General features: G+C 72.0%; 70 protein-coding genes and 3 pseudogenes. 24 read left to right on the top strand and 49 right to left on the bottom strand.

Translation table 11 applies throughout. The features are described from left to right. Positions 1–234: 234 nt before the first annotated feature. Positions 235–2,418, bottom strand: a complete 2,184-nt coding sequence (locus tag AC07F0_RS36650) for an FG-GAP repeat domain-containing protein (RefSeq protein ID WP_478984322.1) — start codon at positions 2,416–2,418, stop codon at positions 235–237. Between the two features lie 221 nt (positions 2,419–2,639). Between AC07F0_RS36650 and AC07F0_RS36645 the strand changes: the two are divergent. Continuing rightward, a pseudogene (locus AC07F0_RS36645) lies at positions 2,640–3,524 on the top strand (D-alanyl-D-alanine carboxypeptidase family protein); the annotation flags it as partial. A gap of 11 nt (positions 3,525–3,535) precedes the next feature. On the opposite strand, the gene AC07F0_RS36640 reads toward AC07F0_RS36645, so the two are convergent. The 15 genes from AC07F0_RS36640 to AC07F0_RS36570 form a co-directional block, all read right to left on the bottom strand. Then, entirely contained in the window at positions 3,536–4,921 is a 1,386-nt protein-coding gene (locus AC07F0_RS36640) for a glycosyltransferase family 87 protein (protein WP_478984321.1), read from the bottom strand. Continuing rightward, positions 4,918–6,312 (bottom strand): polyprenol phosphomannose-dependent alpha 1,6 mannosyltransferase MptB, encoded by a 1,395-nt coding sequence (gene mptB, locus AC07F0_RS36635; RefSeq protein ID WP_478984319.1) that lies wholly within the window; start codon positions 6,310–6,312, stop codon positions 4,918–4,920. Before mptB ends, AC07F0_RS36640 begins: the two co-directional genes overlap by 4 nt. Positions 6,313–6,564: 252 nt before the next feature. Continuing rightward, positions 6,565–7,488: a glutaminase gene (locus AC07F0_RS36630; RefSeq protein WP_478984316.1), complete on the bottom strand. Its 924-nt coding sequence runs from the start codon at positions 7,486–7,488 to the stop codon at positions 6,565–6,567. A 44-nt stretch (positions 7,489–7,532) separates the two neighbouring features. Beyond that, the gene (aspA, locus tag AC07F0_RS36625) at positions 7,533–8,945 is read right to left on the bottom strand and encodes an aspartate ammonia-lyase (RefSeq protein ID WP_478984315.1); all 1,413 of its coding nucleotides are present in this window, start codon (positions 8,943–8,945) and stop codon (positions 7,533–7,535) included. A 121-nt stretch (positions 8,946–9,066) separates the two neighbouring features. Then, positions 9,067–10,083: an asparaginase gene (locus AC07F0_RS36620; RefSeq protein WP_478984326.1), complete on the bottom strand. Its 1,017-nt coding sequence runs from the start codon at positions 10,081–10,083 to the stop codon at positions 9,067–9,069. A 32-nt stretch (positions 10,084–10,115) separates the two neighbouring features. Then, the gene (locus tag AC07F0_RS36615) at positions 10,116–11,558 is read right to left on the bottom strand and encodes an amino acid permease (RefSeq protein ID WP_478984313.1); all 1,443 of its coding nucleotides are present in this window, start codon (positions 11,556–11,558) and stop codon (positions 10,116–10,118) included. Further along, positions 11,555–12,232 carry a FadR/GntR family transcriptional regulator gene (locus AC07F0_RS36610; protein WP_478984325.1) on the bottom strand — a complete coding sequence of 226 codons (678 nt, stop codon included), beginning with the start codon at positions 12,230–12,232 and terminating at the stop codon, positions 11,555–11,557. The genes AC07F0_RS36615 and AC07F0_RS36610 overlap by 4 nt, the downstream gene beginning before the upstream one ends. Positions 12,233–12,396: 164 nt before the next feature. Continuing rightward, positions 12,397–13,233 carry an undecaprenyl-diphosphate phosphatase gene (locus AC07F0_RS36605; RefSeq protein ID WP_478984311.1) on the bottom strand — a complete coding sequence of 279 codons (837 nt, stop codon included), beginning with the start codon at positions 13,231–13,233 and terminating at the stop codon, positions 12,397–12,399. Positions 13,234–13,305: 72 nt separating this feature from the next. Then, the gene (locus AC07F0_RS36600) at positions 13,306–13,653 is read right to left on the bottom strand and encodes a fluoride efflux transporter FluC (protein WP_478984310.1); all 348 of its coding nucleotides are present in this window, start codon (positions 13,651–13,653) and stop codon (positions 13,306–13,308) included. After that, positions 13,650–14,066 carry a DUF190 domain-containing protein gene (locus AC07F0_RS36595; RefSeq protein WP_478984308.1) on the bottom strand — a complete coding sequence of 139 codons (417 nt, stop codon included), beginning with the start codon at positions 14,064–14,066 and terminating at the stop codon, positions 13,650–13,652. The genes AC07F0_RS36600 and AC07F0_RS36595 overlap by 4 nt, the downstream gene beginning before the upstream one ends. Further along, a complete protein-coding gene (crcB, locus tag AC07F0_RS36590; RefSeq protein ID WP_478984306.1) occupies positions 14,063–14,524 on the bottom strand; it encodes a fluoride efflux transporter CrcB in 462 nt (153 codons plus the stop codon). The genes AC07F0_RS36595 and crcB overlap by 4 nt, the downstream gene beginning before the upstream one ends. A 169-nt stretch (positions 14,525–14,693) precedes the next feature. After that, a complete protein-coding gene (locus AC07F0_RS36585) occupies positions 14,694–15,653 on the bottom strand; it encodes an SMP-30/gluconolactonase/LRE family protein (RefSeq protein WP_478984305.1) in 960 nt (319 codons plus the stop codon). Between the two features lie 47 nt (positions 15,654–15,700). Further along, positions 15,701–15,958, bottom strand: a complete 258-nt coding sequence (locus AC07F0_RS36580) for an ArsR/SmtB family transcription factor (RefSeq protein WP_478984303.1) — start codon at positions 15,956–15,958, stop codon at positions 15,701–15,703. 182 nt (positions 15,959–16,140) lie between these two features. Beyond that, a complete protein-coding gene (locus AC07F0_RS36575; RefSeq protein WP_478984302.1) occupies positions 16,141–17,700 on the bottom strand; it encodes a glycoside hydrolase family 53 protein in 1,560 nt (519 codons plus the stop codon). Positions 17,701–17,814: 114 nt separating this feature from the next. After that, complete coding sequence (locus tag AC07F0_RS36570) at positions 17,815–19,836, bottom strand: beta-galactosidase (RefSeq protein WP_478984301.1); 2,022 nt, start codon at positions 19,834–19,836, stop codon at positions 17,815–17,817. A 184-nt stretch (positions 19,837–20,020) separates the two neighbouring features. Here AC07F0_RS36570 and AC07F0_RS36565 point away from each other — a divergent pair, with 184 nt between their 5' ends. The 5 genes from AC07F0_RS36565 (at position 20,021) to AC07F0_RS36545 (ending at position 24,720) form a co-directional block, all read left to right on the top strand. Then, complete coding sequence (locus AC07F0_RS36565; RefSeq protein ID WP_478984299.1) at positions 20,021–21,340, top strand: extracellular solute-binding protein; 1,320 nt, start codon at positions 20,021–20,023, stop codon at positions 21,338–21,340. After that, on the top strand, positions 21,337–22,314 hold the full coding sequence (locus AC07F0_RS36560) for a carbohydrate ABC transporter permease (protein WP_478984297.1): 978 nt from the start codon (positions 21,337–21,339) through the stop codon (positions 22,312–22,314). Before AC07F0_RS36565 ends, AC07F0_RS36560 begins: the two co-directional genes overlap by 4 nt. Further along, the gene (locus tag AC07F0_RS36555; protein ID WP_478984296.1) at positions 22,311–23,219 is read left to right on the top strand and encodes a carbohydrate ABC transporter permease; all 909 of its coding nucleotides are present in this window, start codon (positions 22,311–22,313) and stop codon (positions 23,217–23,219) included. The genes AC07F0_RS36560 and AC07F0_RS36555 overlap by 4 nt, the downstream gene beginning before the upstream one ends. Further along, positions 23,216–24,247 (top strand): LacI family DNA-binding transcriptional regulator, encoded by a 1,032-nt coding sequence (locus tag AC07F0_RS36550; protein ID WP_478984295.1) that lies wholly within the window; start codon positions 23,216–23,218, stop codon positions 24,245–24,247. Before AC07F0_RS36555 ends, AC07F0_RS36550 begins: the two co-directional genes overlap by 4 nt. An 83-nt stretch (positions 24,248–24,330) precedes the next feature. Next, entirely contained in the window at positions 24,331–24,720 is a 390-nt protein-coding gene (locus AC07F0_RS36545) for a MarR family winged helix-turn-helix transcriptional regulator (RefSeq protein ID WP_478984293.1), read from the top strand. Between the two features lie 30 nt (positions 24,721–24,750). Here AC07F0_RS36545 and AC07F0_RS36540 read toward each other — a convergent pair whose 3' ends face one another. The 4 genes and pseudogenes from AC07F0_RS36540 to AC07F0_RS36525 form a co-directional block, all read right to left on the bottom strand. Beyond that, entirely contained in the window at positions 24,751–25,152 is a 402-nt protein-coding gene (locus AC07F0_RS36540; protein WP_010043978.1) for an SseB family protein, read from the bottom strand. A 126-nt stretch (positions 25,153–25,278) separates the two neighbouring features. Continuing rightward, positions 25,279–25,485 (bottom strand): annotated as a pseudogene (locus AC07F0_RS36535) (peptidase E); the annotation flags it as partial. Positions 25,486–25,508: 23 nt separating this feature from the next. Continuing rightward, positions 25,509–26,360: a phosphotransferase enzyme family protein gene (locus tag AC07F0_RS36530; protein WP_478984292.1), complete on the bottom strand. Its 852-nt coding sequence runs from the start codon at positions 26,358–26,360 to the stop codon at positions 25,509–25,511. A gap of 30 nt (positions 26,361–26,390) precedes the next feature. Continuing rightward, positions 26,391–27,050: a maltokinase N-terminal cap-like domain-containing protein gene (locus AC07F0_RS36525; RefSeq protein ID WP_478984291.1), complete on the bottom strand. Its 660-nt coding sequence runs from the start codon at positions 27,048–27,050 to the stop codon at positions 26,391–26,393. A 268-nt stretch (positions 27,051–27,318) separates the two neighbouring features. Here AC07F0_RS36525 and AC07F0_RS36520 point away from each other — a divergent pair, with 268 nt between their 5' ends. The 4 genes from AC07F0_RS36520 (at position 27,319) to AC07F0_RS36505 (ending at position 33,867) form a co-directional block, all read left to right on the top strand. Then, positions 27,319–28,512 carry an MFS transporter gene (locus AC07F0_RS36520; RefSeq protein ID WP_478984290.1) on the top strand — a complete coding sequence of 398 codons (1,194 nt, stop codon included), beginning with the start codon at positions 27,319–27,321 and terminating at the stop codon, positions 28,510–28,512. A gap of 54 nt (positions 28,513–28,566) precedes the next feature. After that, on the top strand, positions 28,567–30,333 hold the full coding sequence (locus AC07F0_RS36515; protein ID WP_478984289.1) for a beta-galactosidase: 1,767 nt from the start codon (positions 28,567–28,569) through the stop codon (positions 30,331–30,333). Next, positions 30,327–32,711 (top strand): beta-galactosidase, encoded by a 2,385-nt coding sequence (locus tag AC07F0_RS36510; protein ID WP_478984324.1) that lies wholly within the window; start codon positions 30,327–30,329, stop codon positions 32,709–32,711. The genes AC07F0_RS36515 and AC07F0_RS36510 overlap by 7 nt, the downstream gene beginning before the upstream one ends. A gap of 88 nt (positions 32,712–32,799) precedes the next feature. Next, positions 32,800–33,867 (top strand): LacI family DNA-binding transcriptional regulator, encoded by a 1,068-nt coding sequence (locus tag AC07F0_RS36505; RefSeq protein WP_478984287.1) that lies wholly within the window; start codon positions 32,800–32,802, stop codon positions 33,865–33,867. 9 nt (positions 33,868–33,876) lie between these two features. Here AC07F0_RS36505 and AC07F0_RS36500 read toward each other — a convergent pair whose 3' ends face one another. The 5 genes from AC07F0_RS36500 to AC07F0_RS36480 all read right to left on the bottom strand — a co-directional run bounded on the left by AC07F0_RS36500 (position 33,877) and on the right by AC07F0_RS36480 (position 43,596). Further along, positions 33,877–35,856 carry a heavy metal translocating P-type ATPase gene (locus AC07F0_RS36500; RefSeq protein ID WP_478984286.1) on the bottom strand — a complete coding sequence of 660 codons (1,980 nt, stop codon included), beginning with the start codon at positions 35,854–35,856 and terminating at the stop codon, positions 33,877–33,879. A 266-nt stretch (positions 35,857–36,122) separates the two neighbouring features. Beyond that, positions 36,123–37,784, bottom strand: a complete 1,662-nt coding sequence (locus tag AC07F0_RS36495; protein ID WP_478984285.1) for a discoidin domain-containing protein — start codon at positions 37,782–37,784, stop codon at positions 36,123–36,125. A 234-nt stretch (positions 37,785–38,018) separates the two neighbouring features. Continuing rightward, complete coding sequence (locus AC07F0_RS36490; RefSeq protein ID WP_478984284.1) at positions 38,019–39,458, bottom strand: NAD-dependent succinate-semialdehyde dehydrogenase; 1,440 nt, start codon at positions 39,456–39,458, stop codon at positions 38,019–38,021. After that, the gene (locus AC07F0_RS36485) at positions 39,455–42,331 is read right to left on the bottom strand and encodes an FAD-binding and (Fe-S)-binding domain-containing protein (protein WP_478984283.1); all 2,877 of its coding nucleotides are present in this window, start codon (positions 42,329–42,331) and stop codon (positions 39,455–39,457) included. Before AC07F0_RS36485 ends, AC07F0_RS36490 begins: the two co-directional genes overlap by 4 nt. Continuing rightward, the gene (locus tag AC07F0_RS36480) at positions 42,328–43,596 is read right to left on the bottom strand and encodes an aspartate aminotransferase family protein (RefSeq protein ID WP_478984282.1); all 1,269 of its coding nucleotides are present in this window, start codon (positions 43,594–43,596) and stop codon (positions 42,328–42,330) included. Before AC07F0_RS36480 ends, AC07F0_RS36485 begins: the two co-directional genes overlap by 4 nt. Positions 43,597–43,822: 226 nt before the next feature. Between AC07F0_RS36480 and AC07F0_RS36475 the strand changes: the two genes are divergently transcribed. Next, the gene (locus tag AC07F0_RS36475; protein WP_478984281.1) at positions 43,823–45,445 is read left to right on the top strand and encodes a PucR family transcriptional regulator; all 1,623 of its coding nucleotides are present in this window, start codon (positions 43,823–43,825) and stop codon (positions 45,443–45,445) included. Between the two features lie 241 nt (positions 45,446–45,686). On the opposite strand, the gene paaE is transcribed toward AC07F0_RS36475, so the two are convergent. From paaE to paaA, 5 genes are read right to left on the bottom strand one after another with little or no spacing between them, the layout of a single operon-like run. Then, the gene (gene paaE / locus AC07F0_RS36470) at positions 45,687–46,802 is read right to left on the bottom strand and encodes a 1,2-phenylacetyl-CoA epoxidase subunit PaaE (RefSeq protein ID WP_478984280.1); all 1,116 of its coding nucleotides are present in this window, start codon (positions 46,800–46,802) and stop codon (positions 45,687–45,689) included. Then, positions 46,802–47,317: a 1,2-phenylacetyl-CoA epoxidase subunit PaaD gene (gene paaD, locus AC07F0_RS36465; protein ID WP_478984278.1), complete on the bottom strand. Its 516-nt coding sequence runs from the start codon at positions 47,315–47,317 to the stop codon at positions 46,802–46,804. The genes paaE and paaD overlap by 1 nt, the downstream gene beginning before the upstream one ends. Beyond that, positions 47,311–48,138 carry a 1,2-phenylacetyl-CoA epoxidase subunit PaaC gene (gene paaC / locus AC07F0_RS36460; RefSeq protein ID WP_478984277.1) on the bottom strand — a complete coding sequence of 276 codons (828 nt, stop codon included), beginning with the start codon at positions 48,136–48,138 and terminating at the stop codon, positions 47,311–47,313. Before paaC ends, paaD begins: the two co-directional genes overlap by 7 nt. A gap of 9 nt (positions 48,139–48,147) precedes the next feature. Beyond that, entirely contained in the window at positions 48,148–48,441 is a 294-nt protein-coding gene (gene paaB, locus AC07F0_RS36455; RefSeq protein WP_020274713.1) for a 1,2-phenylacetyl-CoA epoxidase subunit PaaB, read from the bottom strand. Further along, positions 48,438–49,424 (bottom strand): 1,2-phenylacetyl-CoA epoxidase subunit PaaA, encoded by a 987-nt coding sequence (paaA, locus tag AC07F0_RS36450; protein ID WP_478984275.1) that lies wholly within the window; start codon positions 49,422–49,424, stop codon positions 48,438–48,440. Before paaA ends, paaB begins: the two co-directional genes overlap by 4 nt. A gap of 181 nt (positions 49,425–49,605) precedes the next feature. Between paaA and AC07F0_RS36445 the strand changes: the two genes are divergently transcribed. Both AC07F0_RS36445 and paaK read left to right on the top strand, forming a co-directional pair. After that, positions 49,606–49,749: a hypothetical protein gene (locus AC07F0_RS36445; RefSeq protein ID WP_478984273.1), complete on the top strand. Its 144-nt coding sequence runs from the start codon at positions 49,606–49,608 to the stop codon at positions 49,747–49,749. Positions 49,750–49,831: 82 nt separating this feature from the next. Next, complete coding sequence (paaK, locus tag AC07F0_RS36440; protein WP_478984272.1) at positions 49,832–51,190, top strand: phenylacetate--CoA ligase PaaK; 1,359 nt, start codon at positions 49,832–49,834, stop codon at positions 51,188–51,190. 8 nt (positions 51,191–51,198) lie between these two features. Here the strand turns inward: paaK and AC07F0_RS36435 are convergent, their stop codons facing one another. The 4 genes and pseudogenes from AC07F0_RS36435 to AC07F0_RS36420 all read right to left on the bottom strand — a co-directional run bounded on the left by AC07F0_RS36435 (position 51,199) and on the right by AC07F0_RS36420 (position 54,183). Continuing rightward, positions 51,199–52,392: a PP2C family protein-serine/threonine phosphatase gene (locus AC07F0_RS36435; protein ID WP_478984271.1), complete on the bottom strand. Its 1,194-nt coding sequence runs from the start codon at positions 52,390–52,392 to the stop codon at positions 51,199–51,201. A 117-nt stretch (positions 52,393–52,509) separates the two neighbouring features. Beyond that, positions 52,510–53,268, bottom strand: coding sequence for an IclR family transcriptional regulator (locus AC07F0_RS36430; RefSeq protein WP_478984270.1), 759 nt, complete (start codon positions 53,266–53,268; stop codon positions 52,510–52,512). Positions 53,269–53,309: 41 nt separating this feature from the next. Continuing rightward, positions 53,310–53,417 (bottom strand): annotated as a pseudogene (locus AC07F0_RS36425) (transcriptional regulator); the annotation flags it as partial. 31 nt (positions 53,418–53,448) lie between these two features. Continuing rightward, on the bottom strand, positions 53,449–54,183 hold the full coding sequence (locus tag AC07F0_RS36420) for a dienelactone hydrolase family protein (RefSeq protein WP_478984268.1): 735 nt from the start codon (positions 54,181–54,183) through the stop codon (positions 53,449–53,451). A 328-nt stretch (positions 54,184–54,511) separates the two neighbouring features. On the opposite strand from AC07F0_RS36420, the gene AC07F0_RS36415 reads away from it, so the two are divergent. The 7 genes from AC07F0_RS36415 to hypE all read left to right on the top strand — a co-directional run bounded on the left by AC07F0_RS36415 (position 54,512) and on the right by hypE (position 62,412). Further along, complete coding sequence (locus AC07F0_RS36415; RefSeq protein WP_478984267.1) at positions 54,512–56,257, top strand: enoyl-CoA hydratase-related protein; 1,746 nt, start codon at positions 54,512–54,514, stop codon at positions 56,255–56,257. Beyond that, positions 56,254–56,817 (top strand): hydrogenase maturation protease, encoded by a 564-nt coding sequence (locus AC07F0_RS36410; RefSeq protein WP_478984265.1) that lies wholly within the window; start codon positions 56,254–56,256, stop codon positions 56,815–56,817. Before AC07F0_RS36415 ends, AC07F0_RS36410 begins: the two co-directional genes overlap by 4 nt. A 61-nt stretch (positions 56,818–56,878) precedes the next feature. Next, on the top strand, positions 56,879–57,616 hold the full coding sequence (gene hypB / locus AC07F0_RS36405) for a hydrogenase nickel incorporation protein HypB (protein WP_478984264.1): 738 nt from the start codon (positions 56,879–56,881) through the stop codon (positions 57,614–57,616). Beyond that, a complete protein-coding gene (gene hypF / locus AC07F0_RS36400) occupies positions 57,613–59,925 on the top strand; it encodes a carbamoyltransferase HypF (protein WP_478984263.1) in 2,313 nt (770 codons plus the stop codon). Before hypB ends, hypF begins: the two co-directional genes overlap by 4 nt. 3 nt (positions 59,926–59,928) lie before the next feature. Beyond that, complete coding sequence (locus AC07F0_RS36395; RefSeq protein WP_356928148.1) at positions 59,929–60,210, top strand: HypC/HybG/HupF family hydrogenase formation chaperone; 282 nt, start codon at positions 59,929–59,931, stop codon at positions 60,208–60,210. After that, positions 60,207–61,349 carry a hydrogenase formation protein HypD gene (gene hypD, locus AC07F0_RS36390; protein WP_478984262.1) on the top strand — a complete coding sequence of 381 codons (1,143 nt, stop codon included), beginning with the start codon at positions 60,207–60,209 and terminating at the stop codon, positions 61,347–61,349. Before AC07F0_RS36395 ends, hypD begins: the two co-directional genes overlap by 4 nt. Then, on the top strand, positions 61,342–62,412 hold the full coding sequence (hypE, locus tag AC07F0_RS36385; RefSeq protein ID WP_478984260.1) for a hydrogenase expression/formation protein HypE: 1,071 nt from the start codon (positions 61,342–61,344) through the stop codon (positions 62,410–62,412). Before hypD ends, hypE begins: the two co-directional genes overlap by 8 nt. Positions 62,413–62,466: 54 nt before the next feature. Here the strand turns inward: hypE and hypA are convergent, their stop codons facing one another. From hypA to AC07F0_RS36340, 9 genes are all read right to left on the bottom strand, one after another. Continuing rightward, entirely contained in the window at positions 62,467–62,823 is a 357-nt protein-coding gene (hypA, locus tag AC07F0_RS36380) for a hydrogenase maturation nickel metallochaperone HypA (RefSeq protein ID WP_478984259.1), read from the bottom strand. A gap of 7 nt (positions 62,824–62,830) precedes the next feature. Continuing rightward, entirely contained in the window at positions 62,831–62,980 is a 150-nt protein-coding gene (locus tag AC07F0_RS36375) for a hypothetical protein (RefSeq protein WP_478984258.1), read from the bottom strand. 128 nt (positions 62,981–63,108) lie between these two features. Further along, positions 63,109–63,315: a hypothetical protein gene (locus AC07F0_RS36370; protein WP_478984256.1), complete on the bottom strand. Its 207-nt coding sequence runs from the start codon at positions 63,313–63,315 to the stop codon at positions 63,109–63,111. A 41-nt stretch (positions 63,316–63,356) separates the two neighbouring features. Next, positions 63,357–63,953 (bottom strand): DUF5947 family protein, encoded by a 597-nt coding sequence (locus AC07F0_RS36365; RefSeq protein WP_399405053.1) that lies wholly within the window; start codon positions 63,951–63,953, stop codon positions 63,357–63,359. After that, on the bottom strand, positions 63,950–64,495 hold the full coding sequence (locus tag AC07F0_RS36360) for a NifU family protein (RefSeq protein ID WP_478984254.1): 546 nt from the start codon (positions 64,493–64,495) through the stop codon (positions 63,950–63,952). The genes AC07F0_RS36365 and AC07F0_RS36360 overlap by 4 nt, the downstream gene beginning before the upstream one ends. Beyond that, positions 64,488–66,281: a nickel-dependent hydrogenase large subunit gene (locus AC07F0_RS36355; RefSeq protein ID WP_478984252.1), complete on the bottom strand. Its 1,794-nt coding sequence runs from the start codon at positions 66,279–66,281 to the stop codon at positions 64,488–64,490. Before AC07F0_RS36355 ends, AC07F0_RS36360 begins: the two co-directional genes overlap by 8 nt. Positions 66,282–66,330: 49 nt before the next feature. Further along, positions 66,331–67,419: an NADH-quinone oxidoreductase subunit B family protein gene (locus tag AC07F0_RS36350; protein ID WP_478984251.1), complete on the bottom strand. Its 1,089-nt coding sequence runs from the start codon at positions 67,417–67,419 to the stop codon at positions 66,331–66,333. Further along, positions 67,419–69,920: a hypothetical protein gene (locus AC07F0_RS36345; protein ID WP_478984250.1), complete on the bottom strand. Its 2,502-nt coding sequence runs from the start codon at positions 69,918–69,920 to the stop codon at positions 67,419–67,421. Before AC07F0_RS36345 ends, AC07F0_RS36350 begins: the two co-directional genes overlap by 1 nt. Before the next feature lie 236 nt (positions 69,921–70,156). Further along, positions 70,157–70,624, bottom strand: coding sequence for a DUF6069 family protein (locus AC07F0_RS36340; protein ID WP_478984248.1), 468 nt, complete (start codon positions 70,622–70,624; stop codon positions 70,157–70,159). A gap of 160 nt (positions 70,625–70,784) precedes the next feature. Here AC07F0_RS36340 and AC07F0_RS36335 point away from each other — a divergent pair, with 160 nt between their 5' ends. After that, positions 70,785–72,458 carry an NAD-dependent malic enzyme gene (locus AC07F0_RS36335; RefSeq protein ID WP_478984246.1) on the top strand — a complete coding sequence of 558 codons (1,674 nt, stop codon included), beginning with the start codon at positions 70,785–70,787 and terminating at the stop codon, positions 72,456–72,458. A 352-nt stretch (positions 72,459–72,810) separates the two neighbouring features. On the opposite strand, the gene AC07F0_RS36330 is transcribed toward AC07F0_RS36335, so the two are convergent. The 5 genes from AC07F0_RS36330 to AC07F0_RS36310 form a co-directional block, all read right to left on the bottom strand. After that, complete coding sequence (locus AC07F0_RS36330; RefSeq protein ID WP_478984244.1) at positions 72,811–74,550, bottom strand: amylo-alpha-1,6-glucosidase; 1,740 nt, start codon at positions 74,548–74,550, stop codon at positions 72,811–72,813. Between the two features lie 78 nt (positions 74,551–74,628). Then, complete coding sequence (locus AC07F0_RS36325) at positions 74,629–75,453, bottom strand: carbohydrate ABC transporter permease (RefSeq protein ID WP_478984243.1); 825 nt, start codon at positions 75,451–75,453, stop codon at positions 74,629–74,631. Next, the gene (locus AC07F0_RS36320; protein ID WP_478984241.1) at positions 75,450–76,436 is read right to left on the bottom strand and encodes a carbohydrate ABC transporter permease; all 987 of its coding nucleotides are present in this window, start codon (positions 76,434–76,436) and stop codon (positions 75,450–75,452) included. Before AC07F0_RS36320 ends, AC07F0_RS36325 begins: the two co-directional genes overlap by 4 nt. A gap of 10 nt (positions 76,437–76,446) precedes the next feature. Beyond that, positions 76,447–77,688 carry a sugar ABC transporter substrate-binding protein gene (locus tag AC07F0_RS36315; RefSeq protein WP_478984240.1) on the bottom strand — a complete coding sequence of 414 codons (1,242 nt, stop codon included), beginning with the start codon at positions 77,686–77,688 and terminating at the stop codon, positions 76,447–76,449. Between the two features lie 119 nt (positions 77,689–77,807). Then, positions 77,808–78,830, bottom strand: a complete 1,023-nt coding sequence (locus AC07F0_RS36310) for a LacI family DNA-binding transcriptional regulator (RefSeq protein ID WP_478984238.1) — start codon at positions 78,828–78,830, stop codon at positions 77,808–77,810. A gap of 340 nt (positions 78,831–79,170) precedes the next feature. On the opposite strand from AC07F0_RS36310, the gene AC07F0_RS36305 reads away from it, so the two are divergent. Further along, the gene (locus AC07F0_RS36305; RefSeq protein WP_478984236.1) at positions 79,171–81,831 is read left to right on the top strand and encodes a cellulosome protein; all 2,661 of its coding nucleotides are present in this window, start codon (positions 79,171–79,173) and stop codon (positions 81,829–81,831) included. A 435-nt stretch (positions 81,832–82,266) separates the two neighbouring features. On the opposite strand, the gene AC07F0_RS36300 is transcribed toward AC07F0_RS36305, so the two are convergent. Next, a complete protein-coding gene (locus AC07F0_RS36300; RefSeq protein ID WP_478984234.1) occupies positions 82,267–82,926 on the bottom strand; it encodes a TetR/AcrR family transcriptional regulator in 660 nt (219 codons plus the stop codon). 285 nt (positions 82,927–83,211) lie between these two features. On the opposite strand from AC07F0_RS36300, the gene AC07F0_RS36295 reads away from it, so the two are divergent. After that, positions 83,212–84,534 carry a UDP-glucose dehydrogenase family protein gene (locus tag AC07F0_RS36295; protein ID WP_478984232.1) on the top strand — a complete coding sequence of 441 codons (1,323 nt, stop codon included), beginning with the start codon at positions 83,212–83,214 and terminating at the stop codon, positions 84,532–84,534. Positions 84,535–84,590: 56 nt separating this feature from the next. Next, a complete protein-coding gene (locus AC07F0_RS36290) occupies positions 84,591–85,799 on the top strand; it encodes a glycosyltransferase (protein WP_478984230.1) in 1,209 nt (402 codons plus the stop codon). Positions 85,800–86,211: the final 412 nt, after the last annotated feature.

Here is an 86,211-nt window from a genome sequence, read left to right as displayed (position 1 = left end):
ACACCTCCTGGCCACCTGGACCGGCACATGTCCCACCTGCCGACAACCCACCCCATGGCAGCCCTACGACACGACCTAACAAAGCACTACTAGGGAGCGTCTTGTCGATCACTGGTCGAGCCACTGAACGGGACCACGTGGCCGGGCGGGCCCGGCCACGCCCCCGGAGGCGGGATCAGAGACGAACCCACCTCCGGGGCCCCACGGTCCCGGACCGCGCACGGATCCGTGCCGTCAGGAGATGCGGATGTCCGACCAGTTCGTGGTCCTGCCGACCTGGGACCGGTTGTCGAAACCGCCCTTTCCGTCGCCCCGGTTCAGCCAGGCTCGGCCGTCCTTGTCGAGTGAGACCAGGTCGGACCGGCCGTCGCCGGACAGGTCGAGTCCGCCGACCACGTCCTTGTAGGAGGTGCCCCAGTCCTTGAAGACCAGCGACCGCGGCTTGAAGGTGCCGGCGCCGGTCCCGTCGAACCGCCACAGCTCGTTCGACGCGTCGATGGCCAGCAGGTCGTTCCTGCCGTCGCCGCCCAGGTCTCCCGCGGCGATCAGCCTCTTGTAGCCGCCGAAGCCGGACCCGGCGAGCGCTCGGGCCTTGAAGCCGCCCGCGCCGTTGTTCGCGTACACGTACAGCTTCCCGGTCGAGGCGGACCGGGTCAGCAGGTCGGCCCTGCCGTCTCCCGTCACGTCGCCGGGCGAGACGACCGCGTTGTACGCGCTCCAGTCCGAGGAGACCTTCACGGAGAACGACTGCTGGTCGGGCAGCCCGCCGCCGCAGATCGTCGGGTGGACGCGGGCCTCGCCCTTCGGGGAGCGGACGAACACGTCGTTGCAGCGGTCGCCGTCGAGGTCGCCGAAGGGCAGGACGAGCGTGCCTGTCGGCCAGCCGCTCGCGCGCTGCCCCGCGGTCAGCTTCGTCGCGTCACCCGCGTACACCTTCAGCCCGGCGCTGCCCCGGCCGAACAGGTCGGCCTTGCCGTCGTCCGTGTAGTCACGCCACTTGGGCAGCGCGCGGCCGGTGGTGGTGGCCTCGTACACGCCGTCCAGGACGGTGCCGTTCGTCTCGCTCCGCAGGTACTCGTCCCACAGCACGACGGGCCGGCCGAGGGCGTCGGCGGCCACCTGCGGCGGCCCGGCGAACTGGGCGCTCTTCGCACTCAGCCGCCGCGGGGTGGACCAGGTGCCGCCCTTGAAGACGGCGGCCATCGTGTACTCCTCGTACGAGTAGCCCTCCCGCCACGTCACCGTGACCGTGTCGCCGGAGGTGGCGACCGCGGCGACATTGCGCACCTTCTGGTGGCTGGAGAAGCGCTGCGCGTACGACCGCCAGAGGCCGGTGGCCGCCGAACGCACCGCGTACCAGGGGGTGGTGGGCCCGCCGGCCACGAAGAGATCGCCGTTGGGCAGGTGGACGGGCGCCGTCATCCTGTACGTGCTGCCACGGCTGTCGGCGGACTGCGGGGTGCTCCACTGCGTGGCGCCGGCGGGTCGGCGGGAGTGCATGAGGTGCGCGAGGTCGTCGTAGAAGACGTCGAAGCCGCCCTGCGGAACGGCGAACACCTTCGGGCGCGCGAGATCCTTGCCCGGGACCGGGAAGCCCTGGACCGCGGTCCAGGCGGACGCGCCGGGGGCCTTCTCCAGGGCGACGACGGCCTTGCTCGCCTGCCACTGCCACACCAGCAGGGCGGTGCCGTCCTCGGCGACCGCGAGATCCATGTTGGCGATGTCGCGGCTGCCGGACGGCGGCTGCTCGTTGAGGTCGGCCGGAGCGGTCCACGCGGCCTGCGGGCCGGTCTTCTCGACGGCCCTCACGACACCGGAGACCGACCACACGGCCACCAACCGGCCGTCGGGGGCCGCCGCCAGGTGGTGGTAGCCCTTCTCGGGGACCGCGGCGACGTACTCGGGCTCGGAGAAGGCGGTCGCGCCGGGCGTGAGGGTGGCGACCTTGAGCCAGTGGTTGCCGTGGTCGTCGGCGCGCTTGGCCCGCCAGGCCAGGCGCACCGTGCCGTCCGCGAGCGAGACCAACTCGGTGCTGTACGAGCCGGCGTCCGGCCAGGTCTGCGGGGTGAGCCAGCGGGTGCCGCCGGCGGGCCGGATCCGGGTGGAACGCCCGTCGTGGGTGAGGGAGACGAGGGCGCCGTCCCCGGCCGACACCAGGGCGCTCAGCCCACCCGCGGCGTCACCTGGGTTGGGGGCCGGGGCGTGGAGGGCTCGGGTGCCCCACGGGCCCGGCGCACGCGTCTCGACCGCGGCCACAGCGGTGCCTCCGGTGGTGGCCATGGCGGTGGTGGCGGCGGCCGTGGCGGTGGTGTCGGCGGCGGCCGGGTCGGTGGTGTGGGCGGCGGCCGGGTCGGTGGCCGCCAGAGCGAAGACGGGAGTGAGCGCGATGCCGAGCACCGCGCGGGAGTGCGAAGTCATGGGAATGCCCCCCCGGGCAGGGCGAATCGGTTGGCACGGATTCGCCGAACTGTTCGAACAAGTCAGACGCAGCGTATATCAACCAAGATCGTCCCGCGTGGGGGAATTCCCTCCCCGTGCCCGGTGGGGTTCGGCGCCGTACGTGCGGCATCCGGGTGCTCGCGCGTGATGTCCGGCCCGGTCGTCGCGGTGCGGAGGACATCCGTTCCTACGTTGATCAGATGATCCACGGATTCTCTTCCCGGGTGGCCGCGTCGACGTGTGCGCTCTGCGCGGCGGGACTGCTGGCCGTGATGCCCGCCGCTGCGGCCCGCTCCGGCGGGGCGGAGCCCAGTCCACCGGCCGGGCCGAGGTCGGCGGAACCGCACCCTTCGCTGCTGTACCGCCCCGGCACCCAGGTCCGCCCGCGCGCCGGGGCGCCCCGCCTCCCGGAGACTTCCGCGCTGTCCTGGCTGGTGGCCGACGCCCGCACCGGCGAGGTGCTCGCCGCCCACAACGCGCACCGCAGGCTGCCCCCGGCCAGCACCCTGAAGACCCTGTTCGCTCTCACCGTGCTGCCCACGCTGCCGGCCGGCATCCGGCACACGGTCCGCGCGCGGGAACTCCGGGGCATCGGGGCCGGCAGCAGCATGGTCGGGGTCGCCGAGGGCCGTACCTACCGGGTCGCCGACCTGTGGCGGGGCGTCTTCCTCAACTCCGGCAACGACGCCGTGCACGTCCTGGCCGAACTCAACGGCGGCTGGCGGGCCACGGCGCAGCGCATGCAGGCCAAGGCCCGGTCCCTCGGCGCCCGCGACACGCATGTGGTCTCCCCGGACGGCTACGACGCGCCGGGCCAGGTGTCGTCGGCGTTCGATCTGGCGGTCTTCGGCCGCGTCGGGCTGCGCAATCCCGACTTCGCGCGGTACTGCGCCACCGTCGAGGCCAGGTTCCCGGACGGCTCACACTCGTCGTACCCGATCCTCAACACCAACCGGCTGCTGAGCGGCGCCCGCGGTGTGAAGCCGTACCGGGGGCTGATCGGCATCAAGAACGGCTACACCAGCAAGGCGGGCAACACCCTCGTCGCGGCGGCGCGGCGCGACGGGCGCACCCTCGTCGTGACGGTGATGAACCCTCAGGAGGGCGGCGGCTCCGCGGTGTACGAGGAGGCCCGCTCACTGCTCGACTGGGGCTTCGAGGCGGGCGGCCGGGTCGAACCCGTGGGTTCGCTCGACACGTCGAGGCCTGCGGAGCGACCGGCCGCGGCGACTGCGCCCGCCGTCGCGGCCGCCGTGCCGAAGGAGGCCGGCTCCGGCTGGACGGAAGCGGGGCTGATCGCGGGTGCCGCAGGGCTGGGCGCGGTGGTCGTGGTGCTGGTGCTGCGGCTGCCGGTCCGCCGTTCCGGAGACTGCTGACCGGTCGGCAGCCACAGCAGCAGGCCCAGGGTGATCCAGGCGTAGGTGTTGCTGCCCAGGAAGCCGTCGACGCCGGACGCGTCGTCGAACCACAGCCACACCACGCTCGTACACAGCACCGCGTACAGGGCCCCCGCGATCCGGATGCGCCCGGTACGGATCAGCACGGCGAAGGACGGCAGCAGCCACACCAGATGGTGCACCCAGGTGACCGGGCTGACGAGACAGGCGGCGAGGCCGGTCAGGGCGAACGCCGCCGCCCAGTCCCCCGCGGTGACCGCCCGGCGGGCTCGCAGCGCCCACACGCCGAGGACCAGCAGGACCGCCGCCGCCCACAAAGCCCGGTCCGTCTCGCCCAGCCGGGCCAGAACGCCCTGCACCGACTGATTCGAGACGTAGCCGAGGCGGCCCACCCGGTTGGTGTCCCACAGCGCCTCGGTCCAGTAGAAGCGAGAGGCGTCGGGGTCCGCCGTTGCCGCGAGAGCCGTGGCACCGAGGGCGACGGCCGTGGCGAACGCCGCCGCGCGCCACCTCCGGGCCACCAGCAGCAGACCGATGAACAACGCCGGCGTGAGCTTGATCGCGGCCGCCAGCCCGATGCCGATGCCCGCCCAGCGTGTGCGTCCGCCGGCCAGCAGCGCCGCGTCGGTGAGCACGAGCGCCAGCAGCAGCAGATTCACCTGGCCGAAGCTGAAGGTGTCGCGCAGCGGCTCGAACAGCGCGAGGACGCAGGCGGTCAGGGCCCATCCGTACCAGCCGTGGCGCCGCCAGGCAGGGCCGGTGAGCAGCCGCAGGATCAGGGCCAGGGCCGCCGCGTTGAGCAGCAGGGCGGCGCCGACCGCGGTGCGCAGGTCCAGCAGGGCCATCGGCAGCATGACGACGGCTGCGAACGGCGGGTAGGTGAAGCCGTACACCGTGCCGGGGACCCGGTAGTCGTAGATCCGGCCGCCGCGGTGGACCCAGTTGTCGATGGTTCCGTAGTAGACGCGCAGGTCGAACCAGTCGCGCAGCAGGGGCACGGTCGCGGTGAAGACCGTCACCACCGTGGCGAGGGCGAGCACGAGCAGCAGTCGTCCGCGGTCGGTGCGCGGCACGCTCGGGGTCATGCCGTGTGTCCCAGCGCCGGTGCCGACTCCGCCTGGTGGGCCTGCCACAGCACGACGACCGCGAGTGCCCCGCCGGAGACGGCCAGCACGAGTTGCCCGGTGTCGGCCGGGCCGCCGCCGGGCAGGACGCAGAGCGCCAGCACGCCGGTCACCGCCGCCGTGCGGTGGCGTACGGAGGTGCTGGGTGCGGCGGCGGCGATGAGGAACAGGCCCCACAGCGCGTACCAGGGGCGGATCGCCGGGCCGAGCGCGGCCACCGCCGCCAGGCTCAGGCCCAGCGCGTACACCGGTCGCGGCCGCAGCCGGAGCCAGATCACCACGATCGCGGCCCCGGCCGCCACGACGCCCAGCGCGTGCCAGGCGGGGATCGTCAGGGGCGCGAGATCGCTGCCGAAGTGTTCCAGCAGGGCGCGGGTGGCGCGGCCGAGCAGGGTGGTCAGGGCCCAGTTCTGCGGCGAGACGGGCGTGTTCAGGGCACCGATCCAGCCGTATCCGGTGCCCGCCGCGGCCGTGGCCGCGACGGTCGTCCCCGCGGCCGCGACGGCGGTCGTCACGAGGGCCTGGGCCGTACCGCGGCCCGCACGCACCTGGAGGACGACGACGGCGGCGAGACCGAGCGCGGCGGGTGCCTTGACCAGTGCGGCGAGCGTGACGAGGACGGCGCCGAGCAACGGCCACCGGCCGAGCGCCGCCACCAGGCCGGTGCCGAGCAGGCCCAGCATGACGGCGTCGTTGTGCGCGCCCGCGACCAGGTGCAGCAGGACGAGCGGGTTGAGGGCTCCCAGCCACAGCGCGGCGGCGGGGTCGGCGCCGCTGTGGCGTGCGAGTCGGGGCAGCGCGGCGGCCATGAGGGCCACGCCGGCGAGCGCGACGAGCCGCATCCCGAACAGTCCGGCGGGCAGTTCACCGCGCGTCAGCGCCGACAGGGCCGCGGCGACGGCGAGGAACACCGGGCCGTACGGGGCGCCGGTGTGACGCCAGAGCGGGGCGACCTCGCCGGCGAGGGGGCCGCCGAGTCGCGACGGCCCGTGCGCGTAGACGTCCATGTGCGCGTCGGCCATCGCCCCTTGGGCGAGGTAGCTGTAGACGTCGCGGCTGAACAGCGGCGGGGCGAGCAGCAGCGGGGCGGCCCAGACGGCGAGGACGAGCAGCAGGGCGCGGGGAGCGGGCGGTCTCGGCCCTCGGACCAGCCGGCCCAGCAGCGCCCAGGCCGCGATCAGCAGGACCAGTCCGAAGTACACCGCCACCAGGCCGAGGACCGCCCGCGCGGATGCCGGGTGCAGGAGGTCGCGTACGGGCAGGGCTCCGGCCGTCTCACCTCCTGCCGCGAGGAAGGCGGTGCCGGCCAGACCGAGTATCTGGCAGCGGCGGAGATCGACGGGGAAAGCCATGGCCAACACTCGGGCAGCGTGTCAACGCGGGGTGGCGTCGCGGCGACGTGGAGCCCTCTGGAGGGGAGCGGGAGTGTGACCGGCCGGTGATCAGGTGTGGGGCGATGGGGCGGGGAGCATCTGCCGCGTGCGGTGGTGTGCGCAGTGCGGGCTCGTCGTGGCTTGCCGCGCAGTTCCCCGCGCCCTTGAAGGCATGACCCGACACCCGCCGAGATGTGACGGCATGACCACGACGCCCGCCGAGCTGTTCCGTCAGAACACCGACAGGCCCGTCAGCGTCGTGAATCTGTCCAGGGCCGCCACGCCGGCCACCGAGTTGCCCCGTTCGTCCAGGCCGGGGCTCCACACGCAGAGCGTGCAGCGGCCCGGGACGACCGCGATGATGCCGCCGCCCACGCCGCTCTTGCCGGGCAGGCCCACGCGGTAGGCGAAGTCGCCCGCCGCGTCGTACGTGCCGCAGGTCAGCATGATCGCGTTGATCTGCTTGGCCTGGCTGAGGGTGAGCAGACGGGTGCCGTCGGCGCGTATGCCGTGCCGGGCGAGGAAGGCGGTGGCGAGGGCGAGATCGGCGCAGGACGCCGCGATCGAGCACTGCCGGAAGTACTCGTCGAGCAGGACAGGCACCGGGTTGTCGATGTTGCCGTAGGACGCCATGAAGTGGCCGAGCGCGGCGTTGCGGTCGCCGTGCGACGACTCGGACGCGGCGACCTCCTGATCGAAGGTCAGGTCCGCGTTGCCGCTCTCCGCCCGCAGGAACGCCAGCAGTTCCCCCGACGCGTCGCCGGTACGGGTGTGCAGCCGGTCGGTGACGACGAGGGCGCCCGCGTTGATGAACGGGTTGCGCGGGATGCCGTTCTCGTACTCCAGCTGGATCAGGGAGTTGAAGGGGTTGCCGGAGGGCTCGCGGCCGACGTGTTCCCACAGGGCGTCGCCCTCGCGGGCCAGGACGAGGGCGAGGGTGAAGACCTTGGTGATGGACTGCGCGGAGAAGGGCCGCCGCCAGTCCCCCACGCCGTACACCGTGCCGTCCGGCTCGGCGACGGCCATGCCGAAGCTGCGCGGGTCGCGGGCGGCGAGCGCGGGGATGTAGTCGGCGGGCCGACCCCGGCCGGGCGTCCGCTCGATCTCCTCGGCGATGCGCTCCAGGACCGGCTGGAAGGTCGTCGACGACGTCATGATCCGATTGTCCCTCCTGCCGGTCCCCGGTGCGCTCGCGTCCGTCAGGCCACCGGAGCCGGACCGCTGCCCGCCAGGACCTCCGGGCGCAGCAGCCCGGCGAGCGTCTCGGCGGGCAGCAGGCCCTTCTCCAGCACGAGTTCCGCCACGCCCCGGCCGGTGGCGAGGGCCTCCTTGGCGATGTCGGTGGCGGCCGTGTAGCCGATGTGCGGGTTGAGCGCGGTGACGAGGCCGATGGAGTTCTCGACGGTCGCGCGCAGCGCCTCGGTGTTGGCGGTGATGCCGGCCACGCAGCGCTCCGCGAGGGTGAGGCAGGCGGCACGCAGGTGTGTGATGGACTCCGACAGCGAGTGCAGGATGATCGGCTCGAAGGCGTTGAGCTGGAGCTGGCCGGCCTCGGCGGCCATGGTGATGGTGACGTCGTTGCCGATCACCTCGAAGGCGACCTGGTTGACGACCTCGGGGATCACCGGGTTGACCTTGCCGGGCATGATGGACGAACCGGCCTGCACCGGCGGCAGGTTGATCTCGCCGAGCCCGGCGCGCGGCCCGGAGGACAGCAGCCTGAGGTCGTTGCAGCTCTTGGAGAGCTTGACCGCGATGCGCTTGAGCACACCGGACATCTGGACGAAGGCGCCGCAGTCCTGGGTGGCCTCCACCAGGTTGGCCGCCGTCACCAACGGCAGGCCGGTGATGGCCGCGAGGTGGCGGCGGGCCGACTCGGCGTATCCGGCGGGGGCGTTGAGGCCGGTGCCGATCGCCGTGGCACCGAGGTTGATCTCATGGATCAGCTCGACGGCCTCGGCAAGACGGGACCCGTCCTCGTCCATCATGACGGCGTACGCGGAGAACTCCTGGCCGAGCGTCATCGGCACCGCGTCCTGCAACTGTGTACGGCCCATCTTGAGCACGTCGCGGAACTCGACGGCCTTGCGGGCGAAGGTGTCCTGGAGGACCGCCATCGCGTCGAGCAGCCCGCGTACCGCGAACACTGTCGCGATCTTGACGGCGGTCGGGTAGACGTCGTTGGTGGACTGGCCGAGGTTGACGTCCTCGTTGGGGTGCAGGTACCGGTACTCGCCCTTGGCGTGACCCAGCAGTTCCAGCGCCCGGTTCGCCACGACCTCGTTGGCGTTCATGTTGGTGGAGGTGCCGGCGCCGCCCTGGACGACGTCGACGACGAACTGCTCGTGCAGCTTGCCGTCACGGATCTCCCGGCAGGCCTCGACGATCGCGGCGGCCTTCTTCGGGTCCAGCAGCCCGAGTTCCTCGTTGGCGAGGGCGGCGGCCTCCTTGACGGCGGCCAGCGCGTCGATCAGGTGCGGGTAGGCGGAGATGGTCATGCCCGTGATGGGGAAGTTCTCCGTGGCCCGCAGGGTGTGCACACCCCAGTAGGCCTCGGCGGGAACGTCACGGTCGCCCAGTAGGTCGTGTTCGGAGCGGGTGGAGGCGTTCATGAGGTTGAGGGTCCTCTTTTGCTAAGGGGGTGAGGGTAAATGCCCTAAGGGGCGCGGGGAACTGCGCGACCAGCCACAGGAGGCCCCGCAGTCGCACACGGACGGCGAGACCTGCACGCTGTCAGGCGCGAGTCGATCCGACAACAGGCTCCAGCGAGCGAACCGGCCGCACACGCCCGACCTCCCGGCCGCCTCCGAGCAGCGGCTCACCCGCGAACTCGGCAAGCAGCTCCGGGTCGACACCCGCCCGGGCCAACGCCGCGGCAGCGACGGGCACACGCGCCCGATTCGCACCATCGGCGATCTTCACCGCTACAGCCCGGCCGTCGGGCAACGCGGCGACCTGGACGCCCTCGAAGCCGTCCTTGGTGAGCAGCCCGGGCACCGCCCGCATCATCGCGGCGACGTCCCGGCCGGAGCCGGAGGCCATCTCGGCGTGCTCGCGCATCGCGTCGGCGACGCGGGCCTCGGGCGTGCCCGGCGCGGCGGTGACGATCCGCGCGGTGGCCCGGGCGAGACCGTGCAGGGAGATGGAGAACAGGGGCGCGCCGCAGCCGTCGACGGTGACCCGGGCGATGCGCTGCCCGGTGAGGTCCTCGACGATCTCGGCGATGGCCTGCTGGAGCGGGTGGCCGGGGTCGAGGTAGTTCTCCAGCGGCCAGTCGTTGAGGGCGCAGGTGTAGAGCATGGCCGCGTGCTTGCCGGAGCAGTTCTGCGCGAGCCGCGAGGGCAGCCGGCCCTCGCGCACCCACGCGTCCCGGACGAGCGGGTCGAACGGCAGGTCCGGGACGTTGCACAGGTGGTCCTCGGTGAGCCCGGCGAGTTCGAGGATGCGCCGGGTACCGGCGAGGTGGCGTTCCTCGCCGGAGTGGCTGGCCGCGGTCAGCGACAGCAGGTCGCCGTCGAGCGGCAGCCCGGCCCGAGCCATGGCCACGGCTTGGACGGGCTTGATCGCGGAGCGGGGGTAGAAGGCGGCCTCGATGTCTCCGATCTGGAGCTGGACCTCTCCGTCGGCGCCGAGGACGACGACGGAGCCGTAGTGGATGCCTTCGACGATTCCGCCGCGTGCGAGGTGGGCGACGGGGGCGTGGACGGGTTCACGGACAAGGGGTGCGTCCGCGAGGGAACTGCTGTACATCACTGCCTGCTTCTCGTGGAGCGGCGCGTTCCTCACGCGTCGGCTCCGGTGGTGGATGTGCGCGCGACACGGCCGCGGACGGCGAACCATCCGGCGACCAGTGCCCCGACGATCAGCGGCAGGCACAGCACGGTGGTGCGTCCCGCGCCGCCGTCGGCGTACATGAGGACCAGGACGGAGGCGAGGAACGCCAGCGTCACGATCTCGGTCCAGGGGGAGCCCGGCAGCCGGTAGCCCGGGCGGGTCAGCTCGCCCTTCTGGGTCTTCTGCCAGAAGAAGAGGTGACAGATCATGATCATGCCCCAGGTGGCGAGGATACCGATCGCGGCGAAGTTCAGCACGATCTCGAACGCCTCGGCGGGCACGACGAAGTTGAGGCCGACGCCCAGGACACAGACGCCGCTGGTGAGCAGGATGCCGCCGTAGGGGACCTGGCTGCGGCTCATCACGGACGTGAACTTCGGCGCGGAGCCGGCCATGGCCATGGAGCGCAGGATGCGGCCGGTGGAGTACAGGCCGGAGTTGAGGGAGGACATCGCGGCGGTGAGGACCACGAGGTTCATCACGCCGCCGGCCGCCGGGACGCCGATGTTGGACAGCACCGTGACGAAGGGGCTCTCCCCCGCCGTGTACTTGTTCCAGGGCAGCAGCATCGACAGCAGGACGACGGAGCCGACGTAGAACACGCCCACGCGCCACATGATCGAGTTGATCGCCTTGGGCATGATCTTCTCGGGGCTCCGGGTCTCACCGGCCGCGACGCCGACGAGTTCCACGGAGGCGTAGGCGAAGACGACGCCCTGGATGATCAGCAACATGGGCAGCAGGCCGTGCGGGAAGATGCCGCCGCTGTCGCTGATCAGGGACGGGCCGGGGCTGTGGCCGTCGACGGGGTGCTGGGTGACCAGCAGGAAGATGCCTATGCACATGAAGACGACGAGCGCGCCGACCTTGACGATCGCGAACCAGAACTCCAGCTCGCCGAAGATCTTCACCGAGATCAGGTTCACGGTGAGCACGACCGCCAGCGCGATGAGCGCGATCACCCACTGCGGGATGTCCGAGAACATGCCCCAGTAGTGGGTGTAGGTGGCGACGGCGGTGATGTCGGCGATGCCGGTGGTCGCCCAGTTGAGGAAGTACATCCAGCCCGCGGTGTAGGCGCCCTTCTCCCCCATGAACTCGCGGGCGTACGACACGAAGGCGCCGGAGGAGGGCCGGTACAGCACGAGTTCGCCGAGGGCGCGCACGACGAGGAAGGCGAAGAGGCCGCAGACCGCGTAGGCGATGAAGAGGGAGGGGCCGGCGTCGGCGAGGCGGCCGCCGGCGCCGAGGAAGAGGCCGGTGCCGATGGCGCCGCCGATGGCGATCATGTTGACGTGCCGGGACTTCAGGGACTTGCTGTAGCCGGCGTCTCCGGCATCGACATGGCCGGAACGTTTCTGCACGCCTTCGTGCAGGGACTGCTCGCTCACGCCTCGGGTCCGCCTTCCGTGGGGGTGTCGGTGCGCGCGGGGCGCACGATGTCGGTGAGGGTCGTCTCGACCCGGTCGAGGTGGTGGGCCATGGCCTCCACCGCGTCGTTCTCGGAACCGTCGATCAGCGCCTCGACGATCGCCCGGTGCTCGCGGTTGGACTGCTCGCGGCGGCCGCCCAGCTCGTTGAGGAAGGCGGACTGGCGGGCCAGTGCGTCCCGGATCTCCTCGATGACCCGGCGGAAGACCGGGTTCTGCGCGGCCTCGGCCACGGCGAGGTGGAACAGCGTGTCCATCGCGACCCAGGCGGTGGTGTCCGTCTCCCGTTCCATCCGGTCCAGGAGGTGGGCCAGGTGGTCGAGGTTCTCCGGGGTGCGGCGCCGTGCCGCGTACCCGGCGACCGGGATCTCGACGTGGCGGCGCACCTCCAGCAGGTCGCTGGCCGAGTAGTCGCCGAAGGTGGGGTCCTCGACGGTGCTGGCGACGACGAAGGTGCCCTTGCCGGTCCTGGAGACGGTCAGGCCCATGGTCTGCAGGGCGCGCAGCGCCTCGCGCAGCACGGGCCGGGAGACCTCCAGGGTGCGGCAGAGCTCCGCCTCGGAGGGGAGCTTGTCGCCGATCGCGTAGTCACCGCGCTCGATGGCGTCGCGCAGATACGCCAGCACCGCTTCCATGGCGCTGACGCGCCGCACGGGCTGTCCGGCTGTCCGGCTGTCTGACAGGTTCACGGTGGCGATCCTGCGGGTCACGGGAGGCGCCTGTCAAGGGGTCGCAGCGAAACGTCCGGAGGGCCGGAAGCCCGCGTTCACGCACCCGGCCCCCTCGCCGTCGCGACCGGTCAGCCGGTGAGCACACCCGCCCCGAGCAGGCCGAACAGCAGCACCCCCACGACGATCCGGTAGATCACGAAGGCGTTGAAGGAGTGCTTGGCGACGAACTTCAGCAACCAGGCGATGGAGCCGTAGGCCACCACGAAGGACACGATCGTGCCGACGGCGAGCGGGGCCGCGCCCACGCCGGCACCCAGGGCGTCCTTGAGTTCGTAGAGGCCGGCGCCGGTCAGGGCGGGGATGCCGAGGAAGAAGGAGAGCCGGGTGGCGGCGACCCGGTCCAGGTCGAGGATGAGCGCCGTGGACATGGTGGCGCCTGAGCGGGAGAAGCCGGGGAAGAGCAGGGCGAGGATCTGGGAACTGCCGACGAGCATGGCGTCCTTGAAGGAGGTGTCGTCCTCGCCGCGCTTGTGCCGACCCATCTGGTCCGCCGCCCACATCACCCCGCTGCCGGCGATCAGCGAGCCGGCCACCACCCACAGCGAGGCCAGCGGGCCCTCGATGAGCGGCTTGGCGGCGAGTCCCACGGCGACGATCGGGATCGTCGCGCAGATGACCCACCAGGCGAACTTGTAGTCGTGGTGGTAGCGCTCCTCGCGGTCGCGCAGGCCCCTCCCCCACGCGGAGACGATCCGCACGATGTCCTTGAAGAAGTACACGAGCACCGCGGCGATCGCGCCGACCTGGATGACGGCCGAGAACCCGACCACGGCGCTGTCGTCGACGGGGATGCCCATGAGCCCTTCGACGATCTTCAGATGGCCGGTGGAGGAGACGGGCAGGAACTCGGTCACCCCCTCGACGGCTCCGAGGACGACGGCCTGACCGACGTTGATGACGCTCATGGGATCCAGTTCTGTGCGGGGTGGGACGGGCGCGGAGAGGACCGTCTTACTACACGCGGGCGAGAACGGATCTCACAGACGCGCGAGCGCCACCCCCGCGAACGCCGCCCCGAGTCCGGCCGCCAGGCTCGCCGTCACATTGAGGGCGGCGTAGCCGCGGGCCCCCGTCTCCACCAGCCGCAGCGTCTCGTAGGAGAACGTCGAGTACGTCGTCAGAGCCCCGCACAGACCCGTGCCGAGCAGCAGCTGGACGTGTCCGGCGACGCCGGTGAGCAGGCCGAGGACCAGGCAGCCGGTGACGTTCACCGCGAAGGTGCCCCAGGGGAAGAGGGAGTCGTGCCGGGACTGCACCGCACGGTCGGTGAGGTAGCGCAGCGGGGCGCCGACCATCGCACCCCCGACGACCAGCAGCCAGTTCACAACGACCTCTTACCCTTCGCGTCCGTTTCGCCCGGTACATCCGCCCGGCCGGTGGTGGGGGTGCCCCCGGTCGAGCGAAGCCCAGACCGGGGGAGGATGACCTCGCAGTCGTCGAGGGTCACCAGGCCCTCGGTGACGAGTTCGTCGAGCTGGGGCAGGAAGGCCCGCACGCGTGGCTCGGTGTCGACGATCACGACGGCGACCGGCAGGTCCTCGCTCAGGGACAGCAGCCGCGAGGTGTGGATCAGCGAGGAGGCCCCGAAACCCTCGACGCCCCGGAAGACGCTGGCGCCCGCGAGGCCCGCCGCGTGGGCCCGGTGGACGATCTCCGAGTAGAGCGGCTTGTGGTGCCAGGTGTCGTTCTCGCCGACGAAGACGGTCAGGCGCAGGGCCCGGCCGGTCAGCTCTGTCATGGCTGCCTCCACTTCAGGACACGGCGGGTCGACCAGGCCGCGAACCACACCGCCGTGAGCGCCGCGATCGGGGTCACGGCGAGGTAGGTCAGGCCGGTGCGGAGGTGGCCGCCGTCGGCCAGCTTCTGGATGTCGACGGCGTAGGTCGAGAAGGTCGTGAACCCCCCGAGCACGCCGGTGCCGACGAAGGGACGGACCAGGCGGTGTGCAGCCCGGAACTCCGTGATGACCACCATGAACACGCCGATCACGGCACATCCGGCGACATTGATCCAGAAGGTCGTCCAGGGGAAGCCGCCCGTGTGCGAGGGCCACCACAGGGACGCCGCGTAGCGGGCGGCGGCCCCCGCTCCCCCGCCGAGCGCCACCGCCGCGACGACGGGCGCCTGGGCGCGCCAGGCGGGCGGGTGCGGGGCAGCGGGCCGGATGCGGAGGCTTTCCGTCTCGGGGGCCGTCATGGTCGTACGTCTCCTACTCGCCGGGGCCCGGGATCGTGCGGGCGCGTGCCGTCGCAAGTAGGGACCGTTGGCGGCGTCCGTGCCGCGGTTCGGGTACGGCGGGCCCCACCGCCGCGCCGCGAGAGGTGTCGCGGCCGGGGTTCAGGTTAACCCCGGTGGCGAACCGGCGTCATTTCGGGCCGGGTGACTCGCAGACCGCCACGCCCGGCTCCCAGAGGCTGCCCAGCACGAGGTGTCCGCCCGCTTCGCACACGCTGGTGACCATCCGGTACCCGGAGTGGCGGTGGGCGAGGTGGTGAAGGACGCGGCCCTCGTCGTCGAAGGACAGGACGGCGATCGTGCCGGTGGGACGGAAGGGAGCGCGTACGGCCGCGCGGGCGGCGGCCCGGCGGACCGCGGGCGCGCTGCGGTGGCACAGGTCGAGGGCTGGGACGCGGGGCCCGGCCAGCGCGACCCAGACCGGTCCGTCCGGGGCGCCGCGCCAGAGGTTGTCGGGCATGCCCGGGAGGTTCTCGGCGAAGGGTTCGATCCGGCCGGCGCCGGGGCCGGTGAGCCGGTAGCGGATGAGCCGGCGGGCGCCGGTCTCGGCGACGACGAGGAACGACTCGTCGGCCCCAGCGGCAAGCCCGTTGGCGAACTGGAGGCCGTCCAGCACCACCTCGGGGGTGTCCGCGCCGGGGGTCAGGCGCAGCAGGCGTCCCGTCCCGGTGTGTTCGACGATGTCGCCGATCCAGTGGTCCAGGGAGTGGCGGCGGCTGGAGACGGTGAAGTACACACTGCCGTCGGAGAGGGACACGACGTTGCTGGCGAACCGCAGCCGCTCCCCCGCCACCGAGTCGGCGAGGACGCGGACCGTGCCGTCGCCGGTGCCGACGCGCAGCAGTCCGCGTTCGGCGTCGCACACCAGCAGGTCGCCGTCCGGGAGGAGTTCGAGCCCGAGCGGCCTGCCGCCGGTCTCCGCGATGACCTCGCTACGGGCCGTCACCGGGTTCCCCAGGCCGTCCAGACGCAGGATGCGGCCGTCCGCCAGGCCGGTCAGCACGCGGCCGCGCGGGTCGGCGACCACGTCCTCGGGGCCGTGCCCCACCGCGACGTAGTGGCGTGGGACGAGTGCCGTGGGACGGTTCATCCTGCGTTTCCTTCACCGTCGGGGGAGATTCCTCGGTACCGGGTCGCCTACCAGCCCTTTTCAAACATCCGGGCGACCTCGGCGATCCGCATCTCGTCGCGGTGGTAGTACACGCGGCCCGCGGACCGGCTGGTGCGCAGCATGCCGGTGGCCTGGAGCAGCCGGAGGTGGGTGACGGCGGCCGGGCGGGGCATCGAGAACCTCTCGGCGACGGCGTCCGCGGTGACGCCGTGTGCGGCGGGGCCGGGTTCCTTCAGCCAGTCCAGGATGCGCAGGCGCGTCTCGCCCGTGGGAGTCCTCAGCATGTCGTGCCCCTGCCTCGCGGCTCTGGTCCTCTTACCACGTCTTCCCACTGTCCCGCAGTCGAAGCCGGCGCGCCCGGGACTCGGCATCCTTGACCGATAGTGAACTGCCCCATGTCACACGTCAGTTCGGGGCGAATAAGGGCCCGGCCGCGTGTGTGCGGCCGGGCCCCCTCCCCCGTGGGTCAGCGGTGGCGGAACCAGGACATCGACGACAGTGCCAGATCGTCGTAGCCGAACAGCGCCTGGTTCTCCCAGGCGTTGCCGGAGGAGGCGTCGGTCGGATCCCAGCCGTTGCCGTTCACCGCGGTCCAGGTCGCCTCCCAGTAGAAGATGCCGAGGCCACGGCCGTTCGGGACGGCCTCCACGATGCTCGCCACGTCGTTCATCCACCGGGTCTGGCCGGACACGCTCGCCGGGTAGCCGGAGACCAGCTCGGCGCCGGTGTCGATGATGTTCTCGTGCGAGTCCTCGCTGTCCAGGCGGAACGGGTAGGCGGTCTCGGCGACGAAGACCGGCTTGCCGTAGCGGGAGGCCGTGTCGTCGAGGGTGGTCTGGAAGTCGGCCAGCGTGCCGTGCCAGTAGCCGTAGTACGACAGGCCGATCGCGTCGAACTTCACGCCGTTGGAGCGCGCGCTGTCGAACCACCAGCGGGTTCCGGCCAGGTCACCGCCCTTGGCGAGGTGCAGGGCGACGGTCGTGCTGGAGTTGACCGTCTTGACCGCGTCGTAGCCGGAGTTGAGCAGACCGGCCAGCTGCGGCCAGTTGGAGGTCGATCCCTCGTTCCACAGCATGCCGCCGTTGATCTCGTTGCCGACCTGGACCATGTCGGCGCTGGTGCCCTGCGCCTTCAACGCGTTCAACACGTCGTACGTGTGGTTGTACACATCGGTCTTGAGTTGACTGTACGAGTGTCCGGCCCAGGCGGCGGGCTTGTCCTGGCGGCCCGGGTCGGCCCAGAAGTCCGAGTAGTGGAAGTCGACCAGCAGCTTCATGCCCTGCGCCTTGACGCGCTTGGCCGTGGCGAGGACGCGCGCCTTGTTGTTGTAGCCGTCGGCCGGGTTCACCCAGACCTTGAGGCGCGCGTAGTTCATGCCGGACGACTTGAGGATCGCCAGCGGGTCGCCGGCCGCGCCGGAGCTGTTCCGGTAGACGCCGCCCTTGGCCTCGCTCTTGGCCAGGGACGAGATGTCGGCACCCTTGATCGGCGTACTGGACGTGCCCGGCGTGAAGGTCAGGTCGTCAACATTGATCCAGTTACCCGCGTTGGCGTCGCTGTTGACGCTGATCGTGCACTGGTTGCTGGTCACATTGACCGGCACGACGATCCGGATCCACCCACTGGACGAGACCGGCAGATCGGTGCGCTGCTCGGCGCCGCCGCAGTTCTTCAGCGCTATGTACGCGGACTTCTGCCCGCCGCCGGAGCGCACCCAGGCGGTGAGTTTGTAGGCGCCGTTGGTGAGTCCGGACAGGTACTGGTACGTCTCCACCTTGTAGGCGGTGGAGGCCCAGTGGCTCAGGCGGTAGCTGCCGCCGTGGCCGCCGGCCTCGGTGAACGAGGCGCCGGTGTCGCCGTACTCGGACCAGCCGCCCGGTGTGGCCGCGCCCGCGCCGTCGGCCTCGAAGCCGCCGTTGGTCAGCGTGCTCGCGGCGTGGGCGGACGTGGCGGGCAGGGCGGTGAGCGCGAGCCCCGCCGCGAGCGGGAGCAGCAGGGTTCTGAGCGTGCGTCTGGGATGGAACATCGTCGTCCGTCGTCCCTTCGACGTGGGGGTTGGGGTGCCCCTCGCCCGGAGGTGAGGCGAGAGAGCCCCTCCGTCCGCGGCTCCGGTGGCTCGCACGGGCGGAGGGGAGTCGGTTCAGCCGTCGAGCCGGACGACCCGGACGGCTCCGGCCGGGACCGGCAGCCGGCCCACGGCGCGTTCACCGGTCAGCAGCTCGGTGCCGGGAACCTCCAGCGGCACCTTGGCCTCCGAGCCGGTGTGGTTGACGGCGAACAGGTAGGTGCCCGACTCGCCGGTGCGGCGCACCACTTCGACGTCCCGGGGCAGGTCGGCGCGCGGGGCGAGCCGCGCGTCCTCGACCGCCCAGCCCAGCAGCGCGTCCAGGCCGTCGGCGCCCAGCCGGGTGGAGACGTACCAGGCGGTGCCGTCGCCGCGGCGGTGCCGGGTGACGGCGGGCCGCCCGGCGGTCAGTCCGTCGGCGTACGTCAGGACGGTCTCGGCGCCGCGCGGCACCACGAACTCCGTCCACACGTCGGCGCCCAGCGCGGATCCGTCGGGGCCGGTGACGCTCACCCGCTCGCCGGGCAGCAGTGGTGAGAACTCCTCGACGGTGAGGCCGAGGACGTCCCGCAACGGCCCCGGGTAGGCGCCCTCGTGGACGGCGTCGTGCTCGTCGACGATGCCGGAGAAGTACGAGACGACCAGTGTGCCGCCGTTCTCGACGTAGGCCCTGAGGTTGGTCCCGGCCGCTTCCGTCATCAGGTACAGGGCCGGTACGACGACAAGGGGATACCTCGACAAGTCGGCTTCCGGGTGGGCGAAGTCGACGGTGAGGTGGCGGTCGTAGAGGGCCTCGTAGAAGGCGTCGGCGCGTTCGCGGGCATCGTGGTCGACGCTGGGGCGCCACTCGAGGTTCTGCGCCCACCAGGAGTGCCAGTCCCACAGCACGGCCACGTCGGCCTCGGTGCGGGTGCCGCGGATCTCGCTCAACGCGTCGACCGCCGAGCCGAGTGCGACGACCTCACGCCACACACGGGTGTCGGTGCCGCCGTGCGGGACCATCGCCGAGTGGAACTTCTCGGCGCCGCGCCGGGACTGGCGCCACTGGAAGAACATGGCGCCGTCGGAGCCGCGCGCCACGTGGGTGAGGGAGTTGCGGGCCATCTGGCCGGGGGCCTTGGCCGGGTTGCGGGGCTGCCAGTTGACGCCCGAGGTGGAGTGCTCCAGCAGCAGCCAGGGGGCGCCGCCCGCGACAGAGCGGGTGAGGTCGGCGGCCATGGCCAGGTTGACGTGGGTGCGGCGGCCGTCGGTGATCAGGTAGTGGTCGTTGGTGACGATGTCGACCTCGCGGCCCCAGGCCCAGTAGTCGACGGAGTCGCACTGGCTCAGCGCCGTCATGAAGTTGGTGGTGACCGGGACGCCGGGAGAGAGGCGGTGCAGGATGTCCCGCTCCGTCACGAAGTTCTCGCGCATGGTGGCGTCGGCGAACCGCTTGTAGTCCAGCGCCTGGCTCGGATTGACGGCCGCGGGGGTGAGCCGGGGCGGGTTGATCTCGTCGAGGTCCGTGTAGCGCTGGCCCCAGAAGGCCGTGCCCCAGGCCTCGTTGACCGCGTCGACGGTGCCGTACGTGGTCGCCAGCCAGCGGCGGAAGTGTGCGGCGCACGAGTCGCAGTAGCAGGCCGAGACGGGGACGCCGTACTCGTTGTGCACGTGCCACATCGCCAGCGCCGGGTGGTCGCCGTAGCGCTCGGCGAGCTTCGTGGTGATGGCAGCGGCGGCCACACGGTAGTCCGCGTTGCTGTGGCAGATCGCCGCGCGGGAGCCGAACTCGTAGCGCACGCCCTCGGCGGTCACCGGCAGGGCGTCCGGGTGGGCCCGGTAGAACCAGGCGGGCGGTACGACGGTGGGGGTGCCGAGGTCGACGCGGATGCCGTGCTCGTGCAGCAGGTCGAGGAGCCGGTCGAGCCAGCCGAAGTCGTGACGGCCGGGTGAGGGCTCCAGCAGCGCCCAGGAGAAGATCCCGACACTCACCATGGTGACGCCGGCCTCCCGCATCAGCCGGACGTCCTCCTGCCAGACGCTCTCCGGCCACTGCTCGGGGTTGTAGTCCCCACCGAAGGCGAGCCTGGTGAGGCCCCTGGGGGTGGTCTCCGGCATGGATGGTCTCCCGGTCGGTCGATCAATTGGGAACGTGCACACACGGCGGTGGTGTGCGGAGCCCAACATAACCGCACAGCAACAACCATTGACAAGTGTCCGGGATGTTTCTCTACTGTGAACGCTCACAGAAGCATGGCAGGTTCTCGCAGCAGGCGAGGACCCCAGGTCAGGGGAGAGATCCATGCCGTACACGAAGCGCCGCCGCCTCGTGACATCCGCCGTCGCCCTCGCGCTCGGCGCCACCGCCCTCGCCGCCTGCGGCTCGGAATCCGCGGACAGCGAGACCGAGTCGGGGCCGGCCTCGCTGACGTACTGGACCTGGACACCCGGCATGGACAAGGTCGTGGACCTGTGGAACAAGGGGCCGGGCAAGAAGGACCAGATCACCGTCACGGTGAAGAAGCAGGCGTCCGGCGACACGCTCATCACCAAGATCCTCACCGCGCACAAGGCGGGCAAGGCGCCCGACCTGGTGCAGGCGGAGTACCAGGCGCTGCCCACGCTGGTCAGCAACGACGCCCTGGTGGACATAGCGAAGAACGTGGGCGACGCGAAGGACAGGTTCGCCGACGGTGTCTGGCAGCAGACGACGCTGGGAACCGACGCCGTCTACGCGGTCCCGCAGGACATCGGGCCGATGATGTTCTACTACCGCGAGGACCTGTTCAGGGAGTACGGCCTGACGGTGCCGACGACCTGGGACGAGTTCGCGAAGACCGCGCGCAAGCTGAAGCAGGCCGCCCCCGACAAGGACCTCACCACCTTCTCGGCCAACGACTCCGGCCTCTTCGCGGGCCTCGCCCAGCAGGCGGGCGCCAAGTGGTGGACGACTTCCGGTGACCAGTGGAAGGTCGCCATCAACGACGCGGCGACGCAGAAGGTCGCGAAGTTCTGGGGCGGCCTGGTCAAGGAGGGCGCCATCGACAACCAGCCGATGTACACCCCGTCCTGGAACAAGGCGCTCAACACCGGCAAGCAGATCGCCTGGGTCAGCGCCGTGTGGGCACCGGGCACGCTCACCACGGCCGCCCCCGCCACCAAGGGCAAGTGGGCCATGGCCCCGCTCCCCCAGTGGTCCGCGAACGAGAACAGCACGGGCAGCTGGGGCGGCTCCTCCACCGCCGTCACCACGGACTCCAAGCACCAGCAGGCCGCCGCCAAGTTCGCCACCTGGCTGAACACCGACGGCGACGCCCTCAACGCCCTGGCCAAGGAGAGCGGCATCTACCCGGCCGCCAAGAACGCCCAGACCAGCGGCGCCTTCCTCAAGCCGCCGGCCTACTTCTCCAACCAGGCCGACTTCTACAGCAAGGCCGCCGACATCGCGGAGACCACGGCGCCGGCCGCCTGGGGCCCCAACGTGAACGTCGCCTACACCACCTTCAAGGACGCCTTCGGCGCCGCCGCGAAGAACAAGTCGGACTTCGGCGCCGCGCTGGAGGAGATGCAGGACGACACCGTCGCCGACATGAAGAAGCAGGGCTTCGAGGTCGCGGAGTGAAAAGCACGGCACACCGGCGGTCGTACGGGGTCAAGGGGGCCCCGTACGACCACCCGTCTCCCACCACCACCCTCAGACGAGCACGAAGCGCCCCCTACTTCTTCCTCCTCCCCGCGACGATCCTCTTCGCGCTCTTCTTCGCGCTGCCGATCGGCTACGCGGTCTGGCTCAGCCTCCGCAAGGTGAAGGTCTCCGGCCTCGGCCTGGGCTCCGGCGCCCGCAAGGAGGTCTGGGCCGGGCTGGAGAACTACACCGACGCCCTCACCGACAGCGAGCTGGTGAACGGGGCGCTGCGCGTACTGGGCTACGGCTGCATCGTCGTCCCGGTCATGCTCGGCCTCGCCCTGCTGTTCGCGCTGATGCTGGACTCGGAGAAGGTGCGGCTGGCCCCCTTCACCCGGCTCGCGATCTTCCTGCCGTACGCCATCCCCGGTGTGGTGGCGGCGCTGCTGTGGGGCTTCCTGTACCTGCCGGACGTCAGCCCCTTCTACTTCGTGCTCGACAAGCTGGGCCTGCCGCAGCCGGACCTGCTGGACGGCGGGCCGCTGTACCTGGCCCTGTCGAACATCGCGGTCTGGGGCGGCACCGGCTTCAACATGATCGTCATCTACACCTCGCTCCAGTCGATCCCGGCGGAGGTGTACGAGGCGGCGAAGCTGGACGGCGCCACCCCGGCGCAGATCGCGCTGCGGATCAAGATCCCGATGGTGGCGCCCTCGCTGGTGCTGACCTTCTTCTTCTCGATCATCGCGACGCTCCAGGTGTTCAGCGAACCGACCACTCTCAAGCCCCTCACCAACTCGGTGTCCACGACGTGGAGTCCGCTGATGAACGTGCACCGGGACGCGTTCGGCGAGGGTGACATCTACGGCGCCGCGGCGCAGGCCGTGATCATCGCGGTCGTCACGCTCCTGCTGTCCTTCGGCTTCCTGCGGGCCGCGAACCGTCGTCAGAAGCAGGAGGCAGCCCGATGAGCTCCCTTGCCGTTTCCCAGGCCGAGCCGGTGGCGGGCACCGCGCCCGGTACCGCCCGGAGCCGCCCGCCGCTGCGCCGCCGGATCGCCCTGATCCCGACGGTCACGCTGTTCCTCGGGGCGGTCTACTGCCTGCTCCCGGTGGCCTGGGTGGTCATCGCGGCCACGAAGTCCGGCAGTGAGCTGTTCTCCACGTTCACGTTCCTGCCGGGCACGGGCTTCGCCGACAACTTCCAGGATCTGAGCGCCTACCGCGACGGCGTCTACTGGTCGTGGATGGGCAACTCCGCCCTGTACGCCGGGCTCGGCGCCCTGCTGTCGACATGCGTGTCGGCGTTCAGCGGCTTCGCGCTGGCGACCTACCGCTTCCGGGCCCGCGAGACGATCTTCAACGTGCTGCTCGCCGGTGTGCTGATGCCGCCGGTGATCCTGGCCATCCCGCAGTACCTGCTGCTGGCGAAGGCCGACCTCACGGACTCCTACCTGTCCGTCCTGCTGCCGCAGATCCTGTCGCCGTACGGCGTCTACCTCGCCCGGATCTACGCCGCCGCCGCGGTGCCGGCCGACGTGGTCGAGGCCGGCCGGATGGACGGGGCGAGCGAGTGGCGGATCTTCACGCGGATCGCGCTGCCGATGATGATCCCGGGCATGGTGACGGTGTTCCTGTTCCAGTTCGTGGCGATCTGGAACAACTTCCTGCTGCCGTACATCATGATCAGCGACGACGAGAAGTTCCCGATCACCCTCGGTCTGTTCACCTTGCTGGAGCAGGGCGCCAACACCCCGGCGCTGTACACGCTGGTGATCACGGGCGCCTTCCTGGCGGTGCTCCCGCTGGTCGCTCTCTTCCTGGTCATCCAGCGCTTCTGGAGTCTGGATCTGCTCTCCGGAGCCGTAAAGTCATGACCATGAACGCTGCGGGGGGCAGGCGCAGGCCGCCCACGATCCACGACGTGGCGCGCGAGGCGGGGGTCTCGCGCGGCACGGTCTCGCGTGTGCTCAACGGCGGCCACTACGTCAGCCCGGCCGCCCAGGAAGCGGTCAACGCGGCCATCCGAAGGACGGGGTACGTCGTCAACCGGCACGCCCGCTCCCTGATCACCGGGCGGTCCGACTCGATCGGCTTCCTGCTGACCGAACCGCAGGAGAAGCTGTTCGAGGACCCCAACTTCAACGTCCTGCTGCGCTGCTGCACCCAGGCGCTGGCCGCGCACGACATCCCCCTGCTGCTGATGCTGGCCGGCACGCAGGACGAACGGCGGCGGATCACCCGGTACATCACCGCGGGCCACGTCGACGGCGTGCTGCTCGTCTCCAGCCACTCCGCCGACCCGGTCGCCGAGCAACTGCACGAGGCGGGGGTGCCCCTCGTGCAGTGCGGCAAGCCCATGGGGCGCGGCTCCAAGGTGAGCTACGTGGCGGCGGACGACCGGGACGGCGCCCGCGACATGATGCGCCACCTGCTGTCGCTGGGCCGCCGCCGCATCGGCGTGGTGAACGGCCCGATGGACACCCCGGGCGGTGTCGATCGCCTCGCCGGCTACAAGGAGGTGCTCACCGAAGCGGGCCTGGAGATCGACGAGCGGCTCATCGTCTCCGGCGACTGGGGCCGGGCCAGCGGCGAGGCGGGCGCCGAGCGGCTGCTGGCACAGGCCCCGGACCTGGACGCGGTGTTCGTCGCCTCGGACCTCATGGCGCAGGGCGTGCTGGCCGCCCTCCAGCGGGCTGGGCGGCGCGTGCCGCAGGACGTCGCGGTCGGCGGCTTCGACGACTCCCCGGCCGCCCTGGCCTCCAGCCCAGAGCTCACGACCATCCGGCAGCCGTGGGACCGGATCAGCACGGAGATGGTGCGGGTGCTGCTCGCGCAGATCGGGGGCGACGATCCGGCGGCGGTGATCCTGCCGACGGAGCTGGTCAAGCGGGAGTCGACGTAGGCTCCCGCCGTCCGGCGAGGGACGCGTACCGCGCACACTGCATGCATGGTCATCGAATGCCGGGCCGGTGTTACCGTTCACATATGGCGTCGAAAACGGCTGGTGCGCGGCTCGAGGAACGGTGGCGGGACATCCTGTCGGCGCACGCGCGCACGATGTGCGAGATCGACCGGGTGCTGCATCCGCACGGCCTCGGCGCGTCCGACTTCGAGGTCCTGGACATCCTCGCCACGGCGGCACCCGAGGAGGGCGAGCAGTGCCGGGTGCAGAACCTCGTCGGACGGGTCCATCTCAGCCAGAGCGCGCTGTCCCGGCTCATCGCCCGGCTGGAGAAGGACGGGCTGGTGACGCGTTCGGTGTGCGTGGAGGACCGGCGCGGCGTGTGGGTGGCCCTGACCTCCAAGGGCCGTGACCTGCACGCAGAGGTGCTGCCGCTGCAGCGGGCCGCGCTGGCCCGGACTCTGGGCGAGTAGACCGCCCGGCCCGGGCCGGCGTACTCGGTCCTAGGGACGTGCCAGCAGGGTGCGTACTCCCTCCGAGGTGAGCGTCAGGCGGTGCTCCGAGCTGCCGTCTATGGTGAGCGACAGGTCGTCGGCCGGCCACTGGGCGGCCAGGGCGCCGAGCGGCACCAGACGGTAGCGGGAGACGAACGGCAGCAGCCCGGCCATCTCCACCTCGGAGGTGAACACGGGCACCACCGGCTCGCCGCCGGGCTGCTCCAGCACCGGCAGTGCCACCGCCGAGGGGTTCGCGGCGTCGGCGTCGTTCGCGTCGTCGGGCACGGGGATGAGCACGTCGCTGTTGGCGAGCGCGTCCAGAGCCGCCGCGTCCTCGGTGTTCTCGGTGAGGACGTCCAGAGCCCGCTGGGCGGGCGTGGGCGTGGGGTCGTTTGCGGGTGTCTCCATGGCAGATTCCCTGGTAGCGGCGGTCGTGCGGCCCGTCCGGGGCATGATCCGCCCCGGACGCGGTGTTGCTCGCGTACCCGATCGCGCCCGGGGCAATCCTGCTTGATCTTTGAGGTTCAGGGGTGCGCCCCCTCGGCCGGCTCCCCCCACCCAGTACCCCCCGGCTCCCCTCGCCCGGCTGACGGCCTCCGTCAGCACGCCGTCCGTGACCAGTGCCGCGGCCCCGTCCTCCACCGCCCGGCCTGTCGGCAACCGCCCCGCTGCCACGGCCGCGCGGCAGGAGGGGCGGCGGCCCGGTTCACTGTCGTAGCGCGGGCAGACGGAGCCGGGCAGAGGAACCCATCTGCCACCCGCGATCAACCCTGCGCACGCAGGCCGTTCCGATCGCCCGCCGCCCGGATCCGGCCGAGCCACTGCCCGGCCAGCCTGCGCCCGTCGGGGAGTTGGTCGTCTCGGTCCCAGCGCCATGTCGTGATCATCGCCAGCACAAGGAGCCGGCACTCGCGCAGCACTGCCTGATCGACGCCCGGATAGTGCTCGCCGACTTCTTCGGGCGCATGGGCGAGGTCGAATGCGACGGGCCCGCGGCAGCACGTCTCAAGGTCGATGAACAGCAGCCCGTTCCTCGTGGTGAGCAGGTTGCCCGGGTGTGGCTCGCCGTGCAGCAGCTGCTCGGCGCCGCCGCGCTCGCCGATCGCCCGTCTCAGGCTCCGCAGCGTGTCCCCGAGCAGCTTCCGGTCGGCGCCGGCGAGCGCCGGTGTGCGATCGTGGTTCGCCACGAGTCGTTGCGCCTGCTCGACTCGGTCCGTGAAGTGCGGCGCCGGGAAGGCGAGTTCGCGCATGCCGGTATGCAGCAGCTTGAGCGTGGTGGCGTAGTCGGCCGGTGAGATCTCCCGCGGGGTCACGGGTTCGTAGTAGGTCCACAACGTGATCTCGTAGCCGTCACGCTCATGGACACGTGGCTCCACTCGAGGCTCCAGGGCAGCCACGGGGCATCCGGCTTCGGCGAGCCGCTGGGCGAGGTCGACTTCGAACTGGGCGACCTGATGCGCTGCGGGTGCCACCCGGGCCAGGACATCGCACGGCAGCAGACGCAGAGTGAGCTTGTTCGAGTCATGAAGAACGAGCGCGTCGTCGGCTGTCAGGCCGAGTGACGAGGCGGTCGACAGGGCCGCGGCCACCGCCCGCCGGGCCTCGGACGTCTTCATCGCCGCATGGTCCCTCTCCCCTCAGCACACCTAGTCGCGCGGGCCGGTGTGCAGAACGGCGAAGACCCCGCGGGTACGGGTGCCGTCCGGAAGCTGCCAGGCGCCGGCGACCTGGCCGGTCACTCCACGGGAGGGCGGAAGCGGGCCGTCCGGGGCAGGTCGCAGGATCCGGTGCAGGTGGAGGGTGGTGCCGTGCCGGGCGGTCAACCGGGTGCCGTCCTGGTCGTCGGTGGCGACGAAGTCCGTGGGGAGGGGGCCTTCGCCGGTGTGGGAGGCGACGACCTCCCGGTCGGGGGCATCGCTGACGCTCTGGGCCTGGGCCAGCGCCCGGCCCTCGATCAAGGCGGCCAACTGGGCGACCAGCACGGGGTCGTGGCAACCGTCGTAGGCCCAGCGCTTCCCGAGCACGCCGTGCTCCATGGTGCCCACGAGGGCGTGTTCCGCCCCGTCGAGCGCGGCACCGCGATAGGTGAGCGGCACCTGGTAGGTGACGGGCTGAGGACCCGAGGTGTCGGTGACGACCATGAACTCGATCCCGACCTCGCCCTGCGGGTCGTCCAGCCGGAAGCCGCCGGCCTTGGCCAGCTGCGGTCCGGCAGCACCACCGCGGAACCACGGACGGGACGGCAGCCAGGAGGTGAGCAGTTCCAGCTTGGTCGGTTCGACCGTGGTGCGGTGGATGACGGCCATGCCGAGGGTTTCCTTCCGTCCGTTGTTCCTGCCCGAGGGCGCGGATGGCCCACGCGCGCATTAGATCAGCCGCCGTACCGGCTTGACCACGCGATTACTGGTGGGGGCGAGGCAGCCCGGAGGTTGCGCGGGCTTCTCATTCGTGCCGTCAAGGGGTGTCGGCGAACTTGATGTTACCGGTAACATCACCCTCGCCCGCCCTCGCTTCGAGCCGTACGCGCCATGTCCTCCGCCCGCCGCATCCGGCCGGCCGCCCCCTGGAGTCCGCTTGACCGACCAGCCCACCGCGCAGCGCGCGGTCAGCCTCTCCCCCGACCCGCCGGCCCCGGTCTTCAGTCGGTCCGCCGCGGTCGCCTCCTGTGCGGGCTTCGTGCTCATGGGTGCGTTGCAGGCCCTGTACGGGCCCGCGATCCCCGGCTTCCGCGCGGAGTTCGGGCTCTCGCCGTCCGCCGCCGGGCTGGGGCTCAGTGCCCACTTCGTCGGTGGCGTGGCCGGTGTGCTGCTGTTCGACCGGCTCTACGGGCGGGTCGGCAACCGTCACCTCCTCGGCAGCTCCTACCTGCTGATGGCGGTCGGCGCGGCGGGCTTCGCGCTGGCGCCCGGCTGGCCCACCGCCCTGGCGGCGGCGCTGCTCGCCGGGCTCGGTTTCGGCGGCATCGACTACGGCCTCAACCAGCTGTTCGCCGTGGGCTTCGGCCACCGTTCGACCGCGATGCTGAACATCCTCCACGCCCACTTCGGCATCGGTGCCATCCTCGGCCCCGCCCTGATCGGCGTGGTCGGCTCCGGGCACTACGCGGCCGTCTTCCTCGGTTTCGCCCTCGCCAACCTGCCGTTGCTGCTGTGTCTGAGGGGCGTACGGAACGACGCGCCCGCCCCGGCCGCCGACGAGGCGAGCCGTGGTGGGGTCCTCCGGCGGAGCCTCGCCTCGGTACTCGCCGTCTTCGTCGCGCTCTACGTCCTGCACGTGGGCATCGAGGCCGGTGTCGGCGGCTGGGAACCCACCCACCTGGAGACCGTCGGCTACGGCGCGGGCGTGGCCGCCACCGCCACGTCCGTGTACTGGCTGATGATGACCGTCGGCCGCTTCCTGGTCGCGCCGCTCGCGCTGCGTTTCTCCGCCCAGGCGATCATCACCGTCTCCTGCGCGGGCATGACGGTGTGTCTGCTGGCCGCGTCCGTGCCGCCGCTGGCACCGTACGCGTACGCCGGTGTCGGTCTGTTCATCGCGCCGATCTTCCCCACCGGGCTGCCGTGGCTGAACCGGGCCGCCCCGCGGGCCCGCAGAGCCGGTGCCCTCGTCATCGCCGCGTCCATGGTCGGCGGTGTCGTGGCAGGTCCGGCGCTGGGCAAGGCCATCGAGTGGTCGGACGTCCGCGCGGTGCCCCTGCTGCTGTGCGGTGTCTCGGCGCTGTGCCTGGCCGCGACGCTCTGGCTGATCCGCGTCACCCGCTCCCACTGAAACGTCCATCGACGTCCATCGACGTCCGCCCGCATCCCGAAGGGAAGCCTGCTCATGCCCGCCCTGACGACGACGTCCGACGGATTCCTGCTGCACGGCGAGCCGTTCCGGATCATCTCCGGTGCGCTGCACTACTTCCGTGTCCACCCCGGCCTGTGGTCCGACCGGCTGCGCAAGGCCCGGCTGATGGGCCTCAACACGGTGGAGACGTACCTCCCGTGGAACCACCACCAGCCCGACCCCGAGGGCCCTCTCGTGTTCGACGGTCTCCTCGACCTGCCCCGGTTCCTCCAGCTCGCCCGGGACGAGGGGCTGTACGTGCTGCTGCGTCCCGGCCCGTTCATCTGTGCCGAGTGGGACGGCGGCGGCCTGCCCGACTGGCTGACCTCGGACCCGGACATCCGGCTGCGGTCCAGCGATCCGCGTTTCACCGGGGCCGTCGACCGCTACCTGGACCTGCTGCTGCCCGCGCTCCGGCCGCACCTGGCCGCGGCGGGCGGCCCCGTCATCGCCGTACAGGTGGAGAACGAGTACGGGGCCTACGGCGACGACAGCGCGTATCTGAAGCACCTGGCCGACGCGTTCCGCTCCCGGGGCGTCGAGGAGCTGCTGTTCACCTGCGACCAGACCGACCCCGAGCACCTGGCCGCCGGGAGCCTGCCGGGCGTGCTGACCGCCGGCACCTTCGGCAGCCGCGTCGAGCAGAACCTCGGGCGGCTGCGCGAGCACCGGAGTGAAGGCCCGCTGTTCTGCGCGGAGTTCTGGATCGGCTGGTTCGACCACTGGGGCGGGCCGCACCACGTACGGGACGCGGCCGACGCCGCCGCCGATCTGGACCGGCTGCTGTCCGCCGGGGCGTCCGTCAACGTCTACATGTTCCACGGCGGCACCAACTTCGGTTTCACCAACGGCGCCAATCACAAGCACGCCTACCAGCCCACCGTCACGTCGTACGACTACGACGCCGCGCTCACCGAGTGCGGCGACCCCGGCCCGAAGTACCACGCCTTCCGGGAGGTCATCGCCCGCCATACGGGCGTCCCCGACGAGCCCGCCTTGGCGCCCGGCCCCAAACTGCCGCCGACCGGAGTCGAGTTGGACGGCCGGGCACCCCTGCTCCCCCTCGTCGGCGCGCTCGCCGCTCCCGTCCGCACCGATGACCCGGTGACCATGGGCGAGCTCGGGCAGCACACCGGCTACGCGCTCTACCGCACCGTCCTGCCCTCCTCCGGTGACGGCCTGCTGCACTTCGCCGGCGGGGTCGGCGACCGTGCCCAGGTCTTCGTCGACGGCGCACCCGCCGGTGTGCTGGAGCGCGAACGCCACGACGAGACGCTGCCGGTGCGTGTCCCACACCCGGGAGCCAGGCTGGAGGTGCTCGTCGAGAACATGGGCGGCGTCAATTACGGGCCCCGCATCGGAGCCCCGAAGGGCCTGCTCGGGCCCGTCTTCCTCAACGGAACGGCCCTGCGTGGCTGGGACTGCCACGCGCTGCCACTGGACGACCTGGAGGCGGTGCCGTTCGCACCGGGCGACGGGACGGCGGTCACCGTGCCCGCCTTCCACCGCGGCACGTTCGAGGTGGACACGCCCGCCGACGCCTTCCTCGCCCTGCCCGGCTGGACGAAGGGACAGGCCTGGGTCAACGGCTTCCACCTGGGCCGCTACTGGAACCGCGGCCCCCAGCACACGCTCTACGTCCCCGCGCCGGTGCTGCGGCCGGGCGGCAACGAGCTGGTCCTGCTGGAACTGCACGGCACCACCGCCACCCGCGCCCAGTTGACCGACACGCCCGACCTCGGCCCGGAGAACACCTGGTGACCCCGCACCGGCTGCGCGTGCCCGCGCCCTCCGCTCCCCCGCCGACCGGCCACCTGCCCTTCGCGGACGCGCCGGGCGTGCCCGATCCGATCGAGGTCACCGGCCGCCGGCTCACCCGCGGCGGCCGCCCCTGGTTCCCGGTCTCCGGCGAGTTCCACTACTCCCGCTACCCGGCCCGGGAATGGGAGGAGGAGCTGCTGAAGATGAAGGCGGGCGGACTGACCGCCGTCGCCTCGTACGTCATCTGGATCCACCACGAGGAGACCGAGGGGCGGATCCGCTTCGACGGGGACCTGGACCTGCGCCGCTTCGCCGAGCTGTGCGCCCGCCACGGCCTGGACTTCATCCCGCGGATCGGCCCGTGGTGCCATGCGGAGGTACGCAACGGCGGCCTGCCCGACTGGTTGCTCGCCCGCGTCCGGGCGCCGCGCACCGACGATCCGGCCTATCTGGAGCCCGTACGCGCCTGGTTCGCGGCCGTCGCGGAGCAACTGCGCGGTCTGGACCGGGCACACGGCGGCCCGATCGTCGCGATCCAGATCGAGAACGAGCTCTACGACCAGCCGGGCCATCTGCGCACCCTGAAGCGCCTGGCCCAGGAGGCCGGGCTGAGCGCCCCGCTGTGGACGTCGACCGCCTGGGGCGGGGTCCAGCTCCCGGGCGAGGAACTGCTCCCGCTGTACGGCGGCTATCCGGAGGCGTTCTGGACGGAGGCGGACGGCGGCTGGCCCGACACCTGCCGCAAGCACTTCTTCCTCACCCACGAGCGCGACGACGAGGGCATCGGCGCCGATCTGCGGCCCACGGCCGTACGCGGCGCCGACCAGGTACCGGCGGACCGGTTCCCCTGGGCCACCTGTGAGCTGGGCGGCGGCATGGCGGTGGCCTACCACCGGCGCCCCCGCGTGGAGGCCGCCGACGTGGCCGCGCTGGGGCTCACCAAGATCGGCTGCGGTTCGGTCTGGCAGGGCTACTACATGTTCCACGGCGGCACGAACCCGCCCGGCGAGCTGACGACCCTTCAGGAGTCGCACACCACCGGCTATCCCAACGACCTGCCGGTCCTGACCTACGACTTCCAGGCCCCGCTCGGCGAGTACGGCCAGGTGCGTGCCTCGTACCACGAACTGCGGCTCCAGCACCTGCTGCTGGCCGACTTCGGGCACCGGATCGCTGCGATGGAGTCCGTGCTGCCCGAGCGGCTGCCGACGGGGCAGCACGACCGGGAGACGCTGCGCTGGGCGGTCCGTACCGACGGCACGTCCGGCTTCCTGTTCGTGACCAACCACCAGCCGCACGAGCCGCTGCCCGACCACCCGGACACGGCCTTCACGGTCGACTTCCCGGACGGGCCCGCGCTGACCCTGCCCAGCACTCCCGTCACCGTGCCCTCCGGCGCGTGCTTCTGCTGGCCCCTGCGGCTGGACGTGGCCGGGCTGCGTCTGGACTGGGCGACCGCGCAGCCGGTGTGCGCCGTCGAGGCGGGCGGCCGTACGGTCCTGGTGCTGGCCGCGGCCGACGGCATCGCGCCCGAACTGGCCCTGGACGCGGACACGGTGGCGTCCGTCGCGACACCGACCGGGGAGGTCACGCCGGTCGGCGGCCGGATCCTGGTCAGCGGAGTGCGGCCCGGCACCGACGCCCTGGTCGAGGTGGACGCCGCCGACGGTTCACGCGTCGGGTTGCTGGTTCTGGACGCGGCGACGGCCCGTACCGTCTACCGGGGGGACGCCTGGGGAGCCGAGCGGCTGGTGCTGTGCGGGGACGGTGTCGTCTTCCAAGGTGACGAGGTACGGCTGCACAGTCCGGCCGCCGAGCCGTCGTGCGCGGTGCTGCCCGCGCCGGATTCCGTCCCGGTGGTGGCGGGGACACGGGTGCGGGAGGCGGCGGACGGTGTGTTCACCCGCTACACGATCGAGGCCGCGCCCCTCCCGGACACCGCGGTGCCCGTCACCCTGGTCAGGCCTGCCGGTCCGGCGCCCGAGCCGGTGACCGGCGTGCAGGGCCGGGCGAGCGTGCCGGCGGACAAGTACGTGGAGACGGTGGCCGCCGAGTACCGCGTCGACATCCCGGAGGACCTGCTGCGGGCGCCCGCCGGTGTCCTGCTGCGGCTGCGGTGGACGGGTGATCTGGGCCGGGCCTACGTGGGGGGTGTCCTGGTCGCCGACCAGTTCTACTCGGGCCGGGTCTGGGACATCGGCCTGGACCGGCTGCCGGTCGAGGCGCTGAGAACGCAGGGCCTGCGTCTGAAGGTGCTGCCGTTGGCGGCGGACGCCCGGGTTCATGTGCCGGGACAGGTGGGCGAAGAGTGGCGAGCGGCGGGTGTGCGCCGCGCCGAGTGGGTGGTCACGCGCGCGTGGACGATGCGGGCCCGCTGAGAAACCCCACGATCCCCGCCCGGCCTATGCTGTGCTCCTGCCGGGCGGGGCCAGGACCGCCGTAACCGACGTCGAGGAATCGCCCGCCATGACACCGAGCGCCACCGACAGCCCTGTCCCCAAGGGCCGCAGCAGGCGCAACTTCGCGGGGGCGCGGCCGGTGATGGCCGACGTGGCCCGGCTGGCCGGCGTTTCCAAGCAGACCGTCTCCCGGGTGCTCAACGACCATCCCGCCGTCCGCCCCGAGACGCGCGAGGCGGTCCTGGACGCCATGCGCACCCTCGGCTACCGGCCCAGCCGCAGCGCGCGGTCGCTGGCCAGCGGCCGGACCCGGATGCTCGGGGTCATCTCCTTCGACGCCGCCCGGTACGGGCCCGCGTCCATCCTGACCGCCATCAACACCGCGGCCCAGGAGGCCGGTTACCTGGTCAGCTCCATCGCGCTCGACACGGCCGACCACGACACCGTCGTGGAGGCCGTGAACCGGCTGTCGGCCGAGGGCGCGGACGGCGTGATCGCGATCGCCCCGCAGCAGTGGGTGGGCCTGGCCCTGGTCGAGACCGACCTCGGGACTCCCCTGGTGGTGCTGGAGAGCGCCCTCGACGACAGCACGCCCCTGGTCACCGGCGACTCCCGCACCGGGGCCCGCAAGGCCACCGAGCACCTCCTCGGCCTCGGGCACGCCACCGTCTGGCACATCGCGGGGCCCGCCGGCTGGACCTCCGCCGACCACCGCCTGGCGAGCTGGCAGGAGACGCTCCAGGCGGCCGGTGCGGACATCCCGGCCCCGCTCGCCGGGGACTGGAGCGCCGACTCCGGTTACGACCTGGGCCGCCGGCTGGCGCGGCGCCCGGAGGTGACGGCGGTGTTCGCCTCGAACGACCAGATGGCACTGGGCCTGCTGCACGCCCTGCACGAGTCCGGGCGCTCCGTCCCCGGGGACGTCAGCGTCGTCGGCTACGACGACATCCCCGAGGCCGGGCATCTCCTGCCGCCGCTGACCACCGTCCGCACCGACTTCGCCGAGATCGGCACCCGTTCCCTGCGGCTTCTCCTGGACCGCATCGACGGCCCCGGGGGGCAGCCTCGCGTCGACACGCTCGTCCCCGTGGATCTCGTGGTGCGGGCCAGCACCGGCCCGCCGCCGGTGGGCTGACGGCGTTCGTCAGTCGCTTCCCTCGGCGCAGGCCCGCTGCCAGGCCGTCTCCCGCAGCAGACGCAGACCGTTCAGGCCGACCAGGACCGTGGAGCCCTCGTGGCCCGCGACGCCCAGCGGCAGCGGCAGGTTTCCGGCCAGGTCCCAGACGACGAGACCGGCGATGAACACCCCGGCGATGACGAGGTTCTGCACGACCAGCCTGCGCGCACGGCGCGAGAGGGCGACGGTGGCGGGGACCGCCGCGAGTTCGTCGCGCACGATCACGGCGTCGGCGGTCTCCAGGGCGAGGTCGGAACCCGCCCGGCCCATGGCGACCCCGGTGTGGGCGGCGGCCAGGGCGGGTGCGTCGTTGACGCCGTCCCCGACGACCAGCACCTTGCGGCCCGCGCGCTCCATCTCCTGAACGGCCGTCAGCTTGTCCTGGGGCAGCAGCCCGGCACGCACGTCGTCGATGCCTGCCTCGGCGGCGAGGTGTGCGGCGGCCCGGGGGTTGTCGCCGGTGAGGAGCGTCGGGGCGGTGCCGGTGAGCGCGGTGAGCGCGGCGACGGTGGCGGCGGCGTCCGGGCGCAGCCGGTCGGCGATGCCGAGCAGCCCGGCGGGGGCGCCGTCGACGAGGACCAGGACGGCGGTACGGCCGGACTCCTCCAGTTCCCCGGCGACGGCGGTGACCGCGCTGCCGGTGCCGTCCAGGAGGCGGGACGGGGCGCCGACGGCGACCGCACGGCCGCTCACGACGGCGGTCACTCCCACGCCGGGCGCGGAGGTGAAGTCCTGCGCACCGGGCAGGTTGAGACCGCGCTCGCGGGCCGCGTCCACGACCGCCCGGGCCAGCGGATGCTCACTGGGCCGCTCGGCGGCTGCCGCCAGCGTCAGCAACTCGCCGTCATCCAGAACGGATCCGGGCAGCGGCCGGACGTCGGTGACGCGCGGGCTGCCCTCGGTCAGCGTGCCGGTCTTGTCCAGCGCGACGGCGTCGACCTGGCCGAGCCGCTCCATCACCACGGCCGACTTCACCAGCACTCCGTGCCGTCCGGCGTTGGCGATGGCCGACAGCAGGGGCGGCATGGTCGCCAGCACGACCGCGCACGGCGACGCCACGATCATGAACGTCATGGCGCGCAGCAGCGCTTCGGTGAGCTGTGCGCCGAAGGCGAGGGGCACCAGGAACACGGCCAGGGTCGCGGCCACCATGCCCAGCGAGTAACGCTGTTCGACCTTCTCGATGAACAGCTGGGTGGGCGCCTTCGTCTCGGACGCTTCCTCCACCATCCGGACGATCCGGGCGATCACCGAGTCGGACGCGTCGCGCTCGACCCTGATCCGCAGGGCGCCGGTGCCGTTGAGGGTGCCCGCGAAGACCTCGTCACCCGGTTCCTTCGCCACGGGGAGCGGCTCGCCGGTGATGGTCGCCTGGTCCACGTCGCTCGCCCCGTCCAGCACACGGCCGTCGGCGCCGACGCGCTCACCGGGGCGGACGAGGACGGTGTCACCGACCGCCAGCTCCTCGACGGGCACGGTCTGTTCGCCGTCGTCCGGAGACAGCCGGGTGGCCGTAGCGGGGGCGAGATCGAGCAGGCCGCGGACGGAGTCGGCGGTACGGGCGGTGGCCAGCGCCTCCAGCGCGCCGGAGGTGGCGAAGATGACGATCAGCAGGGCACCGTCCATGACCTGCCCGATCGCCGCCGCGCCCAGTGCGGCGACGACCATCAGCAGGTCGACGTCGAGCGTGCGCTCCTTGAGCGCCTTGAGCCCCTCCCAGCCCGGCTCCCAGCCGCCCGTGACGTACGACAGGGCGTAGAGCGGGCCCCAGGTCCAGGAGGGTGCGCCGGTGAGCTGCAAGGGCAGCGCGAGCAGGAAGAGGACGGTGGCCGCCGCGGCCCAGCGCGCCTCGGGGAGCGCGAGGACACGGGTACGCCGCCGGGGGACGGTCCCGGTGCGCGCGGGCTCCGCCCGGTCGACCGGCTGCGGCGTGAGGGTGGAGGTCATCAGAGGAGTCCTTCGGGCGGGGGCATGCCTTCCCACCATACAGGAACACATGAAGACTGATTCATGTCTTCATCGATGACCGGACTCAGCCGTTGCACGCCCTCGGCGCCCACGTGCCGGTAGCGGCCGGCCCAGCGTGCGGAGGTGTGGGACACGAGGGCCCCCTGCGGTCGGGCGTGGATGTCGCGATCCACACCGAACTCAGAAGGCCCTCACCCGTTCAGGCACCCGGCACGCGCGTCACCAGCCTGCCCGGAACAGCACACCTAGTGCTTCTCGGTGGCCCCCCACGTGTCGAGGTAGGACTCGGCGCCGCGGAACAGGTCGTCCACCACGTCCTGGCCGCCGACCCGGCGGATGTCCTCGATCCAGTCCGGGACGAGGCCGTAGTGGGCGGCGCCGTCGGTGTTCAGGTCCCAGGTGCGTTCGCCGGTGGTCTGCCGGTCGATGACGGAGCCGCCGTCGACGCTCTTGAAGGGGTAGGTGACCTTGTTCGGGGCGTCCGCGCCACGTGGGGCCGGCCAGCCGCCGACGCCGTTCATGTCGGTGCCGTAGCCGTAGCCCACGCCGTACTTGTCGCGCAGGGCCTTCGTGCGCTTCGCTTCCGCGACGAAGCCCTCGGAGCCGTGCATGTACTGGGCGATGAACCCGCCGAGGCCGTAGACCCGTTCGGTCCAGTTCAGGTCCATCCAGCTGTGCGAGGAGAGCACGCCGGGGTAGGACTCGGCCTCGAAGATGTCGAGCACCCGGCCGGTGGCCTTGACGCTCATGTGGTCGATCTCCAGCATCATCCCGCGTTGCATCATGCCGCGGACGGCGTACTCGCCGAGTCCGGTGAGTCCTCGGACGTTGCACTGGGCGTCCGCCTTGTACGAGGGAACCCGCACGCCCGCCGGGAGCTTCTTCTCGGCCGTGGCCGCCGTCGCGTCGCCGATGGGGTTGTCGTGCTGCGGGCCCTTGCACGTCTCCGTCTTCCAGAAGGTGCCCGTCGACAGGAACTGCCCGACGTTGATGGCCGTTCCGAGCGTGCCCGAGTCGAAGCGGACACCGCAGAGCGCGTTGTCGAACTTGTGGCACAGGAACATGCTGCGCACGCCCAGCGCGTACAACTCGTCCAGTCCCTTGTCGATGTCGGCCCTGCTGCACTGCGGGATGTCGAGGACCTGCTTGCACCCGAAGGGCTCGGAGGTCTCGACGCCGAGGACGACCGCCAGCTTGCCCTGCTCGATCACCTCACGGGCCTGCGCGCTGTCGGTGACGATCCGGAACCAGCCCTTGCCGGGCCCGCCGTACATCTTGTCCACGAAGGCCTGCATGTCGTACGTCAGTTTGGCCTGGAGCCGGATCGACGTCATCTCGTCGCAGCCGCGGTCCTTGAAGAAGTACACCGAGCAGATGACGCCGTTGGTGACGAGGTCGTTCACCAGCACCCGCTGACCGCCGCGCCAGGCCCGCTCCACCCAGGCGTAGTAGTTCTGCTGGTGGGTCAGCGAGTCGTGGGCCGGCCAGTCCTTGAAGGTGGGCCAGCCCACCGGGTCATGCTTGCCGTCACCCCCGTTGGTGATGAAGTCGAAGATCGCGAGCGAGCCGTCCGGGTAGTGCTCGGGACAGTCCTTGAGCGCGTCGGCGACACCCTGCTCGGAGAAGGGCTTTCCGCAGATCAGACGGCCGCCGAAGCCCTCGTTGGCGAAAATGTGGTCGTGCGCGTCGACGAAGCCGCGCACTTCGCCCTTGACGTCGGTGCCGGTGAAAGGCTCGCCCGTGACGTTGATCCGGGAGTCCGGCGCGGGCCGTGCGGTCGGGTTCCACCAGCCGGATCCGGCCGCCGAACTGGGCGTCGGGCCCAACGCGACGGCCAGCACGAACAAAAGGAGCGACACGACGGTGACGTTCTTGCGTCGGCGGTACGGGCGTCCTGCACTGGTCACGGCCCACGTCCTCGGTCGGGGGGTGGCGGGGTCGACACACCGGCGGCCCGGGCCCCGAAGGCCCGGACCGAGGGCCGGGTTGTCATGACCTCATCCAAGGATCCGACGAGGATGGCCACTGCCGCGTCACGAGTCAAGAGCCCGTGACCGATGACCTACTGACGGGTCATCGGATCGCCGCCGCGGGCGCAGCGCGAACCCCTGGTGCGACCGGCACCAGGGGGCGCGACACCGTCAGCGCACGGGCACCGCGACGTACTGGTACTCCAGGAACTCCTCGATGCCGACCCGGCCGCCCTCACGGCCGAGACCGGACTGCTTGACCCCGCCGAAGGGCGCGGCCGGGTTGGAGACGAGGCCGGTGTTGAGGCCCACCATGCCGACCTCCAGGCGTTCGCTGACGCGCAGGCCGCGGTCCAGGCCCTCGGTGAAGACGTAACCGACGAGACCCCAGGGCGTGTCGTTGGCGCGGCGCAGCACCTCGTCCTCGTCGTCGAAGGTGAGGATCGCGGCCACGGGGCCGAAGATCTCCGTGTCCATCAGGCGGCTCTCGGGAGAGACGTCCGTGAGCACGGTCGGCGGGTAGAAGCAGCCCGGCCCCTCCGGCGTACGGCCCCCGACCAGTACCCGGGCGCCGCGCTCCACCGCGTCGGCGACGAGTTCCTCGACCTTGCCGCGTCCGGTCCTGTCGATCAGCGGGCCGACGTCGACTCCGTCCCGGGTGCCGGGCCCGACCACGAGCGCGCCCATCCGCTCGGCGAGCCGGCGGCCGAACTCGGCCGCGACCGACCGGTGGACGAAGAAGCGGTTCGCGGCGGTGCACGCCTCGCCCATGTTGCGCATCTTGGCGACCATCGCGCCGTCCACGGCCACGTCGAGGTCGGCGTCGTCGAAGACGATGAACGGCGCGTTGCCGCCCAGCTCCATCGAGGCGCGGACGACCGTGTCGGCGCACTGGGCGAGCAGGATGCGGCCGACGCCGGTGGAGCCGGTGAAGGAGAGCTTGCGGATCCGGCCGCCGCGCAGCAGCGGCTCGCAGACCTCTCCGGCGCGGGACGTGGTGACGACGTTCAGCACGCCGTCCGGCAGGCCGGCCTCCTTTAGGATGCCGGCCAGGGCGAGGCTGGACAGCGGGGTCTGCGGGGCCGGCTTGAGGACCATCGTGCAGCCCGCCGCGATGGCCGGGCCGATCTTGCGGGTGCCCATGGCCAGCGGGAAGTTCCACGGCGTGATCAGCAGGCAGGGCCCGACCGGGCGGCGGGAGAGCAGCATGCGGTTGCGCCCGTCGGGCAGTGTGCCGCAGCCGCCGTCGATGCGGACGGCCTCCTCGGAGAACCAGCGGAAGAACTCGGCGGCGTACGCCACCTCTCCCCTGGCCTCGGCGAGCGGCTTGCCCATCTCGGACGTCATCAGGTGGGCCAGCTCGTCGGTGCGCTCGAGGATGAGCTCGTAGGCGCGGCGCAGGATCTCGCTGCGCGCCCGGGGCGCCGTACGGGCCCACTCCTGCTGTGCCTGGACGGCCGCCTCCTCCGCGAGCCGGGCGTCCTTGGGGCCCGCGTCGGCGACCTCGCAGAGGATCTCGCCGGTCGCGGGGTCGTCGACGGGCATGGTGGCGCCGTCTGCGGCGTCCACCCAGGCACCGCCGATGAACAACTGCGTCAGTACCTCGGTCATGTCGTCTCTCCTGGTCGGTCGGCGGCGGGGTCGAGCAGTTCCGCGAGGTGCAGGGCGCGGACGCCCCGGTCTCCGGCGAGATGGTCGATCTGGGTGGCGCAGCTGAAACCGTCGGCCACGACGGTGCGTCCGTCGAGGTGGTCGATGCGCGGTTTGAGGGCGAGATCGGCGACGGCCATCGAGGTGTCGTAGTGCTCTGCCTCGAAGCCGAAGTTCCCGGCGAGTCCGCAGCAGCCCTCGGCCTCGTCGACGCCGCCTACGCCGAGCCGGCGCAGCAGGTCGGCGGGGCGGCGGCCCTTGAAGGTGGCGTACTCGTGACAGTGGGTCTGGAGCACGACGTTCTCGGGCAGCGGCGGCGGGCTCCAGCCCTGGTCGGCGAGGTCGGTGAGGGCCCCGGTGAAGGTGTGGACGCGGCTCGCCACGCGCTGGGCGGCCTCGGTGCCGAGCAGTTCGGGGACGTCACGCTTCAACGCGGCCGCACAGCTCGGCTCCGCCACGATGATCGGCCGGTCGTCACCGTCGTCGAGCGCGGCGACCGTGCGGGCCATGATCTTGCGGGCGACGTTCAGCTGTCCGGTGCTGACCCAGGTCAGCCCGCAACACAGTCCGTCCCGCGGCGCGCAGGGGATGCCGGCGTCGGCCAGCACACGGCTCGCCGCTCCCGCGACCTCGGGGCGGAAGGCGCGGGTGAAGCTGTCGACGAAGAGCACGGCCTTCGCCGGCTCCGCGGTTCCGGCGGCGCGCAGGGTCTTGCGCAGGGTGCGGCGGGAGGCGAAGGCGGGGATCCTCCGCTTGGTCGTGACGCCGCCGAGACGGGCGAGGAGCTTGCCGACCGGCCCGCGCAGCAGTGCGTTGACCGGACGGGCGGCGTGACCGGCCAGGGCGGAGGTCCAGGGCAGCCAGCCGAGGGAGTAGTGGGAACGAGGGCGCAGGCGGCCCTTGTAGTGCTGGTGGAGGAACTCCGCCTTGTACGTGGCCATGTCGACGCCGACCGGACAGTCACTGGAGCAGGCCTTGCACGACAGACACAGATCGAGGGCGTCCTTGACCTCGGTCGAGCGCCAGCCGTCCTGCACGGCCTCACCGCGCACCATCTCCTGGAGCAGGCGAGCCCGGCCGCGGGTGGAGGCGTTCTCCTCGCCCGTGGCCCGGTAGCTCGGGCACATCACCCCGCCCGCGTCACTGCGGCAGCGGCCGACACCGACGCACCGGCGCACGGCGCCCGCGAAACCGTCCTCGTCATGGGGGAAGCCGAAGGCCGTGTCCAGCAGCGGGAGTTCCCGCAGCGCGAGGTCGGCGTCCAAGGGAGCCGGGTCGACGATCACGCCGGGGTTGAGCAGCCCGTCGGGATCGAAGGTCTTCTTGAACGCGGCGAACGCGGCGATCATGCGGTGGCTGTACATGACCTCCAGCAGCTCACTCCGCGCGCGTCCGTCGCCATGCTCGCCCGACAGCGTGCCGCCGTGCCCGACGACCAGCGCGGCCGCCTCGCTCAGGAAGCGCCGCATCACCGTCCGGCCGGACTCGGTGGCCGGATCGAAGTCGATGCGCACGTGGACGCAGCCCGCGCCGAAGTGCCCGTACAGCACACCGGTCAGTTCGTACGAGGTCAGCAGCTTGCGGAAGTCGCGCAGGTAGGCGGCCAGGTTCTCGGGCGCGACCGCCGCGTCCTCCCAGCCCGGCCAGGATTCCCCGCCCTCGACGAGGCGGGCGGCGAGCCCGGCCCCGTCCTCGCGGACCCGCCACAGCGAGCGCCGCTCGGCCGGGGCCTCGACGACCCGTCCGCCGGTCATCCGCCCCCGGGCCCTGAGAGCCTCGAGGAGCTCAGCGGCGCGGGCGTTCACCGACGCCTGGTCATCGCCTTCGAGCTCGACGTACAGCCAGGCCCGTCCCTCCGGCAGCCCGGTGACGGAGTCCGGGCCGCGCCGGGCGCGCATGGTGGCGACGATCGCCTCGTCCATGCCCTCCACGGCGCTGGGTGACCAGCGCAGGATCTCCGGCACGTCCTCGGCCGCCTCGACCACATCCTCGTAGCCGAGCGTCAGCAGTGTGGATGCCTGTGCGGTCGCCACCAGGCGGACCGTCGCGGCGGTGACGACCGCACAGGTGCCTTCGGTGCCCACGAGGGCGCGGGCCAGGTCGAAGCCGTTCTCGGGCAGCAGGTGCTGCAGCTGGAAGCCGGAGACCTGACGCGGGATGCGGCCCAGTTCGGTGCGGATCAGCGCCAGATTGTCCTCGACCAGCCGCCTGAGGCCGGATTCGAGCCGGGCGACGCGCCGCACAGCCTCCGCGTCGCCCGGCTCTGCGGCACGCAGCCCGGAGTGGTCGGCCACGGCCCGCACGCCGTCGGCCGTCACGATCTCCAGGGCCTCGACGTGCCCGCTGGTCCGCCCGTCCCGCACGGACCGGTTCCCGCAGGCGTCGTTGCCGATCATGCCGCCGAGGGTGCAGCGGCTGTGCGAGGACGGGTCGGGTCCGAAGTCGAGCCCGTGCAGGGCGGTGGCCCCGCGCAGCGCGTCGAGGACGACACCGGCCTCGACGCGCGCGGTACGGCCCTCGACGTCGATGTCCAGGATCCGGTTCATGTACCGCGAGAAGTCCAGGACGACCCCGGGCCCCACGGCGTTGCCGGCCATGCTGGTGCCGCCGCCCCGGGCCGTGACCGGGACGCCCGCCTCACGGCAGGCCCGCAGCACCGCGACCACGTCGTCGGCAGTACGCGGGAAGGCCACGGCCCGGGGCGGCAGACGGTAGTTGGAGGCGTCGTAGGCGTAGGGTCCCGTCGCCCCCGGGCCGGTCTCCACCCGCAGGCCGGGCGCGATCTCGGCGATGCGGGCCACCAGACCGGCCAGGTCGCGGGTGGCGGTGGTCATCGCTCCGCCGCTCCAGAGGTGCCGGCCGCGACGGCGTTCGTCCAGGCCTGGAGGCCCTCGTCCACGCCCGCCTCGTCGATCACGAGCGCGGGGATCATGCGGACGACCTGGTTCCACGCACCGCACAGCAGCAGGAGAAGGCCCTCGTCGATGGCCGCGCGCTGCACGCGGGCGGCGGTCTCGGGATCGGGGCTGCCGTCCTCGGTGACGAACTCGGTGGCCAGCATCAGGCCGAGGCCGCGGACGTCGCCGATGCCCGGGGTCCGGTCGGCCACCGCCTCCAGGCCGTGGCGCAGCCGCTTGCCCATCGCCTCGGCGTTCTCGACGAGCTTCTCGTCGCGGACGACGTCGAGGGTCGCGCAGGCGGCGGCGCAGGCGACGGCGTTGGCGCCGTACGTGCCGCCCTGCGACCCGGGCCAGGCCTTGGTCATCAGTTCCTCGGAGGCGGCGATGCCGGAGAGGGGGAAGCCGCTGGCCAGGCCCTTGGCGGTGACGAGGATGTCCGGGGTGACGCCGAAGTGGTCGTGTCCCCAGAAGCGTCCGGTGCGGCCGACGCCGGTCTGCACCTCGTCGAGGATCAGCAGGAAGCCGTGCCGGTCGGCCCGCTCCCGCAGCCCTTCCATGAAGGCGCTGTTCGCGGGCACGTACCCGCCCTCGCCGAGCACCGGCTCGACGATGATCGCGGCCGTGTCGGCGGGCGAGGAGATCGTCTGGAGGGTGTAGTCGAGCTCCTTCAGCGCGAAGCGGGTGGCGGTCTCCTCGTCCCAGCCGTAGCGGAAGGCCGTCGGGAACGGGGTGACGACGACACCGCTCATCAGCGGGGAGAAACCGGACCGGAAGCGGGTCCCGGAGGTGGTCATGGACGCGGCGGCGACCGTACGGCCGTGGAAACCGCCGTGGCAGACGATGACGTTGGGCCGGCCGGTGGCCTGGCGGGCGAGCCGCAGTGCCGCCTCGACGGCCTCGCTGCCGGAGTTGGTGAAGAACAGACTGTCCAGACCGGCCGGCAGCACCTCGCCCAGCTTGTCCACGAGGCGGCGCAGCGGCTGGTGCATGACGGTCGTGTACTGGCCGTGGATCAGTGTGCCCACCTGCTCCTGCGCCGCCGCCACGACCTTGGGGTGGCAGTGCCCGGTGCTGGTGACGCCGATACCGGCGGTGAAGTCGAGATAGCGGCGGCCGTCCTCACCGTAGAGGTGGACGCCCTCGCCCCGGGCCGCCACCACGGGCGTGGCCTGGCGAAGGTGCGGCGACAGTGCGGTCATTTCGTCTCCCGGCCGTGCGTCGAGGTCTGATGGGTTGCTCAGCTCCGGTATCCGAGCATCCAAGCCGCCGCGAAAGGCGACAACGCGTGATCTGTCCAGCCGGAACGCGTTGTTCGGACGTTGTGTCAACCGCCGGACCCCTCGGCTCCCGCCCGCCCCTCCCGTGGGCAGCTCTTGCGCAGGTCAGTGCCGCTTGTCAGAGTGACCGGGCGAGCAGGGAGACACCGTGAACGAGAACCACCCGACGGCCCCGGCCGGTCGCGCGCCGACCGTCGCCGACGTCCTGGCCCTGCCCGTCCTGGCCGCCGGACAGCCCCAGGTCGTCACCGGGCTGGCCCAGCTGGACCGGCCGGTGCGCTGGGTGCACATCACCGAGCTGACGGATCCGGCCTCCTTCCTCAAGGGCGGCGAGCTGGTCCTGACCACGGGGATGCCGTTGCCCGAGGACGCCGCGGGTGTCCGGCGGTACGTCGACGAACTCACGGAGGTGGGAGCGGCCGCCCTGGTCATCGAGCTGGTGCGGCGCTATCACCGTCCGCCCGACGCCCTCGTCCAGGCCTGCCGGGCCCGGGGGCTGCCCCTGGTGACCCTGGCCCGGGACGTCAACTTCCTGGAGGTCACCCAGGTCGTCCACGCCCTCATCCTCGGCAACCAGGCCGATGCGATGCGCCGGACGCAACGTGTCCACGAGGCGTTCACGGCCCTGACGTTGCGGGGCGCGGGCCCGGAGGACGTGGTGCGCGCGGCGGCGGAGATGAGCGGCCGGACGGTCGTCCTGGAGAACCTGGTGCACCAGGCGCTGATCTGTGAACCGTCGGGGAGCACGGTGGACGAGGCGCTCACCGGCTGGGAGGAGCGCTCCCGGGCCACCGCGCCCGGCGACCACACGGAGGTGGGCGGCCCGGAGGGCTGGCTCACGGCACCGGTCTCCTACCAGGGGGAACGCTGGGGCCGCCTGGCGATGCTCCCTTCCTCCGGGGAGGGGCGGGGTTTTGGGCCGGAGCATGTCACCGTCCTGGAGAGAACGGCGATGGCTCTGACCGTCGCCCGGCTCATCCACTCCACGCCGTGGGAGCACACGGCGCACCGCTCCGCCCTGCGGGAGCTGGCGGAGCAGCGCCACCACTCCCCCGAGGACGCCCGCGCCCGTTGTGCCGCGCTCGGCCTGCCCACGCGGGACAGCCGCTTCCTGGCGATCCTCGTCGACCTGGGCACCGGTGCCGGGGGGAGCGAGCACGAGGCCCGGCTGCACGGGGAGCTCCGATCGGCGGGGGTTGCGGCGCTGGTCGGAGAGCTCTCCCCCGGCCGCCTCGGCGTGCTGCTGGCCCTGCGCCCCTCCCAGCCGTGGCGCCCCGTGGCCGAACGTCTGAGCCGCACCGCGCTGAGCCTGGTCCCAAAGGCGATCGTGAGCGTCGGCTCGGAAGTGGCTGAACTCGCCGACACCGCACGCTCCTTCCGGGAGGCGGCCCGGGTCACCGAGGCCACCCCGCCGGGCCAGCCCCTCCCCGCGGACCGTTCCTTCCACGAGCTGCCGGACATCGACCTGCGCCGCCTGCTGTACGCCCTGCGTGCGGACACCCGCGTCCAGGACTACACCGACCGGCGGCTCGGCCGGCTCATCGACCACGACAACCGGCACGGCACGGACCTGCTGACAACGCTGGGCCACTACCTCGACGCCGCCGGCAACAAGACCACCGCGGCCCGCCGCGGCGGCCTGTCCAGGGAGACCATGTACCAGCGTCTGCGCACCATCGAACGCCTCCTCGACACCGACCTCGAATCCGGTGAGCGGCGCACCGAACTCCACGTGGCGCTGACGGCGTTGCGCGTCCTGCGTGACGAGTGAGCGTCACTCGGGCCGAGGCCCCGGCCGCCGGACCGGCCGCCATTCCGGTGAGCCGTCCGCGGCCTCGATCGGGACGGCTCGGGACGCGCCGGTCCGGTACGGGTCCGGGTTCTTCGCCACCTGGATCTGTAGGAGCCGTCCTCGCTCCTGATGAGGTTCGGTCGCCGGTGGCGTTGTCGTCGGCCCACTGACCGATGCGCTGCCGTCCGCTGAGGGCCTGGGCGGCCGGCCTGACCCGGGCTCAGGTGTCGAAGTCCACCGTCAGGGCGTCGGAGACCGGGAACGACTGGCAGGTGAGGACGTAGCCCGCGTCGACCTCGGCCGGTTCGAGGGCGAAGTTGCGGCGCATGTCGGCCTTGCCGTCGGTGACCAGGGCGCGGCAGGTGCCGCAGACCCCGCCCTTGCAGGCGAACGGGAGGTCGGGGCGGGTCTGCTGGGCGCCTTCGAGGATGGTCCGCTCGCGGGGCAGGGCGGAGGTGGTGGAACGGCCGTCGAGGGTGACGGTGACCTGGCTGACCGGGCCGGAGGGGCCGGTCTCGGCGTGGTGGACCTCGCGCACGGGTTCGTCGTCGGCGTAGAACAGCTCCTGGTGGACGTGGTCGCCGGGCACGCCGAGGCCGGCGAGGACCTCCTGGGCGGCGCGGACCATGCCGTGCGGGCCGCACAGCCACCAGTGGTCGGCGGAGTCCACGTCGACCAGCGCGTCGAGGAGCGCCGAGAGCCGGTCGGCGTCGAGTCGGCCGGAGAGCACCTCGGCCTCGCGTGGCTCGCGGGAGAGGACGTGGGCGAGCTGGAACCGCGTCGGGTAGAGGTCCTTCAGGTCGGCCAGTTCGTCGGCGAACATCACCGTGCCCGTGCGGCGGTTGCCGTAGAGGAGGGTGACCGTCGAGCGGGAGTCGGCGGCCAGGACGGACTCGGCGATGGAGACCATGGGCGTGATGCCGGAGCCGGCCGCGATCAGGACGTGGTGGCCGGGTGTGGTGAGGTCGGGCGTGAAGGCGCCGGTGGGGGCCATCACCTCGACGGTGTCGCCGGGGCGCACCTCGTGCACCAGCCAGGAGGAGAACAGGCCGCCGGGTACGACCCGGACGCCGATGCGCGGTGTCGTGCCGGCGGGTGAGCAGATCGAGTAGGAGCGGCGCTCGTCCCGGCCGTCGATCTCACGCCTCAGGGTGAGCGACTGGCCGGGTGCGAAGGCGAACTCCTCGGCCAGGTCGGCCGGGATGTCGAAACTGACGGCCGCCGCGTCCTCGCACAGCGGCTGCACGGCGGCGACCCGCAGGGGGTGGAAGACCGGACGCCGGCGGGCTCGCGCGCGCGGCGCCGGGGCGGGGGCCGGCTGCATCAGGTCCTCCATCAGATCTCCTTGACGTACTCGAACGGCTCGCGGCAGGCGAGGCAGCGCCACAGCGCCTTGCAGGACGTGGCGGCGAAGCGGGAGGTCTCCTCGGTGTCCGCGCTGCCGCAGCGAGGGCAGGGCACGGAGCGGCGGGTCGGCGACAGCACGAGCGGGACCGGTCCGGCGGCGCGCACGGGCGCGGCGCCGGGCGGGGCTATGCCGTGCTCGGCGAGCCTGCGGCGGCCTTGTGGGGTGATCCAGTCGCTGGTCCACGGCGGGTCGAGGACGGTGCGGATCTCCACGCGCGGATAGCCGGCGTCCTTGAGCCGGGCGGCCACGCCGGCGCGCATCTCGGCCATGGCGGGGCAGCCCGAGTAGGTCGGGGTCAGGCTCGCGACGACCGTCCCGTCCGGCTCCAGGGACACCTCGCGCAGCACCCCGAGGTCGGCCAGCGTGAGCATGGGCAGCTCGGGGTCGGGCACCTGCTCGGCGATGCGCCGGGCCCGTCGCGCGTCCAGGGCCGTCGTCACCATGTCGCCTCCGGGTGGGCGCGGGCCACGCCCTGCAACTCGGCCAGCAGCGGGGCGAGATGCTCGGTGTGCTCGCCGGCGCGGCCCGAGCCGGGCAGCGGCCGGTAGACGGGCATGGGCAGCCCGGCCGCCTCGGTGACCTGGTGCAGGACGGCGACGACCTCGTCCCGGACGTCGTACGCCGTGAACAGCTCGCCCAGGTAGGGCGCCACCTGCTCCAGCGCCCTGCGCGTCCGGCGGTGGGACTCCTCGGTGCCGTCGCCCAGCCGCACCACCCACTCGGCCGCGTACTGCCGGTGGTAGGCCAGTTCCTTCACGCCCTTGGCGGCGATCGCCGCGAGCACCGGGTCGCGGTGGGCGGTGAGCCGCTCGAAGTGCGCGAGGCGCCAGCTGGAGAGCACCAGCAGCCGCATGATCGAGAACGCGAAGTCCCCGTTGGGTACTTCGGCCAGGCGTACGTTGCGGAACTCGCCGGCGTCGCGGAAGTAGGCGTAGGCGTCCTCTCCGCGCCCGGTCCCGTCGACCTGCCCGGCGCGGGAGTACAGCAGGCGGGCCTGGCCGAGCAGATCGAGGCCGATGTTGGCCAGCGCCACCTCCTCCTCCAGCTCGGGCGCCCGGGTGGTCCACTCGGCCAGCCGCTGGGCCGAGACCAGGGCGTCGTCGGCCAGGGTGACGCAGAGGGCGGCCAGTTCCCCGGCGTCCACACCGTCGGGGACGGCGGTGTCGACGCCGTGCAGGGGGTCCTCGAAGCCGGTGCCGTAGGCCCAGCGGGTGTCGTCCTCGTGTCCCTCGGCGAGGGTCATGTAGACGTGGTCGTCGCTCATGCCCTCTCCTCAGATGTGCGGGACGTCGTCGGGGATGTCGTAGAAGGTCGGGTGCCGGTAGACCTTGTCCGCGCTGGGCTCGAAGAACGGGTCCTTCTCGTCGCGCGTGGACGCGGCGATGTGCTCGGAGCGCACGACCCAGATGCTCACGCCCTCGTTGCGCCGCGTGTACAGGTCGCGGGCGTGCGTGAGCGCCATGCGGTCGTCGGCGGCGTGCAGCGAGCCCACGTGCACGTGGTTCAGCCCGCGCTTGCCGCGTACGAACACCTCGTACAGCGGCCAGTTCTGCTTCCCGTCGGTCATGCCACCGCTCCCTTCCGCGCGCGGGCGGCCTGTTTGGCGGCGTGGGCGGTGGCCGCCTCGCGCACCCAGGCGCCCTCCTCGTGAGCGGCGCGGCGCCGCTCCATCCGCTGGGCGTTGCACGGGCCGTCGCCCTTGATGACCCGCATCAGCTCGTCCCAGTCGGGCGTGCCGAAGTCGTGGTGCCCGCGCTCCTCGTTCCAGCGCAGCTCCGGGTCGGGCAGCGTCACGCCGAGCTTCTCGGCCTGCGGGACGGTCATGTCGACGAACCGCTGACGCAGCTCGTCGTTGCTGTGCCGCTTGATCTTCCAGGCCATCGACTGGGCGGAGTTGGGCGAGGCGTCGTCGGGCGGGCCGAACATCATCAGCGACGGCCACCACCAGCGGTCCACCGCGTCCTGCACCATCTCCCGCTGCTCCTGGGTGCCCCGCATCATCGTCATCAGCAGTTCGTAGCCCTGCCGCTGGTGGAACGACTCCTCCTTGCAGATCCGCACCATCGCCCGCGCGTACGGCCCGTACGACGACCGGCACAGCGGCACCTGGTTGCAGATCGCCGCGCCGTCCACGAACCAGCCGATCACCCCGACGTCCGCGAAGGACAGCGTGGGGTAGTTGAAGATCGAGGAGTACTTCTGGCGGCCCTCGATCAGCCGCTCGGTCAGATCCGCGCGATCGGCGCCCAGCGTCTCCGCCGCCGAGTACAGATACAGCCCGTGTCCGGCCTCGTCCTGGACCTTCGCGAACAGAATGGCCTTGCGGCGCAGTGACGGCGCGCGCGTGATCCACTCGCCCTCCGGCTGCATGCCGATGATCTCCGAGTGCGCGTGCTGCGCGATCTGCCGCACCAGCGTCTTCCGGTAGCCCTCCGGCATCCAGTCACGCGGCTCGATCCGCTGATCCCGCGCGATCGTCGCGTCGAAGTGCTCCTGGAGAACCGGCTCGGTCTCGTCCGCCCCCGGGGGGCTGGAGTGTGTCGTGTCCATCCGTCCCACTTCCCAACCGACCATTCGTTCGGTCCATCATAGAACGACCGTGCGCGCCTTGGTAAGACCCCACCCGCTCTTGACAGGCCCCGGGGCTGCTGGATTACTTGGCAACGCCGAAGCTGACCGAATGGTCGGTCGGGTCACGGGACGATGCGATCGAACTACAGGGTGGTGCGAAGTGCCCCATACCGCTGACGTGACGCCGTCCACGGCGATGTTCGCCGCGGACGAGGCCGTGGCTCCGGCGTACCAGGCGGCGTCCTCGTGGTGGCGCGGGCCGGGGAACGCACCCGGTACGGCCGCAGCGGCCTCCACGACGTGACCGTCCTGTGGGGTGACGAGGTGATCGCGGAGTTCCGGGGCCGCAGCCGCGGCATCCGGAGCACGACGTCGAAGGAGTCGGGATGACCAGCGAGACGACGGCCGCGACGGCCCCGGCGGCGGCCGGGCAGCGGCGGGGCGAGCCCCTCCCCCACGAGCTGCTGGACGACGCCGAGCGCCTGACGCGCGAGGAGCTGCGTGAACTCCAGCTCGGCCGGCTGCGCCGGAGCCTGCGCCACGCCTACGACCACGTGGAGACGTACCGGAGGAAGTTCGACGAGGCCGGTGTCGGACCCGACGACTGCCGGACCCTGGCGGACCTGTCCCGCTTCCCCTTCACGACCAAGGCGGATCTGCGCGACACCTACCCGTTCGGCATGTTCGCCGTCCCCATGGACCAGGTCCGCCGCGTCCACGCCTCCAGCGGCACCACCGGCCGCCCCACCGTCGTCGGCTACACGGAGAACGACCTGTCGACGTGGGCGGACCTGGTCGCCCGCTCGATCCGCGCCGCCGGCGGGCGGCCCGGGCACAAGGTGCACATCTCCTACGGTTACGGCCTGTTCACGGGCGGCCTCGGCGCGCACTACGGGGCCGAGCGGGCCGGGTGCACCGTCATCCCCGCCTCGGGAGGCATGACCGCACGCCAGGTGCAGATCATCCAGGACTTCCAGCCCGAGATCATCATGGTCACCCCCTCCTACATGCTCACGCTCCTCGACGAGTTCGAGCGTCAGGGCGTCGACCCCCGCTCGACCTCGCTGAGGGTCGGGATCTTCGGTGCCGAGCCGTGGACGGAGGAGATGCGCCGCGAGATCGAGGAGCGCCTGGACATCCACGCCGTCGACATATACGGCCTGTCCGAGGTCATCGGCCCGGGTGTCGCCCAGGAGTGCGTGGAGACCAAGGACGGCCTGCACGTGTGGGAGGACCACTTCTACCCCGAGGTCGTCGACCCGCTCACGGGCGAGGTGCTGGACGACGGCGAGGAGGGCGAACTGGTCTTCACCTCCCTCACCAAGGAGGCCCTGCCGGTCGTCCGCTACCGCACCCGCGACCTGACCCGGCTGCTGCCCGGCACCGCCCGGCCCGCCTTCCGCCGCATCGAGAAGATCACCGGCCGCTGCGACGACATGATCATCCTGCGGGGGGTGAACGTCTTCCCCAGCCAGATCGAGGAGGTCGTGCTCCGCACGCCCGGCGTCGCTCCGCACTTCCAGATCGAGCTGACCCGGCGCGGACGGATGGACCACATGACCGTCCGCGTCGAAACCCGGCCCGGCACACCCGCCGGCCTGCGCGACGCCGCCGCCCGCGCGATCGCGAAGGACGTCAAGGACGGCGTCGGTGTCACCGTCGACGTGTCGATCGTCGAACCGGAGACCCTGGAACGCTCCCTCGGCAAACTCCGGCGGGTCAAGGACCTGCGCGGCAAGCCGTGACCCTGCCCTCACGGGCGGCACCGCGCCTGGGGAGCGGTCACCTTCTCGGAGGTGCCATGTTCGGACGCGGCCGGTTTGCGGATCAGCAGCAGGGCCGCGTCGTCGTGCAGCCGGCCGCCCACATGGTCCAGCAACTCGTCGTGGAGCGCGCCGAGGGTGCGGGCCGGTTCGTGGGACACGTGTCGCTCCAGTCCTTCGGCGAGCCGATAGAAGGACCGCTCCTGGTCCCGGGCCTCGGTGACCCCGTCGGTGTAGAGCAGCAGCTGGTCGCCGTCGGCGAAGGGCAGCTCGTGAAGGCTGGGCCCGTGACCGGCGAGGGCGCGCAGCCCGAGCGGCGGGGACGGATGAGCGGGCTCCACCGGCGTGACCCTCCCGCAGGAGCGCACCAGCAGCGGCGGCGCGTGCCCGCAGTTCACCACTTCCAGGTGCCCGTCCCGCGGATATCCGGCGACCACCGCGGTGACGAAGTCGTCGTGACCGAGGTTGCGCGCCAGACTCCGCTCGATCCGGTCGACCACGGCGAGGAGGTCGGGCTCGTCGTGGGCGGCCTCGCGGAAGACACCGAGCACCAGCGCGGCGGTGCCCACGGCGGGCAGGCCCTTGCCGCGCACATCGCCGACGATCAGCCGCACCCCGTGCGGTGTGGGTATCAGGGCGTAGAGGTCCCCGCCGATCCGGGCCTCGGCCGCGGCGGCGCTGTAGCGCACGGCCGCCTGGAACGGTCCGACGGTCGGCGGCACGGGCTTGAGCAGCGCGTGCTGGGCGGTCTCCGCGACCGAGCGGACGGCCGCGAGCACGCGCTCGCGGCGCACCCGCAGCACACCGGCCAGGCCGCTCGCGAGGGTGACGGCCGTCAGGGCCGCCAGCACGGCGGTCAGTTCCCGCCCCGGCATACCGTCCCGCATGCCGAGCGTCAGGCCGCACACGACGGCGAGCAGGCCGACCCAGAGGACTCCGCGCGGGCCGTTGGTCGTGGCGGCGAGGGCGGGACCGGCCGCGAGCAGGGGCAGCCAGATCATCCCGCCTCCGCCGGCGAGATCGACGAGCACGATGACGGTGACGATCAGTACCGGCAGGACGGGCGTACCGGCGGCCAGCTGTGCGAGAACGCGTCTGCGCGCCGGGCCCCCGGCACCGGCCACCCGCTTGCTGAACGGCCGTACGGCCCAGTGGTCGTCACCAAGGTCTCGGGTCCAGCTCATGTCGGTATCCGTGATCCTCACCTGTGAGCGGGGCGCCGGCCTGGGACGCACGCACCCCTGAAATGTCTGTTTCATCCAGAAAACGGGGCGAGCGGGGCACCGGCAAGGAGCGGATTTTCAGATAGTGAGCGAGAGGCTCCGCGTCACGCGGCTCGCGGTCGGCAGCAGCCGCGCGCTGATCTCCGGCAGCTGGGAGAGCCGGTTCGCCGGCAGTGAGACGCCGAGGGAGCCGAGGGTGTCCCCGCTGTAGACCGGGACGGCGACGCAGACGGTGCCGAGGGCGTACTCCTCCAGGTCCGTGACGGCCGGAGCCAGGGGCGAGGTCTCCAGCCTCCGGAGCAGTTCCGGCGGGCTGGTGATCGTCCGCGGGGTGAGGTCGGCGAGGTGGTGGCGGGAGAGGTAGTCCTTGCGGGACTCCTCGTCCAGTTCCCTGAGCACGGACTTGCCCAGGGCGGTCGCGTGTCCCGCGTCCTCGAAGCCCACCCAGAGGTCGACGCGGGGCGTCCCGGGGCCGTCGACGATCTCGCTGACCCGGATCTCGCCCTCCTCGTAGAAGGTGAGATAGGCGGGGGTCGCGAGTTCGTCCCGCAGCGCGGCGAGCGTGGGCCGGACGCGGCTGAGCAGCGCCTGCGCACGGCCCGTGGTCCGGAGGTTCTGCAGCTTGTCACCGAGGACGAACCCACCGTCGTCCAGCTTCCGCACGTAGCCGTCGTGCACCAGCGTCCGCAGCAGGTGATAGGCGGTGGCCAGAGGCAACCCGGTCTCACGCGCCAGCTGCTTGGCCGGCGCGCCGTTCTGGTGTGCGCTCACCGCCTCCAGCAGCCGCATGGCCCGCTGGACGGAGGTGATGAGCGTAGGGCCGTCTTGCGCACCCATGGGACCAGGGTACGGCCCGGGCAGGACGGCGACGAGACCGCTGCATGCTCGACGCCGATCAGGAGTGACGCGGGCCCGCAGAGGGCGGTCCCGAGCGTGACCATGCCGATGGAACGGGTCCGCTCGGAGGCCAGCGCCCGGGCCGCGTCGATCATGTCCGCTGAACGTACCGTCGGAGCCTCACCTGCCGGCGAGGGTGCGGTCGAGGAGGGGCAGCAGGCGGTCCCAGTGGCGCTGCAGTCCGGCGGGGTCGAAGGCGTCGGTGTCGGACATGGTGAAGCCGTGGACGGTGCCGGGGTAGATCTCGGAGGTGTGGCGGACACCGGCGGCGTCCAGGGCCCGGTTGAGTTCGCCGAGGGCCTCGGGCGTCAGGTCGCTTTCGGCGTGGCCGAAGTGGGCCTCGGCGGTGATCCCGGCGAGGACGTCGGTTCCGGCCGCGGCCACGGGGCCGTGGAAGGCGGCGACGGCGGCCACTCGGCCGGGGTGGGCCGCGGCGGTGCGCACCGCGAGGAGGCCGCCTATGCAGTAGCCGGTCACCGCGACCGGTCCGGCGCCGGCCTCGGGCCGGGTGGTGAGGAACCTGAGGTAGGCGTCGGCGTCGCTCAGGGCCCGTGCGGCGGTGTGCGCCTCGATCAAGGGCAGCACCTGGGCCATGAGCGCGGGCCGGGCCTCTTCTCCGATGTGCTCGGGAAGGTCGATCACCGGTGCCGGGCCGTGCCGGTAAAAAAGGTTGGGGACGAGCACGTAGTACCCGTGCCCGGCCAGTTCGCGGGCCATCTCCCGCAGCACGGGCCGGATGCCGAAGCCGTCCGCGTACATCAGCACCCCCGGGTGCCGCTCGCCGTCGTCGGGGAAGGCGGCGATGGCGTCGGCCAGGCCGTCCGTGGTGGGGATCTGCAGCGTCTTGACGGGCATGTTCCGCTCTCCTGTCGTGGTTGATGTGCCGAGCCTGTGATCAACACGACGGAGGCGGAGCCCGCGCGGCAGCGCAAGCCCCTCGTTCACACAGCGGGCCCGCACCGGCCCGTACGGCGCTCAGAAGAGCACCGGGTCACCGATCCGTGTGTGGCGCGATGCCGTCCCGGTATTCATGGCGGCACAGCCTAGCCGAGCGGCCTGAGGACCGCCCGGGCGTCGAGAACGGACAGCGGGCGATCCGGATGGAGCAAGAGGCCCGCGAAGACAGGCGAAACGCCGCCGTGGTCCTTCGCAGGCCTCCCCGGACCGGCGACCATGCGATGTCATGGACATCTTGCTCGTCGCCAGCGCGTTCAACAGCCTGTCCCAGCGTGTGTACGCGGAACTGTCGGACCACGGGCACCGCGTGGACGTCGTCCTCGCCTCCCACGGGCCCGACGCCGTCCGGGCCGCCGTGCGCGAGGTGCGCCCGGAACTGATCGTCGCCCCGATGCTGAAGTCCGCCCTTCCGGAGGACGTGTGGCAGGAACACACCTGTCTGGTCGTGCACCCTGGGCCGCCCGGCGACCGGGGCCCGTCGTCGCTGGACTGGGCGATCGCCGAGGAGGCGCCCGAGTGGGGCGTGACCGTGCTCCAGGCCGAGGCGGCGATGGACGCGGGAGACATCTGGGCGGACGGGTCCTTCCCGGTGCCGCCGGCCGGCAAGAGCGACGTGTACCGGGGCGAACTGTCCGACGCCGCCGTGGCCGCCGTGCTGCTGGCCGTGCGGCGGTACGCGGACGGATCGTTCAAACCGCGGCCGCAGAGCGATCCCGGGATCCGTGTGGTGTGGCGGGACTTCTTCCGCCAGGAGCAGCGGCGGATCGACTGGGAGAACGACAGCGCGGAAACGGTGCTGCGCAAGCTCCGCGGGGCCGACTCGCAGCCGGGCGTCCTGGACGAACTCTGCGGCCGGGAGGTGTTCCTGCACGGCGGGCATCCGGAGGACCGGCTGCGCGGACGGCCGGGCGAGCTGCTCGCGACCCGGTCCGGCGCCCTGTGCCGGGCCACCCGGGACGGCGCGGTGTGGATCCCGGAACTGCGCCCCCGCAAGAGCTCCGGCGACCCGGCCCCCTTCCGCCGTCCGGCGGCCTCGGTGCTCTCCTCCTTCCCCGCGCCGCCCGGCAGCGGCCCGGGCATGCCGGGTTCGAACGACCGCCCGTACTGGCTGCCGGAGATCGCCGTCCCGCTCGAACTGCCGCCGAAGCGCACCACCTGGTCCGACATCCGCTACCGGCAGCGGGGTGACATCGGCTTCCTGTCCTTCTCGTTCCCAGGCGGGGCGATGAGCACCAACCACTGCCGCAGGCTGCTCGCCGCCTACCGGTACGCGCTCACCCGCTCCACCTCGGTGCTGGTGCTCGGCGGCGCCCGGGACTTCTTCTCCAACGGCATCCACCTGAACGTCATCGAGGCGTCGAGCGACCCGGCGGGCGAGTCCTGGTCCAACCTCATCGCCATGAACGACCTCGTCGAGGCCGTGCTGCGCACCACCGACCGGCTGGTGGTGGCGGCGCTCGGCGGCAACGCGGCGGCCGGTGGTGTCATGCTGGCACTGGCCGCCGACGAGGTCTGGTGCCGCACGGGCAGCGTCCTCAACCCGCACTACCGGAACATGGGCCTGTACGGATCGGAGTTCTGGACGTACTCGCTGCCGCGGCGTGTGGGAGCCGAGACGGCCGAGCGGCTGACGAGCGAGGCGCTGCCGGTGAGCGCCGCGACGGCCGAGCGGATCGGGCTGGTGGATCGTCTGGTGCCGGTTGCTTCCCAGGAGTTCACCGGGGAGGTCGAGCGCCTGGCTGCCGAGGTGGCCGGCGACCCGGATCTCGCACGCCGGATCACCGCCAAGGCCACGGCACGTCACGCGGACGAGCTCCAGCGTCCCCTCACCGAATACCGGCGGAGCGAACTCGCCCGCATGCGCGCCGTCTTCTTCGATCCGCAGGCCCCGTACCACGAGCTGCGGTCCGCCTTCGTCCGCAAGAACCCGACCGGCTCCGCCCGGCCTCTGGCCTGCGAAGGCGCGGTATGAGCGCGCGGCTGCTCGTGGCGGGCGTCGGCAACATCTTCCTCGCGGACGACGCCTTCGGCCCCGAGGTGATCCGCGCCCTGGAGCAGCGTCCGCTGCCGCCCGAGGTGCGGGTCCGGGACTTCGGCATCCGCGGCATGGACCTCGCGTACGCACTGCTCGACGGCTACGACACGGCCGTCCTGGTCGACGCCGCCGTAGGGGGACACGAGCCGGGCACCCTGTCGCTGATCGAGCCGGACCTGCCCGACCGCGCCACGGCCGGCGCCCCGCCCGAGGCGCACGGCATGGACCCGGCGAAGGTCCTCGCCCTGGCAGCCCACCTGGGTGACGAGCCGCTCCCGCGCGTCCTCGTCCTGGCCTGCGAGCCGGAGCTGCGGGCACCCGCCGACGAGGACATCGCCCCGGGCATCAGCACGACCGTGCGCGAGGCGGTCGGGCGGGCCGTCGCCGCGCTGCACGCCCTGGTTCCGGTGCTGCTGGCCGACCCGGCGGCCACGCCGCCGTTGAGCCGCCCGGACGAATCCCCCGCCCTGTCCCCGCCGGGCTGCCGGGCGCCGTGAGAGACGGCGCCGAGGATCGGTGGCGGACCGATTTCCCCACCGACCGCGAGGAGCGGCGCCCATGTGCGATTCCGTGGACGAGGTCACTCAGGCCGTCCTGGCGAAGAACGACGGTCTGGCCGCGGGCCTGCGCGACGAGCTGGCCCGGCGCGGAGTGAGCGTGGTCAATCTGCTGTCCAGCCCGGGCAGCGGCAAGACGGAACTGCTCGGGCGGGTGCTCGCCAGGGCGGTGGAGCGGGGTCTTCCGGTGGCCGCGCTCACCGCCGACCTGGCGACCGAGAACGACGCCGACCGGCTGGCCCGTTCGGGAGCCCCGGTGAAGCAGCTGCTGACGGACGGGCTGTGCCATCTGGAGGCGCGGCAGCTGCGCGGCCATGTGGAGAGCTGGCTGCCCGGGGATACCTCGCTGCTGTTCGTGGAGAACGTCGGCAACCTCGTCTGCCCGGCGTCCTACGACCTCGGCGAGAGTCTGCGCGTCGTGCTCATGGCGGTGACGGAGGGCGAGGACAAGCCGCTGAAGTACCCGACGGCCTTCGGGTCCGCCCAGCTGGTGGTGCTGACCAAGACCGACCTGGCCGGGCCCGCGGGGTTCGACGAGTCCGCCTTCGAGGCGCACGTGCAGCGGGTCAACCCCGGGGTGGAGGTGCTGCGGTCCTGCGCCCGAACCGGCGCCGGCGTCGACGCCCTGCTGGAGCGGGTGCTCGCCGTACGGGACGGGGCACCGGTGCACCGGCCTCCGCTGACGCCCCGCCCGCACACCCACACCCCCGAGGGTGCCGAAACCGGCCTCGTCTCGTGACGGCGCCCGCCACGCAGGCGGTGCGCCGCCGGGTCACCGTGCGCGGCACCGTGCAGGGCGTGGGCTTCCGGCCCTTCGTGCACCGTCTGGCCACCGCTCTCTCGCTCGCGGGGTTCGTGAGCAACACGGCGAACGGAGTCCTCATCGAGGTGGAGGGCCCGCCGGACCGTGTAGCCGACTTCTGCGACCGGCTGGCCGCCCAGCCGCCGCCGTTGGCCACCGTCACCGGCGTCGGGGTCGAGGACCTGCCCGTCAGCGGCGCCGACGGCGGCTTCGCCATCCGTTCCACCGACCGCTCCCCCGGCCGCACCCATCTCCCGCCCGACACGGCGACCTGCGCGGACTGCCTGCGGGACCTGACCGATCCGGCCGACCGCCGGCACCGGCACCCGTTCGTCACGTGCACCCACTGCGGGCCCCGCTTCACCATCGCCACGGGCATGCCGTACGACCGGGCGGTGACGACCATGGCCGGCTTCCCGATGTGCGCCGACTGCGCCCGGGAGTACGGCGATCCCCTCGACCGCCGCTTCCACGCCCAGCCCGTGGCGTGCCCCCGCTGCGGCCCGCGGCTGCGCCTGCTGCCGGCGCCGGGGAGCGGCATCCGCCCGGCACGGGACGCCGACGCCCTGGCGGCGGCACGGGCGCTGCTGGCCGCCGGGCGGATCGTCGCCGTCAAGGGCCTCGGCGGCTACCACCTGGCGTGCGACGCGACCGACGCGCGGGCCGTCGAGACGCTGCGCAGCCGCAAGGCGCGCGGCGGCAAGCCGTTCGCGGTGATGTGCGCGGACCTGGACACCCTACGGCGGATCGCCGTGCTCTCCGCGGCCGAGCCGGCCGCCCTCACCAGCCTCCGGCGCCCCATCGTCCTGCTCCGCCGACGAGCCGGGGAGCCGGGCCTCGCGCCCGGCGTCTGCTCCGGCAGTCCCCACCTGGGCGTCATGCTGCCCTACACGCCCGTGCACACCCTGCTGTTCGGTCTGCCCGGCGATCCGCCGGGACCGCGTGTGCTGGTCATGACGAGCGGCAACCGCTCGGGGGAGCCGATCGTCACGGACGACGACGAGGCGCTGACCCGGCTCGCCGGGCTGGCCGACGCGTGGCTCGCCCACGACCGGCCCATCGCCTCGCCCTGTGACGACTCCCTGCTGCGGGTGCGGCCCGACGGCACCGAGCAGGTGCTGCGCCGGTCCCGGGGGTATGTGCCCCGCCCGCTGCGGCTGCCGGTCCCGGTGCGGCCCGCGCTCGCCGTGGGCGGCGATCTGAAGAACGCCCTGTGTCTCGGCGAGGGCGACCAGGCCTGGTTCGGCCCGCACATCGGCGACATGGGCGATCTGACCACTCTGGAGGCGGCCCGGCGGGCGGAGGCGCATCTGCGGAGCCTGACCGGCGTCGCCCCCGAGGTCGTCGCCGCGGACCGGCACCCCGGATACCACTCGGCGAGGTGGGCCGCCCGGCCGGCCGGTCGCCCCCCGGTGCTGGTCCAGCACCACCACGCGCACATCGCCTCCGCGATGGCCGAGCACGGTCTCGACGGCACCGCACGCGTGATCGGCGTCGCCTTCGACGGCACGGGCTACGGCGACGACGGCACCGTCTGGGGCGGCGAGATCCTGCTCGCCGGTTACAGCGGCTTCCGGCGCTACGCGCACCTCGCTCCCGCCCCGCTGCCCGGCGGCGACGCGGGAGTGGCCAATCCGCGCCGCCTTGCGCTGGCCCGGCTGTGGGCGGCGGGCCTGCCGTGGGACGCGGGCCTGCCCTGCGTCGAGGCCTGCACACCCGATGAACGGATTTTGCTTCACAGGCAGTTGGAGCGCTCTGTGGCCTGTGTGGCGACCTCCAGCATGGGCCGGCTCTTCGACGCCGTGTCGTCGCTCGCCGGGGTGTGCCATCGCGCGGAGTACGAGGCCCAGGCCGCCCTGGAACTGGAGGCGGCGGCCGCTTCGGCCTGGGACGCCGAGACCTCGGCGTACGCCTTCGCCGGCGATCTCGACCCGGCGCCCGTGCTCAGCGCACTGGTCGCCGATCTGCGGCGCGGCACCCCGGCTCCTGTGCTCGCCGCCCGCTTCCACCGCGCGGTGGCACGGGCCGTCGCGGAGATCTGCCGGCGAGCGCGCCGGGACACCGGCCTGGCCACCGTGGCCCTCAGCGGCGGTGTCTTCGCCAACGCGCTGCTGGAGGAGGAGTGCGCACGGCTGCTGGACGACGACGGCTTCGTGGTGCTCCGTCACGGCGAAGTCCCGCCGAACGACGGCGGATTGGCCCTCGGCCAGCTGGTGGTCGCGGCGCACCTACGACAGGAGGAGTGACCCATGTGTTTGGCAGTGCCCGGCAAGGTCGTGGCCATCGACGACGGCGCGGATCCGCTCACCGGGCTGATCGACTTCGGCGGAGTGCAGAAACAGGCGTGTCTGGAGTACGTGCCCGAGGTGCGGGTGGGCGAGTACGTCATCGTGCACGTCGGCTTCGCGCTCCAGCGCCTGGACGAGGAGTCGGCCCTGGCCTCGCTGAAGCTGTTCGAGGAACTGGGGCTGCTGGAGGAGGAGTTCGGTGACGCCTGGGAGCAGGCGGCGAAGGAGGCGGGAACGGCGTGAAGTACATCGACGAGTTCAACGACCCGGATCTGGCCCGGCGGCTCCTGGACGAGATCCGGACCACCGCGACCCGGCCGTGGGCCTTGATGGAGGTGTGCGGCGGACAGACCCACTCGATCATCCGGCACGGCATCGACCAGTTGCTCCCCGAGCAGGTCGAGTTGATCCACGGCCCGGGCTGCCCCGTCTGCGTCACGCCGCTGGAGGTCATCGACAAGGCGCTGGAGATCGCCTCGCGGCCCGGGGTGATCTTCTGTTCCTTCGGCGACATGCTCCGGGTGCCGGGCACCGGCCGTGACCTGTTCCGGGTCAAGGGCGAGGGCGGCGACGTCCGCGTGGTCTACTCGCCGCTCGACGCCCTGGAGCTGGCCCGCCGCCACCCGGACCGGGAGGTGGTGTTCTTCGCGATCGGCTTCGAGACCACGGCCCCGGCCAACGCGATGGCCGTGCACCAGGCGCGCAGGCTGGGTCTGAGCAACTTCAGCCTGCTGGTGTCGCATGTGCGGGTGCCCCCGGCCGTCGAGGCGATCATGACGGCTCCGGCCTGCCGGGTGCAGGCTTTCCTGGCCGCCGGGCACGTGTGCAGCGTGATGGGCACGGCGGAGTACCCGGAGCTGGCCGAGCGGTTCAAGGTGCCGATGGTGGTGACCGGGTTCGAGCCGCTGGACATCCTGGAGGGCATCCGCCGGGCGGTCCGCCAGCTGGAACGCGGCGAGCACCGGGTGGAGAACGCGTATCCGCGTGCTGTGCGCGAGGAGGGCAATCCGGCCGCCGTGCGCATGATCGAGGAGGTGTTCGAGGTCACCGACCGGTCCTGGCGCGGTATCGGACGGATCCCGGCCAGTGGCTGGCGGCTGCGCGACGCCTTCCGCGCGTACGACGCCGAGCACCGCTTCGACGTCACCGGGATCCGTACCGAGGAGCCCGCGGAGTGCCGCAGCGGTGAGGTGCTCCAGGGGCTGATCAAGCCGACCGAGTGCGCCGCGTTCGGCACCACCTGCACCCCGCGCACCCCGCTCGGCGCCACCATGGTCTCCAGCGAGGGCGCCTGCGCGGCCTACTACCTGTACCGCCGGATGAACGCCCCGACGCCGCGCGCCGGCCGGGCCACGCAGGAAGGGGTGGCTCCCGTTGCCTGAGCAACTCGCCGAGGTCGTCGACCCGGCCAACTGGACCTGCCCCGCCCCGCTGCGCGACCAGGGTGTCGTGGTGATGGGCCACGGCGGCGGCGGAGCCCTGTCGGCGGAGCTGATGGAGCAGGTCTTCACCCCCGCCTACGGCAACGCCACGCTCGCCGGTCTCGCCGACTCCGCCGTCCTCCAACTGGGCGGCGCGCGGCTGGCCTTCTCCACCGACTCCTACGTGGTCCGGCCGCTGTTCTTCCCCGGCGGCAGCCTGGGCGACCTCGCGGTCAACGGCACCGTGAACGACCTGGCGATGAGCGGTGCGCGGCCCGCGTATCTCTCCGCCGCGTTCGTGCTGGAGGAAGGCGTCGAGCTGACCGTCGTGGAGCGGATCGCCCGCGCGATGGGTGCGGCCGCCGAGACCGCGGGGGTCACCGTCGCCACGGGTGACACCAAGGTGGTGGAGTCCGGGCACGGGGACGGGGTGTACGTCACCACGGCCGGTGTCGGGCTCGTCCCTGACGGGGTGGACATCCGGCCCCAGCGTGCGCGGCCCGGGGACGCCGTGATCGTCAGCGGGCCGATCGGTCTGCACGGGGTGGCGATCATGAGCGTGCGGGAGGGGCTGGAGTTCGGGGTGGAGATCGCCAGCGACACCGCGCCACTGGCGGATCTGGTGGCGGCGATGCTGGCCGTCACTGCGGACATCCATGTGCTGCGCGACCCCACCCGGGGCGGCCTGGCGGCGTCGCTCAACGAGATCGCCCGTGCCTCGGGGACCGGGGTCCGGCTTCAGGAGCGCGCCATTCCGGTGCCGGACGCGGTGGCGAACGCGTGCGGCTTCCTGGGGCTCGATCCCCTCTACGTCGCGAACGAGGGCAGGCTGGTCGCCTTCGTACCGCCGGCACAGGCGGAGAGGGTGCTCGCCGCGATGCGTGCCCACCCGCAGGGCGCCGGAGCCACGCTGATCGGCGAGTGCGTCGCCGAACACCCCGGGATGGTGGTCGTCGCCACCGGCCTGGGCGGGACGCGAGTGGTGGATCTGCCGCTCGGGGAGCAGCTGCCGCGGATCTGCTGATCCGGTTGGGACGCGAGGGGGCCCAGCCGACCTGCTCGGCGGGGCCCCTTCACGCTATGCCGGGGCCGGTGACGGCTCGATCCCCGTGATCTCCAGTTCCCGGCCGCTGCGCAGATCGTTGGTGGGCTGGTCGCAACGCGGGCACCAGAAGAACGGGGGCATGCCCACCGGGAACTCCTCGGCGCACGGGCCGCACCAGGCCTTGGCGGGGACCTGCTCGACCACGAGCCGGGCCCCGGCGAGGGCCGTGCCGTCGCGGGCCACCTCGAAGGCGAAGTCGAGGGCGTCGGGGACGACGCCCGCCAGTTCGCCGACCCGGACGGTCACCGCCGAGACGGCGTCCGTCCCGTCCGCCCGGGCCAGCTCGCCGGCCCGCTCGATGATCGCGGCCGCGATCGACAGCTCGTGCACGGCCGGCTCACGGGTAGCGGTGGCCGGCGCGGAAACCGCCGGCCATCCGCCAGATCCGCATCTCCCGCCTCAGGCTGGGAAACTCCCAGCACAGCAGTGCCAGGGCCACACCGCCCGCCAGGACGGCCTCGGCCTTCAGCATCCGCTGTCCGCTCATCCCGCCTCGCCTTCGCGCGACGGGTCTGCGTGCTCGTCGGACCTTCATTGCGGCGACTCCCTGCTCTCTCATGACGGCTCTCATCCCGGTTGCCATTCCGGCTCTCATCCCGGTTCCCATTCCGGCTCTCATCCCGGCGAGATGTTCGGCATGGTCTTCGCGAGGGCGTCATGCCGCTTCCAGTGGATCCCCGTGGAGCGGCGCGCGTCGGCGGTGCCGTCCTCGTGGTGCCCCTTCTGCTCGTCGTACCGCCCCTTGTTGCCCTGGTGCATGCCGGCGACATGCGTGGGCGTGTCGGGCTTCGCCTGCGCCCGGCCTACTCTGATGCTGCCCATGGGGTGCTCTCCTTCCTCGCCTCCGACCTGCGGAGACGTGTTCACGGCCGCTCGGTGAGCTCCTCGAAGAACCGCTCGACGGCCGGCCAGACCCGGCCACCGCCGGACAGGCCGCGCCACTCCCGGCGTACGACGGCGACCATCCGGTAGCAGTCGTCGACCGGCACGATCCAGTGGTGGTCGAGGCCGTGGACGGTGTTGACCAGCAGGGCCTCCACCTCGGGTTCCACGCCGGCGAGCTGCGGACACGTCCGGGCCAGCTCCTGCCAGGCCGCCGCGTCCACCTCCCACCGCATGGCCCCCGCCGGGCTCGGGCCCTCCGCCGTGACCGTTCCGTCCGCCCGGGGCACGAAGAAGACCAGGCCGACGGGTACGCCCAGCGCGGCCGTGTCGACCTTGGGCAGCCGGACCCGGCGCCGGGGCACGAGCCGGTAGTGCCCGGCGCCCGCCCCGGCCTCTGCGAACAGCACCGAGCAGGGGCCGCAGGCGCAGCGCACCTCCTGCTGCCCGGTGTCGTACAGGTGGGCGTGCTCGTCGGCGACCGGCGCGGCGCACAGGTCACACCTCTCCACCCCGGCCGCCGCCGTACGGTCGGCCGAGGAGCGGATGAGGCGGGCCAGCGCCCCGTCGGTGGTCACCGCGCGCCTCGGTGCGTCAGTGTCGACAGCGGGACGAACGCGGGAGCCGGTGTGCTCGGCAGCGGCTCCACCGCCGTCAGTTCGGGAGCGACGGCGAGCACCGCCTCGCGGACCGCGTCGGTGACCTCGGAGCCTCCACCACCGCAGCCGGAGCCGCAGCCGCCGCCCGTCGTCAGACGCACCCTGCCGACCTGCCCTTGCGCACCGGCCCATTCCACGTCGCCGCCCCGTTCCCGTACGGCGGGCCGCAGCCGTTCGACCGCGCGGGCCGCCCGGCGTTCGGGGGGCTCGGGGTGGATGTCGTGCAACACCAGCAGGTGGCCCAGCAGTTCGTCGTCGGCCAGGCGTTCCGCCAGTTGCTCGTCCGCCTGGTCCAGGACGCGGGCCAGGGCCTCGCCGTAGACCTCGGTCAGCAGCCGGACCGCCTCCGTGGCCGCGCCGGGCAGGGGTTCGAGGCCTTCCAGCACCTCGTCGAGCCGGGCGAGCCGGGCCTCGACGTCCGGGTCGGCCAGCCGGGTGCCGGTGCCGGTGGACTCAGCCATGGTTCGCCCCGTACGTCGGCGAGTGCAGGGTGGTGAGCGTCTTGCCCTTGCCGACGTACATGTGCACGCCGCACGGCAGACAGGGGTCGAAGCTGCGGACGGTGCGCATGATGTCGACGCCCTTGAAGTCGTCCGGCCCGTTCTCCTCGAAGATGGGCTGGCCCTGGACGGCGTCCTCGTACGGGCCGGGGGTGCCGTACATGTCGCGGGGGCTGGCGTTCCACGGGGTGGGCGGGTACGGGTGGTAGTTGGCGATCTTCTTGTCCTTGATCACCAGGTGGTGGGAGAGGACACCGCGCACCGCCTCGTGGAAGCCGCAGCCGATCGCCTCGTCGGGCACCTCGTAGTTCTCGAACACCTTGGTCTCGCCCGCGCGCACGAGCCCCATGGCCTCTTCCAGGAACTGGAGGGCCATGGCGGCCGCGTAGGCGATGAAGTACGGCCGGGCGCGGTCGCGTTCGATGGTGTTGCTCCACCGCGGGATGCGCCATTCCAGGGTCGTCTCCGGCAGTTTCTCGCCCTTGGGCAGGGAGATGCGCACGCTGTGGCCGGTGGCCTTGACGTACGGTGTGTCGACCAGGCCGTTCAGCGCGGTCGACCACAAGCGGGCGAGTGGGCCGCCGCCGGTGTCCAGGGCGAGGTGGTCGCCGGTGCGCTGGTCGAACCAGCGCGGGCTCATGACCCAGCTGTACTTGTCGGCGAAGTCGCGCTTCTGCGGCACCGGGACGGTGGTCTGGTTCCACGGGTGGCGCATGTCGACGGGGTTGCCGAGCGGGTCGTGCGTGACGAAGGGCGATTCGTTGACCCAGTCCTCGTAGTACGAGCTGCCGAGAAGGATGCGCAGACCGAGGTTGATGTCGACGAGGTTGTTGGTGACCAGCTCGCCGTCGACGATGATGCCGGGGGTGACGTACATGTCCTTGCCCCAGGAGTTCATCGTCTCGTAGCGGTAGTCGACGGTCTTGGGGTCCTGGAAGGCGCCCCAGCAGCCCAGCAGGATGCGGCGGCGGCCGACCTCCTCGTAGCCGGGTAGCGCCTCGTAGAAGAAGTCGAAGACGTCGTCGTTCATGGCGACGGCCTTCTTCACGAAGTCGATGACCCGCATGAGCCGGCTGAGGTAGTCGGTGAAGGTGTTCGGCTGCGGCATCGTGCCGACGCCACCGGGGTAGAGCGTGGACGGGTGGACGTGCCGGCCCTCCATGAGGCAGAACATCTCACGGGTGATCCGGCTCATTTTCAGGGCTTCCTTGTAGACCTCGCCCTCGAAGGGGTTGAAGGCCCGCATGATGTCGGCGATCGTCCGGTAGCCGTGGATGTCCCCGTGGGGCGCTTCGGTGCGTTCGGCGCGGGCCAGCACACCGGGGTTGGTGGCCTTGACCATCGCCTCGCAGAAGTCCACGAACACCAGGTTGTCCTGGAAGATCGTGTGGTCGAACATGTACTCCGCTGCTTCGCCGAGGTTGACGATGTAGTCGGCCAGCGGGGGCGGCTTGACGCCGTAGGCCATCTGCTGGGCGTAGTCGGAGCAGGTGGTGTGGTTGTCGCCGCAGATGCCGCAGATCCGGGACGTGATGAAGCCCGCGTCGCGCGGGTCCTTGCCCTTCATGAACACCGAGTAGCCGCGGAACAGCGACGAGGTGCTGTGGCATTCCACGACTTCCCGGTTGGCGAAGTCGATCTTCGTGTAGATGCCCAGGTTCCCGATGATCCGGGTGATCGGATCCCAGGACATGTCCACGAGCTGTGGCGGTTTGCGCTCGGTGGGCCGGGCCTCGGTGGTCGTCATCTGCGGTACTGCCCCTCGCTGTCGGTGGTGGGATGGGTCGCGGGTCTCATCAGGGGCGCCAGTGCGGGTCGTAACCGCTGGTCAGCTTGCGCTTGTTGTGGCGCCACCTGGGCTCGTGGTTGACCAGTTCGTTGGTCATGCCGCGCAGGCGGCGGATGACGGCCCCGTACGGCTTGATGGCCAGGGACGACAGGGTTCCGCCGGGGGGTTCGTCCATGAACGGCATGAACGCGTCGGGGAAGCCGGGCATCGTGCAGCCGATGCAGATGCCGCCGACGTTGGGGCAGCCGCCGATGCCGGCCATCCAGCCGCGCTTGGGCACGTTGCAGTTGACGACCGGGCCCCAGCAGCCCGTCTTCACCAGGCACTTGGGCGAGTTGTAGTCCTTGGCGAAGCTGGCCTGCTCGTAGTACGCGCCGCGGTCGCAGCCCTCGTGGACCGTCTTCCCGAACAGCCACTGCGGTCGCAGCATGTGGTCCAGCGGGGGCGGGGGTGCGGAGCCCGCCGCGTGATAGAGGACCCAGACCAGGGTCTCCATGAAGTTCTCGGGCTGGATCGGGCAGCCGGGCACGTTGACGATCGGCAGGCCGCCCAGGGAGGTGAAGTCCCAGCCCAGGTAGTCGGCCAGGCCCATGCAGCCGGTGGGGTTGCCGGACATGGCGTGGATGCCGCCGAAGGTGGCGCAGGTGCCGGCGGCGACCACCGCCCAAGCCTTGGGGGCCAGTTGGTCGATCCACCAGTTGAGGGTCTGCGGCTCGCCGGTCTCCGGGTCGTTGCCGAAGGAGGTCCAGTAGCCGTCGCCCTCGATGATGTTCTGATTGGGGACGGAGCCCTCGATGACGAGGATGAACGGGCCGAGTTCGCCGCGTACGGCCGCCCGGTAGGGGGCGAGGAAGTCCTCGCCGCCCAGGCTCGGAGAGAGCACCTTGTTGACGAGGTTCACCTTGGGCAGGCCCGGGATCAGTCCGAGCACCAGGTCCTCGATGGAGGGCTGGCCGGCGGCGGTGAGGGAGACGGTGTCGCCGTCGCAGCTCATGCCTTCGGAGATCCAGAGGATGTGGATCTCCTCCATGCCCTGCCGTTCCTCGGAACGGTCGGGTTCCTTGCTGACTTCGGTGGTACTGCTGTGCGTGGTCATCACTCGGCCTCCGCTGCGGGGGTCTCGGAGTCGGTCGTGTGCCGCGAGGGGGTTGCGGCGGGAGCCGGTGCCGACGGCTCGTCCGGGGATCCGGCGGGTTCGAGGGGTTCGAGCTCGTCGGGCCGGAAGTAGTGGAAACGGCCGTACCAGGCGTGCAGTTCGGCCGCGGGGTCGTCGTCGAGCGTGACGGCGAGATGCACGCTGCCGTCCACGTCGTGGAAGACGGCCGCGACCTCGGCGGTACGGCCGGCCAGGAACATGTCCTGAGCGTCGGCGCCGCGTCCCCGGGGCCGCAGCCGGACGCGGCTGCCACCACCGAGCGGGACACCGTCGACGAGCACGGTGTCGGTGACCGGGGAGAGCCCGTCATCGGCACCCTCCTGCCACCAGGTGGGGCGGTCGGTGGGGGCGGGGCGCGCGGAGGCGGGGGTCGCCGCGGCGCCAGTCGCGTCCGGCTCCGCCCCCGGGGACGCGGCGCCGGGCGCCGGGGTCGTGGGGAATGCACTCCCGGGCCCCGAGGTCGCGGGCGCGGCAGCCCCGGGCCCCGAAGTCGCGGGCGCGGCAGCACGTGGCGCCGAAGCCCCGGGGACGGCAGCCCCGAGCGCGGGCGCCGAGGTCGCGGGCGCGGCAACCGCGGGCGCCGACGTCCCGGACGCGGCAACCGCGGGCGCCAGGGACCCGGGCGCGACACCCCCGAGCGCCGGAGCCCAGGGGACGGCAGCCCCGGTGGCCGAGGTCGCGGGCGCGACAGCCGCGGGCACCGAAGTCGCGGGAGCGGCAGCACGTGGCCCCGAAGCCTCAGGGACGGCAACCCCGAGCGCTGGCGCCGAGGTCGCGGGCGCGGCAATCCGGGGCGCCGAGGTCCCGGACGCGGCAACCGCGGGTGCCGGGGACCCGGGCGCGACACCCCCGAGCGCCGGAGCCCAGGGGACGGCAGCCCCGGTGGCCGAGGTCGCGGGCGCGGCAGCCCCGGGCCCCGAAGTCGCGGGAGCGGCAGCACGTGGCGCCGAAGCCCCGGGGACGGCAGCCCCGAGCGCGGGCGCCGAGGTCGCGGGCGCGGTAGTCCGGGGCGCCGACGTCCCGGACGCGGCAACCGCGGGTGCCGGGGACCCGGGCGCGACACCCCCGAGCGCCGGAGCCCAGGGGACGGCAGCCCCGGTGGCCGAGGTCGCGGGCGCGACAGCCGCGGGCACCGAGGTCGCGGGCGCGGCAGCACGTGGCCCCGAAGCCCCGGGGACGGCAACCCCGAGCGCGGGCGCCGAGGTCGCGGGCGCGGTAGTCCGGGGCGCCGACGTCCCGGACGCGGCAACCGCGGGCGCCAGGGACCCGGGCCCGGCAGCCACGAGCGGCGAGGCCCCGGGGACGGCAACCCCGGGTGCCGGGGGCGCCGCGGCAACCGGTGTCAGGGAGCGGACGGCGCCGTGCAGGCGTTCGAAGACCTCCTGCGGCATCGTGTCGACGCGGTCGAGGATCGCGGCCGCCCGCGGGTCGGTGGCCCGTGCCTCGCGCTTCTCCTCGTCGGTCAGCAGCATCGTACGCAGTGTGAGGATCTCGTCGATCTCGGCGGCGTCGTGCAGATCGCCCGGGCTCTCGGGGGCCACCTGAGGGTGGTCGGGCAGGATGATCGGCGCGGAGAGCAGGACGTGGCCGTCGGCGTCGCCGAGGACGGGGAAGGTGAACTCGTTCCGGCATGAGCGGGCGAGTTCACGCAGGTCCGTCGGCGGGTCGGTCAGCGAGACGAACTCCACGCCGTCGCCGCCGATGAGGGTGTGGGTGGCGATGAGGGCGCGGCGCAGTGCCTGGTCCCGAGCGGTCCGCGGTTCCGGTGCGGGCCCGCTGTTCGTGGTGCACACGCGGAGCCGGCAGAGGTCGTCCGAGAGTCGCTCGGCGGTGACGGTGGTGTCGGCTCGCACCTCGTCGCGGTGCCGCACCACCCGCCCGGCCTCACCGGGCAGCGGTTCGACGTCCACGCCGGCCGGCGCGACCACGGGAACGGTGCGTCCGCCCTGAAGGAGCTCGTCGAGCAGGACCTCGACCTCGTGGTCACGCGGCACGGCCTCGTCGAAGGTCAGATGCGTCGTGCCGTCGGCGGTGCGCAGTGACGCGACGGCGTGATGACGGCCCTCCCGGGTCTCCTCCACCTGCTTGCGCTGCATCTGGAGGTGACGGATCCGCACACGTACGGACGCGCTGCCGGGCTGCCGGATCCTCAGCAGGCACTCGGTCTGCTGGTACCAGGAGTCGGCGCTGCCGGAGACTCCGGGGACCACGGGGCCGTCCGCCTCGACCCAGCCCCTCGGGAACAGGACCCCGAACTGCCATCGGACGCGGTTCTTGGCCGAGGACCGGCGGTAGGGGTAGAGGAGGTAGCCCTCGTACAGGACGGCGTCGGCGACGGCGCTCACCTGCTCGAAGGCGTCCGGGGTCCTGCCCGGGGGCACGTCGTCGCCACCTCCGGTGGCAGCGCGCGTCGTGCCGCCCTCGGTCAGTCCCTCCGCCATCGCGTCTCCTCGTCCGGGTGTGCACACGTGTTCAGGGGCTCACACGCATCCAGGTGGTGCGCACGCATCCAGGTGGTGCGCACGCATCCCTTCCACCACGGTCACACCGCTCATCCCCGATCGCCTCCTCCGGCGCAATGCCGTTGGGCCGTTCGGGGCCGTCGCGTGGCACACGACGACGGCCCGTCCGCGGTGAGCGCGACGGGCCGGTGCCGGGATCGTGGGGGTCGAGGGCGTCACCTCTGCACGTGGGACAGCCGCCGTGCCACCAGGGGGATGATCACCGCGGCGGCCACGACGTGCGACACGGCGAGGACGATCTGGGTGGACGTGGCCGTGTGCGGGGCGACGGCCGGGCCGGCGAGGGAGAGTGCGGTGAGGGCGACGGTGGTCACGGTGAAGGTCCGGGCGGGCTGCTTGGCCCAGCGAGCCAGCACCACCGCCAGGACGATCCCGGCGACCGACCAGAACACCACGCCGCCGCCGAAGCCGCCGACGGGGATCTCCGCGGCCTCCTCGGCCCCGGGGCTGGCCGCCTCCATCGGGACTCCCGCGGCCCGGGCGACGAGCGCGAAGGCCTCGGTCACGACGGCACCGGCGAGCGTCGCCAGGACGCCCACCAGCCATACGGGGCGCGTGGAGAGGAAGCCGGTGGTGGGCCGGGCGTCGGTCCGGGTCTGCGTCTGAGGGGTCGTCACGCTCATGTCGCCTTCTCCTGCTCGGTGTTGGGCTCGGTACGCCTTACGGAGAGGTGGACCGGGCGAGGCGCCGGAACTCATCGGTGCGCCGAGAACCGGCACGGCCATCGGCCGAACAGCGCAATTCGCCTGCACGAACCGGTGAGTCCAGGGAAGGCGTCACCCCATGAACAAGTCCCAGCACCACCGCACGACCACCAGCCCCGCCCTCACCACCCTGGCCGACCCGCTCGTCAACAAGGGCACCGCCTTCAGCCGGCAGGAGCGCGCCGAGCTCGGCATCGACGGGCTGCTGCCGCCCGCCGTGGAGACCCTGGACGAGCAGGTCGCCCGCGCCTACGAGGCGTTCCACGGCTACGACAAGCCCCTCAACCGGCACATCTACCTGCGCCAGCTCCAGGACACCAACGAGGTGCTCTTCTACCGGCTGGTCACCGAGTACCTGGAGGAACTGCTGCCCGTCGTCTACACGCCGACGGTGGGCGAGGCCTGTCAGCGATTCAGCGAGATCTACCGGAGGCCGCGCGGGCTGTTCCTGACGTGGGAGGACCGGCACCGCTTCCGGGACATCCTGCGCAACCGCCCGCACCGGGACGAGGACGTGGACGTCATCGTCGTCACCGACGGGCAGCGCATCCTCGGCCTGGGCGACCAGGGCGTCGGCGGGATGGGCATCCCGATCGGCAAGCTCAGTCTCTACACGGCGATCGGCGGCATCCACCCCGCCCGCACCCTGCCGATCCTGCTGGACGTCGGCACCGACAACGAGGACCTGCTCGGCAACCCGCGCTACCTCGGCCGGCGCGACCGCAGGCTGACCGGCGCCGACTACGACGAGATGATCGAGGCGTTCGTCGCGGCGGTGGAGGCGGAGCTGCCCGGAACGCTGCTGCAGTGGGAGGACTTCGCCACCGCCCACGCGTACCCGATCCTCACCCGCTACCGGGACCGGCTGCTCACCTTCAACGACGACATCCAGGGCACGGCGGCCGTCACGCTCGGCGCCCTGTCCACGGCCGCGAACGTGTCCGGCACTCCGCTGTCCGAGCAGCGCCTGGTGATCCTGGGTGCGGGGTCGGCCGCCATCGGTGTCGCCGACATGATCCGGACGGCCATGATCGAGGAGGGCCTGTCCGAGGACGAGGCGACGGCACGGTTCTGGATCCTGGACGTCGACGGTCTGCTGGTGCGCTCGCGCTCGGAACTGACGCCGCAGCAGCGGATGTTCGCGCGCGACGACGACGAGGTGAACGGCTGGGACGGCACCGGCCTGGCCGAGGTGGTGCGCCGTGTCGGGCCGACGGCGCTCATCGGGCTGTCGACGGCTCACGGCGCGTTCACCGAGGAGATCGTGCGGCAGATGGGCTCGACCTGCGAACGGCCCGTCATCTTCCCGCTCTCGAACCCCACTTCCCACTCCGAGGCCGATCCGGCGGACCTCACCCGCTGGACCGACGGCCGGGCGCTGATCGCCACCGGCTCGCCCTTCCCGCCGCTGACGGTGGACGGGCACGAGGTGCCGGTGGCGCAGTCGAACAACGTGTACGTCTTCCCGGCCATGGGGCTCGCGGTGACGGCGAGCCGGGCCACGCGCGTCACCGACCGGATGATGGTGGCCGCCGCCCGGGCCGTCGCCGAGTGCGCGGTACGGGCGGCGCGCGGCGGCGACGGTCCCGTGCCGCTGCTGCCGCCCCTGAACGGGATGCGCGAGTCCGCTCGCGAGATCGCCCTGGCGGCGGCTCTCGCCGCCGTCGAGGACGGGGTCGCTCCGCAGGCGACGGAGGAGGAACTGCGCAAGGCAGTGGCGCAGGCGCAGTGGACACCCCGTTACGAGGACTGAGCGCCGCCACGTGCGCCGGCCCCAAGGACAGCCCCTCACCGACGGCGCGCTGACACGGACCAGGAGCTGGGCACTACTCGTGGCGGACCTGGACGCGGTGCGCGCGGCGGGGCAGGAGGTCGATTACGACCTGCTCACCGGCGCCGGGGTGCGCGCGGGGGAACCCGCACTCTCCTCGCGGGTCGACGCCCTGGTCGGCCCGACCCGCTCGCCCCGTGTCCACGTCTGCGGCGGCCACGGCATGTGGGGCATCGCCCTGGGCCCCTCAACGGCAAGCTGCTGGCGGAGTCGATCGTCACGGGCCGCGGGGCTGCCGACTTGGCGGCGCTGCATCCGCTGCCGTGACGCACGGTCAGTGGCGGCCCCGGTGTGCGTGTGCTTCGGCGAGGAGGAGGTAGCTCGCGGCGGTCCAGGTGTAGGCGCGGTCGCGCAGACCCGTGCCCGTGAGGGCGTCGAAGTTCTCGGCGAAGCCGTGGGTCTCGCACAGGGCGCGGAAGCGGGCACTGATGTCGTCGGCGAGCCGGTCGTGGCCTGCGCGGCGCAGGCCGTCCTCGATGAGGACGGTGGCGGGGGCCCAGACGGGGCCGCGCCAGTAGCCGTCGGAGAGATAGTGCGGTGAGGTGGGCAGTTCGGTGGCGAGACCGTACGGGGTCAGATGGGCCTTGATGTGGTCGGCCAGCGCGCTGCCGACCTCGCCGGGCAGGTGCTCGCCCAGCACGATGGGCATCAGGTCGAGGAGGCTGGAGCTGCTCCAGGTGTGCCCGGTGGTGGCTCCCCGGGCGACGAACCGTTCGCCGGTCCAGAGCTCGTCCAGCAGCGCCGACTGGATCTCGCGGGCCGTGCGGGTCCACCGGCTCGCTTCGTCCGGCTTGTCCAATTCCACAGCCAGGGCGGCGAGTTCGTGGAGTTGGAGGACGAGGAAGGCGGCCAGGTCGGCGGTGACGACCACCCGCTCGGGGTCGAAGGTGGTGGCGTTGTCCCAGCCGCTGTCGTTGCCGTGCTGGTAGTGGGGCAGGGCGGCGCCGGGTACGCGTCGTGCGCTGAGCCAGAAGTGCGTCCAGCGTTCCAGCCGGTCGTACGTCTCGGCCAGTTCCGCCCGGCCGGGAGGCACCGGCAGCCGTCGGCGCAGACGGCCCGACGTCCAGCCGTGGATGGGCGGTTTGACGAAGTTGTGGAGGACCTCGGAGTGGGTGACCGAGTCGGGCAGCGCTCCGCTGCCGTCCTGGTGGTCGAAGGGCAGGGCGAACTGGTCCACGGCCAGTTCGGGACGGCCCGGGGCCAGGGCCAGGGCGTTGAAACAGTGGTCCCAGCTCCAGACCTTGTCCATCCAGTGCTTGGACATGAGGACGGCGGGCCGGGAGACGAGTCCGGCCGGGCGTACGGTCGCCGACCAGAGGACGTAGGCGGCGAGTTCGGCGGCAGGGGTGGCGGACGAGCGCCAGGGGGCCACCGCGTCCACGAAGCCCGCGAAGGATCCGCGGGCCGCCGCCACGATCTCGCCGAAGGCGGACGAGGACGCGTAGGGCGGGCGAGCGGTGTCGAGTTCCTCGACGGCGATCTCCCACTCGCCGTCCGCCGCCGCGGCCACGGCGAGGCCGCGGTCGCCGCCGCCCAGGGCCTGGTCTCCGGCGGTGTGGGCGATGCGGCCGGACAGGAGGGTGACGCGGTAGCGGCGTCCCGTCTCGTACGAGGTGAACACGTGGGCGTCCGCCGCCGGGTCGTGGAAGAAGTACGTCCCGCTGAACGGCGTCAGGACCCGCGCGGACGCGAAGACTCCGATGTCCAGGCCGCTGCCCCGCAGGCGCGCGGTGTCCGGCGACTCGTAGGCGAGGTCGACGCGCCCGGCCGGGCCGACCCAGCTGAGCAGGCCCGGTGTCGCCTCGACACGGGGCCCGGCGCGCTCGCCGGTCGCCGGGTCCAGGGGGACGAGGCGGAGGACGGCGTGCATGCCGTTCTGGTGAGAGACGAGGTGGAGGTCCTCGGCGTACGTTTTCTCCGCCACCACGGGTGAGATGCCGAACCAGGATCCGAACGTGCTGAACGGGATGTCGTGGACGGAGAAGGCGGGTCCGGACGACGGGGCGGCGGTCATGGAGGCGTGACTCGTTTCTCGAGCAGGGATCGTCGGCGGGAGCAGGGAGCGTCGGCAGAAGGGAAGGTCCGCGGGAGGTCAGTCCTTGACGGCACCGGCGGTCACGCCGGCGGCGACGTAGCGCTGGGCCAGGACGAGGATCACCGCGGCGGGCAGCGAGGCCACGACGGCGGTCGCCATGATGGCGTTCCACTCCTGGTTGTTGTTGCCGATGTAGTGGTAGATGCCGAGGGTGATCGGCTCGTGGGCGCCGCCGTTGACGAGGGTGCCGGCGAAGACGAAGTCGGACCACGACCACAGGAACGCGAACAACGACACCGTGACGACGGCGTTCCGGCTCATCGGCAGGACGATGGACCGGAAGGTGGTCAGGGGCCCGGCGCCGTCCATCGTCGCGGCCTGCAGCAGTTCGCCGGGGATGCCGGACATGAACGCCGTGAAGATGAGCACCGCGAACGGGACGGCCAGGGTGGAGTCGGCGACGATCAGGCCGGGCACGGACCGGAGCAGGCCGAGCTGGAGGTAGATCGCGTAGAAGCCCATCGCCATGATGATGCCGGGGATCATCTGGGCGACCAGGAAGAGGAAGCCGAGCAGACCGCCGCCGCGCGGGCGCAGTTTGGCCAGGGCGTAGCCGGCGGGAGCGGCCAGCGCCACGGTCAGGACGACCGTGCCCAGGCCGATGACCAGGCTGGTCGCGAGGTAGGGCGACTGCTCGTCCAGGACGGTGCGGTAGCCGGCCAGGGTGCCGTGCAGCGGCAGCAGGTCCGGCGGGCTCTTGCGCATGTCCTGGTCGCGGGTGAGGGAGACGTTGAGCATCCAGTAGACGGGGAAGAGCATGACCCCGGTCAGCAGCAGACCGATGGCCGTCTTCCACCACGAACGGCCGGTGCTTCGTTTCATGACAGCGCCTGCTTTCGCTGGACCCGGATGTAGACGAGGCCGAACACCACAGCGGCGACGACGAGCAGGTTGCCGACGGCCGCTCCGGGGCCGAAGGCGGGCAGGAGGTTGCCGAAGCCGAGCTGGTAGGACCAGGTGGCGAAGGTGGTGGACGAGTCCGCCGGGCCGCCCTTGGTCATGATCCAGATGATGTCGAAGACCTTGAGTGTGTAGACGAGACCCAGGAGCAGGGTGATCGCGGACACCGGGCGCAGCAGCGGGAAGGTGATGCGCCAGAAGCGGTGCCAGGCGTTCGCCCCGTCCAGTGCCGCCGCCTCGTACAGGCTGGTGGGGATGGACTGGAGGCCGCTGTGGAGCACGACCAGGTTGAAGGGGACGCCGATCCAGATGTTGGCGATGATCACCGAGGTCAGTGACCAGGTCGGTGAGGTCAGCCAGTTCACCGGGGCGATCCCGACGGCACTCAGCAGGGCGTTGACGATGCCGGAGTCGCTGTTGAGCATCCACGACCAGGTGGAGGCCGACACGATCAGCGGAAGCAGCCAGGGCACCAGGAACAGGGCCCGCAGGGTCGCCGACAGCCGGAAGTGCTGGTGGAAGAAGACCGCGAGGGCCAGGCCGATGGCGTACTGGAAGACCAGGCACACGGCGGTGAACACCATGGTGTGGAGCAGGGCCGGGGCGAAGGTGGGGTCGTCGAGGACCTTGCCGTAGTTCTCCAGTCCCGTGAAGGGCGCGTTGCCCTGGACGAAGGAGCGGACCGTGTAGTCGCGCAGGCTCAGGTCGAGGTTGCGGTAGAGCGGATAGGCGTAGAAGAGGACGAGGTAGAGGGTCACCGGGGTGAGGAACGCCCAGGCGGCCCATTGCTGGGAGGCCGGACGGCGTCGTGTCCCGGGGCGGGCCGGCGGCGGGTCGGAGACCACCGCAGGCCCGGTCGGGGTGCGCACGGGCCGGTGGTCCGGCGGATGTGCCGTCTGCTTCATCGGGCCCATGTCACTTGACCGCGGCCTGCGCCGACGTCAGCGCGTCCTTGGGCGACTTGGACCCGCTGAGGGCGGACTGGACCGCCTTCCACAACTGCTCCGAGATCTTGGGGTACTTGGTGCCGAGGCCGCCGCTGGTGCGTCCCTTGGCCGACTTGACCGCGTCGACCCAGGGCTTCAGTGCGGGGTTCGCCGCCACCTGCTTGTCCTGGACCTCGCCGGTGGGGGCCACGTAGGACAGGGTGGTGTCGGTGTCGTACAGGTTCTGGGTGCTGGTCAGGCAGGTTGCCAGCTTCTGCGAGGTGGTGTACCGGCCGGTGTCCTCCTGGACCGGGAGGGTGACGAACTCACCGCCGGTCGGGGCGGCGGCGTGGCCCCCGCCGGAGCCCGGGATCGGCAGGACACCGTAGTCGAAGCCGGCCTTCTCGGCGCCCGCGAGCTGCCAGGTGCCGTTCTCGGCGAAGGCGTAGTCGCCGCCGGCGAACTCCTGCCAGCTGGTCGTCTGGGTGTTGTTGATGACCGAGTTGGGGGCATAGCCCTGCTTCAGCCAGTCCTGCCACAGCGACAGCGCGGACACGGCCTGGGCGGAGTCGAGTCCGGTCAGTTCGGCGCCCGCGCCCCAGAACCAGGGCAGGAACTGGAAGCTGCCCTCCTCGGTGCCGATCGCCGAGAAGGTGATGCCCTTCTTGCCCGCCTTCTTGACCTTCTGCAGAGCCGCCGTCAGCGACTTCCAGTCCTTGACCGAGGCGATGTCCACCCCGGCTTCCTTCAGCACCTTCTTGTTGTAGTAGAGGGCGAGGGTGTTGGCGCCGATGGGGGTGCCGTACGTCTTGCCGCCCGACTGGCCGGCCGCGAGCAGGTTGGGGTCGACCTTGGAGGTGTCCAGCTTGTTCTCGTCGGTCGTGGTGAGCACGCCCGCCTCGGCCAGGGTCGAGACGACGGGGTTGTCGACGATCAGGACGTCCGGGGAGTTGCCCTGCTGGGCCGCGAGCAGCGTCTTGTTGGCCAGGTCGCTGGTGTCGAAGCCGGTCCGCTGGATCTTCACGCCGGCCTGGGTGCCGCACTTGTCGAGCAGCTTCGTCCAGGCCGAGCCCTTGGCGAACTGCGGGTACGGGTCCCAGATCGTGTAGGTGCCGCTGTCGGCGTCCTTGGCGTCGGCGCTGCCCGCGCCGGAGGAACAGGCGGTGCCGACGACGGCGGCGACGGTGGACAGGGCCACGGCGGCCAGGAGCCGTCTGGGGGAGCTGTGCATGGCGGGTCCTTCGTTCTTGGCATACGGGTGCGGTGGGCGGGGTGACAAGGGTGTGCGGGTACGCCGAGGGGCGGCGTGGTGCCGGGTGAAGTGAGGAGAGTGCGAGGAGGGATCGAGGGTCAGGCGGGGGGCGTACCGCCGGCAGGCCCGGTGCTCGCCCGCAGCGAGATGGGCGGTGCGAGAAGGTGGTGGCGAGGCGGCGCGCCGGGGTGGTCGAGCCGTTCGATGAGCAGGTCGACGGCGCGGCGGCCCATCTCCTCGGCGGGTACGTCCGCCGCGGTGAGCTGCGGGGTCACCGTCTCCGCCCACCGGCCGGCGACGACTCCGGTGACGGAGAAGTCCCGCGGCACGTGACGGCCCGCCCGGGAGAGCCCTCGGTAGAGGCCGCCGAGGGCGGCTTCGTTCAGCGTGACCAGGGCCGTCGTCGCCGGATCGTCGTGCAGGATCTGTTCCAGGCACGCCTGGCCGGACGCGGCGTCGTCCCCGCAGCAGTACGTCCGCACCGTGAGCCCGCGCTCGGCCGCCGCCTTGGTGAAGCCGTCCAGCCCCCGGTGCGCGGACTCGTACCCCGCCCGCAGGAGCTGCTCCGGCCGGTTGACGAAGGCGACCCGGCGATGACCGAGGTCCGCGAGGTGGTGCACGCAGGCCGCCGCCAGTGCGGTGTGGTCCAGGCCCACCCACCAGCCCCTCTCCGGGTGCGCGGTGCGGCCGATGGCGACGGCCGGGAAGTCCAGGGCGGCCAGGTGGTCGACCCGGTCGTCCTCCAGCCGGATCTCCATCAGGATCGCGCCGTCGACCCGCCGCTCCCCCAGCAGCCGCTGGAACGAGCGGTCGCTGTCCACGCCGCTCGGGGACAGCAGCACGTCGTAGTCGTGGGCCGCGGCGGCTTCGACGACACTGCCGATGAAGTCCAGCTGCATGCCGGTGTAGTGGTTCCCGGCGGGCGGGAAGACCAGGCCGATCGTGCTGGTCCGGCCGTTGGCCAGGGCGCGTGCGCTGGCGTTGGGCCGGTAGCCCAGTTCGTCGATGACGTCCTGGATCTTCCGGCGGGTCCCGTCCGACACCGGACGTTTGCCGCTCAGCGCGTACGACACGGTGCTCCGCGAGACACCGGCCCGCCGGGCGATCTCACCGATGTTCACGGGCGACTCCTCGCGTGGGCTGTCGAACCGGCGAGCGTCGAACCGGTTCGCGTGAAGTGAAGCTAAGAACTGCCCGCACGCCTGTCAACACCCCGCACAGCACTTCTTGTCCTGCGACAGGGGTATTGCTGGCAGATTTCGCCGGTGCTAGCTTCCTGCGAACCGGTTCGACGACCGGCCGTCTCTGCATGCCGCAAGGGATGACGGACGGATCGCAGCCCATTTCCACGCGACGGGTCGAACCGGTTCGACTCCTTAGTGCCCGATTCAGCGTCCGAGCAGTCAGCGTCCGAGCAGTACGGAACACACGGAGACCTCAGTGCGACGAAGTAGAACGACTGTGGCCGGAGCCGTCGCGACGGCCGCCCTCGCCACGCTCCTGGCCGGCCCGTCCGCGGGCACCGCCGGGGCCGTGGAGCGGGAACGGCTCGTCATCGACCTCGCCACCGACACCGGCGCCTTCCACGGCGGCGCCGCCGGCTCGCTGTACGGCGTGTACGGCGACGGCGTGCCGAGCCGCAACCTCATCGAGGGCATGCACCTGCGCACGGTGTCGACGAAGGCGCAGGACGGTCCGCAGCACCCGGGAGCGGACGCGCTGGAGATGCTGCCGCCGTTCGTGGACTCGGGCGGCAAGGACGTCTACATCTACATGACCGACATCTACCGCGGCTTCCCGTACCAGTGGCCGGGCGCCAGCGGCCCCGAGCGGCTCGCGGACTTCAAGGCGAAGATCAAGAAGCAGGTCCAGCAGGTCCTGACCATGGGCGAGTACAAGGACCACGTCGTCTATGTGCCCTTCAACGAGCCCGAGGGCAACATGTTCGGGACCGGCGAGTGGAGCTACGACAAGGTCTCCTGGCTGACCGATCCGCAGCACTACTTCGCGGCCTGGAAGGAGGTGTACCACCTCATCAAGGGCCTCGACCCGGACGCCCGCATCGCCGGACCCAACACCAGCGTCCTCTACGACCAGGTCAAGGGCTTCCTGCAGTACGCCAAGGCCAACGACGTGGTGCCGGACGTGATGACCTGGCACGAGCTGTCGTCGCCCGCCGCGGTCCGCACCAGCGTGGCGAAGTACCGGCAGATGGAGAAGGACGTCGGCGTCGGCCCGTTGCCGGTCAACGTCAACGAGTACGGGCACAACTACCACTTGTCCGTGCCCGGCCAAGTCGTCCAGTGGGTCTCCGCCATCGAGGAGTCGAAGATCGACGCCGACCTGGCGTACTGGAACATCGACGGCAACCTCAACGACTCGGCCGTGGAGGCCAACAAGGGCAACGGCCAGTGGTGGCTGTTCAACGCCTACGGGCAGATGTCCGGCCACACGGTCGAGGTGGCCGCCCCGCACCCCAACCAGCAGTACACCCTCCAGGGCGTGGCGACCCTCGACGAGGACAAGAGGCAGTCCCGGGCCCTCTTCGGCGGCAAGAGCGGCGACGCCGACATCGTCTTCGACCACATCGACCCGAAGCTGTTCGGGAGGACCGTGCGCGCCACCGTCCAGGAGATCCCCTGGACCGGCCAGGTCGGCGACTCCGCCCAGCCGTTGCGGCTCGCGGACCAGGAGCTGACAGTCGGCGCGGACGGCTCGGTGACGTTGCCGATGACCGGCATGAACGAGATGTCCGCCTACCAGGTCATCCTCTCCCCCGGCGGCAACGGCGGGAAGCCGGCCGCGCCTTCGGTCAGCTGGCGCAAGACGTACGAGGCGGAGAACGCCACCTACACCGGCAAGGGCTACTCCAGGAACGGCCCCGAGGGCACGCCCTCCGACGTCGGCAAGTTCGCCACGTCGGGCGCCTACAACGTGGGCGGTCTGCGCACCGGCTCCGACGGGGTCCTCGCCTTCGACGTGGAAGTCCCGCAGGACGGCACGTACGACCTGAGCGTCTTCGCCAACTCCTACAACCTGTACGACCTGGTGAAGGAGCAGGGCCCGACCAACGTCTTCCTGCGGGTCGACGGCAAGGAGCCGCAGGAACTGAGGCTGCCGCTGGGCTACAAGTGGGTGGTCTGGGGCCACACCGACACGACGGTGAAGCTGACGGCGGGCAAGCACCGGATCACGCTGGCCGCTCAGGACCCCGACCTCGGGGTCACCAAGGGGGACGCGATCATCGACAAGATCGACCTGTCCCTGCGCGACGAGAAGGTGAGCGCCCCGGCGATCTACGAGGCCGAGTACGCCACCCTCTCCGGAACCCGGCCGGGCTACACCCACCCCGGCGCCTCCGGTCCCGGTGCCGTGCCGCTGCCGAAGGGCGCCTCCGCGACCTTCTGGGTCCACTCCCCCGCCGACGGTGAATCGACCGTGTCGGTCGACCACTTGGGCGGCGGCAGGGCGAGCCTGGCCCTCAACGGCGAGAAGCTCGACCTGCCCAAGGCCGGCGGGACCGGGAAGGGCACGGACACGGTCCGGCTGTTCCTGTCCGGCGGCATCAACAAGATCACCGTCACCGGTACGGCGGGCGAGCTGGTCCTCGACCGGCTGCGGGTCGCCCCGTCGAAGGGCACCCTGGTGCCCACCGTCTACCAGGCCGAGAACGGCACGCTCACCGGCGCGGCGAAGGTCACCGGCGCCTACCCGTTCGCCGCGAGCGGCAAGGCCGTCACGGACATCGGCGACGGCACGGGCAACGCCCTCACGGTCGACGTGGTGGCCGCCAGGGCCGGGCGGCACGCGCTGACCATCCGCTACTCCAACGCCGAGCAGGCACCCGCCACCCACTACAACCCCGACCCGATCGCCCGCCACGCCGACCTCTCCGTCAACGGCGGCCCGGCCCGCCGGGTGCTGTTCCCGACCACCTTCCACTTCAACAACTTCTGGGACCTGACCGTCCCGGTCACCCTGAAGAAGGGCACGAACCGGCTCACCTTCACCGCCGAGGAACTCCCCGACTTCAATGGCGACACCTACAACCCGTACGACCAGCGGTCCCCGTACGCACCGGTGATCGACCGGCTCGCCGTCACGCCGATGGCGGCGAAGTAGCCCCCGGTGAACGCGAGGCGCCGATCCGGGAACCGGGTCGGCGCCTCGCCTCGATGGAGGTGGTGCGGCGGGATCTGGAGGGCGGCCATTTCGCCCTTGCGCTCGGCGTCCTCGCGCAGCGGCTGGGCGGCGGGACCGGCGGAATGCCGGGCGCGGGACTCATGCCGGCCACTCCAGCGATCGGATCACCCTGTCCAGATCCTCCCTCAGGGCACGGTCAGCACCTCCGGCAGCCGCGTCCGGCGCTGCTCGAACTCTCCCCCGCCCCGCTGCGGACCACCGCGACGGCGTCACATTGGCCTTCACCCGGGCCGGCGTCCCCTCCATGCGCTCAGACCACTTGGCCGGCGACGTCACCCGAGCACTGGCCCACGGCTGGAGCGCCGCAGGACTGACCCACTGCCTGACGGGCCGTCACCGCGCCGTCCCCTCATGTCAGTCGTCACCGGCGGCGCGTTCCTCGTCCCCGGCCGTCCCGTCGCCGCCTTCGGGCGCCGGACCCAGCAGGACCTCGATGCCCGCGCGCAGATAGCGCTCCAGCGTGGCGTCCGGCACCGACGCCAGGGCGGGTGGGCGTATCTCCGTGCGCATCAGGCTGGTGCCGAGCATCCAGGCCGCCAGGAGTTCCGCCCTCAGGTCGGCGTCGGGGCCGTCGAGGCGGGCGGCCAGCCGGTGGGAGAACACGTCCGTGAAGTCGGCCCGCAGCCGTGCCACCGCCTCGTCCCGGCCGGAAGAACGCAGCACGGACAGCACCGGATGCGGGAAGTCGCCCTCCCTCGGCGGCCCCATGAGCAGCGCGCAGAACCAGTCGGGGATCGCCTCGACCGGCTCGTCCAGCAGCGGCTCGAATATCTTGCCCGTCCCCGAGACGTCGTTGAACAGCGCTTCTTTCGAGCCGAAGTAGCGGTAGACGAGGGCGGCGTCCACGCCGACGTCGCCCGCGATGTCGCGCACGCTGGTGCCCTCGTAGCCGTACTTGCCGAAGCGGAAGGCCGCCGCGGCCCGCAGCGCGGTGCGCGTCGCCGAAGCCGAGCGTTTGTGGGCGGGCCGGCGGGCCACCGCCTCGGCCGCCTCGCCGTTGTGTACTCCGGTCACGTACCGCACCTCCGTGGTCCACGGCCCTCTGGCCATCCGCCCATGTTCCAGTCTGCGGCGGCTGTCTCAAAGTCACCGACCGATGTCATCAATCGTTGACTTACGTTCTCGCCGCGTGCGATACCTGTCAGGTCAACAATTGATGACTTGAGTCCTCGCTTGCCCGGGCCGCACGACGGAGTCGGCCCTTCCAGGTCCGCCCGCACGACGCGATCGAGCGCGCGTTCGCGCGCCCTCCGACCGTCGCACGCGGGCACCTCCACCGACCGGAAAAGGTGATCCTCTGTGCCTGCTCGACGCGTCACCGTGATCGGCACCGGCTACGTCGGACTGACAACAGGCGCCTGCCTGGCCTCCCTCGGACACTCCGTGGTGTGCGCGGACGCCGACCCGCACAAGGTCGAGCGACTGCGCGAGGCCCGGGTGGACATCCTGGAGCCCGGTCTGCCCGAGACCGTCCGGGACGCCCTGGACGGTCACCGGCTCGACTTCACCGGCGACACCGCGGCCGCCGTCGCCGAGGCCGAGGTCGTGTTCCTGTGCCTGCCCACACCCATGGGGGCGGGCGGCGCCGCCGATCTCGCCGCCGTGGAGGCCGTCGCCGCGCAGATCCGCGACGTCCTGCCGCCCGGCTGCGTCGTCGTCAACAAGTCGACCGTGCCCGTCGGAACGTGCGAGCGCGTCGCCGCGCTGCTCGGCCGGGACGACGTGGCCGTGGTGAGCAACCCGGAATTCCTGCGCGAGGGCCGCGCCGTCCAGGACTTCCTGCACCCCGACCGGATCGTCATCGGCGCCACGGACGGGGACGCCGCCCGGCGCGTGGCCGACCTGTACGCCGGCCTGGACGCGCCGCTGGTGCTCACCGACCCCGCCAGTGCCGAACTGACCAAGTACGCGGCGAACTTCTTCCTCGCGATGAAGCTGTCCTTCGCCAACAACCTGGCCACGGTCTGCGACCGCTTCGGCGCCGACATCAACGATGTCACCGAGGGCATCGGCCGGGACCCGCGCATCGGCTCCGCGTTCCTGCGACCCGGGCCCGGCTGGGGCGGCTCCTGCCTGCCCAAGGACACCCACGCTCTGCTGACCGTGTGCGAACTGGCCGGCGTGGACTTCCCCCTGCTGCGCGCCACCATCGAGACCAACGTCACCCACCAGCGGCAGCTCGTCGACCGGGTGGCCACCGCCTGCGGACACGGCGCGGACGGCTCTCTGCAGGGTGTACGACTCGCCTTGTACGGCCTGACCTTCAAGGCCGGCACCTCCGATCTGCGCGACTCGCCCGCGCTCTCCGTCGCCCGGCTGCTGCGCGAGCGCGGCGCCGACCTCACGGCGTACGACCCGGCGTTGCGCGAGGAGCAGCCCGATCTGAGCGATCTGGTCGACCTCGTCGACGACCCGGTGCGGGCGGCGGAGGGAGCGGCGGCCTGCCTCGTCCTCACCGAGTGGCCGGAACTGCGCGACCTCGACTGGGCGGCGATCGCCGCGCGGATGTCCGGCCGGGAGGTCCACGACTTCCGCAACCTGCTGGACCCGGACCGGCTCGCGCGGGCCGGGCTGAACTGGCAGGGCATCGGGCGGGCGCAGACACCGACGCGGGTGGCGTGACATCTCCTCCCCAGCAGACACGTCCCAGAAGAAACCAGAGAGAAAGGCTCACCCCCATGCGGGTTCTGTGCACCACGCTCGGCAGTCCCTCCCACGGGCGCGCTCAGCTGCCCCTGCTGCGCGCCCTCGCCAGGGCCGGACATCAGGTGCTGGTGGTCACCACCGAGGCCCTGGTCCCCGTCTTCCGTGACGACGACGTACAGGTGACCGCCGCTTTACCGGAGTTCGATCCGCTCGCCGCGATGGGCCCGTACCTCGCCGAGCTCGGCGACACCCCCGACCTGACCGAGCCGACGGACGCGCTGGCACGGCTGCTGATGCGCAACGTGGCCGGGCCGGGCATCAAGCCGCACCTGGACGTCCTGCTCCCTCTCGCCCGGGAGTTCGGGCCCGATGTGATCCTGCGGGACGGTATGGACATGGGCGCGGTGCTCACCGCCGAACTGCTCGGCGTACCGCAGTTGCCGACGCCTTCCGGGTTCAGCAACGTCCTGGATCCCGCCGAGGTGCTGCCGCAGCTGAACGAGCGGCGAGAGGAGCTGGGACTGCCCGTACGGGACGACCCGCTGTCCCTCGTGCCGCACGGCCGCGTCGACTACGTGCCACCCGCCTTCTCCTTCGCCCGGCACCTGCCCAGGACGTGGGCGTACCGGCAGACGGTGGACGTCGAGCGCGGCATGGTGCTGCCGGAGTGGGCCGCCGCACTGCCCACGGACCGGCCGCTGGTGTACGCCGCGATCGGTACCGCCCTGCCGAAGATGCGGGCACGCATGGAGGACGGGCAGACGCCTCTGCCCGTGAAGCTGCCGGACGCCGGCGAGAGCCTGCGCGCGATCGTGAGGGCGGCGGCCGAGCTGGACGACTGCACGGTGGTCGTGTCGACGTCCGGACTGGCGGTGGACACCGAGGGGCTGCCCGGGCACGTCCACGTCGCCGAGCGGGTGCCGCAGCCGCTGCTGCTGGAGTCGGTCGACCTGTTCATCACGCACGGCGGCTTCAACAGCATCCGTGAGGCCATGCGCACGGGCACGCCGCTGGCGGTCCTGCCGCACTTCGGGGACCAGCCCGCCAACGCCGAGCGCGTGGAGGAACTGGGCCTGGGCCGGCACATCGCGGACCGCAGCGCGGCCGGCATCGCCGACGTGTGCCGCAAGCTCCTCGCCGATCCCGAGCCCCGGGCGCGGGCCCGGTCGGCCCAGCTGGCGATGCTGACACTGCCGGATGTCGAGCAGGCGGTCGACGACCTGGCCGGCCTCGCGGGCTAGGTCGTGTCCGCGAAGTCCCGTCGTCCGCCCGGAGGGCGGGCCCCGCGGCGTCTGGTGCGTGCTCTCGGTGCGCCGGGCGGAGTCCCTCGTGCTGGATGTACTCGGGGCTTCGTCCGGTGCGGCGAGTGGGGGCACCTCCCACGCCCTTAAGACAGTGGAGGAGCGTGCCAGGCGTCGCGGGGCAGGCGGGACTTTGCGGACACGGCCTAGCTGTATTGACCCGCAGCGCGTGCCGGCCGCCCCGGCAACGCCTGCCGACCGCCCTGACAAGGCAGGCGGTCTGGCCGGCTCCGCAACCTCGGCCGGCCGCCTCCCCGGCCCCGGGGGGGGGGGGGGGGGGGGGGGGGGGGGGGGGGGGGGGGGGGGAGGGGGGGGGGGGAGGGGGGGGGAAGAAAGAAAAGAAAACGGAGCA

Source organism: Streptomyces sp. NPDC045955 (genome assembly GCF_056430805.1).
Note: the sequence above shows the minus strand (reverse complement) of the source record. Positions and strands in the feature narration are given on the sequence as shown.

What these genes read in the sequence shown, in the direction of transcription:
- AC07F0_RS36650 (WP_478984322.1), bottom strand. Translation starts at nt 2,418, where the DNA reads ATGACTTCGCACTCCCGCGCGGTGCTCGGCATCGCGCTCACTCCCGTC.
- AC07F0_RS36640 (WP_478984321.1), bottom strand. Translation starts at nt 4,921, where the DNA reads ATGACCCCGAGCGTGCCGCGCACCGACCGCGGACGACTGCTGCTCGTG.
- mptB (WP_478984319.1), bottom strand. Translation starts at nt 6,312, where the DNA reads ATGGCTTTCCCCGTCGATCTCCGCCGCTGCCAGATACTCGGTCTGGCC.
- AC07F0_RS36630 (WP_478984316.1), bottom strand. Translation starts at nt 7,488, where the DNA reads ATGACGTCGTCGACGACCTTCCAGCCGGTCCTGGAGCGCATCGCCGAG.
- aspA (WP_478984315.1), bottom strand. Translation starts at nt 8,945, where the DNA reads ATGAACGCCTCCACCCGCTCCGAACACGACCTACTGGGCGACCGTGAC.
- AC07F0_RS36620 (WP_478984326.1), bottom strand. Translation starts at nt 10,083, where the DNA reads ATGTACAGCAGTTCCCTCGCGGACGCACCCCTTGTCCGTGAACCCGTC.
- AC07F0_RS36610 (WP_478984325.1), bottom strand. Translation starts at nt 12,232, where the DNA reads ATGGAAGCGGTGCTGGCGTATCTGCGCGACGCCATCGAGCGCGGTGAC.
- AC07F0_RS36605 (WP_478984311.1), bottom strand. Translation starts at nt 13,233, where the DNA reads ATGAGCGTCATCAACGTCGGTCAGGCCGTCGTCCTCGGAGCCGTCGAG.
- AC07F0_RS36595 (WP_478984308.1), bottom strand. Translation starts at nt 14,066, where the DNA reads ATGACAGAGCTGACCGGCCGGGCCCTGCGCCTGACCGTCTTCGTCGGC.
- crcB (WP_478984306.1), bottom strand. Translation starts at nt 14,524, where the DNA reads ATGACGGCCCCCGAGACGGAAAGCCTCCGCATCCGGCCCGCTGCCCCG.
- AC07F0_RS36585 (WP_478984305.1), bottom strand. Translation starts at nt 15,653, where the DNA reads ATGAACCGTCCCACGGCACTCGTCCCACGCCACTACGTCGCGGTGGGG.
- AC07F0_RS36580 (WP_478984303.1), bottom strand. Translation starts at nt 15,958, where the DNA reads ATGCTGAGGACTCCCACGGGCGAGACGCGCCTGCGCATCCTGGACTGG.
- AC07F0_RS36575 (WP_478984302.1), bottom strand. Translation starts at nt 17,700, where the DNA reads ATGTTCCATCCCAGACGCACGCTCAGAACCCTGCTGCTCCCGCTCGCG.
- AC07F0_RS36570 (WP_478984301.1), bottom strand. Translation starts at nt 19,836, where the DNA reads ATGCCGGAGACCACCCCCAGGGGCCTCACCAGGCTCGCCTTCGGTGGG.
- AC07F0_RS36565 (WP_478984299.1), top strand. Translation starts at nt 20,021, where the DNA reads ATGCCGTACACGAAGCGCCGCCGCCTCGTGACATCCGCCGTCGCCCTC.
- AC07F0_RS36555 (WP_478984296.1), top strand. Translation starts at nt 22,311, where the DNA reads ATGAGCTCCCTTGCCGTTTCCCAGGCCGAGCCGGTGGCGGGCACCGCG.
- AC07F0_RS36550 (WP_478984295.1), top strand. Translation starts at nt 23,216, where the DNA reads ATGACCATGAACGCTGCGGGGGGCAGGCGCAGGCCGCCCACGATCCAC.
- AC07F0_RS36545 (WP_478984293.1), top strand. Translation starts at nt 24,331, where the DNA reads ATGGCGTCGAAAACGGCTGGTGCGCGGCTCGAGGAACGGTGGCGGGAC.
- AC07F0_RS36540 (WP_010043978.1), bottom strand. Translation starts at nt 25,152, where the DNA reads ATGGAGACACCCGCAAACGACCCCACGCCCACGCCCGCCCAGCGGGCT.
- AC07F0_RS36530 (WP_478984292.1), bottom strand. Translation starts at nt 26,360, where the DNA reads ATGAAGACGTCCGAGGCCCGGCGGGCGGTGGCCGCGGCCCTGTCGACC.
- AC07F0_RS36525 (WP_478984291.1), bottom strand. Translation starts at nt 27,050, where the DNA reads ATGGCCGTCATCCACCGCACCACGGTCGAACCGACCAAGCTGGAACTG.
- AC07F0_RS36515 (WP_478984289.1), top strand. Translation starts at nt 28,567, where the DNA reads ATGCCCGCCCTGACGACGACGTCCGACGGATTCCTGCTGCACGGCGAG.
- AC07F0_RS36505 (WP_478984287.1), top strand. Translation starts at nt 32,800, where the DNA reads ATGACACCGAGCGCCACCGACAGCCCTGTCCCCAAGGGCCGCAGCAGG.
- AC07F0_RS36500 (WP_478984286.1), bottom strand. Translation starts at nt 35,856, where the DNA reads ATGACCTCCACCCTCACGCCGCAGCCGGTCGACCGGGCGGAGCCCGCG.
- AC07F0_RS36490 (WP_478984284.1), bottom strand. Translation starts at nt 39,458, where the DNA reads ATGACCGAGGTACTGACGCAGTTGTTCATCGGCGGTGCCTGGGTGGAC.
- AC07F0_RS36485 (WP_478984283.1), bottom strand. Translation starts at nt 42,331, where the DNA reads ATGACCACCGCCACCCGCGACCTGGCCGGTCTGGTGGCCCGCATCGCC.
- AC07F0_RS36480 (WP_478984282.1), bottom strand. Translation starts at nt 43,596, where the DNA reads ATGACCGCACTGTCGCCGCACCTTCGCCAGGCCACGCCCGTGGTGGCG.
- paaE (WP_478984280.1), bottom strand. Translation starts at nt 46,802, where the DNA reads ATGGAGGACCTGATGCAGCCGGCCCCCGCCCCGGCGCCGCGCGCGCGA.
- paaD (WP_478984278.1), bottom strand. Translation starts at nt 47,317, where the DNA reads ATGGTGACGACGGCCCTGGACGCGCGACGGGCCCGGCGCATCGCCGAG.
- paaC (WP_478984277.1), bottom strand. Translation starts at nt 48,138, where the DNA reads ATGAGCGACGACCACGTCTACATGACCCTCGCCGAGGGACACGAGGAC.
- paaB (WP_020274713.1), bottom strand. Translation starts at nt 48,441, where the DNA reads ATGACCGACGGGAAGCAGAACTGGCCGCTGTACGAGGTGTTCGTACGC.
- paaA (WP_478984275.1), bottom strand. Translation starts at nt 49,424, where the DNA reads ATGGACACGACACACTCCAGCCCCCCGGGGGCGGACGAGACCGAGCCG.
- paaK (WP_478984272.1), top strand. Translation starts at nt 49,832, where the DNA reads ATGACCAGCGAGACGACGGCCGCGACGGCCCCGGCGGCGGCCGGGCAG.
- AC07F0_RS36435 (WP_478984271.1), bottom strand. Translation starts at nt 52,392, where the DNA reads ATGAGCTGGACCCGAGACCTTGGTGACGACCACTGGGCCGTACGGCCG.
- AC07F0_RS36430 (WP_478984270.1), bottom strand. Translation starts at nt 53,268, where the DNA reads ATGGGTGCGCAAGACGGCCCTACGCTCATCACCTCCGTCCAGCGGGCC.
- AC07F0_RS36420 (WP_478984268.1), bottom strand. Translation starts at nt 54,183, where the DNA reads ATGCCCGTCAAGACGCTGCAGATCCCCACCACGGACGGCCTGGCCGAC.
- AC07F0_RS36415 (WP_478984267.1), top strand. Translation starts at nt 54,512, where the DNA reads ATGGACATCTTGCTCGTCGCCAGCGCGTTCAACAGCCTGTCCCAGCGT.
- AC07F0_RS36410 (WP_478984265.1), top strand. Translation starts at nt 56,254, where the DNA reads ATGAGCGCGCGGCTGCTCGTGGCGGGCGTCGGCAACATCTTCCTCGCG.
- hypB (WP_478984264.1), top strand. Translation starts at nt 56,879, where the DNA reads ATGTGCGATTCCGTGGACGAGGTCACTCAGGCCGTCCTGGCGAAGAAC.
- AC07F0_RS36395 (WP_356928148.1), top strand. Translation starts at nt 59,929, where the DNA reads ATGTGTTTGGCAGTGCCCGGCAAGGTCGTGGCCATCGACGACGGCGCG.
- AC07F0_RS36375 (WP_478984258.1), bottom strand. Translation starts at nt 62,980, where the DNA reads ATGAGCGGACAGCGGATGCTGAAGGCCGAGGCCGTCCTGGCGGGCGGT.
- AC07F0_RS36370 (WP_478984256.1), bottom strand. Translation starts at nt 63,315, where the DNA reads ATGGGCAGCATCAGAGTAGGCCGGGCGCAGGCGAAGCCCGACACGCCC.
- AC07F0_RS36360 (WP_478984254.1), bottom strand. Translation starts at nt 64,495, where the DNA reads ATGGCTGAGTCCACCGGCACCGGCACCCGGCTGGCCGACCCGGACGTC.
- AC07F0_RS36355 (WP_478984252.1), bottom strand. Translation starts at nt 66,281, where the DNA reads ATGACGACCACCGAGGCCCGGCCCACCGAGCGCAAACCGCCACAGCTC.
- AC07F0_RS36350 (WP_478984251.1), bottom strand. Translation starts at nt 67,419, where the DNA reads ATGACCACGCACAGCAGTACCACCGAAGTCAGCAAGGAACCCGACCGT.
- AC07F0_RS36345 (WP_478984250.1), bottom strand. Translation starts at nt 69,920, where the DNA reads ATGGCGGAGGGACTGACCGAGGGCGGCACGACGCGCGCTGCCACCGGA.
- AC07F0_RS36340 (WP_478984248.1), bottom strand. Translation starts at nt 70,624, where the DNA reads ATGAGCGTGACGACCCCTCAGACGCAGACCCGGACCGACGCCCGGCCC.
- AC07F0_RS36335 (WP_478984246.1), top strand. Translation starts at nt 70,785, where the DNA reads ATGAACAAGTCCCAGCACCACCGCACGACCACCAGCCCCGCCCTCACC.
- AC07F0_RS36330 (WP_478984244.1), bottom strand. Translation starts at nt 74,550, where the DNA reads ATGACCGCCGCCCCGTCGTCCGGACCCGCCTTCTCCGTCCACGACATC.
- AC07F0_RS36325 (WP_478984243.1), bottom strand. Translation starts at nt 75,453, where the DNA reads ATGAAACGAAGCACCGGCCGTTCGTGGTGGAAGACGGCCATCGGTCTG.
- AC07F0_RS36320 (WP_478984241.1), bottom strand. Translation starts at nt 76,436, where the DNA reads ATGAAGCAGACGGCACATCCGCCGGACCACCGGCCCGTGCGCACCCCG.
- AC07F0_RS36315 (WP_478984240.1), bottom strand. Translation starts at nt 77,688, where the DNA reads ATGCACAGCTCCCCCAGACGGCTCCTGGCCGCCGTGGCCCTGTCCACC.
- AC07F0_RS36290 (WP_478984230.1), top strand. Translation starts at nt 84,591, where the DNA reads ATGCGGGTTCTGTGCACCACGCTCGGCAGTCCCTCCCACGGGCGCGCT.